The 113,921-nt window shown below is 71.6% G+C and carries 104 protein-coding genes, 4 tRNA genes, 1 rRNA gene and 1 pseudogene (1 of these 110 running past the window's edge); 66 read left to right on the top strand and 44 right to left on the bottom strand.

Annotated features, from left to right (window positions below):
• Nucleotides 1-199, bottom strand: the start of a protein-coding gene (locus tag BJ979_RS00550) for a Pr6Pr family membrane protein (RefSeq protein WP_179564180.1). It extends 569 nt beyond the left edge of the window; 199 of the gene's 768 nt are visible here — the first part of the coding sequence; its start codon is at nt 197-199; its stop codon lies beyond the left edge, outside the window.
• A gap of 140 nt (nt 200-339) precedes the next feature.
• Between BJ979_RS00550 and BJ979_RS00545 the strand changes: the two are divergent.
• The 7 genes and pseudogenes from BJ979_RS00545 to BJ979_RS00515 all read left to right on the top strand — a co-directional run.
• Nucleotides 340-654 (top strand): annotated as a pseudogene (locus BJ979_RS00545) (PadR family transcriptional regulator); the annotation flags it as partial.
• A gap of 101 nt (nt 655-755) precedes the next feature.
• Nucleotides 756-1,136 (top strand): DUF1048 domain-containing protein, encoded by a 381-nt coding sequence (locus BJ979_RS00540; RefSeq protein WP_179564176.1) that lies wholly within the window; start codon nt 756-758, stop codon nt 1,134-1,136.
• Nucleotides 1,133-1,942, top strand: a complete 810-nt coding sequence (locus tag BJ979_RS00535; RefSeq protein ID WP_179564174.1) for an ABC transporter ATP-binding protein — start codon at nt 1,133-1,135, stop codon at nt 1,940-1,942. Before BJ979_RS00540 ends, BJ979_RS00535 begins: the two co-directional genes overlap by 4 nt.
• Nucleotides 1,939-2,712 (top strand): ABC transporter permease, encoded by a 774-nt coding sequence (locus BJ979_RS00530; protein ID WP_179564172.1) that lies wholly within the window; start codon nt 1,939-1,941, stop codon nt 2,710-2,712. Before BJ979_RS00535 ends, BJ979_RS00530 begins: the two co-directional genes overlap by 4 nt.
• A gap of 90 nt (nt 2,713-2,802) precedes the next feature.
• A complete protein-coding gene (locus tag BJ979_RS00525; protein WP_179564170.1) occupies nt 2,803-4,563 on the top strand; it encodes an amidohydrolase in 1,761 nt (586 codons plus the stop codon).
• Nucleotides 4,564-4,694: 131 nt separating this feature from the next.
• On the top strand, nt 4,695-5,477 hold the full coding sequence (locus tag BJ979_RS00520; protein ID WP_179564168.1) for an SDR family oxidoreductase: 783 nt from the start codon (nt 4,695-4,697) through the stop codon (nt 5,475-5,477).
• A gap of 70 nt (nt 5,478-5,547) precedes the next feature.
• A complete protein-coding gene (locus BJ979_RS00515) occupies nt 5,548-5,826 on the top strand; it encodes a hypothetical protein (RefSeq protein WP_179564166.1) in 279 nt (92 codons plus the stop codon).
• Between the two features lie 53 nt (nt 5,827-5,879).
• Here BJ979_RS00515 and BJ979_RS00510 read toward each other — a convergent pair whose 3' ends face one another.
• Nucleotides 5,880-6,212 carry a hypothetical protein gene (locus BJ979_RS00510; protein WP_179564164.1) on the bottom strand — a complete coding sequence of 111 codons (333 nt, stop codon included), beginning with the start codon at nt 6,210-6,212 and terminating at the stop codon, nt 5,880-5,882.
• Nucleotides 6,213-6,690: 478 nt separating this feature from the next.
• Nucleotides 6,691-7,047, bottom strand: coding sequence for an ArsR/SmtB family transcription factor (locus tag BJ979_RS00505; protein WP_179564162.1), 357 nt, complete (start codon nt 7,045-7,047; stop codon nt 6,691-6,693).
• Between the two features lie 96 nt (nt 7,048-7,143).
• On the opposite strand from BJ979_RS00505, the gene BJ979_RS00500 reads away from it, so the two are divergent.
• Genes BJ979_RS00500 through BJ979_RS00490 form a run of 3 tightly spaced genes read left to right on the top strand, consistent with a single transcriptional unit; the run spans nt 7,144 to nt 9,445 of the window.
• A complete protein-coding gene (locus BJ979_RS00500; protein WP_179564160.1) occupies nt 7,144-7,563 on the top strand; it encodes an arsenate reductase ArsC in 420 nt (139 codons plus the stop codon).
• On the top strand, nt 7,560-8,942 hold the full coding sequence (locus tag BJ979_RS00495) for an NAD(P)-binding domain-containing protein (protein WP_179564158.1): 1,383 nt from the start codon (nt 7,560-7,562) through the stop codon (nt 8,940-8,942). Before BJ979_RS00500 ends, BJ979_RS00495 begins: the two co-directional genes overlap by 4 nt.
• 14 nt (nt 8,943-8,956) lie before the next feature.
• Complete coding sequence (locus BJ979_RS00490; RefSeq protein WP_246286654.1) at nt 8,957-9,445, top strand: GNAT family N-acetyltransferase; 489 nt, start codon at nt 8,957-8,959, stop codon at nt 9,443-9,445.
• A gap of 291 nt (nt 9,446-9,736) precedes the next feature.
• Here the strand turns inward: BJ979_RS00490 and BJ979_RS00485 are convergent, their stop codons facing one another.
• Nucleotides 9,737-10,546, bottom strand: a complete 810-nt coding sequence (locus BJ979_RS00485) for a hypothetical protein (protein WP_179564154.1) — start codon at nt 10,544-10,546, stop codon at nt 9,737-9,739.
• 91 nt (nt 10,547-10,637) lie between these two features.
• Between BJ979_RS00485 and BJ979_RS00480 the strand changes: the two genes are divergently transcribed.
• The gene (locus tag BJ979_RS00480) at nt 10,638-11,744 is read left to right on the top strand and encodes a tyrosine-type recombinase/integrase (RefSeq protein ID WP_179564152.1); all 1,107 of its coding nucleotides are present in this window, start codon (nt 10,638-10,640) and stop codon (nt 11,742-11,744) included.
• 128 nt (nt 11,745-11,872) lie between these two features.
• Here the strand turns inward: BJ979_RS00480 and BJ979_RS00475 are convergent.
• The 3 genes from BJ979_RS00475 to BJ979_RS00465 form a co-directional block, all read right to left on the bottom strand.
• Nucleotides 11,873-11,945, bottom strand: a tRNA-Phe gene (locus BJ979_RS00475).
• Between the two features lie 60 nt (nt 11,946-12,005).
• A tRNA-Asp gene (locus BJ979_RS00470) sits at nt 12,006-12,079 on the bottom strand.
• 47 nt (nt 12,080-12,126) lie between these two features.
• Nucleotides 12,127-12,199 (bottom strand) — tRNA-Glu (locus tag BJ979_RS00465).
• Between the two features lie 474 nt (nt 12,200-12,673).
• On the opposite strand from BJ979_RS00465, the gene BJ979_RS00460 reads away from it, so the two are divergent.
• Both BJ979_RS00460 and BJ979_RS00455 read left to right on the top strand, forming a co-directional pair.
• On the top strand, nt 12,674-13,900 hold the full coding sequence (locus BJ979_RS00460; RefSeq protein WP_179564150.1) for a M23 family metallopeptidase: 1,227 nt from the start codon (nt 12,674-12,676) through the stop codon (nt 13,898-13,900).
• Between the two features lie 31 nt (nt 13,901-13,931).
• Entirely contained in the window at nt 13,932-15,179 is a 1,248-nt protein-coding gene (locus tag BJ979_RS00455) for a C40 family peptidase (RefSeq protein WP_179564148.1), read from the top strand.
• Nucleotides 15,180-15,295: 116 nt separating this feature from the next.
• On the opposite strand, the gene ppa is transcribed toward BJ979_RS00455, so the two are convergent.
• Complete coding sequence (ppa, locus tag BJ979_RS00450) at nt 15,296-15,787, bottom strand: inorganic diphosphatase (protein WP_179564146.1); 492 nt, start codon at nt 15,785-15,787, stop codon at nt 15,296-15,298.
• Between the two features lie 86 nt (nt 15,788-15,873).
• On the opposite strand from ppa, the gene tilS reads away from it, so the two are divergent.
• The 10 genes from tilS to BJ979_RS00400 all read left to right on the top strand — a co-directional run bounded on the left by tilS (nt 15,874) and on the right by BJ979_RS00400 (nt 25,267).
• Nucleotides 15,874-16,935: a tRNA lysidine(34) synthetase TilS gene (gene tilS, locus BJ979_RS00445; protein WP_179564144.1), complete on the top strand. Its 1,062-nt coding sequence runs from the start codon at nt 15,874-15,876 to the stop codon at nt 16,933-16,935.
• Nucleotides 16,936-16,970: 35 nt separating this feature from the next.
• Nucleotides 16,971-17,522 carry a hypoxanthine phosphoribosyltransferase gene (gene hpt / locus BJ979_RS00440; RefSeq protein WP_179564136.1) on the top strand — a complete coding sequence of 184 codons (552 nt, stop codon included), beginning with the start codon at nt 16,971-16,973 and terminating at the stop codon, nt 17,520-17,522.
• Between the two features lie 134 nt (nt 17,523-17,656).
• A complete protein-coding gene (gene ftsH, locus BJ979_RS00435) occupies nt 17,657-19,678 on the top strand; it encodes an ATP-dependent zinc metalloprotease FtsH (RefSeq protein ID WP_179564134.1) in 2,022 nt (673 codons plus the stop codon).
• Between the two features lie 5 nt (nt 19,679-19,683).
• The gene (gene folP / locus BJ979_RS00430) at nt 19,684-20,595 is read left to right on the top strand and encodes a dihydropteroate synthase (RefSeq protein ID WP_246286653.1); all 912 of its coding nucleotides are present in this window, start codon (nt 19,684-19,686) and stop codon (nt 20,593-20,595) included.
• Nucleotides 20,595-21,044 carry a dihydroneopterin aldolase gene (gene folB, locus BJ979_RS00425; protein ID WP_179564132.1) on the top strand — a complete coding sequence of 150 codons (450 nt, stop codon included), beginning with the start codon at nt 20,595-20,597 and terminating at the stop codon, nt 21,042-21,044. The genes folP (BJ979_RS00430) and folB overlap by 1 nt, the downstream gene beginning before the upstream one ends.
• The gene (gene folK / locus BJ979_RS00420; RefSeq protein ID WP_179564130.1) at nt 21,041-21,529 is read left to right on the top strand and encodes a 2-amino-4-hydroxy-6-hydroxymethyldihydropteridine diphosphokinase; all 489 of its coding nucleotides are present in this window, start codon (nt 21,041-21,043) and stop codon (nt 21,527-21,529) included. The genes folB and folK overlap by 4 nt, the downstream gene beginning before the upstream one ends.
• Nucleotides 21,530-21,531: 2 nt before the next feature.
• Nucleotides 21,532-22,011 (top strand): DUF3180 domain-containing protein, encoded by a 480-nt coding sequence (locus BJ979_RS00415; RefSeq protein WP_179564128.1) that lies wholly within the window; start codon nt 21,532-21,534, stop codon nt 22,009-22,011.
• Nucleotides 22,012-22,059: 48 nt separating this feature from the next.
• Nucleotides 22,060-22,605, top strand: a complete 546-nt coding sequence (locus tag BJ979_RS00410) for a PH domain-containing protein (RefSeq protein ID WP_425502435.1) — start codon at nt 22,060-22,062, stop codon at nt 22,603-22,605.
• Between the two features lie 11 nt (nt 22,606-22,616).
• On the top strand, nt 22,617-24,539 hold the full coding sequence (locus BJ979_RS00405; protein WP_179564126.1) for a PH domain-containing protein: 1,923 nt from the start codon (nt 22,617-22,619) through the stop codon (nt 24,537-24,539).
• Nucleotides 24,536-25,267 carry a Rossmann-like and DUF2520 domain-containing protein gene (locus BJ979_RS00400; RefSeq protein WP_343046529.1) on the top strand — a complete coding sequence of 244 codons (732 nt, stop codon included), beginning with the start codon at nt 24,536-24,538 and terminating at the stop codon, nt 25,265-25,267. Before BJ979_RS00405 ends, BJ979_RS00400 begins: the two co-directional genes overlap by 4 nt.
• A 34-nt stretch (nt 25,268-25,301) precedes the next feature.
• On the opposite strand, the gene BJ979_RS17395 is transcribed toward BJ979_RS00400, so the two are convergent.
• The gene (locus BJ979_RS17395) at nt 25,302-28,535 is read right to left on the bottom strand and encodes a DEAD/DEAH box helicase (protein ID WP_343046528.1); all 3,234 of its coding nucleotides are present in this window, start codon (nt 28,533-28,535) and stop codon (nt 25,302-25,304) included.
• A 54-nt stretch (nt 28,536-28,589) separates the two neighbouring features.
• Nucleotides 28,590-29,603, bottom strand: coding sequence for a hypothetical protein (locus BJ979_RS00390; protein WP_179563968.1), 1,014 nt, complete (start codon nt 29,601-29,603; stop codon nt 28,590-28,592).
• A gap of 107 nt (nt 29,604-29,710) precedes the next feature.
• Between BJ979_RS00390 and panC the strand changes: the two genes are divergently transcribed.
• From panC to BJ979_RS00365, 5 genes are all read left to right on the top strand, one after another.
• Nucleotides 29,711-30,616, top strand: coding sequence for a pantoate--beta-alanine ligase (gene panC, locus BJ979_RS00385; protein WP_425502434.1), 906 nt, complete (start codon nt 29,711-29,713; stop codon nt 30,614-30,616).
• 41 nt (nt 30,617-30,657) lie between these two features.
• The gene (lysS, locus tag BJ979_RS00380; RefSeq protein WP_179564116.1) at nt 30,658-32,274 is read left to right on the top strand and encodes a lysine--tRNA ligase; all 1,617 of its coding nucleotides are present in this window, start codon (nt 30,658-30,660) and stop codon (nt 32,272-32,274) included.
• 81 nt (nt 32,275-32,355) lie between these two features.
• A complete protein-coding gene (locus BJ979_RS00375; RefSeq protein ID WP_179564114.1) occupies nt 32,356-33,510 on the top strand; it encodes a hypothetical protein in 1,155 nt (384 codons plus the stop codon).
• 48 nt (nt 33,511-33,558) lie between these two features.
• A complete protein-coding gene (locus tag BJ979_RS00370; protein WP_179564112.1) occupies nt 33,559-33,705 on the top strand; it encodes a hypothetical protein in 147 nt (48 codons plus the stop codon).
• 187 nt (nt 33,706-33,892) lie between these two features.
• Nucleotides 33,893-34,096, top strand: a complete 204-nt coding sequence (locus tag BJ979_RS00365; RefSeq protein WP_179564110.1) for a hypothetical protein — start codon at nt 33,893-33,895, stop codon at nt 34,094-34,096.
• 123 nt (nt 34,097-34,219) lie between these two features.
• On the opposite strand, the gene BJ979_RS00360 is transcribed toward BJ979_RS00365, so the two are convergent.
• The 3 genes from BJ979_RS00360 to BJ979_RS00350 are packed head-to-tail and all read right to left on the bottom strand — an operon-like array spanning nt 34,220 to nt 35,362.
• Entirely contained in the window at nt 34,220-34,450 is a 231-nt protein-coding gene (locus tag BJ979_RS00360; protein ID WP_179564108.1) for a helix-turn-helix domain-containing protein, read from the bottom strand.
• Nucleotides 34,451-34,493: 43 nt separating this feature from the next.
• The gene (locus BJ979_RS00355; RefSeq protein WP_179564106.1) at nt 34,494-35,150 is read right to left on the bottom strand and encodes a hypothetical protein; all 657 of its coding nucleotides are present in this window, start codon (nt 35,148-35,150) and stop codon (nt 34,494-34,496) included.
• Complete coding sequence (locus BJ979_RS00350; protein WP_179564104.1) at nt 35,150-35,362, bottom strand: hypothetical protein; 213 nt, start codon at nt 35,360-35,362, stop codon at nt 35,150-35,152. The genes BJ979_RS00355 and BJ979_RS00350 overlap by 1 nt, the downstream gene beginning before the upstream one ends.
• Nucleotides 35,363-35,567: 205 nt before the next feature.
• On the opposite strand from BJ979_RS00350, the gene BJ979_RS00345 reads away from it, so the two are divergent.
• The 4 genes from BJ979_RS00345 (at nt 35,568) to BJ979_RS00330 (ending at nt 46,697) form a co-directional block, all read left to right on the top strand.
• Nucleotides 35,568-38,057, top strand: coding sequence for an ATP-dependent Clp protease ATP-binding subunit (locus tag BJ979_RS00345; protein WP_179564102.1), 2,490 nt, complete (start codon nt 35,568-35,570; stop codon nt 38,055-38,057).
• A 115-nt stretch (nt 38,058-38,172) separates the two neighbouring features.
• Complete coding sequence (locus BJ979_RS00340; protein WP_179564100.1) at nt 38,173-38,682, top strand: amino-acid N-acetyltransferase; 510 nt, start codon at nt 38,173-38,175, stop codon at nt 38,680-38,682.
• 174 nt (nt 38,683-38,856) lie between these two features.
• Complete coding sequence (locus BJ979_RS00335; RefSeq protein WP_179564098.1) at nt 38,857-39,483, top strand: hypothetical protein; 627 nt, start codon at nt 38,857-38,859, stop codon at nt 39,481-39,483.
• A gap of 329 nt (nt 39,484-39,812) precedes the next feature.
• Nucleotides 39,813-46,697, top strand: coding sequence for a glycoside hydrolase domain-containing protein (locus BJ979_RS00330; RefSeq protein WP_218853400.1), 6,885 nt, complete (start codon nt 39,813-39,815; stop codon nt 46,695-46,697).
• Between the two features lie 156 nt (nt 46,698-46,853).
• Here the strand turns inward: BJ979_RS00330 and radA are convergent, their stop codons facing one another.
• From radA to BJ979_RS00315, 3 genes are all read right to left on the bottom strand, one after another.
• Nucleotides 46,854-48,209, bottom strand: a complete 1,356-nt coding sequence (gene radA / locus BJ979_RS00325; RefSeq protein ID WP_179564094.1) for a DNA repair protein RadA — start codon at nt 48,207-48,209, stop codon at nt 46,854-46,856.
• Nucleotides 48,210-48,508: 299 nt separating this feature from the next.
• A complete protein-coding gene (locus tag BJ979_RS00320) occupies nt 48,509-49,297 on the bottom strand; it encodes a hypothetical protein (protein ID WP_179564092.1) in 789 nt (262 codons plus the stop codon).
• Between the two features lie 149 nt (nt 49,298-49,446).
• The gene (locus tag BJ979_RS00315) at nt 49,447-51,213 is read right to left on the bottom strand and encodes an HAD family acid phosphatase (RefSeq protein ID WP_179564090.1); all 1,767 of its coding nucleotides are present in this window, start codon (nt 51,211-51,213) and stop codon (nt 49,447-49,449) included.
• Between the two features lie 251 nt (nt 51,214-51,464).
• On the opposite strand from BJ979_RS00315, the gene BJ979_RS00310 reads away from it, so the two are divergent.
• Nucleotides 51,465-51,554: transfer RNA gene (locus BJ979_RS00310), tRNA-Ser, on the top strand.
• A gap of 99 nt (nt 51,555-51,653) precedes the next feature.
• Here the strand turns inward: BJ979_RS00310 and BJ979_RS00305 are convergent.
• The 8 genes from BJ979_RS00305 to BJ979_RS00270 form a co-directional block, all read right to left on the bottom strand.
• Nucleotides 51,654-52,514, bottom strand: a complete 861-nt coding sequence (locus BJ979_RS00305) for an SRPBCC domain-containing protein (RefSeq protein WP_179564088.1) — start codon at nt 52,512-52,514, stop codon at nt 51,654-51,656.
• Complete coding sequence (locus BJ979_RS00300; RefSeq protein ID WP_179564086.1) at nt 52,504-52,836, bottom strand: ArsR/SmtB family transcription factor; 333 nt, start codon at nt 52,834-52,836, stop codon at nt 52,504-52,506. Before BJ979_RS00300 ends, BJ979_RS00305 begins: the two co-directional genes overlap by 11 nt.
• 101 nt (nt 52,837-52,937) lie before the next feature.
• On the bottom strand, nt 52,938-53,459 hold the full coding sequence (locus BJ979_RS00295; RefSeq protein WP_179564084.1) for an adenine phosphoribosyltransferase: 522 nt from the start codon (nt 53,457-53,459) through the stop codon (nt 52,938-52,940).
• A gap of 58 nt (nt 53,460-53,517) precedes the next feature.
• Nucleotides 53,518-53,904, bottom strand: a complete 387-nt coding sequence (locus tag BJ979_RS17390; RefSeq protein WP_179564082.1) for a DUF2510 domain-containing protein — start codon at nt 53,902-53,904, stop codon at nt 53,518-53,520.
• Between the two features lie 55 nt (nt 53,905-53,959).
• On the bottom strand, nt 53,960-54,445 hold the full coding sequence (locus BJ979_RS00285) for a hypothetical protein (RefSeq protein WP_246286652.1): 486 nt from the start codon (nt 54,443-54,445) through the stop codon (nt 53,960-53,962).
• Complete coding sequence (locus BJ979_RS00280; RefSeq protein WP_179564080.1) at nt 54,442-55,206, bottom strand: SDR family oxidoreductase; 765 nt, start codon at nt 55,204-55,206, stop codon at nt 54,442-54,444. Before BJ979_RS00280 ends, BJ979_RS00285 begins: the two co-directional genes overlap by 4 nt.
• 79 nt (nt 55,207-55,285) lie before the next feature.
• Nucleotides 55,286-56,197: an RNA polymerase sigma factor SigJ gene (sigJ, locus tag BJ979_RS00275; protein ID WP_179564078.1), complete on the bottom strand. Its 912-nt coding sequence runs from the start codon at nt 56,195-56,197 to the stop codon at nt 55,286-55,288.
• Entirely contained in the window at nt 56,194-56,589 is a 396-nt protein-coding gene (locus tag BJ979_RS00270) for a winged helix-turn-helix transcriptional regulator (protein WP_179564076.1), read from the bottom strand. The genes sigJ and BJ979_RS00270 overlap by 4 nt, the downstream gene beginning before the upstream one ends.
• 92 nt (nt 56,590-56,681) lie before the next feature.
• Here BJ979_RS00270 and BJ979_RS00265 point away from each other — a divergent pair, with 92 nt between their 5' ends.
• Both BJ979_RS00265 and BJ979_RS00260 read left to right on the top strand, forming a co-directional pair.
• Nucleotides 56,682-57,092: a RidA family protein gene (locus BJ979_RS00265; protein WP_179564074.1), complete on the top strand. Its 411-nt coding sequence runs from the start codon at nt 56,682-56,684 to the stop codon at nt 57,090-57,092.
• A gap of 72 nt (nt 57,093-57,164) precedes the next feature.
• Nucleotides 57,165-57,644 carry a hypothetical protein gene (locus tag BJ979_RS00260; RefSeq protein ID WP_179564072.1) on the top strand — a complete coding sequence of 160 codons (480 nt, stop codon included), beginning with the start codon at nt 57,165-57,167 and terminating at the stop codon, nt 57,642-57,644.
• A gap of 24 nt (nt 57,645-57,668) precedes the next feature.
• On the opposite strand, the gene BJ979_RS00255 is transcribed toward BJ979_RS00260, so the two are convergent.
• The 4 genes from BJ979_RS00255 to BJ979_RS00240 form a co-directional block, all read right to left on the bottom strand.
• Nucleotides 57,669-57,977, bottom strand: coding sequence for a DUF2277 domain-containing protein (locus tag BJ979_RS00255; protein WP_179564070.1), 309 nt, complete (start codon nt 57,975-57,977; stop codon nt 57,669-57,671).
• 31 nt (nt 57,978-58,008) lie between these two features.
• Nucleotides 58,009-58,296: a hypothetical protein gene (locus BJ979_RS00250; RefSeq protein WP_179564068.1), complete on the bottom strand. Its 288-nt coding sequence runs from the start codon at nt 58,294-58,296 to the stop codon at nt 58,009-58,011.
• A gap of 76 nt (nt 58,297-58,372) precedes the next feature.
• A complete protein-coding gene (locus tag BJ979_RS00245) occupies nt 58,373-59,377 on the bottom strand; it encodes a zinc-binding dehydrogenase (RefSeq protein WP_179564066.1) in 1,005 nt (334 codons plus the stop codon).
• A 59-nt stretch (nt 59,378-59,436) separates the two neighbouring features.
• Nucleotides 59,437-59,808, bottom strand: a complete 372-nt coding sequence (locus BJ979_RS00240) for a cupin domain-containing protein (RefSeq protein WP_179564064.1) — start codon at nt 59,806-59,808, stop codon at nt 59,437-59,439.
• Between the two features lie 197 nt (nt 59,809-60,005).
• On the opposite strand from BJ979_RS00240, the gene BJ979_RS00235 reads away from it, so the two are divergent.
• Nucleotides 60,006-60,581, top strand: coding sequence for a hypothetical protein (locus tag BJ979_RS00235; RefSeq protein WP_179564062.1), 576 nt, complete (start codon nt 60,006-60,008; stop codon nt 60,579-60,581).
• 38 nt (nt 60,582-60,619) lie between these two features.
• Here the strand turns inward: BJ979_RS00235 and BJ979_RS00230 are convergent, their stop codons facing one another.
• Entirely contained in the window at nt 60,620-61,195 is a 576-nt protein-coding gene (locus BJ979_RS00230; protein WP_179564060.1) for a TetR/AcrR family transcriptional regulator, read from the bottom strand.
• Nucleotides 61,196-61,310: 115 nt separating this feature from the next.
• Between BJ979_RS00230 and BJ979_RS00225 the strand changes: the two genes are divergently transcribed.
• Nucleotides 61,311-62,231: an alpha/beta fold hydrolase gene (locus tag BJ979_RS00225; protein WP_343046525.1), complete on the top strand. Its 921-nt coding sequence runs from the start codon at nt 61,311-61,313 to the stop codon at nt 62,229-62,231.
• 145 nt (nt 62,232-62,376) lie between these two features.
• Here the strand turns inward: BJ979_RS00225 and BJ979_RS00220 are convergent, their stop codons facing one another.
• The 8 genes from BJ979_RS00220 to BJ979_RS00185 form a co-directional block, all read right to left on the bottom strand.
• On the bottom strand, nt 62,377-63,081 hold the full coding sequence (locus tag BJ979_RS00220) for a Type 1 glutamine amidotransferase-like domain-containing protein (protein ID WP_179564056.1): 705 nt from the start codon (nt 63,079-63,081) through the stop codon (nt 62,377-62,379).
• Between the two features lie 178 nt (nt 63,082-63,259).
• Entirely contained in the window at nt 63,260-64,072 is an 813-nt protein-coding gene (locus BJ979_RS00215; RefSeq protein ID WP_179564054.1) for a chitosanase, read from the bottom strand.
• The gene (locus tag BJ979_RS00210) at nt 64,069-65,253 is read right to left on the bottom strand and encodes an N-acetylglucosamine kinase (protein WP_179564052.1); all 1,185 of its coding nucleotides are present in this window, start codon (nt 65,251-65,253) and stop codon (nt 64,069-64,071) included. Before BJ979_RS00210 ends, BJ979_RS00215 begins: the two co-directional genes overlap by 4 nt.
• Entirely contained in the window at nt 65,241-66,515 is a 1,275-nt protein-coding gene (locus tag BJ979_RS00205; RefSeq protein ID WP_179564050.1) for a 6-phospho-beta-glucosidase, read from the bottom strand. Before BJ979_RS00205 ends, BJ979_RS00210 begins: the two co-directional genes overlap by 13 nt.
• A 7-nt stretch (nt 66,516-66,522) precedes the next feature.
• A complete protein-coding gene (locus BJ979_RS00200; protein ID WP_179564048.1) occupies nt 66,523-67,377 on the bottom strand; it encodes a carbohydrate ABC transporter permease in 855 nt (284 codons plus the stop codon).
• A 2-nt stretch (nt 67,378-67,379) separates the two neighbouring features.
• Entirely contained in the window at nt 67,380-68,360 is a 981-nt protein-coding gene (locus BJ979_RS00195; protein WP_343046524.1) for a carbohydrate ABC transporter permease, read from the bottom strand.
• Nucleotides 68,357-69,736, bottom strand: a complete 1,380-nt coding sequence (locus BJ979_RS00190) for an extracellular solute-binding protein (protein WP_179564046.1) — start codon at nt 69,734-69,736, stop codon at nt 68,357-68,359. The genes BJ979_RS00195 and BJ979_RS00190 overlap by 4 nt, the downstream gene beginning before the upstream one ends.
• Before the next feature lie 234 nt (nt 69,737-69,970).
• On the bottom strand, nt 69,971-71,296 hold the full coding sequence (locus BJ979_RS00185; protein ID WP_179564039.1) for an ROK family transcriptional regulator: 1,326 nt from the start codon (nt 71,294-71,296) through the stop codon (nt 69,971-69,973).
• A gap of 157 nt (nt 71,297-71,453) precedes the next feature.
• On the opposite strand from BJ979_RS00185, the gene BJ979_RS00180 reads away from it, so the two are divergent.
• Nucleotides 71,454-74,360 carry a choice-of-anchor M domain-containing protein gene (locus BJ979_RS00180; protein WP_179564037.1) on the top strand — a complete coding sequence of 969 codons (2,907 nt, stop codon included), beginning with the start codon at nt 71,454-71,456 and terminating at the stop codon, nt 74,358-74,360.
• A 224-nt stretch (nt 74,361-74,584) separates the two neighbouring features.
• Nucleotides 74,585-74,983, top strand: coding sequence for a hypothetical protein (locus BJ979_RS00175; protein WP_179564035.1), 399 nt, complete (start codon nt 74,585-74,587; stop codon nt 74,981-74,983).
• 111 nt (nt 74,984-75,094) lie between these two features.
• Here BJ979_RS00175 and BJ979_RS00170 read toward each other — a convergent pair whose 3' ends face one another.
• Nucleotides 75,095-75,853, bottom strand: a complete 759-nt coding sequence (locus BJ979_RS00170; protein ID WP_179564033.1) for a CPBP family intramembrane glutamic endopeptidase — start codon at nt 75,851-75,853, stop codon at nt 75,095-75,097.
• 157 nt (nt 75,854-76,010) lie between these two features.
• On the opposite strand from BJ979_RS00170, the gene BJ979_RS00165 reads away from it, so the two are divergent.
• From BJ979_RS00165 to BJ979_RS00145, 5 genes are all read left to right on the top strand, one after another.
• A complete protein-coding gene (locus BJ979_RS00165; protein WP_179564031.1) occupies nt 76,011-77,849 on the top strand; it encodes a CocE/NonD family hydrolase in 1,839 nt (612 codons plus the stop codon).
• Between the two features lie 161 nt (nt 77,850-78,010).
• The gene (locus BJ979_RS00160; protein WP_179564022.1) at nt 78,011-78,253 is read left to right on the top strand and encodes a hypothetical protein; all 243 of its coding nucleotides are present in this window, start codon (nt 78,011-78,013) and stop codon (nt 78,251-78,253) included.
• A complete protein-coding gene (locus BJ979_RS18010) occupies nt 78,250-79,413 on the top strand; it encodes a sensor histidine kinase (RefSeq protein WP_179564019.1) in 1,164 nt (387 codons plus the stop codon). The genes BJ979_RS00160 and BJ979_RS18010 overlap by 4 nt, the downstream gene beginning before the upstream one ends.
• Before the next feature lie 74 nt (nt 79,414-79,487).
• Nucleotides 79,488-80,084, top strand: a complete 597-nt coding sequence (locus BJ979_RS00150; RefSeq protein WP_179569848.1) for a response regulator transcription factor — start codon at nt 79,488-79,490, stop codon at nt 80,082-80,084.
• Between the two features lie 88 nt (nt 80,085-80,172).
• The gene (locus BJ979_RS00145; protein WP_179564017.1) at nt 80,173-81,345 is read left to right on the top strand and encodes a GDSL-type esterase/lipase family protein; all 1,173 of its coding nucleotides are present in this window, start codon (nt 80,173-80,175) and stop codon (nt 81,343-81,345) included.
• A gap of 16 nt (nt 81,346-81,361) precedes the next feature.
• Here the strand turns inward: BJ979_RS00145 and BJ979_RS00140 are convergent, their stop codons facing one another.
• On the bottom strand, nt 81,362-81,952 hold the full coding sequence (locus BJ979_RS00140) for a TetR family transcriptional regulator (RefSeq protein ID WP_179564015.1): 591 nt from the start codon (nt 81,950-81,952) through the stop codon (nt 81,362-81,364).
• Between the two features lie 87 nt (nt 81,953-82,039).
• Between BJ979_RS00140 and BJ979_RS00135 the strand changes: the two genes are divergently transcribed.
• On the top strand, nt 82,040-83,524 hold the full coding sequence (locus BJ979_RS00135; RefSeq protein ID WP_179564013.1) for an MFS transporter: 1,485 nt from the start codon (nt 82,040-82,042) through the stop codon (nt 83,522-83,524).
• Nucleotides 83,525-83,742: 218 nt separating this feature from the next.
• On the opposite strand, the gene BJ979_RS00130 is transcribed toward BJ979_RS00135, so the two are convergent.
• Nucleotides 83,743-85,251: an HNH endonuclease signature motif containing protein gene (locus BJ979_RS00130; protein WP_246286651.1), complete on the bottom strand. Its 1,509-nt coding sequence runs from the start codon at nt 85,249-85,251 to the stop codon at nt 83,743-83,745.
• A 533-nt stretch (nt 85,252-85,784) separates the two neighbouring features.
• On the opposite strand from BJ979_RS00130, the gene BJ979_RS00125 reads away from it, so the two are divergent.
• From BJ979_RS00125 to BJ979_RS00070, 12 genes are all read left to right on the top strand, one after another.
• Nucleotides 85,785-86,591 (top strand): dihydrofolate reductase family protein, encoded by an 807-nt coding sequence (locus tag BJ979_RS00125; protein WP_179564009.1) that lies wholly within the window; start codon nt 85,785-85,787, stop codon nt 86,589-86,591.
• Nucleotides 86,588-87,367 (top strand): RraA family protein, encoded by a 780-nt coding sequence (locus BJ979_RS00120; protein WP_246286650.1) that lies wholly within the window; start codon nt 86,588-86,590, stop codon nt 87,365-87,367. The genes BJ979_RS00125 and BJ979_RS00120 overlap by 4 nt, the downstream gene beginning before the upstream one ends.
• A gap of 73 nt (nt 87,368-87,440) precedes the next feature.
• A complete protein-coding gene (folE, locus tag BJ979_RS00115) occupies nt 87,441-88,070 on the top strand; it encodes a GTP cyclohydrolase I (protein ID WP_179564007.1) in 630 nt (209 codons plus the stop codon).
• A gap of 62 nt (nt 88,071-88,132) precedes the next feature.
• Nucleotides 88,133-88,954, top strand: coding sequence for a dihydropteroate synthase (gene folP / locus BJ979_RS00110; RefSeq protein WP_179569843.1), 822 nt, complete (start codon nt 88,133-88,135; stop codon nt 88,952-88,954).
• A gap of 15 nt (nt 88,955-88,969) precedes the next feature.
• Complete coding sequence (locus BJ979_RS00105) at nt 88,970-89,791, top strand: dihydrofolate reductase family protein (RefSeq protein WP_343046522.1); 822 nt, start codon at nt 88,970-88,972, stop codon at nt 89,789-89,791.
• A 115-nt stretch (nt 89,792-89,906) separates the two neighbouring features.
• Complete coding sequence (locus BJ979_RS00100) at nt 89,907-90,566, top strand: pentapeptide repeat-containing protein (protein WP_179564005.1); 660 nt, start codon at nt 89,907-89,909, stop codon at nt 90,564-90,566.
• 67 nt (nt 90,567-90,633) lie between these two features.
• Entirely contained in the window at nt 90,634-91,239 is a 606-nt protein-coding gene (locus tag BJ979_RS00095) for a dihydrofolate reductase family protein (protein WP_179564003.1), read from the top strand.
• 21 nt (nt 91,240-91,260) lie between these two features.
• Nucleotides 91,261-91,950: a GNAT family N-acetyltransferase gene (locus BJ979_RS00090; RefSeq protein WP_343046521.1), complete on the top strand. Its 690-nt coding sequence runs from the start codon at nt 91,261-91,263 to the stop codon at nt 91,948-91,950.
• 73 nt (nt 91,951-92,023) lie between these two features.
• Nucleotides 92,024-92,695, top strand: coding sequence for an HAD-IA family hydrolase (locus BJ979_RS00085; RefSeq protein ID WP_343046520.1), 672 nt, complete (start codon nt 92,024-92,026; stop codon nt 92,693-92,695).
• A 170-nt stretch (nt 92,696-92,865) separates the two neighbouring features.
• Nucleotides 92,866-94,293, top strand: coding sequence for a right-handed parallel beta-helix repeat-containing protein (locus tag BJ979_RS00080; RefSeq protein WP_179564001.1), 1,428 nt, complete (start codon nt 92,866-92,868; stop codon nt 94,291-94,293).
• A 123-nt stretch (nt 94,294-94,416) separates the two neighbouring features.
• Nucleotides 94,417-95,127: a response regulator transcription factor gene (locus BJ979_RS00075; RefSeq protein WP_343046519.1), complete on the top strand. Its 711-nt coding sequence runs from the start codon at nt 94,417-94,419 to the stop codon at nt 95,125-95,127.
• Complete coding sequence (locus BJ979_RS00070; protein ID WP_179563999.1) at nt 95,124-96,551, top strand: sensor histidine kinase; 1,428 nt, start codon at nt 95,124-95,126, stop codon at nt 96,549-96,551. Before BJ979_RS00075 ends, BJ979_RS00070 begins: the two co-directional genes overlap by 4 nt.
• Nucleotides 96,552-96,748: 197 nt before the next feature.
• Here the strand turns inward: BJ979_RS00070 and BJ979_RS00065 are convergent, their stop codons facing one another.
• The gene (locus BJ979_RS00065) at nt 96,749-97,072 is read right to left on the bottom strand and encodes a hypothetical protein (protein WP_179563997.1); all 324 of its coding nucleotides are present in this window, start codon (nt 97,070-97,072) and stop codon (nt 96,749-96,751) included.
• 148 nt (nt 97,073-97,220) lie between these two features.
• On the opposite strand from BJ979_RS00065, the gene BJ979_RS00060 reads away from it, so the two are divergent.
• The 4 genes from BJ979_RS00060 to BJ979_RS00045 all read left to right on the top strand — a co-directional run bounded on the left by BJ979_RS00060 (nt 97,221) and on the right by BJ979_RS00045 (nt 101,177).
• Entirely contained in the window at nt 97,221-97,613 is a 393-nt protein-coding gene (locus tag BJ979_RS00060) for a DUF1801 domain-containing protein (RefSeq protein WP_179563994.1), read from the top strand.
• 273 nt (nt 97,614-97,886) lie between these two features.
• Nucleotides 97,887-99,299 carry an aldehyde dehydrogenase family protein gene (locus tag BJ979_RS00055; RefSeq protein ID WP_179563992.1) on the top strand — a complete coding sequence of 471 codons (1,413 nt, stop codon included), beginning with the start codon at nt 97,887-97,889 and terminating at the stop codon, nt 99,297-99,299.
• A gap of 146 nt (nt 99,300-99,445) precedes the next feature.
• On the top strand, nt 99,446-100,216 hold the full coding sequence (locus tag BJ979_RS00050) for an SDR family NAD(P)-dependent oxidoreductase (protein WP_343046518.1): 771 nt from the start codon (nt 99,446-99,448) through the stop codon (nt 100,214-100,216).
• A 40-nt stretch (nt 100,217-100,256) separates the two neighbouring features.
• Nucleotides 100,257-101,177 carry a methyltransferase family protein gene (locus BJ979_RS00045; RefSeq protein ID WP_179563988.1) on the top strand — a complete coding sequence of 307 codons (921 nt, stop codon included), beginning with the start codon at nt 100,257-100,259 and terminating at the stop codon, nt 101,175-101,177.
• Nucleotides 101,178-101,189: 12 nt separating this feature from the next.
• Here the strand turns inward: BJ979_RS00045 and BJ979_RS00040 are convergent, their stop codons facing one another.
• Entirely contained in the window at nt 101,190-102,401 is a 1,212-nt protein-coding gene (locus BJ979_RS00040; protein ID WP_179563986.1) for a RimK family alpha-L-glutamate ligase, read from the bottom strand.
• 84 nt (nt 102,402-102,485) lie between these two features.
• Here BJ979_RS00040 and BJ979_RS00035 point away from each other — a divergent pair, with 84 nt between their 5' ends.
• Nucleotides 102,486-102,965, top strand: coding sequence for an ATP-dependent zinc protease family protein (locus tag BJ979_RS00035; RefSeq protein ID WP_179563984.1), 480 nt, complete (start codon nt 102,486-102,488; stop codon nt 102,963-102,965).
• 130 nt (nt 102,966-103,095) lie between these two features.
• Nucleotides 103,096-103,440, top strand: a complete 345-nt coding sequence (locus tag BJ979_RS00030; RefSeq protein ID WP_179563982.1) for a hypothetical protein — start codon at nt 103,096-103,098, stop codon at nt 103,438-103,440.
• Nucleotides 103,441-103,508: 68 nt separating this feature from the next.
• Here BJ979_RS00030 and BJ979_RS00025 read toward each other — a convergent pair whose 3' ends face one another.
• Both BJ979_RS00025 and BJ979_RS00020 read right to left on the bottom strand, forming a co-directional pair.
• Complete coding sequence (locus tag BJ979_RS00025; protein WP_343046517.1) at nt 103,509-103,958, bottom strand: MarR family winged helix-turn-helix transcriptional regulator; 450 nt, start codon at nt 103,956-103,958, stop codon at nt 103,509-103,511.
• Nucleotides 103,959-104,120: 162 nt separating this feature from the next.
• Nucleotides 104,121-106,046 (bottom strand): DUF2207 family protein, encoded by a 1,926-nt coding sequence (locus tag BJ979_RS00020; protein ID WP_179563980.1) that lies wholly within the window; start codon nt 106,044-106,046, stop codon nt 104,121-104,123.
• A 100-nt stretch (nt 106,047-106,146) separates the two neighbouring features.
• On the opposite strand from BJ979_RS00020, the gene tyrS reads away from it, so the two are divergent.
• The 3 genes from tyrS to BJ979_RS00005 all read left to right on the top strand — a co-directional run.
• Complete coding sequence (tyrS, locus tag BJ979_RS00015) at nt 106,147-107,448, top strand: tyrosine--tRNA ligase (protein WP_179563978.1); 1,302 nt, start codon at nt 106,147-106,149, stop codon at nt 107,446-107,448.
• An 86-nt stretch (nt 107,449-107,534) separates the two neighbouring features.
• Nucleotides 107,535-112,064, top strand: coding sequence for a hypothetical protein (locus BJ979_RS00010; RefSeq protein ID WP_179563976.1), 4,530 nt, complete (start codon nt 107,535-107,537; stop codon nt 112,062-112,064).
• Between the two features lie 582 nt (nt 112,065-112,646).
• A 16S ribosomal RNA gene (locus tag BJ979_RS00005) occupies nt 112,647-113,921 on the top strand; the annotation flags it as partial.

The raw sequence follows: 113,921 nt of genomic DNA, 5'->3' as shown, positions 1-113,921 counted from the left end.
TGAACAGGCGCGCGAAGCGCTCGGCGACCGGGATGCTCGAGCCGCTCTCGCCCGAGTTCGCGTCCGCCCCGCCGGTGAACAGCAGATAGAACTGCAGCCCGAACGCGACGAGCACGACGACGGCGATCACCGCGTAGCTCGCGCGGCGCGTGATCTCGACACGGCCGAGCGGCGCGGATGCGGTGGGCGGGGTCGTCACGCGCCCACGGTAGCGCCGACTCGCGAATCCGCCTCTTGCGCATCCGCTATTCAGCGTTACTATCTAGTGGTACTCACTGGTGCTGAATAGCAGCGACGCTGAGTAGCGGCAGCAGGAGTCACCGAACAGAAGGAGAGCCGATGCCGAAGCAGATCACCGAGATGCTCAAGGGCACGCTCGAAGGCATCGTGCTCGCGATCCTCGCCGGGCGGGCCGCCTACGGCTACGAGATCACCGCCTGGCTGCGCGAGCAGGGCTTCACCGAGATCGCCGAGGGCACCGTCTACGCCCTGCTGCTGCGCATCGAGCAGCGCGGACTCGTCGACGTCGAGAAGGTGCCCAGCGAGAAGGGGCCGCCGCGCAAGGTCTTCACCCTCAACGCCGCCGGGCGCGACTACCTCGACGAGTTCTGGCGCAACTGGGGCTTCCTCGCCGAGCGGCTCGAGCAGCTGCGCGGCGCCGCACCGACCGGCACTGCTGCACCGACCGGCACTGCCGCACCGACCAGCACCGCCGGATCCACCACCACCGGCACCACCACCGAAGGAGACTGACCATGGCCAAGAACCTCATCGAGCTCGTCGTCGGCGACCTCGCCGACAAGAAGAGCTACCGCGAGTACAAGACCCGCGTGAAGGCCCTGCCGAGCGGATACCGCGAGGCCGAGGCCGCCGTCTCGCGCTACGTCATGAACCTCGGCCCCAACGAAGACGGCGCCACGCTCGTGCGCATGCTCGGCGACCTGGCCGAGCTGTTCGAGCAGGCCGTCGCCGACGGCACGACCGTGCGCGAGCTGGTCGGCGCCGAGCCGGTCGAGTTCGCCGAGGCCTTCATGGCGAACTACGACGGCGGCAGCTGGATCGGCAAGGAGCGGGCGCAGCTCGCCAAGTCGATCGACGACGCCGCCGGGGATGCGGGGGAGGCGAGGGAGCCGTGAACGCGGCATCGACAGCGACGGCGCCCGCGAGCGCCGCATCCGCTGCACTCGATCCAGCGATCGAGATCATCGGGCTCGCCAAGTCGTACAAGCAGAACGCCGTGCTCACCGGCGTCGACCTGACGGTCGGCCGCGGCGAGATCTTCGCCCTGCTCGGCAGCAACGGCGCCGGCAAGACGACGCTGATCCGAATCCTCTCCACCCTGCTGAAGGCGGATGCGGGCCGCGCGACCGTTGCCGGCATCGACGTCGCGGCGCATCCGGCCGCGGTGCGCGAGGTGATCAGCCTGACCGGGCAGTTCGCCGCCGTCGACGAGAAGCTGAGCGGACGCGAGAACCTCGCGCTCGTCGCCCGGCTGCGGCACCTGTCGAAGCCCGGCGAGGTCGCCGACGCCCTGCTCGCCCGTTTCGCCCTCACCGAGGCGGGCGGCCGCGCCGCCGCGACCTACTCGGGCGGCATGCGCCGCCGTCTCGACATCGCGATGAGCCTGATCGGAGATCCGGCCGTGATCTTCCTCGACGAGCCCACCACCGGGCTCGACCCCGAGGCCCGGCGCGAGGTGTGGGCGACCGTGAAGCAGCTCGCCGCCGGCGGCACCACCGTGCTGCTCACCACCCAGTACCTCGACGAGGCCGAGCAGCTGGCCGACCGCATCGCGATCCTGCACGAGGGCCGCATCCTCGTGAACGGCACCCTCGCCGAGCTGAAGCGGATGCTGCCGCCGGCGAAGGTCGAGTACGTCGAGAAGCAGCCCACCCTCGACGACGTGTTCTTCGCCCTCACCGGGAAGGGGCAGAGCCGATGACCGCCCATGCCCTGCGCGACACCGCAGCCCTGACCGGGCGCTCCCTCACGCACATCCTGCGCAGCCCCGACACGATCATCACGACCGCGCTCATGCCGATCGCGTTCCTGCTGCTGTTCGTCTTCGTCTTCGGCGGCGCGATCGACACCGGGGCGGGCGCGGGGGCCGGCGGCTACGTCGACTACCTGCTGCCCGGCATCCTGCTCATCACGGTCGCCTCGGGCATCTCCTACACGGCGTATCGGCTGTTCCTCGACATGCAGGGCGGCATCGTCGAGCGCTTCCGCTCGATGCCGATCGCCCGCTCGGCGGTGCTGTGGGCGCACGTGCTCACCTCGATCGTGGCGAATCTGGTGTCGCTCGCGATCGTCACGGGCGTGGCGCTGCTCATGGGCTTCCGCAGCGAGGCGGGCGTCGGCGGCTGGCTGGCCGTCGCCGGCATCCTCGTGCTGTTCACGCTGGCGCTGACCTGGCTGGCCGTGATCCCCGGCCTGACCGCGAAGTCGGTGGATGGGGCGAGCGCCTTCTCCTACCCGCTGATCTTCCTGCCGTTCCTCAGCTCGGCGTTCGTGCCGACCGCATCCATGCCGGGCCCGGTCGCCTGGTTCGCCGAGCACCAGCCGGTGACGTCGATCGTGAACTCGCTGCGGGCGCTGTTCGCCGGGCGTCCGGTCGGCGGCGAGCTCGGGATCGCGCTGGGCTGGTGCGTCGCGCTGCTGCTCGTCGCGTACGTGATCGCGAACCTGATCTACCGGCGGCGGCTCGGCTGAGCAGCCGCGCGCATCGGGCGCGGTGCGACACACTGGGGGCGACGGCGCGAGGATGCGCCGTCGCCCTCTCGTGAACGGAGCCCGACCGACATGACCGCGACACCCGAACCGAGCGCGACGCTCTTCTCCGGCGGCACGATCTGGAGCGCCGGTGCGCCCGACGCGGAGGCACTGCTCGTCGTCGACGGGCTCGTCGCGGCGATCGGGGCCGAGGCCGTCGCCGCGCATCCGGTCGTGGTCGCGGCGGAGGCCGGCTCGGAGGACGGCATCGACATCGAGCGCGTCGACCTCGCCGACGGCTTCCTCGCCCCGTCGTTCGGCGACGGCCACGCGCATCCTCTCTTCGGCGGACTCGAGAACGCCGGACCCCGCATCCGCGGCCTCGGCAGCATCGACGCGATCGTGGCCGAGGTGCGGCGCTTCGCCGACGCGAACCCGGTGGCCGCAGCCGACGGCGCCCCGGTCGACCCGGCGAACCCCGACGGCTGGATCGTCGGCGCGAGCTACGACGGCAGCCTCGCGCCAGGCGGCCTCTTCGACGCCCGCTGGCTCGACGCGGCCGTGCCCGACCGTCCGGTGGTGCTGCGCGCCTGGGACTACCACACGGTCTGGTGCAACTCGCGGGCTCTCGAACTCGCCGGCATCGACACCGAGACCCCCGAGCCGGCGATCGGCGAGATCCCGCGGCGCGACGACGGCTCTCCGCTCGGGGTGCTGCGCGAGTGGGGCGCGGTCGATCTGGTCATGGCCGTCTGCCCGCCGCTCTCGGAGGAGGTGCGGCTGCGCGCGCTGGCGGATGCGGTCGCCTACTTCCGCGAGAACGGCGTCACCTGGGTGCAAGACGCCTGGGTCGATCCGGCGGATGCGCGCACCTACGTCGAGGCGTCGCGTCGCGGTCTGCTCGGGGTGCGCTTCAACCTCGCCTTCTACGCGGATCCGCGCCACTTCGCGAGCCAGTTCGGCGGCTTCCTCGCGGTCCGCGCCGAGATCGAGGCCCTCGGTGACGACCGGCTCACCGCGCACACCGTCAAGTTCTTCGCCGACGGGGTCATCGAGAACGAGACCGGCGCCCTGCTGCAGCCGTACTGCTCGGGCGCCCACGATCACGGCATGCAGGTGTGGGATGCCGATCAGCTCGCCGAGGCGGTGCGCATCGTCGACGAGGCGGGCTTCCAGGTGCACATCCACGCGATCGGGGATGCGGCGGTGCGGATGGCGCTCGACGCACTCGAGGCGGCGGCGCGCGAGAACGGACCGCGGGGTGCTCGCGACGGCGACGCGGCTGGCGCGTCGGGGTCGGTCGGCCCGGCTTCCGAGCGCCGCCATGTGATCGCGCACGCCCAGCTCGTCGACGACGCCGACCTCGATCGCTTCCGCGCGCTCGGCGTCACCGCGAACATGCAGCCGCTGTGGGCGCAGCTGGACGCGCTAATGACCGAGCTGACCATCCCGCGCCTGGGCGAGCTGCGCGCCGAACGGCAGTACCGCATGCGCACCCTCATCGACGGAGGCGGCCATCTCTCCTTCGGCTCCGACTGGCCGTGCTCGTCGGGCGACCCGCGCGAGGGGCTCGCGGTCGCCGTGAGCCGGCAGACCGACGACGGCGTGCCCGCCGAAGGCTGGACCCCGCACGAGCTGCTCACCGGCGATGAGGCCCTGACCGCCTACACGGCCGCCGTCGCGCACCAGGCCTTCGCCGATCTGACCGCGGCGCCGTGGGGCCGCATCGAGGTCGGCGCCCGTGCCGACCTGGTGTGGCTGGATGTCGACCCGCGCTCGGCGGGCGCCGCCGGCATCCGCGCCTCCCGTATCCGCGCCAGCTACCTCGACGGCGTCGCCTGGCGCGGCTGAATCGGGCGACTCCCGATCGATCCGGGTGGCCCTCGCGCCCCCAGGATCGACGCGGTCCTCCCTGTCTGCGGCGAGCGGGCGTGGGATGAGGTCGTGCGGTCGACGGATCGGCCGCCGGAGGAGGACATCCCATGGACATCAGCTCGCGCACCGCGTGGATCGTCGGCGGCACCTCGGGCATCGGGCTCGGCCTGGCGCGTCGACTCGTCGCGGCCGGCAGCACGGTCGTCGTCGGCGGACGCGACACCACCAAGGTGGCTGCGCTCGCCGCGGCGCACCCCGACGACGCCGATCTCGCGCGCATCGAGACCATCGAGGTCGACGTCGTCGACCCCGCCTCGATCGCCCGCGCCCGCGACGAGGTGCTCGCCGCACATCCGGATCTCGACCTCGTGGTCACGATGTCGGGCGTCATGCTGATCGAGGATCTGCGCGACCCCGCCCACGCGGATGCCGCCGAGACGACCGTCGCGGTCAACCTGCTCGGCACGATCCGCGTGATCGACGCCGTCACCCCGCATCTGCTCGCGCGCGGCGCCGGCGACATCGTCACCGTCAGCTCGGGCATCGCGTTCCTGCCGTTCCCGCTCATGGCGACCTACGGCGCCACGAAGGCCGGCGTGCACGCCTACAGCGAGGCGCTGCGGGCGCAGCTCGCCGGAACCGGTGTGAACGTCACCGAGCTCGTGCCGCCGTCAGTCGCGACCGTGCCCGAGGCGCTCGAGCTCAACCCGGCCGCGCTGCCGCTCGACGACTACCTGGATGAGACGCTCGCCCTGCTCGCGCAGGAGCCGACGCCGAACCAGATCCTGGTGCAGAAGGTGCAGATGCACCGCTGGGCCGAGCGCGAGGGCAGCTACGACGAACTCGTCGCCGCCCGATCCGCTGCACTCGCGTCGCTGCCCGGCCGCTGAGCCCCGGTTCGTCGACACCCCCGGCCGGGGGTTTCGACGTCGGCTCGCGAGTGTTCTACACTCGCTCGCCGTGGGCATGAAATGGCTCGGTCGGCCGCGCGAGAAGCTGCTGCGTCGACTGGTGTTCTCGGCGAAGGAGCGCTGCGACTGCGGCGCGGGCCTCGCCTACGACCGCCGCGCGCGCGACACGGCCTGGGATTGCAGCGCGATCCTGCTCGGCGACGCCCTGCTGGTCGCGGGGGAGCGCGGGGTCGCCGATCACCGCGTGCCGTGCTCGTTCTTCGAGGTGCTGTCGGAGCGCAGCCCCGCCGCCGACGGCGCGACCACGCGTCCCGTCACCGCCGTCTGAGCGGCGGTTGCGACACGGCACAGGTGCCGCGATGACAGCGAGCGGATGCGCGTTCAGTGCACGAGCGCGGTGACGACCATCAGCATCCCGGCCACCACGACCGCGAGCCCGCCGACGATCGTGCCGATCAGCGGGCGCACGAGGTAGGGACTCGCACCGGTCTCGTGCCGGCGCAGCGCGATGAACCCGACGATGACGGCCGCGAGCGCCGGCGGCAGCGAGAGCGCGTCGCCGATGATCGGCACCGCGAGCATGATCGCGGCCAGCACTGCCAGGCTCAGCGACCAGACTCCGAGCACGTCGTGACGCGGGCGCGCCTGCGGGGACGGCTGCTCGGGCGCGAACCATTCCGACGGCGGCTCATCGCTCGGTCGCGGCTCGGGCATCGTCTCTCGTCGCTCGTGTCGTGCGGCCGCGTCGCGCGGCCTGCGCCCACGCTAGCGGGGGACCGGACAGCCGGCCGAGGGAAATCGCACGGCACAAAGCGAAAGCCCCCGGGTGACCGGGGGCTTTGCGTGGAAGTGGCTCCGACCGGCGTCGATCCGGTGACCTTCCGATTTTCAGTCGCAACTGGCTGCCTCCGTGAGAGCAGCGGGAGAGCGAGAGGCCCGGTTTTCCAGTGGACTGCCGGTGGTGTGATCAGGCTGTCGATCGTTCGCGTGCCCACGATTGTGGGCAAAGCGTGGGCGCGGGCGATCGGGCGAGGTCAGAAAGAGACCCGCCTAGGGGGTCACTTCTCGACCTGCTGGCGGGTCAGTTTCTGACCGGCTAGGGGGTCAGTTTGTGACCCTCGCTCCTTTAAAGAACAGGAAGGATCAGGAAGACCAGTAAGAAGCAGGTCGAGACGCTCGAGCCGGAGGTCGCTCAGACCGTGCGCAGCAGATCGGCGATCTTGTCGAGCGACCCCGGCACGAGCGCGTAGTAGGCCCAGGTGCCGCGCTTCGAGCGGGTGAGGAAGCCCGCCTCCGTCAGCACCTTGAGGTGATGCGAGACGGTGGGCTGAGACAGACCGAGCGGCTCCTGCAGGTCGCAGACGCATGCCTCCTGGCCGACGTGCGACGCGACGATCGAGACGATCCGCACGCGGGTCGGGTCGGCTAGCGCCTTCAGGGTGCGAGCGACGGTCTCGGCGCCGGCGGGATCGATCGCCTCCTTCGTGAGAGGCGCGCAGCAGGCGGCGGCCGAGACGTCGGTCAGCGGGATGAGCTCGGCGGTCGGCATGGACCCATCATGCGACGTTTCATCGATGAATGTCTATATTGACGAGTATCGATGTTTAAGGTCACACTGACGCTGACCGATCGTCTGGAGGATCCGATGTCCGAGAAGCCCACCGTCCTGTTCGTGTGCGTGCACAACGCCGGCCGTTCGCAGATGGCCGCCGGGTGGCTGCGTGAGCTAGCCGGGAACCGCGTCGAGGTGCTGTCGGCAGGCAGCGAGCCCGCCGACAAGCTGAACCCGATGGCCGTGGCCGCGATGTCCGAGGTCGGCATCGACATCGCCACTGCCGAGCCCAAGATCCTCACCGTGGATGCCGTCCGCGAGTCCGACGTCGTCATCACGATGGGCTGCGGCGACACCTGCCCGATCTTCCCCGGCAAGCGCTACGAGGACTGGGAGCTCACCGACCCGGCCGGCAAGTCCCTCGACGACGTCCGCCCCATCCGCGACGAGATCCGCGGCCGCATCGAGGCGCTCATCGCCGAGATCGTCCCGGCCGACGAGGCGACCGCATGACCAGCACCGCCGACGCATCTGCGGCGGCGATTGCGGACCACCGCGAGACCAGCCTCCCCGTCGTCATCATCGGAGCAGGCCCAGTCGGGTTGGCCGCCGCCGCCCAGCTGCTCGAACGCGGCATCGAGCCGCTCGTTCTCGAGCAAGGTGACCGCGCCGGAGCTGCGATCAGCGAATGGGGCCACATCCGGCTGTTCTCGCCGTGGCGGCACGTCACCGACGCCGCCTCGGTGCGGCTGCTCGAGGCGCAGGGCTGGACGCCGCAGCACCCCGACGCGCTGCCGACCGGGCACGAGCTCGTGAAGCACTACCTCGCGCCGCTCGCTGCGACCCCGCAGCTGGAGTCGCGCATCCGCTACGGGGTCACCGTCGAGAACGTCGCGCGCGACGGCATGGATCGCACCCGGACCGCCGGGCGCGACTCGACGCCGTTCCTCGTCCGCTTCGACTCCAGCGGTGACGAGGACGAGATCCGCGCGAGGGCCGTCATCGACGCCTCCGGCACCTTCTCGACCCCGAACCCGGTGACCACATCCGGACTCGCCGCACGACATGGCGCCGAGGTCGCCGACCGGGTCACCCACGGACTTCCCGACGTGCTTGGCCGCGACCGCGCGCAGTTCGCCGGGCGCCGCGTCGCTGTCGTCGGGGCGGGGCACTCGGCTGCCAACACACTCATCGCGCTGCGCCGCCTCGCCGAGCAGGAGCCCGGCACGACCATCACCTGGGCGATCCGCTCGGCCAACCCGCACCGCGTCTTCGGATCCGACGACGACCAGCTGCCCGGCCGCGCGTCACTCGGCGCCGCCACCCGATCCCTCGTCGACGACGGCGCCGTCTCCCTGATCGATCAGTTCCTGATCGACGACGTCGAGCCGCGCGATGACGCCGTGGCGCTGGTCGGCACCCGAGCCGGACGGCCGATCGCCGTCGACGCCGACGTGATCGTCGTCGCGACCGGATTCCGGCCCGACCTCGACGGACTCCGCGAGATCCGACTCCGCCTCGATGACGTCGTCGAGGCACCGGAGAAGCTGGCCCCGCTCATCGACCCGAACGAGCACTCCTGCGGCTCCGTGCCGCCGCACGGCGTCGACGAGCTCAGCCACCCCGAGAAGGGCTTCTGGCTGGCCGGCATGAAGTCCTACGGCCGCGCACCCACGTTCCTGCTGCTCACCGGCTACGAGCAGGTGCGCTCGATCGCCGACGAGCTCGCCGGCCGCCACGACGAGGCCCGCCGCATCGAGCTCGTGCTCCCTGAAACCGGCGTCTGCTCGACCGACCTCGCCGCCAGCTCCTGCTGCGTCGTGTCGGCCGTCAGCGAGCGAGCCGCCGGCCCTGGCTTGACGTTGACCGCAAAGCCCGCCTCCTGCTGCTGATGCGGATCCGCCCCATGGTCGAGAGCGACTGGGACGCCGTCCACGAGATCTATCGTGCGGGCATCTCCACCGGCAACGCGACCTTCGAGTCCGAGCCGCCCACCTGGCAACAGTTCGACGCCTCGCGTCGGAGGGAGCTCAGGCTCGTCGCCACCGACGAGAGTGGCGGCGTCGTCGGCTGGGCGGCGGTGTCGAGCGTCTCGGCCAGGTCGGTCTACGCCGGCGTCGTCGAGCACTCCGTCTACGTGCACCCCGACCGCGCGGCCCGGGGCATCGGCCGTGCTCTCATCGACCAACTCGTCGCGCAGGCGCCGGATGCGGGGGTCTGGACGATCCAGTCGAGCATCTTCCCCGAGAACACCGCCAGCATCCGACTCCACGCGAACGCCGGATTCCGAACTGTCGGATCGCGGGAACGCATCGCGCTCATGACCTACGGCCCGCACGAGGGGCAGTGGCGCGACACGATCCTCATCGAATGGCGCGCTCGAGCCGACCACTGAGTCTTGATCCGGCTGCGGGAGCTGCGCTCCCTTGCCGCTCGACACGGTGGGGACTCGGTCAGCCGACCACGATCTCGGAGGCAGAAGCGGAGCTTCTGTGCCCGGGAGATCGTTCGCTTGACCATGCGCCGGCCGCGAAGGGGTGAACGAACGGATGCAGGTGGTTTCGCCCTGATCTGCCGCGCCTGCCGTCCTTCGGCCGCATCCCAACCTCTGCCACTCCACTGCTCTTCGTTTGTGAATTGACAGAGGTTGGGATGTGCGCAGGCGCGGCAGATCAGGGCGAGAGAACTAGTTGGTGTCGAGTGGTGGGCGTGGTCGACGAGTTACGTGCACTCCGAGAGCGCGACGGAGGATTTTGCCAGCTCGACGTGCACGGCGCGGTGCGGCATCGATGAGAAAGATGACGTCGAGGAGAAACAGGCCAAATATGAGCCCAGCTCCACCGAGCAGCCAAGGAGACAAGTCGTTGAATTGGGCGAACTGTGGGGTGCGCAAGCTGAATGCCATACCGGTGCCAAGTAGGACCGGCGTCGAAACCAGCAGCCCGACAGTGATGCCAGGTCTTGCCCACCACTTCCGCGAGCGTTTCGCGAACTCGTCCTGGTAGTAGAGGACCTCGGTGTCGAGGGGCTGATTGCGTACTTCAAGGCCCGGGTCCCCATCGACCAAGAGTCTGAAGCCAACTGCGAAGTCGCGTCTTAAGGATCCTGGCCCGATGCGAAGGGTCGCGTCTGAAGCAAGGTCGACGGGGAGTTGCTCCGCGCCGTGCCTGTCGTCGCGAATTACCTCGACGATCTTGCACCCCAGTGCGGCTTCAAGAGGTTTGCCGTCGAACGCGTCCGTCCAGATGTCTCGCGACCCAGCTGACCAAACGAAGAGCGTCACGACGCTTGGGGCGGACAACGCAACTCCGTCGTGAGTCAGTTGAATCGATGTCAGTGCATCCTTCGGGCCGATGCTCGCAATCGGGTCGGGCTCGAGCCACACCCAGAGTTCGTGGTCAGCCTGCGTATCACGCCACCACCTGGCCAAACGGTCCGCGATGACGCCAAGCGCGGCACCAAGGACCAACAACCCAACGTCCCACCAACCGAACACAGTGTGAGCATTGCAGTCTTTGAGGCTTGTCAAAGGTTTGGCTCGCTATTCAACTACTTGTGGCGTCAGTGGCGGTGGATAGCGTCGCCTCATGGGGTCAATCGCCGCGTACGAGACGTCAGCCGGCCGTCGCTACCGGGTTCGCTACCGGACGCCCGACCGGCGGCAGACGGACAAGCGCGGGTTCCGCACCAAGCGCGACGCCGAGGACTTCCTTGCGACGGTCGAGGTCTCCAAGATCCGCGGCGAGTGGGTCGACCCGACGCGGGCGCGCATCACGATCGCTGAGTGGGCGCCTCAGTGGTACGCGGCGCAGCTGCAGCTGAAAGCGACGACGCTCTCCGGCTACAGGCTCTCGCTCGACCGCCACGTCGTGCCGCGGTGGGGCAACTACCGGCTCGCCGACGTCGGCCACGCCGACGTGCAGTCGTGGGTCACCGAGCTGTCGCAGACTCTCGCGGCATCGACTGTGCGCCAGATCTTCCTCGTGATGTCCGGGCTCATGAAGTACGCGATCCGCGACGGCCGGATGAACCGCAACCCCTGCGACGGAGTGCGGCTGCCCCGTGCGAAGGCCAAGGCTCGCGGCTACCTCACTCATGAGCAGGTCGGAGCGCTCGCTCGAGCCTGCGGGCCGGAGTACGGCGACATCGTGCTGTTCCTCGCCTACACGGGCCTCAGATGGGGCGAGATGGCCGCGCTGAAGGTCGGGCGGCTGGACATGCTGCGGAGGCGCATGGAGGTCGCCGAGGGCGTCACAGCGCCGCGCGGCGAGCTCGTCTGGAGCACGCCCAAGTCGCATGCGAGCCGATCGGTGCCGTTCCCGGCGTTTCTGACGTCGGCGATCGCGGCACGCTGCGTCGGACGGCGACGCGATGAGCTCGTGTTCGTCGGGCCCGACGGGGGAGTGCTCCGCAGCAACAACTTCCGCCGTCGTCAGTTCGCGGATGCGGTCACCGCCTGCAAAGAGTCCGACGCCGATTTCCCGAGCCTGACGCTGCACGACCTGCGCCACACGGCCGCGAGCCTCGCGATCTCCGCCGGCGCGAACGTGAAGGCGGTGCAGCGGATGCTCGGCCACGCCAGCGCCGCGATGACGCTCGACGTCTACGCCGACCTGTTCGACGACGATCTCGACTCGGTCGCGATGGCGCTCGATTCCCGAGCTGCGGCAGCCGGCGTCACCGCCGTGCTCTGACCACGAGCGAGAGCGACGAGGGCTGTTCGCCCACGAGCGTGGGCATTTCGTGGGCACCGATGGTTATCCACAGCCTAGAGACGCAGCGGGAAAGCAAAAACCCCCGGCATGACCGGGGGTTTTGTCTGTGGCTCCGACCGGCGTCGATCCGGTGACCTTCCGATTTTCAGTCGGACGCTCTACCAACTGAGCTACAGAGCCTCGGACTCGCATGGAGTCCGGATGGTGAGAAGCCCCTCGTGAAGAGGGGCTTCGCATCCGCGACCCTGACGGGACTTGAACCCGCGACCTCCGCCGTGACAGGGCGGCACGCTAACCAACTGCGCTACAGGGCCTTGCGTATTGAGTTGTTCCGGTTGCTGTTCCTGACGGAACCCACTCGTGACCCCAACGGGATTCGAACCCGTGCTGCCGCCGTGAAAGGGCGGTGTCCTAGGCCACTAAACGATGGGGCCGTGCAGCACGGACGCGATCTGTCGAGACAGGCGGCGAACCGAACGGCAACCGAGCAGTAACTATAGGTCGCCCCGGGGCAAAACGCGAATCGAGCGCCACTCGCGCGAACCCGGGCGTGTCGAGGGGGCGTCGCGGCCCGGAACTCGGGGCCGATGCGATGCTGCGGCGAACCGGCGAGAGCGCCGCGACCGGCACCTCGACGGAGTCGGATGGCGTCACGACACGGCCCCAGTCCGGGGGTAGACATCGCGGCGATGCGATCGGTCGCATTCCGCGGCACTCGGGCGGATGTCCCCGGAGTCTCCGGGATCGCGGCGTAGTTTCAACTCGACATTGAGGCTTTGCTCCCGACGGGCGGGCCCATCCGTCGTGCCTGCAGGGTCTGGTCTGACGCCGACTCCTGTTGTTACTGTGATTGATGTTGTCAATGTGAATAGCGCGAAGAGGGCGCGATGACAGCGATTCGGGGACACATGCACGACAAGACCGGTCAGGGGATGACCGTGAGCTGGCGGGGACGCGCACTGCGCGGCCTCGCTGTCGTGACCGCACTGGCCGTGCTGCCGGTCATCGCCATCACGGCGCCGGCCGCACCGGCCTACGCCGCGAGCTATCCGAGCTGGCAGGACGTGCAGAGCGCCGTCGCCAACGTGAACGCCGCGCAGAACCTCGCCAACCAGGTCGCCGCGCAGATCGCCGCCCTCACCGCCGAGGTCGCGCGCACGCAGCAGGTCTCGCAGGAGAAGGGCGAGGCCTACGGCAAGGCGCAGGACGCCTACGACGAGCAGGTGCTCAAGACCCAGAAGCTGCAGGATCAGGCGAATGCCGCCAAATCCGAGGCGGACAAGGCCAAGGGCGTCGCCGACCGTCTCATCGCCGAGCTCGCCAAGCCGGGCGGCGGCAACCTCACCACCAGCCTGATCGCGAAGCCGGGCAAGGCATCCGACCTGCTGAAGAAGTGGGGCACGATGTCGAAGCTGACGGAGAGCTCGAAGAGCATCTTCGACCGCGCATCGCAGCTGCAGGGCACCGCGCAGGCGCTGACCGACCAGGCCGGCGAGGCGCAGAAGGAGCTCGACACCCGCAAGCAGGCCGCCGAGGCCGCCTTCAAGGAGGCGCAGGATGCGGCCGTCGCGGCCGGCGCCGCCCTCGACGCCGAGAACGCGCACAAGACGCAGCTCGAGGCCCAGCTCGTCGTGCTCAAGGAGCAGCGCGCCGCCACCGAGGCCGACTACCAGAAGGGTCTCGCCGCGCAGTACGGCGCCGGCGCCGCCGGTGAGGTCGGTCCCAACGGCTACGCGCGCCCCGCCGCCGGCCCGATCACCTCGAGCTATGGCAAGCGCTACCACCCGATCTACCACGTCTGGAAGCTGCACAGCGGCACCGACATCGGCGCCGGCTGCGGCGCCCCGATCTACGCCACCCACGCCGGCACCGTCACCTACTCCGGCTGGTTCAGCGACCTCGGCAACTACATCACCATCGACCACGGCGACGGCACGTCGAGCGGCTACGGCCACATCGTCAACGGCGGTCTGCTCGTGCGCGTCGGCCAGCAGGTCGCCCCGGGTCAGCAGATCGCCCGCGTCGGCAGCACCGGCGGATCGACCGGCTGCCACCTGCACTTCATGATCCGCATCAATGGAAACCTCACCGACCCCGTGCCTTTCATGCGCTCGCAGGGAAGCCCGATCGGCTGATGACCTCGAGAAGGGACGGCGAACGGAGCCGATGAATGAACGCAGACGCCTGTGGGGGGCGGCAGCTGCTCTCGTCGTCGTCGCCCTGATCGTCGGGCTCGAGACACCGGGGGTCGCCAACGCCGACCCCAGCTATCCCACCTGGGATGACGTGAAGCGCGCCCAGGGGAACGAGGCGGCCAAGAAGGCCGAGATCGACAAGATCCAGAAGCTCGTCACCGGGCTCGAGAGCCAGACCGCCGATCTCGGCAAGAAGGCCTCGGTCGCGGCCGAGAACGTGCTGCAGGCGCAGGCGGCGCTCGACGCGGCGCAGCGCAAGGAGGACACGCTCACCGCGCAGGCGAAGAAGGCGGCCGAGACGGCCGACGCCTCGGGCCTGCGCGCCAAGCGCCTGCTGGCGCAGATGGCGCGCCAGGGCGGTGGCGACCTGACCCTCGCCCTGCTGCAGGGCGACGCGGAGGACACCGACAAGGCGCTCTACAAGCTCGGCATCATGACCCGTCTCTCCGACTCCTCGCGCGGGGTGTTCGAGCAGGCCGAGTACGACCGCAAGAACGCGGCTTCGCTGAGCGACGACGCGGCCGCGGCGAAGAAGGCGCGCGACGCCAAGAAGAAGGCGGCGCAGACCACCCTCGACGCCGCCAAGCAGGCGCAGGCCTCGGTGCAGGCGCAGCTCGCCGCGCAGGACCAGACGGCATCCACTCTCAACTCGCAGCTCGCGTCGCTGAAGAACACGACGGCGGATGTCGAGAAGGAGTACCAGGCGGGTCTCGCCTGGGAGCGCGCGCAGGAGGCCGCGAAGACTCCGCCGCCCCCGCCGCCCTCGGGCAACACCGGCTCGCCCTCGAACCCGCCGGTCACCCCGACGACGCCGGTTCCGCCGCCCGTCGCGGGCGTGGTCGACACGGCGATCGCCTACGCGAAGGCGCAGATCGGCGAGCCCTACGTGCTCGGCGGCGCCGGACCCAGCACCTGGGACTGCTCGGGGCTCACGATGATGTCGTACTCGGCGTCCGGCGTCTCGATCGGCGGCCACGGCTCGAACCTGCAGTACAACTACCTCGCCGCGAAGGGGCGTCTCGTGACGCTCGCGAACATGCAGGCCGGTGACCTGCTCTTCTACTCCGACGGCGGCGCCGTGGGCGGATCGAAGTACCACGTGACGATGTACATCGGCGGCGGCCAGATGATCGAGGCGGCCTACCCGGGCACCACGGTGCGCATCAAGGCCGTGCGCTACGGCGACCTGGTGCCGTACGCGGGGCGTCCGACCGGCTGACCCCGCGATCGTCGTCGGCCGCGTCGCACCCAGCGGACATGACATGACGAAGGGCCCCGGGATGAGCATCCCGGGGCCCTTCGCTCTGCCGGCGGACCGACGCTGAGCGAGTCGGCTCAGTGCGAGCCGGGCACGTAGGCGGCGATGCCGGCCTCGATGATCTTCTCCGCCTCGGCGGTGTCGCCCCAGCCCTCGGTCTTGACCCACTTGCCGGGCTCGAGGTCCTTGTAGTGCTCGAAGAAGTGCTCGATCTCCTTGCGGGTGTACTCCGGGATGTCGTTCACGTCCTGGATGTGCGACCAGCGCGGGTCCTTCGCGGGCACGGCGATGACCTTGGCGTCGCTGCCGCCGTCATCCGTCATGTTGAAGACGCCGACGGGGCGCACCTTCACGCCGACGCCCGGGAACAGCGGGTAGTCGAGCAGCACGAGCACGTCGACGGGGTCGCCGTCGAGGCCGAGGGTGTTCTCGAAGAAGCCGTAGTCGGTGGGGTAGACGAAGCCCGTGAAGAGCACGCGGTCGAGGAACACGCGACCGGTCTCGTGGTCGACCTCGTACTTGTTGCGGCTGCCCTTGGGGATCTCGATGACGGCGTCGTAAGCGGCCATGTCGGGGGTTCTCCTCGTTGATCGGATGCGGGTCTCAGAACACGGCACCGGATGCGGCGGCGCGAGACACCCCATAACGTTATCCGGTGCCCGATCGACCCCGGCTGACCCCCGCCATCGCCGACACCCGGCGGGCGGTGCGCGAGTCGTTCGCGGGACTGCCGGCCGACGCGCTCGTGCTCGTCGCGCTGAGCGGCGGACCGGATTCCCTCGCGCTCGCCGCCGCGACCGCCTTCGAGGCGCCCCGCGCGGGACTCCGCGGCGGCGCCGTCGTCATCGACCACGGGCTGCAGGAGGGATCCGCGACGATCGCCGCCGGGGCAGCCGAGACCGCGCGCGCGCTCGGCCTGCATCCCGTCGAGGTCGTGGCCGTCGAGGTCGCAGCGCGCGGCGACGCCGCACACGAGGGGCCGGAGGCGGCCGCCCGCGACGCCCGCTACGCCGCCCTCGTCGCGACGGCGCGCGCGACCGGCGCCGCCGCCGTGCTGCTCGGGCACACCCTCGACGACCAGGCCGAGACCGTGCTGCTCGGGCTCGCGCGCGGGTCGGGGGCGACGAGCATCCGCGGGATGGCCGCCGTGAGCGGACCCGCCGTCGGCGGATCCGGGCTCTATCGTCGGCCGCTGCTGGGGCTGCGCCGCGCATCCACCCTCGCCGCCTGCGCCGACGCCGGGCTCGACCCGTGGACCGACCCGCACAACGTCGATCCGGCGTACGCCCGGGTGCGGGTGCGGCAGAGCGTGCTGCCCGTGCTCGAGACCGAGCTCGGTCCGGGTGTCGCCGAGGCCCTCGCCCGCACCGCCGCCCAGGCCGCCGAAGACGCGGATGCGCTCGACGCGATGGCCGAGGAGGTCGCCGAAGACGTCGTCGAGCTCGAGGAGGCCGGGGTCTCGCTCAGCGTGAGCGCGCTCGCGGCGAACCCGGCGGCGCTGCGGCAGCGGCTCATCCGGCTCGTCGCGAACTCGGAGTTCCACGTCGCGCTGAGTCGCACGCAGACGCTCGAGGTCGCCCGCCTCGTGACCGACTGGCATGGCCAGGGGCCGATCGACCTGCCCGGATTCACCGCCGAGCGGCGCGGCGGGCGCCTCCACCTCATCTCGACGCGCGCCGGCGAGCTGACCGGTCAGAAGCCCCCGCACGACCACTGACCCGGAGGCCGCGCCGACCCGATTAGGCTCGGCGCATGGAGACCTCCGACGTCGCGAACGATCTGGCCGACATCCTCGTCACCGAGGAGGAGATCCACGCCAAGCTGGCCGAGCTGAGCCGGCAGATCGAGGCCGACTACGCGGACCGCGAGATCCTTCTCGTCGGCGTGCTGCGCGGCGCAGTCATGGTCATGGCCGACCTCGCACGCGAGCTGCGCGCCCACGTCGAGATGGACTGGATGGCCGTCTCCTCCTACGGCTCGGGCACCAAGTCGAGCGGCGTCGTGCGCATCCTCAAAGACCTCGACAGCGACCTGACCGGCCGCCACGTGCTCATCGTCGAGGACATCATCGACTCGGGCCTCACGCTCTCCTGGCTGCTCGAGAACCTGCGCAGCCGCGGCGCCGCGAGCGTCGAGATCTGCGCGCTGCTGCGCAAGCCCGACGCGGCCAAGGTCGAGGTGCCGGTCAAGTACATCGGCTTCGACATCCCCAACGACTTCGTCGTCGGCTACGGCCTCGACTACGCCGAGAAGTACCGCAACCTGCGCGCTGTCGCGGTGCTCGCACCGCACGTCTACAGCTGACCTCGCGGGGGTCCCGTCACGCTCAGCGGGATGCGGGTGCGCCTCCGGCGAACATGCAGGGCTCGCAAAGAGACAGAGCGTTACTCTGACTTCCACGTATTCCTAGGAAGGATGCGGGCACGGCCCGCACAAGCATGGACTTCAAGCGCATCTTCCGCGGGCCGCTGATCTGGGTCGCGATCGCGGTCATCCTCGGCCTCGTCGGATTCAGCTTCCTGAGCAGCCAGGGCTACCGGGACATCCCCACGCAGGACGGCATGAGCCTCCTCAAGGGCAGCGACGTCAAGGAGGTGAAGATCACCGACGGCGAGCAGCGCGTCGACCTGATCCTCAAGAAGGCGTACACCAAGGACAAGACCGACTACGGCACCCAGGTGCGCTTCAACTACGTCGAGGCCCGCGCGGAGGACGTGAAGACCGCGGTCGACGACTCCGGCGCGAAGTACACCGACGACGTGCCGACGACCAACTGGTTCATGAGCATGCTCGGCATCCTGCTGCCGTTCCTCATCATCGGCGTGATCTTCTGGTTCCTGCTCTCGAGCATGCAGGGCGGCGGCAACCGCGTCATGCAGTTCGGCAAGTCGAAGGCGAAGCTGGTCTCGAAGGAGAGCCCGAAGGTCACCTTCGACGACGTCGCCGGCAGCGACGAGGCCGTCGAGGAGCTGCACGAGATCAAGGACTTCCTCAAGGACCCGGCCAAGTTCCAGGCCGTCGGCGCGCGCATCCCCAAGGGCGTGCTGCTCTACGGCCCTCCCGGAACCGGCAAGACCCTACTCGCCCGCGCCGTCGCCGGCGAAGCCGGGGTGCCGTTCTACTCGATCTCGGGTTCCGACTTCGTGGAGATGTTCGTGGGTGTCGGCGCGAGCCGCGTGCGCGACCTGTTCGAGCAGGCGAAGCAGAACTCGCCGGCCATCATCTTCGTCGACGAGATCGACGCGGTCGGCCGCCACCGCGGCGCCGGTCTCGGCGGCGGTCACGACGAGCGCGAGCAGACGCTGAACCAGCTGCTCGTCGAGATGGACGGCTTCGACGTCAAGACCAACGTCATCCTCATCGCGGCGACGAACCGCCCCGACATCCTCGACCCGGCGCTGCTGCGTCCGGGCCGCTTCGACCGCCAGATCGGCGTGGATGCGCCCGACCTCAAGGGCCGCGAGAAGATCCTGTCGGTGCACGCCAAGGGCAAGCCGATGGCGAAGGGCGTCAACCTCGAGGTGCTCGCCCGCAAGACGCCCGGCTTCACCGGCGCCGACCTGGCGAACGTGCTCAACGAGGCCGCGCTGCTCACCGCGCGCAGCTCGGCGCAGCTCATCGACAACCGGGCCCTGGATGAGGCGGTCGACCGCGTCATGGCCGGTCCGCAGCGTCGCACCCGCGTGATGAACGACAAGGAGAAGCTCATCACGGCGTACCACGAGGGCGGCCACGCTCTCGCGGCGGCCTCGATGCGCCACACCGACCCGGTCACGAAGGTCACGATCCTGCCGCGCGGACGCGCCCTCGGCTACACGATGGTGCTGCCGCTGGAGGACAAGTACTCGGTCACCCGCAACGAGCTGCTCGACCAGCTGACCTACGCGATGGGCGGCCGCGTCGCCGAGGAGATCGTCTTCCACGACCCGACCACGGGCGCGTCGAACGACATCGAGAAGGCGACCAGCATCGCCCGCAAGATGGTCACCGAGTACGGCATGTCGGCCGACATCGGCGCCGTCAAGCTGGGCCAGTCGCAGGGCGAGGTCTTCCTCGGCCGCGACATGGGGCACCAGCGCGACTACTCCGAGGACATCGCCGAGAAGGTGGATGCCGAGGTGCGCACCATCATCGAGGCGGCCCACGACGAGGCCTGGCAGGTCCTCAACGACAACCGCGACATCCTCGACAACCTCGCCCGCGAGCTGCTCGAGAAGGAGACGCTCGATCACGACCAGCTGGCCGAGATCTTCTCCGATGTGCGCAAGTTGCCCGAGCGCCCGCTCTGGCTGTCGTCGTCGAACCGCCCGCTGAGCGACCTGCCGCCGATCGAGATGCCGAGCAAGGCGCCGGTCGACCCGGAGGCCGTGGACGGCGGCGTCGACAGCGGCGAGCCGAGCCCGGCGAAGCCGGCACGCGCCCCGCGCCCCTCGGGCAACCCGGGCCTCTCGCCCGCCTGAGCGCGATGACGGACGACACCGGGCGCAGCGTGGCGGCCGACCAGGCCGCCGCGCCCGGTGTCGCGCCTGTCCCGGCTTCGTCCGCTCCGCGGCGCCGACCGGTCACGGTGCCGCAGATCATGGGCGTGCTCAACGTCACGCCCGACTCCTTCAGCGACGGCGGCGAGTGGTCGGAGACCCGCGCCGCGATCGAACGCGGTGGCCTGCTGTTCGAGCAGGGCGCCACGATCATCGACATCGGCGGCGAGTCGACCCGGCCCGGCGCGACGCGCGTCGACCCGGAAGAGGAGCGCCGGCGCATCCTTCCGGTGATCCGCGAGTTGAGCGACCGGCGCATCCCCGTCAGCGTCGACACCGTCAACGCCCGCACGGCCGCCGAGGCGATCACCGCCGGCGCCGTGATCGTCAACGACATCTCCGGCGGCCTGGCCGACCCGGGCATGGCGGAGGTCGTCGCCGACGCGGGCGTGCACTTCGTCGTGATGCACTGGCGCGGCGGGGCGGATGCGCCCACCGAGTACCGTGACGCGGTCGCCGAGGTGCGCGCCGAGCTGAAGCAGCGCATCGCCGAGCTCGCGGTCGCCGGCGTCGCCCTCGATCGCATGATCCTCGACCCCGGCATCGGCTTCGGTCACACGCCCGAGCAGAACTGGCAGCTGCTGCGCGGCATACCCGAGCTCGCCTCGCTCGGGCACGGCGTGCTCGCCGCGGTATCGCGCAAGCGCTTCATCGGCGGGGTGCTGCCCGAGACCGCGAGCGTGCTCGACCGCGACCTGCCGACCGCCGTGACCAGCGCGCTCGCCGCCGAGAGCGGAGCCTGGGCGGTGCGTGTGCACGACGTGCCCTCGACCCGCACCGCGCTGACGACCTGGGCGGCGTGGCGTGACGGCGGCGTCATCGACCGCGAGGAGCAGTGATGCCGACCACCGCACCCCAGGACGGCGAGCTCGGCCCGCTGCCGCTCGACCGCATCCGCGTCACCGGACTGAAGGCCTTCGCCCACCACGGCGTCTTCGACCACGAGCGCGAGAACGGCCAGCTCTTCGTCATCGACGTCGAGGTGCGGCTGCCGCTCGGCCCCGCCGCCGGCGGCGACGACCTCGCCAGCACCGTGCACTACGGCGAGCTGAGCGAGCAGGTCGTCGCGGCGGTGGAGCGCGACCCGGTCGACCTGATCGAGACCGTCGCCGAGCGCATCGCCGCGGTCGCCCTGAGCTGGCCGGCCGTGCGCGAGACGACCATCACCGTGCACAAGCCGAGCGCCCCGATCACGGTGCCCTTCGACGACGTGAGCGTGACGATCACGCGACGCCCGGCCTCCGCCTCCGCCTCGGCATCCGCATCCGCCTCGGAAGGAACCGCATGACCGACGTGCCCCGCACCGCCGTGATCGCCCTCGGCGCCAACCTCGGCGAGCGTGAGACGACGATCCGCCAGGCGGTCGCCGAGCTCGAGGCCACCGAGCAGATCGACGTGCTCGCCGTGTCGCCGCTCTACGACTCGGTCGCCCTCACGCTGCAGGGTCGCGACGAGTCGAAGCCGGGCTACCTCAACGGCGTCGCGCTCGTGACGACCACGCTCGACCCCGAGACGCTGCTCGCCGTGCTGCAGGGCATCGAGACCGCGCACGGGCGCGAGCGCGTCGAGCGCTGGGGCGATCGCACGCTCGACCTCGACATCGTCGACTTCGCCGGGATGACCCGCGACTCCGACCTGCTGACGCTGCCGCATCCGCGCGCCGTCGAGCGCGATTTCGTGCTGCGCCCCTGGCTCGACGTCGATCCGGATGCGCAGCTCGTCGGCGAGGGCCGCGTCGCCGACCTGCTGGCCCGCCTCGACCGGAGCCGCTGAGCATGGGACGAACCACCGCGGGCACGCTCATCGTGCTCGGCGTGATCGGCGGCGTGGCGACCTTCCTGCTGCAGACCGCCGTCACCTCCGCCGGCGCCGCGCGCTACGAGCCCGCCGTCAGCCTGCCGATCGCGATCGTCGTCATCGCCGCGATCGTGATCATCCTCGCGGTGCCGATCTACCGCACCACGCGCGGCCACAGCCCGCGCCCGGTCGACCCCATCCTCGCCACCCGCGTCGCCCTGCTCGCGAAGTCGAGCTCGCTCGCCGGCGCCCTGCTCGTCGGCGCCGCGCTCGGGCTGGTCGGCTACCTGCTCACCCGCTCGGTGGCCGGGGTAGGGTCGATGCTCATGGCGTTCGCCGCCCTGGGCGGCGCGATCATCCTCCTCGTGGCGGGGCTCGTAGCCGAGTTCCTCTGCACGGTGCCCCCGCACGATGACGACGATCACGACCACGACCCTCCGGGCAGCGTGCGCTCCTAGGGACGCGACCCCGCCGGAGCTGTCGGCCGGCCGCAGCGAGAGGATGCCGTGAGCGACACCCCCGAGAACCCCGGCCCCGCGCCGGCGCCCGGTGCGACGGTGGATGAGCGCCGGCTCGAGCCCGTCGCCGGCGAGTGGCGTCGCGTGTCGCCGAAGTACCTGCGCTACGACCTGGTGTCGACCGCGATCTGGACGGTGATCTTCACCGTCGCCGTGACGCTGCCGTGGCTGCTCAGCGGGCAGCGCATCTGGGGGCTGCTGCTCATCCCCATCGCCGTCTTCATCACGATGGTGCTCGTGCTCGCGTTCACGCCCCGGCGCGTGCGGGCGATCGGCTATCAGCTGCGCGACGACGACCTCGTGCTGCGCAAGGGCATCCTCTTCCACCGCACGGTCGCCGTGCCCTACGGGCGCATGCAGCTCGTCGACGTCACGCGCGGACCCATCGAGCGCGCGCTCGGACTCAGCCAGCTCAAGCTCGTCACGGCCGCCGCGGCGAGCAACGTGCTCATCCCCGGTCTCGCCGAGGCCGACGCGGATGCGCTGCGCGACCACCTCGTCGAGCTCGCCGAGACCCGCCGGGCCTGCCTGTGACCGACGGGCCTGTGACTGACGGGCCGGGCGGAGTCGGGCCGGGCGCCGTCGTGCCCGATGGCGAGCTCGCCGACGACGAGTGGCACCGCCTGCATCCGGCCACCCCGCTGCTGCGCGGCGGACTGCTGCTGATCGCGATCGGCGGCTTCCTCTTCGCGCAGTTCCGCGAGCGGCTGCTCGACTTCGTGATCGGCGTCGCCGACGGACGCGGCCAGCGGGGCGGCGGCGGACGCGACCGCGACCCCGTCGACTGGCTGATCAACTCGGGCTACGTGCCGCTCGCGCTCGGGGCGCTCGTGCTGCTGGTGCTCATCGTCATCCTGCTGTTCTGGCTGTCGTGGCGCATGCACACCTACCGTGTCACCGCCGAGCTCGTCGAGGTGCGCAGCGGCGTGCTGTTCCGCACCCACCGCAAGGCGCGACTCGACCGCATCCAGGGCGTCGACATCTCCCGGCCCGTGCTCGCCCGCCTGCTCGGCGCGGCGAAGTTCGAGGTGCAGGTCGCCGGCGACGACGCCAACGTGAAGCTCGACTACCTGCGGTCGCGGGATGCGGATGAGCTGCGTCTCGAGATCCTGCGGCTCGCCTCGGGCGTGCAGGCGGCGAAGCGGGCGACGGGCGCTGCCGGCGGCGGGGTCGGCGGTGCGGCGGCGGGGGCTGCCGGCGCGGGAGCCGCGAGCGGCGTCGCCGGGGCACCGGGTGCACCCGCGACCGCGAGCGCCCGGCTCTCCGGTTTCGTGGACGACCGCGTGCAGGACTTCCTCGCGCCCGAACTCGACCCGAACGCGGCGCCGCCGCAGTCGGTCGTCGAGATGTCGGCCAAGCGCCTCATCGGCTCGACGATCGTCAGCGACGCGACGCTCTGGCTGCTCGTGCTCATCGCCGGCAGCATCGTGACCGTCGCGCTGAGCGGTGAGTTCTGGATCCTGTTCACCGCCGTGCCGCTGGTGCTCGGATTCGGGTCGTACCAGGTGCGCAAGGTGATCAAGTTCCTGCGCTACACGATCGCGTCGACCGAGCACGGCATCCGCGTCGGCTACGGCGTGCTCGCCACCGCCAACGAGACGATCCCGCCCGGGCGCATCCACTCGATCTCGGTCAACCAGTCGCTGATCTGGCGGCCGTTCGGCTGGTGGCACATCCGCATCAACCGTGCTGCGCGCTCGGGGCACGGCGGCAACGGCGACGGCCAGCAGCAGCAGAACGCGATCGTGCTGCCCGTCGGCAGCCGTGACGACGCCCTGCGGGTGCTGCACCTGCTGCTGCCCGGCCACGACGCCGACGAGCTGCTGCCGGTGCTCGCGAGCGGCTTCGGCCGCGATCGCGGCGCCGGCGACTTCACGACCTCGCCGCGGCGTGCAGCCGTGCTGCGCTGGTTCTCGTGGCGGCGCAACGGCTTCGGCTACCTCTCGGATGCGGTGCTGCTGCGCCGCGGAGCGATCTGGCGCGAGCTCGTCGTCGTGCCCTTCGCGCGCGTGCAGAGCGTCGCCGCATCCCAGGGCCCGCTCACGCGGGCGCTGCGCCTCGGCGTCGTCGACGTGCACACCGTGCAGGGCCCGATCTCGGCCCGGCTCGGCGCGCTCGACGTGCGGGATGCCGAGAGCCTGTTCGCCCACGTCGCCGCCTCGGTCGTGACGGCGGCGGCCGGCGACACCTCGCACCGCTGGGGCGTCGCCGCCGCGACGGGTGCCCCGCCGCTCGTGATCGACCGTGTTGCCGCGGTGGCGGACCCTGCGCACCCCGATGCCCGGGGTGTCGCTTCACCCCCGTCATCGACGGCATCCTCGCCCGCGACCCCTTCGCAATTCAGGACCGAAGCGGGCGCAATTCAGGATGCGGCAGCCGATTCGGGCGGAAATTCCCCTGAACAGGCTTCCGATCCTGAATCGCGAGACTCCGGAGCAGACGAGGACGAGCGGGAGGAGCGCGCGTGAGCGGCATCGGAACCCCGCCCGACCGCCGGTCGGGACGCCTCGGCGTGGGCATCGTCGGCGCCGGCCGCGTCGGCCCCGTGCTCGGCGCGGCGCTCGGCGGCGCCGGTCACGCGATCGTCGGCATCAGCGCGGTCTCGCAGGAGAGCCGGGATCGGGCGGATGCGCTGCTTCCGGGCGTGCCGGTGCTGCCGGTTCCCGAGGTGGTCGAGCGCAGCGAGCTCGTGATCCTCGCCGTTCCCGAAGACCAGCTGCCCGAGCTCGTCGCCGGGCTCGCCGCGACCGGCAGCTGGCAGCCGGGGCAGCTCGTGCTGCACACCGCGCCCGGTCACGGCACCGCGGTGCTGGCGCCCGCGATGGCGGCCGGTGCGATCCCGCTGGCGCTGCATCCGGCGATGGCGTTCACCGGCACCAGCCTCGATCTCGCTCGACTGCAGGAGAGCTGGGCCGCCGTCACGGCGCCCGCGCCCGTGCTGCCGATCGCGCAGGCGCTCGCCGTCGAGATGGGTGCCGAGCCCGTCGTCGTGCCGGAGCAGGATCGACCCGCCTACGCCGAGGCGATCGCCACCGCATCCTCGTTCTCGACCGCGATCGTGCAGCAGTCGATCGGCCTGCTGCGCGGCATCGGCATCGACGAGGCCGGGCGTCTGCTGGGCCCGCTCGTGCGCTCCGCCGTGGATAACGCCCTGCGCGGCGCGGCTCCGGCTCCGGTCGAACCGCCGCTCGACTGAGTCGTGACGCGGGCGTGATCCGAGCTTCCGCGGGTCAGGCGAGCAGGCCGCGCAGGTCGTCGGCGGTGAAGGGTGCGGAGAACAGCTCGCCGTCGTCGACGACCTCGTCGAAGAGTCGGCGCTTCGCCGCGCCGAGCGCGAGCACCTTCTCTTCGATCGTGTCGTTCGCGACGATCCGGTAGACGTTGACCGGCTTCGTCTGGCCGATGCGGTGGGTGCGGTCGATCGCCTGCTCTTCGGCGGCGGGATTCCACCACGGGTCGAGCAGGAAGACGTAGTCGGCCTCGGTCAGCGTGAGCCCGAAGCCGCCGGCGCGCAGGCTGATCAGGAACACGGGGGCGTCGCCCTCGCGGAAGCGGCGGATGACGTCCTCTCGCCGCAGCGTCGATCCGTCGAGCTGCTCGGTCGCGATGCCCGCGGCCTCGAGCCGCGCGCGCACGAGCGACAGGTACGAGGTGAACTGGCTGAAGACGAGGGCGCGGTGCCCCTCCGACCGCAGCTCGTCGAGCTGCTCGACCAGCGCATCCAGCTTCGCCGAGGGGATGCCGGCCCCGGCTCCGGCGGACCCTGGCCGGGTGGCAGCGATCGAAGCCGCGCGCTCCGCGGCCCTCTCCGCGTCGGCACCGAACGGCGGCGGCTGGGGTGCCTCATCCACCGCTCCGAGCTCGTCGTCGATGAGCCGCGGGTCGAGCGCGAGCAGCCGCAGCAGCGTGAGCGAGCGGAAGACGATGAAGCGGTTGCGGTCGAGATCGTCGACGAGTCCGAGCAGCTTCTGCCGCTCGCGCTGCAGGTAGCGGTCGTAGATCGCGCGGTGCTCGGGCGCGAGATCGACGCCGATAGCCTGCTCCTGCTTGGGCGGCAGCTCGCTCGCGACCGCCGCCTTGGTGCGACGCAGCAGCAGCGGGCGGATGCGGTGGCGCAGCTCGTCGATCCGCTCGCTCTTGGCGACCTTGATGTAGCGCTGATCGAAGCGGATGCGCGACGGGAACAGCCCGGGCGCGACGAGCCGGAACAGCGCCCACACGTCGAGCAGGCTGTTCTCGAGCGGGGTGCCCGTGATCGCGTAGCGCACGGGGGCGTCGAGGTCGGCGACGGTCTGGTGGATCTGCGACGCCGGGTTCTTCACGAACTGCGCCTCGTCGAGCCAGACGGCGCTCCAGCGGCGGGTCGTGAGGCGCGGCGCGCGGCGTCGGTCGGGCGCCCCGGGATGCACGGCGCCGCCCCCGTCGAGGCGCAGCACCGCGTAGGTCGTGACGACCACATCCACGTCGTCGGGCAGCGGCGATCGCGTGCTGTCGACGATCGCGACGCGCAGGGTCGGGGCGAAGCGGGCGAGCTCGGCGGCCCAGGTGCCGACGACCGACGACGGCGCGACGACGAGGTGCGGGGGAGCGGCGGATGCGGCGGTCGAGGCGGCGTCGGTGCTCCTGCCGTCGCCGGCGCCGTCGGTGCCCTCGGCGTCCGAGCGCGCGTGCACCATGAGCGCGATCGTCTGCACGGTCTTGCCGAGCCCCATGTCGTCGGCGAGCACGCCGCCGAGCCGGTGCTGCCAGAGGTGCGCGAGCCAGCGGAATCCGTCGAGCTGGTAGGGCCGCAGCTCGGCCGCGAGCGCGGCCGGGGGATCGATCGGCGGAGGCGCGGTGCGCAGCGCGGCGGCGGTCGCGCGCCAGTCGAGCGCGGCCGGCTGCTCGTCGGCGAGGTCTTCGAAGGGCTCGAGCAGGGTCGCGCGGTAGCGGCTGAGGCGCGGCCCGGTCTCCCACTCATCCAGCTCGGCGCCCTCGTCGATGAGCTCGCGCAGCCGATCGAAGACGGGCTGTTCGAGGTCGAGGTAGCTCTTGTCGACCATGAGCATCTTCGTGCGGCCCTTGCTCAGCGCGGCGAAGAGCTTCGCGAGCGGCACCGTGTAGTCGCCGACCGTGACGACGAAGCCGAGATCGAGCCAGTCGTGGTGCTCGCTCTCGACCGCGGTGAGCTTGAGCTCGGGCGTCTCGGTGCGCTTGCGGTAGGCGGGGCGGGTTCCTGTCTCGATCACGCGGATGCCGTCGAGCTTCAGCAGCGGAATGCGCTCGGCCGTGAACTCGGCGGCGTCGACGCCGCGGAGCAGCGGCGGCACCTCGGCCGGAACCGGAGCGCTCGCGGGGTCGCGCGGTTCGCGCAGCTCGCCGAACCAGGTCTCCCAGCGGGTGACGATGCGGTCGCGCGCGCCGTGCTCGACGATCAGCACGGCCTCGTCGCGCAGGTCGGGCAGGGTGAGGCCGACGCCCTCGACGGCGACCCGGCGGGCGAGTCGAGGGAAGTAGGCGCGCCAGAACTCATCGGCGTCGGCGGCGGGGATGCGCACAGCGCCGCTGCGCAGCGCCTCGGCGGCGCCGGCGGGAGAGCGGCCGGGCGAGCGGTGCGGCGCCGGGACATCGGCGCCGACGGGCGCAGGGTTCGCGTCGACCGCGAACGGCGCCAGCAGCACGTTCGCCAGCGCGGGGGCCTTGCCGCTCTTCGCGGGCGTGCGCCCCGCATCCCAGACGTAGAGGCCCTGCTCGCCGAGCAGCCCGCTCGGCGCGACCTCGGCGCCGTCGACCCGGGCGACGGGATGCACGATCACGCCGGTCGCGGCGCCGCTCGCGCCGTCAGCGTCGCCGCGCGCCGAGGAGGCGCTCGCACCCCGAGCATCCCGGTCGGGCAGCAGCTCGACCACGACCGCGGCGCCGCCCGCGAGCCGCACCTCGCCGTCGCCGCCGCGCACGCCGCCGGCGAAGCGGATGCCGAGCTGCTGCGCCTCGGCGAGCAGCGGCCAGAGCACGGGGCCGGCGAGGTCGTCGAGGTACAGCCAGTCGGGTTCGTGGGCGCGGTAGCCGTCGGAGCCGGCCCGGTGCAGCGCCGCGAACTGCCCGAACCAGCGCACCTGCGCAGGGTCGAGTCGCAGCCGCTCGACCGTGAAGCCGAGCGAGCCCCAGCCGACGGACCCGGTCGTCCAGTTGCCGGTCGCGCTGCGCAGTGCGGGCCGCACGGCGAGCCGGTGCTCGCGCCCGGGCTCGAGCGCCGCGGCGGGCTCGGCCTTCGGCGCCGTCCACTGACTGCCGGTGCGCGTGATCGCCCGCAGCTGGAACAGCAGCGCGAGCTCGGCGTTCGGCGGCGGCAGGATGCTCGGCCCGGCCGGCCCGGATCCGGTCGAACCGGGGGCGCCCGCGCCGGATCCACCGGAGCCCGTGACGCCGCCACCGCCCCGCCCGAGCCGCGCGCGCCAGTCGGCGGAGGGCTCGGGATCGATCACGCCTTCATGCTGACACGCGCCGCCGACGTCGACGGTCGCCAGGTCGGCCGTATCTCACGTCGTGGACACCGCTGTCCCGCTCGCCTCATCTCCGTGATCCCGCTCATAGGCGCGCACGCGTCGCAGCTGGCGCAGCGAGATGACGATGAGGGCGATCCACACCGCGCCCAGGAGGCACACCAGGCCGACGTGGACGCGCACGTCGAATCCGCCGCCGCCGACGATGTTCGAGACCTGCGTCAACAGCAGACCCGTGTACAGCAGCGAGATCCCGACGAGATTCAGCGGAATCGTGGTCGTCAGCATCAGTGCCGTCCGTGCCGCTGCCGCCCGGTCTCCGTCGTCGAGCGGCTCCTGCTTGCCCTGCACGACGACGCGGCCGATCCGACGTGCCCTCTCCAGGTCTCCGCCGGTGATGTCGCGGGCTCGTCGCGAGATGCGGATGGATGCCAGGATCCAGGCGATCGCCGCGACGAGCACGGGAAGCGCGGCCACCTCGATCGGATCCAGCCCTCCGTCGTCGCCGAGCGCGAAGCGCAGCACGAGAGCGAGCACGAGCATCGCCAGCAGGGCGGCGACGAACGCGATCGTCGTGATCGTCACGACCCTCCGCACCTCACCGCGGGCGACCGGCACGTACTCGTCGGCGTCGGAACGGAGCCGGTCCGCACGGCGGCGGACCAGCTCGCCCAGCGGCTCGGCGGCGGCGACGAGCGCCAGCGGCAGCAGCGCCGCGATGGCGATCGCCCACCATGCCGATCCGAGGAGGACGCCGCCGACGAGCACCAGAGCAGAGCCTGCTCCGCTCAGCGTCCACGACAGGATGCGCGCGCGCCGACGCGCGCGAGAGGGCCGCCCGGCGACCCGCCACCAGGCCGCGATCGACCCCAGTGTGATCGCTCCCGCCATGCCGAATCCACCGCCGAAGCTGGACAGCGTCAGCGGGAGCGGACTTGCATCGGCGATCGATGCGAAACCGTGAGGAGTCGAGATCAGGAGCAGCACCCAGCCGCCGATCATCAGCCACGGCGTCAGCACGACCATCAGCACATAGGCGAGAACGCGCACCGCTCCTCCTCATCCCGGGCCGGAGCGAGCCCTCGTCGACTGCGGGGCACGCTACGCGCGAAGCTGACGCGAACTCGCCTGCTCCCAGGCGACTACCATCGTTCCCCGTGTCCGCCGCATCCGACCGCCCCGAGGTGATCGAGTCGATCGCCGCGCTGCGCGAGCGCTTCCCAGCCGGCACGGTCGCCCTCGTTCCGACCATGGGCGCCCTGCACGCGGGGCATGTCGCGCTCGTGGATCACGCTGCCGCGCTCGCGCGCGAGACCGGCGGCGAGGTGGTCGTCTCGATCTTCGTGAACCCGCTGCAGTTCGGGCCGAATGAGGATCTCGCGCGGTACCCACGTGACCTCGACGCCGACCTCGACACGCTCGCCGGGCACGGCGTCGCCGCCGTCTTCCACCCGAGCGTCGAGGAGATGTACCCGCAGGGTCCGTCGCAGACGCGTGTGACTGCCGGCGAGGTCGGCGGCCTCTGGGAGGGCGCGAGCCGCCCCGGCCACTTCGACGGGATGCTGACCGTCGTCGCGAAGCTGCTCGGCATCGTCCGCCCCGCCGCCGCCGTCTTCGGGCAGAAGGACGCGCAGCAGCTCTTCCTCGTGCAGCGCATGGTGCGCGACCTCGACATCCCGAGCCGCATCGTCGGCGTCGACACGGTGCGGGCGGATGACGGACTCGCGCTCTCCAGCCGCAACCGCTACCTCGGCGACGACGAGCGCATCGCCGCGCGCGTGCTGAGCGCGGCGCTCGCCGCGGCCCGCGCGACCGCCGCCGGCGCGACCGCGGCCGGCGATGGAGCCGCGCCCGCATCCGCCGTGCGCGCCGCCGCCGAGGCCGTGATCACGGACGAGCCGCTCGCCGCCCTCGACTACCTTGGGATCGTCGACCCGGCCACGTTCCATCCGGTCGACGACGAGTTCCGGGGCGAGGCCCGCGTCATCATCGCGGCGAAGGTCGGCCCGGCCCGTCTGATCGACAACGGAACCCTCGACCTCCGCCCCGGCGCCACCGACTGAACCGCCCGCACCTGAACCGCCCGCGACCTGAACTGAGAGACATGACCTCCGAGCGCGACGCCCAGCCCACCGCATCCACGCCCGCCGCGGGCGCGAGCGACGTGAAGCCCGGTGCCGACAAGTCGAAGCAGCAGGCCGCGAAGGCCGCCGCGAACACTGCCGCGCCCGAGGTCGACGCCCCGGAGACCAGCGCCGAGGAGGTCGCCGAGCAGAAGGCCGTGCGCCTCGCCAAGCGCGAGCGCCTCATCGCCGAGGGCGACGAGGCCTACCCGGTGAGCCTGCCGATCACGACCACGATCCCCGAGCTGCGGGCGCGCTTCGGCGACCTCGAGGCGGATGCCGCCTCGGGCGAGCAGGTCGGCGTCGCCGGCCGCGTCGTGCACCTGCGCAACACCGGCAAGCTCTGCTTCGCGGCCCTGCAGTCGGGCGACGGCAGCCGCATCCAGGCCATGATCTCGCTCGCCGAGGTCGGCGAGGAGTCGCTGCAGCGCTGGAAGGAGCTCGTCGATCTCGGCGACCACCTCTTCGTCGCCGGCGAGGTCATCTCGAGCCGCCGCGGCGAGCTCAGCATCATGGCGACCGAGTGGCGCATCGCATCGAAGGCGATCCTGCCGCTGCCGAACCTGCACTCCGAGCTGAGCGAGGAGACGCGGGTGCGCCAGCGCTACCTCGACCTGATCGGCCGCGAGCAGGCGCGCCAGGTCGTGCAGACCCGCGCGACGGTCATGAAGAGCCTGCGCAGCACCTTCGACGCCCGCGGCTACACCGAGGTCGAGACCCCGATGCTGCAGACGATCCACGGCGGCGCGAGCGCGCGTCCGTTCTCGACGCACTCGAACGCCTTCGACACCGAGCTGTTCCTGCGCATCGCGCCCGAGCTGTACCTCAAGCGCGCGGCGGTCGGCGGCATCGATCACGTCTACGAGATCAACCGCAACTTCCGCAACGAGGGCGCCGACTCGACCCACAGCCCCGAGTTCGCGATGCTCGAGGCGTACCAGGCCTACGGCGACTACGAGTCGATCGCCGAGCTCACCCAGACGCTGATCCAGGATGCGGCGCGCGCCGTGTTCGGCTCGACGACGGTGATCCTGCACGACGGCACCGAGTTCGACCTCGGCGGCGAGTGGCGCCGCATCCGCATGTACGACTCGCTGAGCGAGAACGCTGGCGTCGAGATCACGCCGCAGACGAGCGTCGACGAGCTGGCGAAGCTGGCCGAGAAGCTGGATGTCGAGGTCAAGACCCCGACGCACGGCAAGTACGTCGAGGAGCTGTGGGAGCACTTCGCGAAGGACGACCTCGTGCAGCCCACCTTCGTCATGGACTTCCCGCTCGACACCTCCCCGCTCGTGCGCGAGCACCGCACGACGCCCGGCGTCGTCGAGAAGTGGGACCTCTACACGCGCGGCTTCGAGCTGGCCACCGGCTACTCCGAGCTGGTCGACCCGGTCATCCAGCGCGAGCGCTTCGTCGAGCAGGCCAAGCAGGCGGCGCGCGGCGACGACGAGGCGATGCGTCTCGACGAGGAGTTCCTGCGCGCGATGGAGCACGGCATGCCCCCGATGGGCGGCATGGGCATGGGCATCGACCGCCTGCTGATGGCGCTGACCGGACTCGGCATCCGCGAGACGATCCTCTTCCCGCTGGTCAAGTAGGGCCGCGGGCAGGTCGGCCCGGCGGGCGGGCAGGGCTCCCCGTCGTGGGCGGCGCATCCGCCCCGGCAGAATGAGCGGCACATGAGCATCTCGTCTGCCCAGCTGGCGCGCGATCGCGCCGTCGGCCGCATCGCCGCCGTCGCGTTCGCGGTGGTGGTCGGATGCGGCGTGCTGGTCGGTCCGATCGGCTCGACGATCGGCGGCGTGGCCGGGCTGGGGCCGCTGCCGTGGCCGTTCTTCCTGGCGGTCGCCCTCTCCTTCGGCGTGCTGACGGTCGTGACCTGGGCGCCGGGCCGCCGCAACGTGGGAACGCGGGCGCAGGGGCGCGTGCTGCTCGGCATCTCGCCGGGCCTGGTCGCCTTCGCCGCGGTGAGCTGGGGTCTGATCTGCTTCCTCACCGCCGGGCGCGTGCCGATCGGCGTCTCGGGTTCGCCCTACGCGGTGACGGCGCTGATCGGTCTGGGCATCGGCATCCTCGCCGGCGCGCGCACGAAGTCGCCCACGCCCAAGCCGCCGCCTCCCGTTCGGCGTCGCGTGCTGACGAAGCTGCCGCGCTTCGCCTTCGATCGCTTCACGGTTCCGACGGCCGGCTTCTCGCTCGACGCCCCGGCCGAGTGGATCGAGGTGCAGCGACTCGCCCGCCCCGAGCCGTGGGTCGCGCACGTCGTCGGCGAGATCGAGCAGGCGCAGCCGGCGGGGTTCACCGACGCCGAGCGTGCCGCCGTCACCGCGGCACTCGCGGCGGCGTGCGCGCGGTGCGCGGCCGAGGGGGTCGACGGCTTCCTCGCCTTCGCCGGCTGGGATGCGCCCGTGCTCGTCACGGCTCGCCGCGTGGCGGGGGAGCAGCGCCGAGGACTGGATCCGGCCGGATGGGTGGAGGCGGCGGCCGGTCGCGCGCCCGGTCGCGTGAACTCCTTCACGACCCGCAGCGGCATCCGCGGTGTCTCCTCGTATCGCTCGGTGCCGCCGCACCCGGCGCCCGCCGCGCCGGCGACACCCGACGTGCCGATAGCGTCGCCGGCGCGGGCGGACTTCGCCTTCCAGGTCGACGACGAGATCTACGCGCTGAGCCTCGTCGCCGAGAGCCGTGCACAGCTGAACGAGGTGCTCGACGACGTGAGACGGCTCGTGCGCTGCGTCGATCACGGCTCGGTCGCGACGCAGCGCGGGGCGGCGCGCGCGCCGAAGCGCGCCTCCAGGCCGCGGCGGAAGCCGGGTGCCGAGCCGTCGTCCTGACCCCGAGTGTGGCGCGGCGACGCGCATCCGCCCGGTTAGGGTTGCGGGGTGAGCGATCTGAACGGCCCGGGCGGCGGCAAGCAGCCGCAGAAGCCCTCGATGGCGCGCATCCTCATCTGGGTGGGCGTCGCCGCGGTCGCGGTCTGGCTCATCATCTCGGGCATCTCGGGCATGATCGCCCGCGGAGAGCTCTGAGATGGATCGCAAGAGCTCGCGCTTCATCGCGATCGCCGGTCTCGTCGTGATCATCGCGGTGGTGGCGGTCGCGTACGCGCTCGGCGTCGGGCGCTGAGCCGATCCGTCCGCTGAACTCGCCGGGGCGGCTGCGCGGTCCCGCTCGCCGTCGGGTCGGCGCGCATCCGGCCCGGGTTATCCTGAGCGCATGAGCCCCTGGAATACCGCGCTGCTGTCGATCCTGCCGACGCTCGTGGTCGGGGGCATCTTCTGGTTCACGATGCGCGCGATCTTCCGTGCCGACCGCACCGAGCGCAAGGTCTACAGCCGCATCGAAGCAGAGGAGCGCGCCAAGCTCGGCCTGCCGCCCGTCGCAGCCGGCGCCGAGAAGGTCGCCCCGCCCGCGAGCTGACCGCCCCGGTCGCGTTCCGTCGCCCGCCCGCCCGCCTTCTCCGCGACTCCGCGAAAGTACGCACTCTGCGGGCCTCAGGCGGCGTGTCGCGTCGCAATCCGCGTACTCTCGCGGAGTCCGCGATCAGCGGACGACGAGCAGTTCGCCCACCTCGCAGTCGAGCGCGTCGCAGATCGCCGTCAGGGTCGAGAAGCGGATCGCCCGGGCGCGGTCGTTCTTCAGCACGCTGAGATTCACGATCGAGACGCCGACGAGCTCGCTCAGGCGAGTGAGTGTCATCTCGCGCTCGGCGAGCAGCTCGTCGAGTCGGCAGTGGATGCGCCCCGCGTCGTCGTCGGGTCCGGCCGGCGCCATCAGACCGAATCCGTGCGGTCGCCCCGCGCGACGGCTGCCGTCATCAGACGAGCCCGTCCGTGTCGCGGCGCAGGCGCGTTCCGATGCGGATCGCCACGGCCGCCGCGAGCACGACGAAGCCCGCGCCGATGCCGCTCGGGTCGACCTCGAAGCCGGCGCGGATGCCGGGCACCGTGTCGCTCAGCTCGAACGCGGCCTGCATGCGCGCGAAGCCGCCGGCGGCGAGCGAGATCATCGAGCCGAAGACGAGGATGATGCCGGTCGCGAGGGCGGCGCGGAACAGCAGCCGGCTGAACGGCAGCGCCCGCCCGACGCTCCACAGCAGCAGCGCCGAGGCGAGGGCGACGGCGGTCGCGGTGAGCGCGCCGAAGCCGACGTCGAGGGCGTGCAGCGCATGCACGCCGCCGCTCAGGTCGGCGGTGTCGACGCTGATCTCGGTCGCGCGGGCGCCGCCGCTGAGCGGGCGCGAGGCGAGCAGCGGCAGGGTCGCGCTGCCGGTCGCGGCGGCGACGGTGTGCAGGATGCCGAAGGCGAGGTTGCCGGCGCCCACGACGACGGCGATTGCGGCGAGCACGCGCAGGGCCACGCGATCGGCGCGGTGCACGTCGCGGTCGCGGGGGTCTGCGGCGCGACCGGCGGGGGCCGGGGCCGGGGCGGAGGCGGAGGCGGACGCGGGCGTCGGGGATGCGGCGGCACCCATCAGACGAGCCCGTCGCTGTCGCGCTCGGCCCGCTCGGCGCGAGCCCGCTGCTCCTCGGCTTCCTGCTGCAGGCGGAGCCGCTCGGGGTCGATGCGCCGCGCGGCGCGCATGATCAGCGCGACGACCACGACGATCACGATCACGATCACCGCGAGCACGCCGACCACGAGCAGCAGGTGCCAGCCGATGAAGGCGTTTCCGAACATTCCCATGTCGACTCCCGTGTTTATCGATTGCCGATAACTTAACGACTGTCGATAAGTCGCGCAAGCCGCGCATCCGCTCGTCGCGACCCCGGGGCGACGCGGCGCGCAACCCGGTCACGCCCACGGCGAACAGGGGCAGGAAGGGCCGCACCCGCTGGTTACTCTCTTTCGTATCGGCGCCGCCTCCGTGTGCGGCGCCGGAGGAGTGGACATGTTCGAGAGATTCACCGACCGGGCCCGACGGGTCGTGGTGCTCGCCCAGGAAGAGGCGAAGCTTCTCAACCACAACTACATCGGCACCGAGCACATCCTTCTGGGCCTCATCCACGAGGGCGAAGGCGTCGCCGCGAAGGCACTCGAGAGCCTCGGCATCTCGCTGGATGCCGTGCGCGAGCAGGTGCAGGACATCATCGGCCAGGGTCAGCAGCAGCCGACCGGCCACATCCCCTTCACCCCGCGAGCCAAGAAGGTGCTCGAGCTGAGCCTGCGCGAGGCGCTGCAGCTCGGTCACAGCTACATCGGCACCGAGCACATCCTGCTCGGCCTCATCCGCGAAGGCGAGGGCGTCGCCGCCCAGGTGCTCGTCAAGCTCGGCGCCGACCTGAATCGCGTGCGCCAGCAGGTCATCCAGCTGCTCAGCGGCTACCAGGGCAAAGAGCAGGTCGCCGTCGGCGGCAACGACCAGGCCCCCGACAAGGGATCGCAGATCCTCGACCAGTTCGGGCGCAACTACACCCAGCTCGCGCGCGACGGCAAGCTCGACCCGGTCATCGGCCGCGAGAAGGAGATGGAGCGGGTCATGCAGATCCTCTCCCGCCGCTCGAAGAACAACCCCGTGCTGATCGGCGAGCCCGGCGTCGGCAAGACCGCCGTCGTCGAGGGCCTCGCCCAGGCGATCGTGCGCGGCGACGTGCCCGAGACGCTGAAGGACAAGCAGCTCTACACGCTCGACCTCGGCTCGCTCATCGCCGGATCCCGCTACCGCGGTGACTTCGAGGAGCGCCTCAAGAAGGTCACCAAGGAGATCCGCACCCGCGGCGACATCATCACCTTCATCGACGAGATCCACACGCTCGTCGGCGCGGGCGCCGCCGAGGGCGCGATCGACGCGGCCAGCATCCTCAAGCCGATGCTCGCCCGCGGCGAGCTGCAGACGATCGGCGCGACCACGCTCGACGAGTACCGCAAGCACTTCGAGAAGGATGCGGCCCTCGAGCGCCGCTTCCAGCCGGTGCGCGTCGAGGAGCCCTCGCTGCCGCACACGATCAACATCCTCAAGGGCCTGCGCGACAAGTACGAGGCCTTCCACAAGGTGTCGATCACGGATGGCGCGCTCGTCGCCGCCGCGAACCTCGCCGACCGCTACGTGCAGGACCGCTTCCTGCCCGACAAGGCCATCGACCTGATCGACGAGGCCGGCGCCCGCCTGCGCCTGTCGATCCTGTCGGCACCGCCGGAGCTGCGCGAGTTCGACGACAAGATCGCCGAGGTGCGCGTCGGCAAGGAGTCGGCGATCGAAGACCAGGACTTCGAGAAGGCCGCGAGCCTGCGCGACGAGGAGAAGAAGCTGCTCGGCGAGCGCCTCCGCCTCGAGAAGCAGTGGCGTTCGGGAGACGTGGCCGCGAGCGGCACCGTCGACGAGGGCGTCATCGCCGAGGTTCTGGCGAACGCGACCGGCATCCCCGTGTTCAAGCTCACGGAGGAGGAGTCGAGCCGCCTCATCTTCATGGAGAAGGCCCTGCACGAGCGGGTCATCGGCCAGGAGGAGGCCATCTCGGTTCTCGCCAAGACGATCCGCCGCACCCGCGCCGGACTCAAGGACCCGAAGCGCCCCTCGGGCTCGTTCATCTTCGCCGGCCCCACGGGCGTCGGAAAGACCGAGCTCGCCAAGGCGCTCGCCGAATTCCTCTTCGACGACGAGGGCGCGCTGATCTCGCTCGACATGTCGGAGTACGGCGAGAAGCACACCGTCTCGCGCCTGTTCGGAGCCCCTCCCGGCTTCGTCGGCTTCGAGGAGGGCGGCCAGCTCACCGAGAAGGTGCGCCGCAAGCCGTTCAGTGTGGTGCTCTTCGACGAGATCGAGAAGGCCCACCCCGACATCTTCAACTCGCTGCTCCAGATCCTGGAGGAGGGACGTCTGACGGATGGTCAGGGTCGCGTCGTCGACTTCAAGAACACCGTGATCATCATGACCACGAACCTCGGCACGAAGGACATCACCGGCGGTCCCGTCGGCTTCACGCTCGAGGGCAACACCGAGAACAGCTACCGGGCCATGCGCGCCAAGGTGGTCGAGGAGCTGAAGAAGCACTTCAAGCCGGAGTTCCTGAACCGCGTCGACGAGACGATCGTGTTCCCGCAGCTCTCGCAGGACGAGCTCAAGCAGATCGTCGGCCTCTTCATCAAGCGCCTGCAGGACCGCCTGCTCGACCGCGACATGACGATCGAGATCTCGGAGCCCGCGCGCGAGGAGCTCATCAAGATCGGATGGGACCCGACGCTCGGCGCCCGCCCGCTGCGCCGTGCGGTGCAGCACGAGATCGAGGACCGGCTCTCGGAGGAGATCCTGCACAACCGCCTCGTCGCGGGCGACCACGTGCAGGTCGACTGGGTCGACGGCGAGTTCACCTTCGCGACCGGGCGTCAGCCGGGCCGCGAGCTGACCGAGGCCGCTGCTGCGATCGAGGGCCCGTCCTCCTAGGCCGCGCCGCACATCCACTCCTGAGCTCCGGCTCGAACGAACGGGGCGGGGATCTTCGGATCCCCGCCCCGTCCGTCTGTTCGGGCGTCCCTCGCGCCGGTTCTAGGCTGGGTCGGTGCCCTCCGAGTTCCAGGTGCGCCGCGCGCGCACGAGCGACGTGCCCCGCATCCTCGAGCTGATCGAGCCGCTCGTGCAGTCGCGCATCCTGCTCGGCAAGGAGCGCGTCGTGCTCTACGAGGCGGTGCAGGAGTTCCGGGTCGTCGAGGCGGCCGATGGCGACCTGCTGGGATGCGGCGCGCTGCACGTCATGTGGGAGGACCTCGGCGAGGTGCGCACCCTCGCCGCCGCCGACGGCGTGCGCGGACGCGGCGTCGGCCATGCGCTGCTCGAGCGGCTCGAGACGGATGCGCGCGAGCTCGGCCTGACCCGGCTGTTCTGCCTGACCTTCGAGACCGAGTTCTTCCAGCGTCACGGCTACACCGAGATCGGCGAGGGCGTCGTGCCGCCCGAGGTCTACGCCGAGCTCGTGCGCTCGACCGACGACGGCGTCGCCGAGTTCCTCGACCTCGCCCGCGTGAAGCAGAACACGCTCGGCAACACCCGCATGCTCAAGTCGCTGGTCTGAGGGCCGCCAGCCTCCGCCGGGCGAGGCGTCGCGCCTGAAACCATCTCAAGGAGTTGCTGCAACCCGTGAGGCTGGAGAGCAACATCCGCCACATCAGTTACAGCAACTCCTTGAGATGGTGCGAACCGCGCGTGCCCTGCGGGGCTGGGCGAGCGGCGGGCTTACCCTGAGCGCATGTCGACGCCCGAGCACCCGCGTCCGCTGCCGCCGGAGGTCTACCGCCGTCGGCGTCTGCTGGTGTTCGGCGGGATCGCGGTCGTCATCATCGTCATCGCGCTGATCGTCTGGCCTCGCGGCAACGGCGACGCGGCCGGCGGCAAGAGCCCCTCGCCGTCGCCGACCGTCTCGAAGGGCCTCGGCGACCTGAACCCGAGCGGCAAGGCCTCCGGTGCCGCCGCCGCGACCTGCGCCCCCTCGGCGATCACGGTGACCGCTGTGCTCGACAAGACGAACTTCGCCGCCGACCAGCAGCCGCAGATGTCGATGCAGATCACCAACTCGAGCGCGAGCGCCTGCAGCGTGGATGTCGGCACGGCCGCGCAGGAGTTCACCATCACCTCGGGCGACGACCGCATCTGGGGTTCGAAGGACTGCCAGACCGACCCGACCAACGACGTGCGCACGATCGACGCCGGTCAGTCGCTGAGCACCGCGGCGCTCGCCTGGGAGCGCGTGCGCTCGGATCCCGCGACCTGCGACCAGACGAACCGCACCCCGGCGACCGGCGGCGGCGCGACCTACCGCCTGCAGGTCAAGCTCGGCCAGATCGAGTCGGAGCAGCTGCTCTTCGTGCTCGCCTGAGCGGCGACGTGCTCGCCTGAGGGTCTTCGCGCTCGCTGAGCGCAGGAGCGGCCTGAACGTGGCATCCTCACGTCCTGACTGACACCTGACGGTTCCGCGCCGTCCACTGTCCGTCATCTGTCGTTCATCTGACGCGGGCACTGTCGTCGCGAGCCACCCGGCCGCGACCCCGATCGCGCCCGGACGACTTCGACGCCCGACTCTGGTGCTGAACCCTGCTCATGGGTATGGTGCAGACCATGACAGCGCTGTCACCCGCTCCGGCGGGCGCGCGTCGCACCACCACCATCTCGGCGTCGCGCCCGTCGCGGCCTCACGAAGGAACCCCCGTGTCGCTCCAGCACGTCCTGCCCGCTCCCGCGCGCGCCCTCGCCGGCGTCGTCGCATTCGCGATCGCCGCCGGCGGCGCGCTCGCCGTCGGCCTGCCGGCTACCGCCGCTCAGGCCGCGCCGGCGCCGACCGACTACGCCTCCCTCGTCGACCCCTTCGTGTCGACCGCGGCCGACGACGGCAACGACCTGCCCGGCGCCCAGGCGCCCAACGGCCTCGCCAAGGTCAACCCGATGACGGTGCCGAACCGCAACCACTCGGGCTACGACTACACGCAGAGCAAGATCGCCGGGTTCACCAACACCAACCTCGACGGCGTGGGCGGATCGGGCGGCGGCGGCGACATCCTCGTCGTGCCGACCTCGGTCGACTACACCGCGCGCCCCAGCACCGGCTCGTACGCGCACAGCTTCTCGCACAGCGACGAGGAGGCCTCGCCCGGCTACTACCGGGTCGGCCTCGGCGCGATCGCCGGCAAGGACGGCGCCGTGACGACGCCCGGCGGCACCATCCAGTCGGAGCTGACCGCGACCACCCGCACCGGTCTGCACCGCTACGCCTTCCCGGCCGGGTCGACGCCCTCGCTCGTCGTCGACCTCGCGAACAACTACACGAGCCGCACGGCCTCGTCGCTCACCGTGACGAAGCTCGCCGACCAGCGCGCCGCGATCTCGGGCCGCATCGCGGGCTCGTTCAACGGCGCCGCCTACCAGCTCTACTACTACGCCGAGACGACGAAGCCGGTCACCGCGGTGCAGACCTGGGGCGCCGCCGGTGCAGCCCTCAGCTCCGCCACGACGCAGGACGGCGTCGACACCGGCGCCGTGCTGAAGTTCGCCACGGCGGATGCGGCCGACGTCGAGCTGCGCGTCACCCTCTCGCCGATCAGCGCTGACCAGGCCCGCATCGACCAGCAGGCCGAGATCGCCGGCGCCACCTTCGACCAGGTGCGCGCCGCCACCCGCGCCGTCTGGAACGGCCGCCTCGGCTCGGTCGACGTGACCGCCTCGACCACCAGCGACCCCGACGGCTCGCTCACGAAGCTCTTCTACACGCACCTGTACCGCATGTTCGCGCTGCCGATGAACGCGACCAGCACCTCGGGCACCTACCGCGGCGTCGACGGCGCCGTGCACCGCGCCGAGGGCTTCACCTACTACGACGCCTGGTCGTCGTGGGATGACTTCCGCAAGTACTCCGTCTTCGCCTACGTCGCCCCCGAGATGTACCGCGACATGGTGCAGTCGCTGATCTACCTCTTCGCCGACTCGGCCTCCAGCGGAACCGCGCTCAGCTCGGCCGTGCACTCGGTGCCGACCGTGCGGTGGGAGCGCTCGTCGGTCATCATCGCCGACGCGATCTCGAAGGGCTTCACCGGCTTCGACCGTCTCGGCGAGGCCTACCCCGCGATCGACACCCTCGTCGGCCGCTACACCGGCGCCCAGCTGCGCGCCGGCTACATCGCGAACGACCCCGGCAACAGCGTGCAGCGCGGCTACGACCAGTGGGCGCTCGCGATCATCGCCGACGCGCTCGGCCGCACGGATGACGCGGCGAAGCTGCGCGAGCAGGCCGCCCTGCCGATCGCGAACCTGATCAAGCCGGGCGCGTTCACCGCCGCCGACGGCACTCAGGCCGGTCTCCTCACCCCGCGTGACGCGAACGGCAACTGGACCAGCGTCGACTACGAGCGCTTCGAGGCCGCGAGCCTCTACCAGGGCACGCTCTGGCAGTACAACTGGTACGACGCCTACGACATGGACGGCCTCATCCAGGCCATGGGCGGCACCGATGCGACCCGCCTCGCGCTCGAGCACATGTTCGGCGAGGACCGACCGGACGACGGCAAGGGGATGCTGCATTCGAACGCCAACGAGATCGACCTGCAGGCGCCCTACCTGTTCAACTACGTGGGCGAGCCGAGCCTGACCCAGAAGTGGGTGCGCTCGATCTACACGAAGGAGACCTGGAACCGGTACATCGCGACCGGCAGCACGGGCGAGGCGCCGAGCGCGAATGGCGAGTTCACCCCGCCGATCAAGACCAAGGTCTACAAGCTCGACCCGGCCGGCTTCCTGCCGACCATGGACAACGACGCCGGCACCATGTCGACGATGTTCGTCGCCGCATCCATCGGCCTGTTCCCGGTCACCGCGGGCTCGTCGCAGTTCCAGATCGGCTCGCCGTTCTTCGACACGACCACGATCAACTACGCGAGCGGACGCAGCTTCAGCGTCAGCGCGAAGGGCGTCAGCGCCGACGACTACTACGTGCAGTCGGCCACGCTGAACGGCAAGCCCTTCGGCAACACCTGGCTCGACTATGCGGATGTCGTGGGCGGCGGCAGCCTGGAGTTCCAGATGGGCGCGAAGGCCTCGACCTGGGGCTCGAAGACCCAGCCGGCCTACTCGCTGAGCACGGCCGAGGAGGGCGGATCGCAGCCCGGCACGGCGACCGTCGCGGTCGACGCGAACACGGTGCAGGCGGCCGCGAACGGCGCCGTCGACGGCACCGTCACGATGACCCTGAGCGGGGGCCGCTTCGCCAGCGCCGCGGGCACGAGTCTCACCGGCTCGGGCGCCGCGACCGTCGCGGGCCTGCCCGCCGGTCTCGCCGCCGAGGTGACCGTCGCCGACGCGACGAGCGTGCGCATCCACGTCACCGGAACCGCGGCCGAGGCCGCGCGTTTCTCGATCGCCTTCGCCGACAGCGTCTTCGCCGACGGGCTGACTGCGCGTGAGGTCACCGGCCCCGGGCTCTCGAGCCGCGACCCGCTGATCGTCTCGGTCGCCTCGGCCGAGCGCGTCGCGCTGCAGCAGCTCATCGACCAGGCCGCTCTCGTGCGGCCCGGCAACTACTCGGCCGCGAGCTACCGCGCGCTGACCTCGGCGCTCGAGAACGCGCGCACCGTCGTCGACGCGGCCACCGCATCCACTGCCGATCTGCGTGCCGCCGCCGACCGCCTGAACGGCGCGATCGCCGGGCTCGCGCTCGACCAGGGCGCCTACCGCACCCTGCAGGCCGAGGCCTCCGACGCCTGGTCGGCCGGCCAGCTCAAGAACGAGAGCTTCCAGTCGGGCGGCAACCTCGGCGGCGTGACCACGGGCTCGTGGGTGCGCTACGACGACCTCGACTTCGCCGGGGCGTCGCCGCAGAGCGTCGCCATCCGCTACTCCAGCAGCGCCTCGAGCACGGGCGCGCCGAGCCGGGTGGATGTGCGCGCCGGCGACGCGAACGGACCGATCGTCGCGACCGCATCCCTGCCCGGCACGAACGGCTGGGGCAACTACACGACCGTGACCGTCGCGATCACCGACCCGGCCGCGCTCGCCGCCGCGAAGCAGGCGTCGTTCACCTTCACCGCGCCCTCGGGTCAGCAGTGGGTGTCGAACTTCGACTGGTTCCAGTTCTCGACCGACCCGGTCGGCGGAGCACCGGTGACCACGATCAAGCTCACCGCGCCGAACGCCACCGCGACCGGGGGCGGATCGCTCGCCCTCAACCTCGCGAACGGCAAGTTCGAGAACGTCACCAACGGCGCCTGGGCGCAGTGGAACGACGTCGAGCTCGGCTCGGGCGTCGTGAAGGTGTCGGTCGAGTACGACAAGCCGCAGTCGCGCGCCGCATCCGACTCGGCGATCGAGCTGCGCCTCGGCTCGCTGACCGGCGCCGTCGCGGCGAAGATCGCGCTGCCGTACACCGGCTCCGGCTGGGGCACGACCGGCACGGCGACCGCCGACCTCGACCCGGCGGTCTTCGCCGGCACGAAGAACGTGTTCGCGGTCTTCACCTCGACGACCCAGAACTCGAACCAGCCCTACGTCGCCAACGTCAACTCGTTCGAGCTCACCCCGAAGCCGGCATCCTCGTCGGTCGCGAACGAGCTCGAGGCCGAGAAGTGGGTGACCAAGAGCACCGCCGACCTCAAGAGCGAGAACAGCACCTGGAACAACGCCGGCCCGGTCACGAACCTCGGCGGCACCGCGAACGGCGCCTGGCTCGACTACGGCACGCTCGACTTCGGCGACAAGGCCGTGACCGCGATCACGGTGCGCTACGTCAACAACTCGAGCCGTGTCGGCGACAACACGTCGATCGACGTCGTGCTCGACGGCTACGACCCGGCGAAGCCCGGCACTCCCGCCGTCAACATCCCGCTGCCCGTCACCGGCTCGACCTGGCAGGCCGACGGCTCGGTCACCGCGAAGCTCGCGGCGCCGATCACCGGCAAGCACAGCGTGCAGCTCGTGTTCCACACCACTCCGGCCGCCAACCGGCCCTACGCCGGCAACGTCGACAAGCTCGTCTTCGAGCGCGGCGTCGTGACCACCGGCCTCGCAGCCGCCATCACGGCGACCGAGGGTCTCGCCGCCGACGGCGCGCGCTACTCGGTGATCGACTTCGCCGTGTTCCAGCGCGAGCTCGCCGCGGCGAAGAAGCTCCTCGCCGCGCCGACCACCCAGAGCGCCGTGGATGCCCAGGCCCGCAGCCTGCGCCTCGCCGCCGGTCAGCTCGTGCCGGTGTCGAGCATCCGACTGGATGACGCCATCGCCCAGGCGGCGGCGATCGACGCCGACCGCTACACGGCGGACTCGGCTGCTGCGCTGGCGACCGCTCTCGTCGCGGCGAAGCGCGTCGCGGCCGACACCGCGGCGAGCGACGCCGACCGTGACGCCGCCACCGCGGCGCTCACCGTTGCGCTCGCCGGGCTGGCCGTGAAGCCGGCCGCGGCCCCGGCCGCCCCGGTCGCCGCCTCGGCGGTCGTCGCCGACTCGAGCGTCACCGTGCGCTGGGCCGCCGTCGTCGACGCGATCACCCCGGTCACGAGCTACCTGGTCGAGCTCGACGACAGCCACCAGGTCACGGTGGAGGCGAGCCAGACCTCGGTCGTCTTCACCTGGCTGAAGGCGGGCGAGACGGTGCGAGCGCGGGTCACCGCGATCAACGCGGCCGGCGCCTCGACGCCGACCGAGTGGGCGACCCCCGTCGTGATCGGCGCCCCGGCTCCGGCGGCGAACCAGCCGCGCGTGGCTGCCGCCGGTGCGTCCGCTGCTGACGGCTCCGCCGCATCCGCCTCGCCGTTCGCGGCCAGCGCGCTCGCGGCTGGCTACAGCTCCGACGCCTGGCCCGCCACCGCGAACGGCAAGGACTACCTGGTCAACCTGCTCAGCGGCGTCAGCACGCTCGGCACCGACGTGCTCGGCACCAACAAGGCCCTGCCGAACTCGGCTGCGGTGACCGCCGCGAACGACCAGACGGCCATCCGCATCAACAACTCCGCCTCGACCGCGCAGGTGAAGAAGGCCGAGATCGACGCCGACAACAGCCCCACGGTCACCATGGCCGACGGCTTCGGATCGCGCCTCGGCTCGCTCTACCTGACCGCGCTCAACGGCGGCAAGCTGCCCAAGACCTCGGCGCTGTTCGGCCGGGTCACGCAGGGTCTCGACTCGACCGGCACGGCGAAGGACACCTACAACTACCTGCGCCCCTACGTGCGGCTGGGCTTCGTCGGCGACGGCGGACGCATCTACGAGTCGAGCAACGGCTCGTACGCGGGGCTCGCCGGCAACGGCTCGTTCCCGAGCGGACACACCTACTCGGGTTACGTCACCGGCACCCTGCTGGCGACCCTGCTGCCCGAGCTCGCGCCGCAGGTCCTCGCCCGCGCCTCGGAGTACGGCGACAACCGCATCGTGCTCGGCTTCCACTACCCGATCGATGTGATGGGCGGACGCATGGCCGCGCAGGCGACGATCGCGCACCGTTGGGCCGACCCCGAGTTCGCGGCGCTCATGACCGAGGCGCACCAGGAGCTCGAGAGCGTGCTCGGCGCCGCCTGCACCGACGGCGGCTTCGGCGACGATCTCAACGCCTGCGCCGGCGCGCTCTACAACGGCCTCGACGCCACCGCGGCGACGAAGCTCTACACCGAGCGCCTCAGCTACGGCCTGCCGCAGGACGGCGCCGCCGGGCAGAAGATCACGGTTCCGGATGACGCGGTCGCCCTGCTGGCCTCCTCGTTCCCCGAGCTGGACGACGCGCAGCGCCGCCAGATCCTCGAGCAGACCGCGCTCGACTCCGGCTACCCGCTCGACGTCACCGCGCAGGGCGATGCGAGCTGGCAGCGCATCGACCTGGCCCGCGCGATGACCGCGGAGTACACGCTCGACGCGGCCGGCAACGTGACCGTCGGCAACGGCGTCTCCGACACGGATGCGTCGATCGCGGCGGCGTCCGACCTCAAGGTCGCCGGTGTCACGCTCGACGGTTTCGACCCGAGCATCCGCACCTACGTCGTCGACTGGCCGACCGGGCACGCGCTGCCCGCCGTCTCGGCGAGCGCGAGCGTCGACGGCGCCTCGGTGTCGGTGACCTCGGGGGCTGCTCCGGTGGAGCGCTCGGCGGCGGGCTCGGCGGGATCGTCGGCGCGCACGCTGTTCGCGGCGGCGACCACCCAGGCGCTGCTGCAGGCTCCGCTCGCGGCGGCCACACACGCGCGCACTGTCACGGTCACCTCGGCCAACGGTCAGCACACCCAGCAGTACACGGTGCTGTTCACCATCACGGCCGACGACCACCTGCCGGCCGCGGTCGACCCCGGCGCGGGCGACCCGGGCGACGGCGGACCGGGCACGGGGGAGCCGGGCACCGGTACCCCGGGCACGGGGACGCCGGGCACCCCGGGCAGCGGCTCGGGTGGCACGGGCGCAGGCGCGGTGCAGCCCGCCGCGGGCGGACGCGGATCGGCGGCCGGCGACGACCTCGCCGCGACCGGCGTGAGCGGACTGCCGGAGGCTCTCGCCGCGGCGCTCCTGCTGCTCGCGGCCGGCGCCGGGCTGGTCGTGGCGCGCCGTCGCCGTGCGGCGCGCGCCGGGGCCTGACGCTCCGCACCTCCCGCGCTACCTCGGTTCCACTGCATATCGATCGGTCGCGAATCGTCGCCTCGGCCCCGCGCCGGGCGACGATCTGCGACCGATCGAGGTGCTTCGCGGGCGCGGCGGCGGCGGTGGTGACTGGCTCGGCCGGGGTGCGCCGGCCTAGAACTCGGGGATGTCGGGGCGCGGCTCGGCGACCGCGTTGCGGAAGGCGCGGCCCAGGGCATCCCGCAGCGGTCCGGCGGAGTTGTCGAGCAGGGTCGTGTAGCCGAGCCGGCGGCCCTCCGACACGCGCTGCTTCGCCGAGCTGACGGGGCGGATCTCGCCCGCGAGCGAGATCTCGCCGACGGCCGCGAGCTCGTGCGGCAGCGCCTTGTCGCGATAGGCGCTGGCGATGGCGAGCGCGATCGCCAGGTCGGCGCCGGGTTCGGTCAGGCGGATGCCGCCCACGGTCGACACGTAGACGTCGGCGGTCGAGAGCTTGAGTCCGCAGCGGCGCTCGAGCACTGCGAGCAGCATCGCGACGCGCGAGGCGTCGACGCCGTTGACGACGCGGCGCGGCTGCGGCGCCTGCGAGCCGACGATGAGCGCCTGCACCTCGACCGGGATCGCGCGACGCCCCTCGACGGCGATCGTCACGCAGGTTCCGCTGACGGGCGTCGCCGCGCGCGACAGGAACAGTCCCGAGGGATCCGGCACCTCGGCGATGCCGTCGCCGGTCATCTCGAAGCAGCCGACCTCGTCGGTCGGGCCGAAGCGGTTCTTCAGCGCGCGGATGAAGCGCAGCGCGGTCTGGCGGTCGCCCTCGAAGCTGCAGACCACATCCACCAGGTGCTCGAGCAGACGCGGACCCGCGATCGAGCCGTCTTTCGTCACGTGGCCGACGAGCAGCACCGGCAGGTCGCGCTCCTTGGCGACGCGGATGAGCGTGCCCGCGACCTCGCGCACCTGCGCCGGCTGGCCGGCCGCGCCGTCGCTCAGGGCCGACGACACCGTCTGCACCGAGTCGACGATGAGCAGCTGCGGCTTCACGGCATCCACCTGGCCGAGGATCGTCGCCAGGTCGGTCTCGCTCGCCAGGTAGAGCTCGTCGTGCAGCGCGTTCGTGCGCTCGGCGCGCAGGCGCACCTGCCCGGCCGACTCCTCGGCGCTCACATAGAGCACGCGCTGCCCGGCCCGTGCCGCGCGGGACGCGACCTCGAGCAGCAGGGTCGACTTGCCGACGCCGGGCTCGCCGCTCAGCAGGATCGCGGCGCCCGGCACGACGCCGCCGCCGAGCACGCGATCGAACTCGGCGATGCCGCTCGCCGAGCGCTGCACCTCGGCCGTGCCGAGCTGCGTGATCGGTCGCGCGACGCGAGCGTCGCTCACGCGAGCAGGCGCGACCGCGGCGCGCGGCGCATCCCGCTCGACGACCGTGCCCCAGGCCTGGCACTCCGGGCAGCGCCCCATCCACTTGGCTCCGCCCCAGCCGCACTCGGAGCAGACGTAGGCGGAGGGTGCTGCGGGGCGGGCCATGGTCTCAGGCTAGGCGGCACCGCCGACGTCGGGCGCGCACTCTGCACAGGAAGCGCGGACGCCGAGGAGGCCGCCGGCGTCGAGTGGGGCATCCACCTGCCGACGTCGACGGCCTCCTTCGCGTCGGGCGGCGCGGACCCCCGTCCGCCCGGCGCGCCCTCCCGATCCTCATCGGGGAGGGCTCCGCTTCCCGTTGGCCCTTCGTGTGCGACCGGCCGTGGGGGAGATGTGCCGACCGCACGCGCGCGGCTCGCGGGGAGCGGAAGTTCTTGAATTGTGGGGATGCCGCCGAGCCGGCGTCAGCTGTCGGAGGTGCCGGAGCTGCTCGAAGTCGACGAAGAAGAGCCGGAGCTGTCGGAGTCCGATCCGGAATCGTCGGAACCCGAACCCGAACCCGAACCCGAACCCGACCCCGACCCCGACCCCGAGTCGCTCTGGCCTGAGTCGCTCTGGCCCGATCCGCCCTGTCCGGAGTCGCTCTGTCCCGGGCCGCCCTGGCCGAAGCCGGGCCCTCCCTGTCCGGATCCCGGACCGAAGCCGTTCTGCGATCCGCTGGAACCATCGGAGCTCTGGCCGTCCGAACTCTGGCCGGAGCCGTCTGAACCGGAGCCCGATCCACCCGGACCGCCCTGCCCCTGGCCGCTGAAGCCGCCGTATCCGGTCGTCGAGTCGGGCCCGAACTGCCCGGCGTTCACGGCATCCACCCCGCGGGGCACGCCGTAGCCGATGAGGCCGCCCGCGACGCCGCCGACGACCAGTGCGATCGCTGCGGCGGCGGCCGGCACCCGGTAGCGCTTCGCCCTCGAGGAGAGCGTGAGCGTGGGGCCGGCCACCGCCTGCGGGAGCGGCGACGGCGCGCCGGGAGCTTCGGGCATCACGGTCGTCGGCTGCTCGGCGGCGTCGCCGGTCGGCTGGACGCCGTCCGTCGTCGCCGCCACCGAGCCGACCACCTGAGGTGCCTCGCTCTCCGGCGCTGCCCCGGTCGGCGGCTGCACTCCGCTCTCCGGGGCGGTGTCGCCCACCCGGACCTCGGGCTCGATGGCGGCGTCCTCGACCGGTTCACCATTCCGGCGGTCCTGCTCGTCCATGTCTGCCTCCGAGATCCTCGCCCGTCGATCGGGCATGTCCTGAAGGTAGGAAGCGAGTCTTTGCCGTTCCTATGCGCACGGTGCGCCGCCACCCGGAGGCTCGTGGGCAGAACCTCCATGGGTGGATGCACACCGGCGCGAGCCCACCCCTACGGCAGGTAGTACGTCGGGTTCGGCAGCTTCACCGCGGTGAGCGACGATCCGCCGAGCAGGTCGCTGAACTGGTCGCCGAAGTTCGCGACGATCGTGTACTTGCCGCCGTCACGCGACTGCACATGCGCGCGCGTCTGCGACTTGTACTCGACGGTCGTGCACTTCGCGGCGGCGCAGTGGATGTACGACGGCTGCTGCGAGGCGCCGACCCCGGTCCACTTCGTGTAGTAGTTCGCGGCCGCGAATCCGGAGTAGCCGACCTTCGCCAGGTTGGCGATCGTCGCATCCTTCTGGTCGTCGTTGCGGCCCGTCAGCCCGATGATCGTGCAGCCGGCCTTCTTCGCGATCGAGACGAGCGACTGCATGCTCGGCGTCGCCGGGAAGCGCTGCTCCTGCACCCAGACGTCCTGCTTCACCGGGTCGAAGACGAACTTCATGTCGGCGACCTCCATGTCGTAGGTCCACAGGGTGGTGTCGTCGGCATCCAGCACGATCGCCGGGTTCTTCTTCAGCTTCTTGCCGAGGTAGCAGGCGGCTGCGACGCGGGGGATCTGCTTCGACACGATCGAGCGCATCTCGCGGATGTAGGGCGAGTCGGTCGTGTTCGCGATGCCCGTGCCGGGGTCGCCGTAGTAGGCGTAGATGGTCGACTTGACGCTGTCGATGTTGGGGATGCCCTCACCGCCCTGCGTCGCACCGCTCGACCCATCCGCCGCCATCGTGAACTGCATGCGCGGGGCGAGCGCCGGCTCGGTCACGCCCGGCAGGTTCGCCGACGGGAGGTAGTAGGTCGGGTTCGGCAGCTTGAGCGCGCGCTGGGCGAAGCCGCCCTGCAGGTCGCTGAACTGGTCGCCGACGTTGAGCGTGATCGTGTAGCCGAGGTCCTGCTCGATGTGCTTGCGGGTGCCGGCCTTGTACTCGACCGTGGTGCACTTCGCGGTGGCGCAGCTGATGTAGTCGGGCTGGGTGGATGCGCCGACGCCGGTCCACTTCGTGAAGAAGTCCGCGGTGGTGAAGCCCTCGTAGCCGACCTTCGCGAGGTTGGCGACCGTGGCATCCTTCTGGTCGTCGTTGCGCCCGGTGAGGCCGAAGATCGTGAAGCCGAGATCTTTCGCGGCCTTCACGTAGGCCGTCATGCCCGGCGTCGCGGCGAAGCGCTCATCCTGCACCCACTCGTCCTGCTTCACGGGGTCGAAGACGAACTTCATGTCCGCGACCTCCATGTCGTAGGTCCAGAGCGTGGTGTCGTCGGCGTCGAACACGATCGCGGGCTTCTGGCCGGCGGCGATCGCGGCGTCGTAGGCGGGCTTGAGCTTCGCGGTCTCGGCGGCGGTGAGCGCATCCATCTCGCGGATGTAGGGCGAGTCGGTCTTGTTCGCGATGCCCGTGCCGGGGTCGCCGTAGTAGGTCGCGATGGTCTTCTTGACGACGTCGATGTTCGGGATGCCCTCGCCGCCCTGCGTCGTGCCGCTCGAGCCGTCGGGGTTCATCGTGAACTTCGTGCGCGGGGTGAGGGCGTGGTCGTCGACGCCCCAGCCCGCGGTGCCGGGCCAGGAGCTGCTGCCGGAGCCGTATCCGCCGCCTCCGCTCCCTCCGCCGTGGTCGGAGCCGTGCGCCTGCGCGGCGGTCGCGCCGGTGAGCGCGGCGCCGAGGCCGAGTGCGACGGCCGCGGCGACGGCGATGCCGCGGCGGGTGCGGCTCGGGCCGGTCGCGCCGCTCGCGGCGGCCTCGGTGGCGGATGAGTGGGATCGGACGAACGTCACGGAGCTCTCCCTGAGTCGACCCCGCGTGCGCACGGGGCTCTGCCGGTGATGTGGTGGGTGTGGTGTGACCGGCGTCCGACGGGCTCGCGCCGAGCGGGAAGTCGGGGCCGTGCAGCGGCGGCGGCATCGCTCGGGTGGCCCCCGAACGGGGGACGAATCGAACCTAGACCCGCGGGTGCGTCCGCGTCGAGGGGTGAGGGCTGCGACCGCGTGGTCACGACCACCCTCCGGTCTGGGCTAGACTCGTCGGCGGTACCGTGTCCGAGCGGCCGAAGGAGCATGTCTCGAAAACATGTGATGGTGCAAGCCATCCGTGGGTTCAAATCCCACCGGTACCGCCAGTCGAAGGCCCCGGGATCTCTGAGATCCCGGGGCCTTCGTCGTTCCCAGGGCATGAGCGCCGCGGTCGGCGCACGGCCGGGACGCGAGAGCGGCGCGGCTCAGGCCGCCAGGTAGCCCGCGAGCAGCCGGGTCTGCGCATCCCAACCGCCCTCGTTGCCCTCGCGCGCGGCCGTGCGCCGATCCTCGGGCAGGGCGTCGAAGCCGTTCTCGGTGAACGTGACGAGGGTGCCTTCCGCTGCCTCCTCGACGATCACTTCGACCGTGGTGGTCGCGTCCTCCCCGTCGATCGGATGCCAGCGGAAGGCGAAGCGCGACCGCGGCTCGATCGCGGTGACATGCAGCACGAGCGGCGCGCCCCGGTGGGGCTCCTGCGCGGCCGCGACCTCGGGGTCGACCGCGGTCGGGCGGATCCGACCGGTCGTGGTGGCGCCGACCTCGAACGGGCCGTCGAATTCGGCGCCGAACCAGGCGCCGAATGCCGCGGAGTCGACGATGGCGTCCCAGACCCGCTCGAGCGGCGCGTCGATCACGATCGAGGATGAGATGTCCGGCCCGTCGAGCAGGGACTTCAGGGCGTCGATGATGTGCCGTGAGCCGTCGGCGGTCTCCGAGCCCTCGCGGGTCTGCGCTCGTGCGCCTCGATGCACCAGCGTGACCCGGCATCCGGTCGCGGTCGGGGTGATGGTCCAGTGCAGGGATCCCTGATCGTCGGGCTCGCCGTACCAGGTGGCGACGAAGCTGTGGGCGAGACGGCGCGGCGGCTCGTGCTCCAGCACCTCGCCGGTGATCTGCACGTCACCGTCGCCGTCGACGAACTCGATGGGGGAGCCGACCTCCCAGGTCGTGCGGGGAGCCGTGCCGTAGTAGTACCGGTGCACCGTCTCGGGCTCGGTGAGCGCCGCCCACGCCGTCTCGGCGTCGGCGGCGACCTCGACCTCGTAGATGCGATCAGCGGTCATGGTGCTTCTCCTTCTCCAGGTCGGACTTGAGTGCGAGCAGGCCCGCGGAGGCGCGGGCGCCGAAGTCGTCGATCCAGCGCTCGGCGAGCTGCACGATCGGCACGGCGTTGAGGTGGCACCGGCGCACACGGCCCTGCTTCTGCGACACGATCAGGCCGGCGGACTCCAGCACGCCGACGTGCTTCAGCACTGCGTGCCGGCCGAGCGGTGCGAGAGCCTCGGTGAGCTCGCCGACGCTCTGCCCGTCGCGGAGCCGGAGGGCGTCGAGGATCCGGCGTCGCGAGGGATCCGCGATCGCCGCGATCACGAGGTCGGTGTCCACGCCGTCAAATTAGGTGACTGGTCAGTCACCTGTCAAGGTCGCGGAGCCGCTGTCCTGTCTCCTGCGATGCCGAGGGCGTCAGGGCGTCGGCGGTCGCCGGCTCACACCGTCAGCACCGCGTGGATGGTGGCGTCGACGCGTGCGCGACCGCCGAGCTCGGCGAGCTCGAGGGCGACGGCGGTGCCGGCGAGGGTCCATCCCGCTGCGCGGATGAGCCGGTGCGCGGCGGCGACGGTTCCTCCGGTGGCGAGCACGTCATCGACGACCAGCACGCGTGTTCCAGCCGGCAGCAGGTCGGCGCGCAGCTCGAGGACGTCGGTGCCGTACTCGAGCCCGTAGTCCTCCGAGAGCACCGGGCCCGGCAGCTTGCCGGCCTTGCGCACGAGCAGCATGCCGCGGCCGGTTCGGGCCGCGATCGCGGCGGCCAGGGGGAAGCCGCGCGCCTCGAGGCCGGCGACCACGTCGTAGGCGTCGCCGAACGGCGCAGCCAGCTCGTCGGCGAGCGCGGCGAGAGCGACGCCGTCGGCGAGCACCGGAGTCAGATCGCGGAACAGCACCCCCGGTTCGGGGAAGTCGGGGGTCTCGCGCATCAGGGCGCGCAGCAGGTCGGCGGCGGAGCTCATCCTCGCAGGCTAGGCGAGCTCCGCCGACACCTCCGAACGACGACCTGCCGTGCCGGCGTCAGACCAGCTTCTCGAAGACCATGGTCGCCTGGATCCGGTCGCCGCCGGCCAGCCCCTTGCTGCCGGAGGCGGCGGTCGTGATCGTGTGCAGGCGGTAGCCGAGCGAGGCCTGCGCGTTGATCGACTTCTCGAGCTCGGTGAGGTTGCCCGAGCCGGTGCCCCAGAATTTCTCCTTGAGCACGACCTGCAGCACGACGTAGCTCATGCCGTTCGCGGCGGGGCGCGGCTGGGCTCCGGCGACCGCCTCGGCGCGGATGTGGTCGACGAGCGCCGCCGGGCTGTCGACCGGGGGAGCGGGCTGGCGGGTCTCGGTCCACTGCTGGCCGTCCCACCAGCGCTGGGCGCCGGTGCCGTCGTCGTACCAGCCGGCTGCTGCGTTCGTCACTGCTGTCTCGTTCCTCGCGGGGCGCGGTCGGCCCGTTCGGCGTCACCGTACTGAGTCACGCTCGCCTCCGGGAGCGACCCGTTCGAGGGTGATGCCACGGCTCGACCGCGATGCCGATGCCGAGCGCGACGGCGACGAGCAGCACCGTGACGAGGGCCACTCGGTCGTCGGTCGCCATGTGCGCGAGGTGGGTCACGTGGTAGGCCGCGTGCAGGATGGCGAAGCCGCCCCAGGCGATGCCGAGCACCCGATAGAGCGCGCGCGAACGCCAGAACAGGGCGGCGACGCTGCCCGCGCCGAGCGCGAGGTACTGGGCGCCGTGGTCGCGGATGAGGTGCTCGTTGAAGGGGCCGTCTTGCGAGATCCACTCGCCGAGCACAGAGGGGAAGTGGTCGTAGAACTCGCGCGGCAGCAGATATGCCCAGACCCCGACGACGGCGGCGATCGCGATCGTGCCGATCAGGGAGACGAGCTGGATGCGGCCGATCGGCTCGCGCGCGGCGCGGGCCGGAGCCCCGGGCGCCGGAGCGGCAGCGCTCATCGGCGGTGCTCCGGCGCATCCAGCCACGCGTCGAAGGTCTGCGCGCCCACCCGCTGCGGCGCATCCGCAGCCGAGCCGCCGCGAAGCGCCCCCGAAGCCAGCCCGGCCCCGTATGCGCCCGGCATCCGCCAGTCGATGACCGGGCGGCGGATACCGTCGTGGGCGTGCATCCGGCGGATCATGCCGACGAGCGTCTCGTCGCGCGGGCCGATCAGGTCGGGCGCGCGTCCGCTCGGCCCCGCCTCGGCGAGCTCGACCAGGTGGACTCCGACCTCGCGGGCCGCGACCGGGCGGGTGAGGGTGCGCGGGGCGAGCACGATCGGACCGAGCGCTGCCCGCACGGCGATCTGCTCGGCGAATTCGTGGAACTGCGTCGTGCGCGCGATCGTGTGCGGCACGGGGCCCGCCGCCACCAGCCGCTCCTGGGCGAGCTTGCCGGCGTAGTAGGCGGTGTCGATCCCGTCGATGCCCACGATCGACAGCGCGAGGTGGTGACCGATGCCATGACGCTGCTCGGCGGCGAGCAGGTTGCGGGTCGTCGTGCTGAAGAACGCGACCGCCTTCCGCTGCGACAGCGTCGACGTCCCGAGCGCGTCGATCACGGCGGCGGACCCGTCGAGCGCGGCGTCGAGACCCTCGCCGCCGGCGACATCCACCCCCTCCCTGCGGCTGAGCAGGCGAACCTCGTGTCCGCGGGCGAGCGCGGCGCGGGTGATGTGGCGGCCGACGGTGCCGGTTGCCCCGGCGATGGCGATGATCATGCGAGCCTCTCCGGTCGGCGCCGTGCCGACCCGAAGGGATGACGATGCGGGCTCGCGGAATGTGAGGCCGGCGACGAGGTCAGTCGTCCATTGACCAGGCCGTGAGCTTCTCGGGGTTCAGCTGCATCCAGACGTCGGTGACCAGGCCGTCGTGCACGCGGAGGTTAGCCAGGCCGAGCAGCTGGCCGCCGTCGAGCAGGATGAGCGCCGTGCCGTCGCCCGTGCGCCGGAAGTCGACCGTGAGGTCGCTGCGCTTCGCGACCAGTCCGAGCAGGAAGCGGGCGACGTTGTCGGCGCCGATGACCGGCCGCCGCGCCGCCGAGACGATGCCGCCGCCGTCGGAGCGCAGCACCACCGTCGGGTCGAGAATCCGCATCAGCGCGTCGAGGTCACCGCTCGCGCACGCCGCGCTGAAGGCCGCGACGACGCGATCGTGTTCGTGACGCTCGCGCACGATCGTGCCCTCGTCGCGCACGCGGCGTCGCGCCGACGAGGCGAGCTGGCGCACGGCGGCGCTGCTGCGCCCGACGGTCTCGGCGATCTCGTCGAACGGCACCGCGAACACGTCGTGCAGCACGAACGCCACGCGCTCGGCCGGGGTCATGCTCTCCATCACGATGAGCAGCGCCGTGCTGACCTGCTCGTCGAGGGTGACCCGGTCGAGCGGATCGCGAGCGGCCTCCGGCGAGGTGGATGTCGAGATCCCGCTGAAGAGGTCGGCGGGCACCGGCTCGGGCAGCCACTCGCCCACGTAGCGCTCGCGTCGCGCGCGGGCGGAGCCGAGCACATCCAGGCACACCCGGCTCATCACGCGAGTCAGCCAGGCCGCGGGAACCCGCACGGCCGCCCGTTCGGCCTCGTCGAGCCGGTACCAGCGGGCGTAGGTCTCCTGCACGGCGTCCTCGGCCTCGGCGAGGGTGCCGAGCATCCGGTAGCCGATGGCGACCAGTCGCCGGCGCTCGGCGATCACGTCGGCGAGGGCGTGCGTCATGCCCGGGCAGCCTCGGTGTCGGTCGCTCCGTCGTAGCGCTCGCGGGCGGCTTCGACGTGGGGGAGGGTGGTGCTCGTCCACTGCAGCAGCGCATCCACCAGCTCGTTGAGGCTGTCGCCGATCGGCGAGATGCGGTACTCGACCGCGACGGGGCGCGCGGCGAGCACGACGCGCTCGATCATGCCGTTGCGCTCGAGGCGGCGCAGCGTCGCGGTGAGCGACTTCTGCCCGACGTCGGGGATGACGCGGCGCAGCTCGTTGAACCGCAGCGGACGCCCGCAGAGCTGATCGAGCACCTGCAACGACCACTTGTCGAGCACCTGGTCGAGCAGCTCGCGCTGCGGCGCGGTCACGTCGAGCAGGGCGGCGTCGGGCGAGCCGGTGTGCTTCATGACACCTAGTCTCGTTGAAGTTCCCTTCGTGCACCAGGTATCCCTGGGGTACTGGGTGCGTACCCCGACGTGCACCCCGGAAGGAGACTGCCATGACCGTCGAACTGATCACGCCCGAGGGGATGTTCCAGCCGGTTCCGTATCACCACGTCGCCATCGGCACGGGCTCGCGCCTCATCCAGATGGCCGGCCAGGTCGCCCGTGATGGCGCCGGCGGGCACGTCGCGACCGGCGACCTCGCGGGCCAGATCGCGCACGTGCTGCGCAGCGCCGGCCGAGGGCTCGCGGGAGCCGGGGCGACCTTCGCCGACGTCACGCGCCTGCGCTTCTACATCGTCGACTGGTCGCCGGCGAAGAGCGCGGCTTTCGGCGCCGGCCTCGCGGCGGTCGCCGCGGAGCTCGCGCTGCCCGAGCCGCTGCCGCCGATCACGCTCATCGGCGTGCAGGCCCTCTTCGAGCCCGATGCCCTGGTCGAGCTCGAGGTGGATGCGGTGCTCGCCTAGCGAGCGGCGAGCGGCGAGCGGCGTGCGGGCCGGTCGCGCCGTTTGTCGTTGGAGCGAGCTAGCCTCGCAATCATGAGCGTGAGTGAGCCGAGCCCGGAACGAGGCGACGTCGGCAAGGCGCTGTCGCAGTCGGGCTTTCTGCAGTTCCTCACTTCGGGCGTCGGCGTCCCGAAGGACCTGGCGATGAAGGTGTTCCCGGAGCTTTCAAGGCTTCTGGGGCGCGGAGCAGACGTCTTCGCAAAGCTTCATGGGGATGCGTCGAAGTCCAACGCGGAAAGTCAGGCGGCAGTAGCGGGGCAGGAGAAGTTCGTCGCCGAGGTTTACGCCGAACAGCTGCGTATTGAGAACCTCAGCGCGGAGGAGCGTGCGGCGCTCAACGAGAAGCTCGAGAACACCGCGACTCGCATGAACGCGAAAGACAGCGAGAACAAGAAGTTCATACTTTCATTGCTCCAGCTCGCGGGGACTGGAGTCGTTGCCGCCTTGGCGATCGCCGTAGTCGTGCTCAACAGTGATCCAGGCGCATCCGGCACGGAGTCGGACGCGAGCTAAGACCGTCTCGGCTGTCGAGGCGGTTCACGCCGAGGCCGCCTCAGAGCCGGTGCGGATGCGCACCTCGCGCTCCATCCGCTTCTCGTGACGGGCGCGACCCTTGATCGCCTCGGCCTCGCGCGTCTTCGGCGCGGTGTTCGTGACGAGCTGGTCGAGCATCCGCCGCGTGGCGAGAGCGATCTCGTCGATCGCCGCTTCGAAGGCGGGCGTGTTCGCTCGAGAGGGATGCGTCGATCCGCTCACCTTGCGCACGAACTGCAGCGCCGCCTCGCGCACCTCGTCGTCGGTCGTCGGCGGCTCGAAGTTATTAAGGCAGCGGATGTTGCGGCACATGCCGCGAGGGTAGCCCCGGCCCGCGGTGGTGTCACCAGCCCTGACGGAAGGCGAAGCGTCCGTCGACGAACACGTCGATGTACGACGCCCCGCCGTCGATCGGCTGCTGCGCGATGAACCGCACCGACACCATGTGCCGCTCCTGCAGGCCGACCTCGACGTCGAAGACGTTGGGCATCACGATCCCGAGGTTGCCGTCGGTCTTCAGCACGGGCGTGCCGTCGATGCTGATCGTGACCTTGTGCCGCAGGCCGACCATCTCCACGCCGACCTGATGCACCTCGGTGACGCCGACCGGGAACGTGAACGAGACCGCCATGACTGAGATTCCATCACGGCGGCGGGCCGCGGCGGGCTGGGTTCGTCGCGGCGCTGTCGCTGCGACCCTGCGGCGGTCAGGGGCGCAGCAGCACCTTGCCGACGCGACCCGGAGTGAAGGTCGCGCGCACCGCATCCCGGATCTCCTCCAGCGGATGGATCGCCGCGACCGGCAGAGTCAGCTTGCCCTCGGCGATGAGCCGGCCCAGGTCGCCGAACAGCTGTCCGCGGACGGCGGGATCCATGTCGCGGCTGACGCGGCTGCCCCAGAATCCGGAGATCGTCAGCTGCCGGAAGATGATCGGACCCGTCGGCAGAGCGACCTTGTCGGCATCCATCGCGCCGAACACGACCAGGTGGCCGTCGTCGCCGAGCACCGAGACCAGGTCCGATGTCGACTCGCCGCCGACCGAGTCGACCGCGGCGGCGATCGGGGCGCCGCCGGTGAGTGCGGCGACGCGGTCGCGCCAGTCGTCGGGGCTGCCCGAGCCGTCGGCCGCGCCGCCGTCGGTCGCGACGATGCCCGTGATGCCCTGGGCCGCGAGCTCGTCGACGGCGGCGGCGCGGCGCACGAGCCCGACGACGTGGATGCCGCGGTCGGCCGCGATCTGCGCCACCATCCGCCCGACGGCACCGTTCGCGGCGTTCTGGATGAGCCAGTCGCCCGCCTTCAGGTCGAGCGAGTGCAGCAGGCTGATCGCGCTGAACGGCATCGCGACGAGCTGCGCGGCGGCCTCGTCAGGCAGAGCGTCGTCGACGGGGATGAGCGCCTTCGTCGGGGCCAGGAACTGCTCGGCCCAGACGCCGAACACACCGCCCGCGGCGACGCGCTGGCCGACCGCGAGCCCGGTCACGCCCTCGCCGAGCGCCTCGATCACGCCGACCGCCTCGGTGCCCGACCCGGCAGGCAGCTCGGGCTTGAAGCCGTAGGTGCCGCGCACGGTCCACAGGTCATGGTTGTGGATCGTCGCGAGCAGCGTCCGCACGCGCACCTGGCCGGGGCCCGGCTCGGGCGTCGGACGCTCGGTGACCTCGAGCACCTCGTCGGGCTCAGCGAAACGGTCGTGGGTGATGGCGCGCATGGGGCTCCTCGTGATTCTCAGGGCACCGCCCATCCAACTCCCCGACCCTGGATGCGAGATCAGGCGGGCGCGCCGCCGGCCTCGCTCCAAGCGGGCTTGCCGCCCTCGGCGGTCGACGTGATGCTGCGGCCGATGATGAGGAAGCTCGCCTCGTCGGCGGCGACGGGCGCGTGCTGCACGCCCTGCGGCACGACGAAGAGCTGGCCCGGCTTCAGCGGAACCGCGCGCTCCTCGGGGTCGCGCAGCCGAACGATGAGTTCGCCGGTCAACACGAGGAAGACCTCGTCCTGGTCGTCGTGCTGGTGCCACTCGACCTCGCCGATGCCCTTGGCGACCTTGAACAGGCTGCCGTTCGCGCTCGCCACCACCTGCTGCGACCAGAACTCGTCGAGTCCCGTCGCCAGCGTCGCCAGATCGATCCCGTCGCTCATGCGCATCCTCTCGTCGTGGCCGGTGCGCCGCCCTGGTTCGGCGGCGCAGTCGTTCACCACCGAGCCTGGTGGATGCGCGCGCGGCACGTGCAGGCCAGTCGGATGTACTTGGCACACATGGAGACCGCTCTGTCGCCCCTCGCCTTGGGGGCGAGGAGTGGTCTCCTGCGCGACAGTCGTCGAAATACGCTCAAGCAGTGAATCGAGCCATCGTCGCGACTGTCGCCGCCGCTGCTGTCCTTCTCGCGCTTTCCGCGTGCACGTCGGGGCCGACTTCGGCGCCGATCAAACCTTCCGCTTCCACTTCCGCGAGCGCTCAGCCGACCGAGGCGGAGGGCTCGCGCGCCAATCCGCTGGCGATCGGACGGGAGGCCAAGTATTCGGACAAGTCGATGTGGAAGATCGGCGCATCCGGCGCGACTCTCGTTCGCCAGGGCTACATCGAGCTTCCGCTGCATCTCGGAATCGATTGGGACGCATGCCGCGAGTACAGCGGAGCCGAGCAGTGCGAGGCGGGAACCTCGCCGGCGGCGAGCCTGGCGGTGTCGTACGTGGCTGCCGATGGTTCGTCGTACAGCTCCGCGGACGACGCCTCGATCGACTGGCTCTCCGTTCCCGCATTGCTTTCGGGCGCTGACGACGTGTACCCGCCTCTGGCCGAGATGAGCACGTCGGTCATCGTGAGCGTGCCCGCCGACAAGATCGCGGGCGGAGTCTGGCGCATCGCGTCACAGGTCGCGTCGGGCGTGATCTTCGTCGAATCGGGTCTGTGAGCTGATCCGCACCCGCGTGCTCGCACGCGTAGGCGGGCTCAGCCGGCCGCCGGCGGGGCGAGCAGCGCGAGCGCGCCCGCGACGGCGGTGTCGGCGGTCGACTGGGATCCGGAGGCGCGGGCGAGCACGAAGGCGCCCTCGACGACGGACATGAGCGCGGCGGCGGTCGCGGCGGGGTCGAGGTCCGCACGCAGGGATCCATCGGCCTGGCCCTCGCGCACGGTCTGCTCGATCAGCTCGGCGACGTTGGCGAACGCGGAGCCGAGCGCGGCGTGCAGGGTCGGCTCGGCGATCACGCCCGCGTCGTAGGCGAAGCCGCCGATGCGGCAGCCGGCGAGGGCGTCGCCGGTCGACTTCAGGAACACGGCCAGGCGGTCGCGGCCCGTCGCGCCCGTGCCCGCGGCGGCCATGTCGGCGCGGAAGCCGTCGAGCAGCTCGCGGCCGTTGGCATCCACCACCTCGCGACCCAGATCGGATTTCGCGGGGAAGTGGTGGTAGAAGCTGCCCTGCCCGACGCCCGAGTCGGCCATCACCTGGCGCGGGCTGGTCGTCGAGTAGCCGTGCCGCCAGAACATCTGCTTCGCGGAGTCGACGATCTTCTGCCTGCTGTCCATGATCGACAGCCTAAACCTACCTCCAGGTTTGCAACATACCTAGAGGTATGTATGGTGATGGATGCGCGCACACCGAACACACGACAGCACGACACGAACCCACAAGGAGAACCCCGTGACCATCGCATCCACCGCGCCGACCAGCGCCGCGCCGAGCACCGCACCCGCGTACCCCGTCGTCGAGTACAAGACCGCCGACCTCGACGGACTCGAGATCTTCTACCGCGAGGCCGGCCCCGCCGACGCGCCCGTCGTGCTGCTGCTGCACGGCTTCCCGACGTCGTCGCACATGTTCCGCAACCTGATCCCGTATCTGGCCGACCGCTTCCACGTGATCGCGCCCGACCTGCCCGGCTACGGCCAGAGCGCCGCACCCGCGCACGCCGACTTCGACTACAGCTTCGACAGTGCGGCGGACGCGGTGCGCAAGCTGCTGACGAAGCTCGGCATCACCCGCTACGCCGTCAACGTCTTCGACTACGGCGCCCCGACCGCCTGGCGTCTCGCCCTCGCCGACCCCGACGCGATCACCGCCCTCATCGTGCAGAACGGCAACGCCTACGACGAGGGACTCGACAACGACTTCTGGGTGCCGATCAAGCGCTACTGGGCCGACCCCAGCAGCGAGAACCGGGATGCGCTGCGCGACCTCGTGAAGATCGACGCGACGCGCTTCCAGTACACCGACGGGATGGGTCACCCCGAGCGCATCTCGCCCGACAACTGGATCGCCGACCAGGCCCAGCTCGACCGCCGGGGCAACGACGAGATCCAGATGGACTACTTCCTCGACTACGGCACCAACCCGGGCCTGTACCCGGCCGTGCAGGAGTGGCTGCGCGCGAAGCAGCCGCCGACCCTGGTCGTCTGGGGCGAGAACGACGTGATCTTCCCGGCCGACGGTGCGCACCCCTACAAGCGCGACCTGACCGACATCGAGTTCCACCTCTTCGACAGCGGCCACTTCCTGCTCGAAGACCGGGCGAGCGAGGTCTTCCCGCTCATCCACGACTTCCTCGCGCGCAAGCTCGGCTGAGGTTCGTCGGGGCGAATGGGCGGTGCCGGCTGATCCGGTCGGCGCCGCCCAATAGATCCGGCCGCTCGGGGCGATCCGCACCCCGGGCGGCCGGACCTCGCTGTGTGCGGCGCGGTGTCGGCGCCGGATGCGAGCGTCGCGCGCTTCAGTGCGCGTCGACCAGCTCGCCGTCGGCGAAGCGCAGCCAGTGGCCGCCCACCGGCTCGGGGTCGGTATCCGGATCGCGCACGATCAGCGCCGAATCGTCATCGAGGAACCACAGCGGCACCGGGAACTTCGCTGCCGCCTCCGCCGCCCACTCGTCGGTCGCGTGCGGGAAGAAGTCGGCGCCGAGATGCGGCAGCAGCATCCAGTCGACGAGCGGCAGCGCAGGGCCGACGCCGCCGTCGATCTGGTCGAGGCCGAGCATCCGCACCTCCTCGTGATCGTCGAAAGCATCGACGACCTCCGCGTGCCGGCGCGAGAAGATCATCGATCCGGCGCTGAAGCCGACGTAGACCTTCTCGTCGAGCAGCTCGCGCAGCACCGGCGCGAGGCCCGAGGCGCGCCAGGCGTGCGCGAGCCAGTGGTTCGTGCCGCCGTAGCCGAAGATCACGTCCGCGTCGCGCAGCCGCTGCTCGATGCCCGAACTCGGGCCCGAGAACAGGGTGAGGATATCGAGCTCGGCCCATCCCAGCGCCTTCAGCTCATCGAGGTGCCCGAGCATCGTCGACTTGTCGCCCGGGAACGGCAGCATCGCGTCGATCACGACGACGATGCGGGATTCCGCGATCGGCTTGCCGAGCAGGCCGACGAGAGCGTCGAGCGTCGGCCCCTCGTGCACGAGTCCGGAGCAGAGCATCAGGCGCATGCACGGCATGGTCGCAGGCGGCCGCGCTGAGCGGAAGGGCTGGGCGCCGACGAGAGCCGGCCACAGAGGTGATCGGTCGCAAACTGTCGCCTCGTGAGTGGTTCAAGCGACAGTTTGCGACCGATCGATTGGCTGGCTTGCTAGGTCAGTTCAGGTCAGCCGACGCAGGCGGGCGGGATCAGCTGATCTCGTAGGTGTCGTCGGGCGTGTAGACGCTCCACTGCAGCGGGGTGTGCAGGTCGAGGTTGCCCTCGCGCAGGAACTTGCGCTGCATTCCGTCGACGCGTCCGGTGTTGGAGTGCGCCTCCTCGGCGCGCATCGCATCCGCGCGGGCGTCGAGGAAGGCATCCAGGTACGCCGTCTCGTCGCCGCCCTGCGACGGCGGGGTCGCGTGCTGCAGCGCCGTCGCGCGGATGCCGCCGAAGGCGAGGGCCTGCGAACCCGGCCCGTGCATCACGATCGCGTCGTAGTAGATGAACTGGCCCAGCGCGCCGAGTCCGTCGGCCTTGCCCTGGTTCACGGCCGGGTCGAAGTAGACGCGGTCGCGTTCGTGGTCCTGCGCGGCGGTGAACGCCGGGTCGTGGGCTGCCGACGCCCACGCGGCCTCGAACGGCGCCCCGAGTCCGGCGTGCGAGTCGCTGCCGTCGACGTCGATCAGCGCCGGAATGAACGGCTCCAGCGGATTGCCGGGCGCGACGGAGGCGTAGTACTGCACCAGTTCGAGCATGTCGTGCGTGCCCGAGGTGAAGCCGATGATGCCGCCCGTGTAGCCGCGGCCGTCGCCGATGTCCTCCAGGTAGGCGTACTGCGCCTTCCAGTCGAGCGACGAGTTCTCGGCGCTGGAGACCAGCTGCATCGCGATCTCCTTCTTCTCCGGACTCGCCAGGTCGGAGCCGGCCGCGAGCGACGGCGCCGCGACGACGCCCCCGATGACGACCGCGATCGCGGCCCCGGCGGCCAGGGCCGCCGCGCTGATGATGCGCTTCCTCATACCTGTTCCCTCTCTCTCGTCCCCGCGGCGGGCGCCGCGGAGGTCGTCGTGTCGGGTTGGGGTGCTGCGGGGTGGGGAGTCGTGGGGTGGGGTGACTCGGGTGCGGATGCAGAGGCGCCGGATGCGGAGGGTCGCGCCGCGCCGGCCGGCAGTCCCGCCGCGACCTCGCGCTCGAACCGCGCGAGCGCCTCGGGTGCGGCGCCGGCGGCCTCGAGCGCGGCGAGCCCGGCACCGAGCATCGGCGGGGCGGTGACCCAGGTCGGCGTCGCGTGCGGCGCGAGTCGGGCCAGCTCGCTCACGATGCGGGCCGTGAGCAGCGGATGCTGCGCGGCGAGCACGCCGCCGCCCAGCACGACGGGCACGTCCTTCTCGAGCAGTCCGAGCCGGCGCAGCGCGACGGTCGCCATGAGCACGATCTCGTCGGCCTGCTGATCGACGACGCCGCGGGCGACCTCGTCGCCGGCGCTCGCCGCGGTGAGCAGCACCGGGCTGAGCCGATTGATCGCCTCGCCGGGCAGGCGTCCGAAGTGGAAGGCCTCGGTGACCGCGCTCACCGAGGCGAGCCCGAGGGCGGCGGGGACCGCATCCACCAGACTCGTCGCCGGGCCGCGTCCGTCGGCGGCGCGGGCCGCGTGCCAGAGCGCGCGGTTGCCGAGGTACGAGCCGCCGCCCCAGTCGCCCGAGATGTCGCCGAGCGCGGGGAAGCGCGCGGTCGCCCCGTCGACGCGCACGGCGAGGGCGTTGATGCCGGTGCCGCAGACGACCACGGCGGCGTCGGGCGAGAGCGTGCCCGAGCGCAGCAACGCGAACAGGTCGTTGTCGACCACGGCGGGGGAGCCGTCGGCGTTCGACCAGTGGGCGAGCTCCCGGGCTCCCTCGTCGAGCTCCTCGGCGAGATCGAGCCCGGCGAGGTAGACGTGGGTGGCGACGATGCGGCGCTCGTCGAGGCCGACCACGTCGCCGGCCGCCGCCGTCAGCGCGGCCGAGCGCAGCGCATCCAGCGTCGGACGCGACGACGCCCAGGTCTTCGTCTGCGGGTTCGTGCCGTCGCCGCGGGCGTGTCCGACGACGCGGCCGTCGAGGTCGATCGCCACGACATCCGTCTTCGACCCGCCGCCGTCGACGGCGAGCACGATCGGCAGCGGGCCGTCGGCCGGCGACGGAGCGCTCACCGCGCCCACGGCAGCAGATCCTTGTTCGCGGCGAGCAGCAGGTCGGTCAGCTTCTCGGCCCGATCGACCTGGCCGACGAGCGGATGCGCCCACATCGCCCGCAGCACCCGGTCGCGTCCGCCGTGCACGGCCGCCTCGAGCGCGAGCCGCTCGTAGCCGGCGACATGGGCGACGAGGCCGGCCATGTCGGCATCCAGCGGAGCGACCGGCAGCGCGGTGATCGCGTCGCGTGTCACCCGTGCGGGCACCTCGATCACGTGGTCGTCGGGCAGGAAGTCGAAGACGCCGTCGTTGCGCACGTTCAGCGCCTGCACGTCGCCCTTGTCGCCGAGGATCGACGAGATGACGTCGATCGCGGCCTCGGAGTAGTACGCGCCGCCGCGCTGCTCGAGCTCGGCCGGCTTCTCGACCACGGCCGGGTCGGCGTAGCGCGCGAGCAGGGCGTTCTCGGTCTCGCGCACGGCCTCGGCGCGGGTGCGCGAGTGCTTCTGCTCGTCGAGCACGAGGTCGTGGTCGTAGAAGTAGCGCAGGTAGTAGGAGGGCACGGCCTGCTGCAGGCGCAGCAGCGTCGGCGACATCTCGACGCTCTCGGCCGTCTCGTCGAGACGCGCGCCGAGCAGCTCCGGCAGCACGTCGCGCTCGCTGCCGTCGTCGCCGCGCAGGTGCACGCCGCGCTCCCACGTGAGGTGGTTGAGGCCGACGTGGTCGAGGCGGATGCGGTCGGGCGCGACCCCGAACTGGCCGGCGAAGCGGCGCTGGAAGCCGATCGCGACGTTGCAGAGCCCGACGGCGCGATGGCCCGCCTCCAGCAGCGCCCGGGTGACGATGCCGACCGGGTTCGTGAAGTCGACGATCCAGGCGTCGGGCTTCGCGTGCCTCCGCACGAGCTCCGCCGCCTCGAGGATGACCGGCACGGTGCGCAGCGCCTTCGCGAAGCCGCCGGGGCCGGTCGTCTCCTGACCGATGCAGCAGACCTCGTGCGGCCAGGTCTCGTCCTGCTGGCGCGCATCCTGCCCGCCGATGCGCAGCTGGAACATGACCGCGTCGGCATCCGAGACCCCCGTGACCAGGTCATCGGTGACGTGGATCGTGCCGGGGTGGCCGGCGTGGGCGAACATCCGCTGAGCCACCCCGCCGACGAGCTCGCGGCGCCGCGGATCGGGGTCGATGAGCCAGAGCTCGTCGATCGGCAGCTGGTCGCGCAGGCGCGCGAAGCCGTCCACGAGCTCGGGGGTGTATGTGGATCCGCCACCGACGACAGCGAGTTTCATGCTGGTGCTATCCCTTCACGCCGGTGAGCGCGATGCCCTCGACGAATGCCTTCTGTGCGAAGAAGAAGATGACGACCACCGGGATCATGATCACGACGGTCATCGCCATCGTCATCGACCAGTCGGTGCCGTGCTGCCCGCGGAACGTCGCGAGCCCGTAGCTGACCGGCCAGGCGGCCGGGTTCTCTGACGTGTAGAGCAGTGGGCCGTAGTAGTCGTTCCACGAGTGGAAGAACAGGAAGATCGCGGCCGAGGCGATGCCGGGCCGCGCCATCGGCACGACCACCCGGGTCAGCACGCCCCACTCGCCGGCGCCGTCGAGGCGGGCGGCATCCCCGTACTCCTTGGGGATCGTGAGGAAGAACTGCCGCAGCAGGAAGATGCTGAACGCGTCGCCGAGCAGGTTCGGCAGGATGAGCGGCCACAGCGTGCCGGTCAGGTGCAGCTGCGACCACAGCACGTAGACGGGCACGGCGGTCACCTGCGGCGGCAGAAGCATCGCGACGATGATCGCCGTGAAGATGAGGTTCGCGCCCCGGAAGCGGATCTGCGCCAGCGCGTACGCCGCCGGCACGCTCGAGACGAGCATGAACACGGTCGCGAGCACGGCGTAGAGCGCCGCATTGCCGAACCATTGACCGAGCGGCAGCTCGGTGAAGACGCGGATGTAGCTGGAGAAGTCGACCGGGTTCGGCACGAGCGTCGCGGTGAGCGCCTGCTTGCTGCTCATGAGCGAGGTCGAGATCACGAACACGATGGGGGCGATCGTGAGCACGCCGATCGTCACGAGCAGGGTGTGCTCGGCGATCCAGGTGAGGAGGCGCGAGGGGCGTCGAGGGTTCAGTCCGATGGAGACGCTCATCGTCAGCTCTCCTCGGCGCGGAAGATCGAGATGCGGCGCATCGTCAGCACGAGCAGCACGGCTGTGATGACGAAGAGCACCACGGCCATCGCCGAGGCGTAGCCGAACTGGAAGCTCGTGAAGCCGCGCGTGTAGAGCAGCTGCGTGTAGGTGAGCAGCGAGGTGCCCGGATAGCCGAGCCCCGAGCCGGTGCCGCCGCCGACCGTGGCCTTGCCCGACGCGACCCCCGACGCGACGGCCGCCTCGGTGAAGTACTGCAGCGCCGCGATCACGCCGGTCACGACCGAGAAGCCGATCACCGGCGAGATCGTCGGCAGCGTGATGTGCCGCACCTGCTGGATGCCGTTCGCGCCATCCAGCGACGCCGCCTCGTAGAGGTCGCGAGGAACCTCGAGCAAGGCCGCCAGGAAGATGATCATCATGTCGCCCATGACCCAGACGCCGAGGATGACGAGCGACGGCTTCGACCAGTTCGGGTCGTTGAACCACAGCGGGCCCTGGATGCCGACGGCGCGCAGGATCTGGTTAACCGGTCCGGTTCCCGGGTTGAACAGGAACACGAAGGCGACCACGCTCGCGACCGGCGGCACGAGCGCCGGCAGGTAGAACAGGGTGCGCCAGAACCCGCTCGCCGCGCGCGCTCGGGCGAGCAGCCCCGCGACCAGCAGCGCGAACACGATGCGCACCGGAACCAGGATGACGACGAACCAGAGCGTGTTCGTCGCCGCCGCCGCGATCTGCGGATCCTGCGTGAACAGAAAGCGGTAGTTGAGCAGACCGACGAACTGGGGATCCTGCAGCTGGTTGTAGCGGGTGAAGGAGTAGACGATCGACGCGATCAGCGGGTAGACGAAGAAGATCGCGAGGCCGAGCAGCGCGGGCGCGAGCATGACCAGCGCGACGCGGCGGCGCCGGGCGTCGGGGCTCGTGCGGCGCCGGCGAGGCGCTGGCGCTGCCCCGCCGGCGATCGTCGCCGAGCTCACGGTCCCGCCAGCTGGTTCGCGGCGTCGATGTCGGCGTCGACCTTCTTGAGGATCTTCGTCAGGTCGCCGCCGTGCTCCTGGTAGTCGTTCCACGCATCCTGGAACGTCTTCAGGTAGGCGGCGCCGTCGGTTGTCGCCGGTGAGGTGATCGTGTGCTCGTTCGCGGCCGCGTCGATGAAGGTGCGGTAGTTCTCATCTACCTCGAGCTTCGACGAGGTGAGCGCCGAGGTCAGCGTCGGCGTGTTCTTGAGCCCGTTCGCGAGCGCGACCTGAGTGTCGGTGTCGGTCGCGAGGTACTTCAGCAGCGCCCAGGCCAGCTCGGGGTTCTTCGACCCCTTCGCGATGCCGGCGACGTTGCCCGCCACGTAGCTCGCGCCGTAGTGGCCGACGCCGTCGAGCACCGGCGTCGGGGCGGTGCCGTAGTCGAGGTCGGGCGCCTGGTCGGCGATGAACGCGCTGCGGTACTCGCCGTCGATCTGCATCGCGACCTGCCCGGTCTGGAAGGCGTTGTCAGCCGAGAACTCCTGACCGAGACCCGAGGTGAAGCTGCGCAGCTTGTCGTAGCCGATCTCGTCGACGAAGTCCTTCTGCCAGGTCAGCAGCTTCTTCCAGCCCCCGGACTTGCCGATCAGGCTGCTGCCGTCTTTCGCGAGCCACTGCCCGTCGATCATCGGCGACCAGTGCTCGGGCGAGTTCTCGTAGAAGTCGATGAGCGGATTGAAGCCGAGCGTCTTGATCGAGCCGTCGGCGTTGTAGGTGGTGAGCTTCAGCGCATCCGCCTTCAGCTCGTCGAGGGTCTTCGGCGGCTCGGTGATGCCGGCGGCCGCGAACTGGGCCTTGTTGTACATGAGCGCGCTGACGTCGGCGAGCACCGGCAGCGTGCAGCGTGTGCCCTGGTACTCGGTGTAGTCGCGCTCGGCCTTCGGGATGTCGTTCAGGTCGACCTTGTCGCGCTTCACATAGGGCCCGAGGTCGCGGAACGCGCCCGACGAGCAGAAGCTGCCGACGATCGCGGTCGTGTACGAGAGGCCGACGTCGATCGACTGGCCCGACGAGATCGCCTTCTGCAGCTTCTCGTCGTCTTGCCCGGCGTGGATCGTGACCGTCACATCCGGGTTCGCCTTCTCGAAGCCGTCGATCGCGGTCTGCACGACCTTCGCCTCGCGGTCGGTGAAGAAGTGCCAGAGCGAGACGGTGCCCTTCAGGTGCGTCGGGGCGGTCTTGTCGATCGTGCCGCTGCCGCCGCCCGAGGTGCAGCCGGCGATGAGGGTCGCGGTGGCCGCGGCCAGCGCGAGGGCCGCGACGAGCCGGCGCGGGGTGCGCGGGCGGTGCGGGGATGCGGAGCGGCGGGCGGGGGTGGCGCTGCGTGCGGGCATCTCGGTCTCGCTTTCGTCGGGGGAGCTGTGGTGGATGTGCTGGTGCGGCGGTGCTGGTGCGGCGGTGCTGGTGGGGCGGTGCTGGTGGGGTGGTGCTGGTGGGGCGGTGCGCGGTCCGGGCGCGCCGAGAAGGCGCGACCGAGGCCGCCGGGAGGATCACGCGGCGGTGGTGCGGTGGTGCGGTTGCGGGGTGAAGCGGTGGAGCTCGGTGTCTGGTGGGGCGCGGCGGTCGCTCTAGCCGGTCGAGCTCGTAGGTGCTGTCGGTGCTGTCGGTGCTGTCGGCGTTGCCGATGCGGTCGCGGCCGACTCGCCGTCGGTCGCGCGGGCCACGAGCGCCTCGCGCACGAGGTCGACGAGCACGAAGCCGGCGCCGCGCAGCGCCGGCGCGACCTCGACTCCGGGCGCGACGACCGCGGTCGACCAGCGGGTGCGCGTGCGCAGCCAGGCCGTGGTCGCGGCGGCGAGTGCGGCACCGCCGGCGACGCCGACGGGTCCGTGCACGATGACCGTCTCGGGGTCGGCCACCGCGAGCGCGGGCAGCACGTTGTGGCCGAGGCGCTCGCCGAGCGCGAGCAAGAAGGGATGCCGCTCCTCCAGGTGCGGCATCCGCTCCAGCACCGCCAGCCAGGCGTCGTGGTCGGGGGTCGGGAAATGGCCCGTGGCCGCCGCGGCAGCGGACGCGTTCGCGATCACGTCGTGGGCGAGCGCGAGCCGCACGACCGCATCCTCGCTGATCAGGTCGGCGACCGTGTCGGCGCCGGGCTCGAGCGCGAGGGCGTCGCGCGGAACGCTGAGGTAGCCGGTCTCGCCCGCGGCGCCCGAGGCGCCCGAGTGCACGCGCCCGCCGATGTCGAGGGCGAGCCCGATGCCCTCGGCGACCCAGAACAGCGCGAACGAGCTGCTCGCGCGGCCGACGCCGATGCGGCGCTCGGCGATCGCGGCGAGGTTCGCGTCGTTCTCGAGCACGACCCGCAGTCCGAGGGCGCTCGACAGGGTCTCGGCGACGCGGTCGCGCGGCCAGCCGCCCGGCACGTCGGTGAAGATCAGACTGTCGCTGGCGTGGTCGACCGAGGCCTGCACGCCCACCGCGGCGGCGGTGACACTCTCTGGATCGATCCCGGCAGCGTCGGCGGCGCGCGCGATCGCGGCCTCGATGATCTCGGCGGCGTCGGCGCGGGCCTCGTCGGGTGACATGCGGTAGGCGACGAGGGGATGCGCGGCGCCGGTCGCGTCGACGACGGTGGAGCGCACATCCACCAACTGGATGTCGATCGCGACGGCGATCGTCGAGCTGACGTCGACGGCGTAGAGCGCAGCGTTGGGTCCGCGGCGCCCACTGGGGGAGGCGGCGTCGACCTCGGTGATGACGCCCGCGGTCTCGAGCCGGCGGATGATCTCGGCGGCCGTCGGCTTGCTGAGTCCGGTGAGGCTCGCGATCTCGTTGCGGCTGAGGGGCCCGCGGTCGAGCAGCAGGGTGAGCGCGGTGCGGTCATTGAGCTGGCGCAGCAGGCGGGGCTGGCCGGGCTGGCCCGGCATCGGCGTCTGCGCTCCGTCGCTCATGCGGCGACAGTAACAGCCAACCTTGTTTATGGAAAGGGTTGTTTCTGGTTTTGCGGCGTCACCGCGTCTCCGCCGCTCGGCGACACCCGTAACGCAGGCTAGGCTCGATCGAAATGAGACTCGTTATCGATAACGAGCCGGACACCGAAAGGTCACCATGCCCCTCACCCGAACCCCGCGGCTGATCGGGGGTGCCGTCGGTCTCGCCGCTCTCGCCGGATCGCTGCTCACCCCGACCGCCGCGCTCGCCGCCGGGCCGCTCGCGCTCGACAGCGGTCACATCGACGCCTTCGCCGTCAGCGCCACCGGCGACGCCCTCTCGCTCGCCCTGCAGGAGGACGTGACCGGCAGCCACGTGAAGCACGTGCCTGAAGACGTGGTGCTCAAGGTCAAGCAATCGGCGTACACCGACCAGCTGCCGGCCGGCTACCCCGGCGCACCCAGCGGCTACGTGCTCCCGCTCAGCCAGAACGCCGACCTGATCTGGCCGGGCTGGGACACCAGCGGCACCCAGGGCGCCGCCTACTCAGATGTCACGATCGACATCGCGAAGGTCGAGGGTCCCGGCGACGTCTTCCTCTACGGTCTCGGCTCCTTCGGGGCGGTGACCCCGCTGCTCGAGGGCGGAAGCACCCAGCTGCCCGGCAGCATCCACGTGCCGAAACCCACGCACAGCCACGCGCAGTGGACCTTCACGAAGGCGGGCAGCTACCAGCTGACCGTCGCCGCCTCGGCGAAGAACGCCGACGGCACGAAGTCGATCGCGAGCGACACGCACGTCTACAGCTTCGAGGTCGGCGACACCGAGCCGCAGCCGACGACCGTGACGCTGAGCGGCGGCAAGACCAGCTACACCGCGGACGAGCAGATCTCGCTGACCGCGACCGTCGCACCGCCGTCAAGCCACGACCACTGGCACTGGTTCAGCCGTGCGCCGGGTGGTGAATGGGCCGTCGTTCCCGGCCAGGCCACCTCGTCCCTCGCCCTGACCGCCGCCGCCGACCTCGACGGCCACGAGCTCATCGCCCGCCTCTACGGCGACGACCACGCCGTGATCGCGGAATCGGCGCCCTTCGCCATCGCGATCACCGCCGCGCCGGCCCAGCCGAAGGTCGAGCTCGCCCCGCTGTCGGCTCACTACCACAGCGGCCACCCCGTCGATCTGACGGCGACGGCGACGGATGCCGCGGCCGACTCCAGCTACCGCTGGGAGATCCAGCGCGCCGACCAGAACGACTTCGCCGCGGTCGACGGAACCGCCGCCACGCTGCAGCTGACGGTCGAGCCCGCGCTCGCCGACGCCCGGGTGCGCGTCGTGCTCGTGCACGGCGGCGCCGATGTCGCCGTCTCCGAGCCGCGCACGATCGAGGTCGACGACCACGGTCAGGCGCCCGCTCGCACGATCGTCGTCTCGGGACTCGCCGCGAGCTACGCGGTGGATGCGCCCATCCGCCTCAGCGGCGCGCACGACCCGGCGACGGTGCTGAGCCGCTGGCAGTGGCTCGTGCAGCGCGCCGATGCGGTCGAGCCGACCGTCATCGACGGCCAGACCAGCGCTGACGCCGAATTCACCGCGACTCCCGACCTCGACGGCGCCACCGTGATCGCCCGTGTCGTCGGCGACGACGGCAGCGTCTACACCGAGTCGCAGCCGCTGCTGCTCACGGTCGGACACACGGCCGAGACGCCCGATACCGAGCTCGAGCTCATCGCCGACAAGACCGACTACAAGATCGGTCAGACGGCGAAGTTCACCACCAAGCAGACGCCCGCGACCGCCCTCAGCACCTACCAGTGGGTCTCGAAGGCGCCCGCCGCTGCCGAGTTCACGCCGATCGCCGGCGCGACGAAGGCCGACTTCAGCGTCAAGCCGACCCTCGCGCTGAACGGCACGCAGTACGCCGTGCGCCTGCTCGACGGCACGCGCATCCACGCCGAGTCGAAGCCCTTCACGCTGAAGGTGACCCAGCTGCCCGCGACGACCGTGCTCACGGTCACCGCCGACAAGGCCGCCTACGCGGTGGGCGACGCGGCGCAGTTCACCTCCGCGCAGAATCCGCAGACCAGCGATGAGCACTACCACTGGTACCTCAAGAAGGCGGGCGCCGCCGACTACGTCTGGGTCGACCAGTCGCGCGAGTCGACGCTCTCGCTGCCCGTCACGGCCGCCGAGGACGGCGCGTCACTGGTCATCCGCCTCTTCGATCACGACCACGCCGTGCTCGCCGAGTCGACGCCGGTCGTGCTGAAGGTGGATGCGGCGCCCGGTCAGCCGGTCGCGCCGAAGCTCAGCATCGGCGGGCTCGCCGCCGACGGCTACTACCCGGGCGACACGGCGGAGCTCGCTGTGACCGCCGAGCCGACGACCGAGCTCGACCACTGGCACTGGTTCATCCAGCGCGTCGGCGACGCCGACTACACGGTCGTTCCCGGATCGAGCACCGCGGCGACGCTGAAGCACACGGTCGCCGCGGTCGACGCCGGCGCCCGGGTCATCGCCCGCCTCTACGGTGACGACCACGCGGTCGTCGCCGAGTCGCAGCCTGTCACGCTGACCGTGCTCGACGGCCAGCGCAAGCCCGGGGCGACTCCGGTCGCGCGCACGGGAGCCGAGCTCGACGGCGTGGATGCGGGCGGCGTGACGCTGTCGGCGTCGAACGTCGCTGCCGGCTCGACCGTCACGATCGACCTCGGGGCGAAGGCCGCGGGCAGCTGGAACGCCGTCTGGCTGTTCTCGACGCCGCAGCTGCTCGGCGGCGACTGGACCGCCGCGAACGCCGACGGCCGTCTCGCCGTGACGATCCCGGCATCCACCCCCGCCGGCGCGCACCGTCTCGCGGTGTTCGACGCCGCCGGCGCGCTCGTCGGCTGGGCGGCCCTGCAGGTCGCGGCCACGCCCGCCGCTGCCGAGCAGGCGATCGCGACGGAAGCCGACCGTGCGGCCCTCGCGGCCACCGGCGTCACCGCCTCGCCGTACCTCGCCGCGGCACTGCTGCTCCTGCTCGCGGGAGCGGCCGCCGTGATCGTCGCGCGTCGTCGTCGCCTCGGCGGCAGCGCGCAGTGACGGCGCAGTGATGACACGGCGATGACGCACTGATCGCGACCGCGCCGAATCGGGCCGCGATCGCACCGGAGCCCCGGCCGTCGAGCGACGGCCGGGGCTGCGGTCTGTGCCGAGGCGGCCTTCCTGGGTGAGGCCTGGGCGAGACGCGGGTGAGCGGCGCCGCGCGACTACCTTCGCCTCGGGCCGTGCCGCACCCCGTCGTCGCTGCCCGTGAAGGAGCACCCATGAACCGCCCCGGAACCGTCACCGCCTCGCTCATCCTCTGGGTGCTGGCCGCCATCCTCGGCATCGTCGGCGCGATCATCGCCTTCATCGGGCTCGGCGCCTCGGGGGCCGCCGCCGCGGTCGGGGGATCGGGCGCGACCGGATTCCTCCTCGTCGGCGCCGTCGTCGCCCTCGTGATCGCGGTCGTGCAGATCGCCGTGCTCGTGAAGTTCGCGCAGGGGCGCAACTGGGCGCGCATCCTGCTCACCATCATCGGCGTGCTCGCGATCATCGGCGCGATCGGCAACGGCTCGAACGGCGAGGGCACCTCGTGGTTCACGCTCGCGTTCTACGTGCTCGCGATCGTGCTGGCCTACGTGGGCGGGGCGAACGAGTTCTTCCGGCGCGGGCGCCGCTGAGCGCGCGTCGCTGCGCGCTGCAGCGCATCGACTCACGCCGAAGGGCGGCTCCTGCATCCGCGGGGCCGCCCTTCGCCATCTCGCCGGCAGCCGTGGTCGCCCGCCCGACGCTCACGCCCCCGCGAACAGCAGCGTGAGCCCCGTGCCGACGGCGTTGTTGACCGCGTGCACGATCACGCCCGGCCACACCGACTTCGACCGCACGAACAGCACGCCGCTGACGGCGCCGACCGCGACGGCCGGGACGAGCGCGAGGTTCACGCCGTGCGCCAGCGCGAAGACGATCGTGCTCGCGATGACGCTCAGCACGGCGCCGTAGCGCTGCAGGGCGTTCGTCAGCACACCGCGGAACGCGAACTCCTCGCCGATCGGGGTGAGCACGGCGATGAAGAGCAGCTGCAGCACGAGACCGAGCGGGCCGGAGGTCGCGGCGGCGCCGTAGGAGCCCTGCACGTCGCCGCCGGTGCCGACGAGCGGCACGATCGCGATCGCGAGCAGTCGTCCGATCAGCACGGCGCCGAGACCGGCGCCGACGGCGATCAGCACCCAGCGCCCGCTCACCCGGCGCACGCCGAGGGCGCTCCAGCTGCGCAGGCGGATGACGGCCGCGGCCGCGAAGGCGAGCAGTCCCATCACGCCCGAGAGCGCCGCGAGCGCCAGACCGGTGACGGCTTCCGAGTCGCCGGTGACCGCCAGGATCGCCGGCGGCGCCAGCCAGAACACGAGAACGTAGACGGCGGCGGCGGCGAGGATCTCGGGCCAGCCGGGGCGAGTCGGGCGGCCGTTCATCCGGCCGGCGGGGTGGCGCTGCGCGTCGGCATCCGACGCGGTCGCGGTGCTCGTGGGTCGCGGTGTATCGGGTGAGGTCATGCATTCGAGCCTGTCGCTCGGCCCGCCCCCGGCGGCAGTGCTCGGATGCCACGTGCAGGAGTGACACCACGTCACTACCGGCGCCGCGCGTCAGAGGGAAACGTCGATGTCGAGGCCCGCGCCACATCCCGGCGCGGCCCGGAGAGGGAGACGACCCATGAGGACGAGACGACTGATCGCCCCCGTTGCCGCACTGGCGCTGATCGCGTCGGGCGCGCTCGCGAGCGCGCCCGCGCTGGCGCAGGACGCGCCGACGGCGGGAGCGCAGAGAACCGCGCCGGCAGGATCGCCGGCCACGGCATCCGCCGCCGCTGACGCCGCCGACACCGACCCGCTGCCGCCCGCGCCCGTCGCGCCGCCCGTCGGCGAGGGCGTGACGAGCGCCGAGAACGCCCGCGTGCCCGCCGGGGCGTCGTGGACGCAGCACTACTTCCCCTCCGCCGACGACAGCGGAACCCAGCTGCACGCCGACGTGCTCGTGCCCGAGGGACTCGCCGCCGACGCGAAGCTGACGCCGATCATCTCGGTCGGGCCGTACTTCTCGCACTCGGGCGCCCTCGCGGCGAACGAGTTCACGTCGGCCGGGCCGTCGGCGCGCTTCCAGGAGCTCATCACCGCCGGCGGCATGTTCGACCGCGGCTACGCGCTCGTGCTCGTCGACGCCCGCAACTTCGGTGGCTCGACCGGCTGCCAGGACGGCGGCGGACCGGGGGAGCGCGCCGATGTGAAGGCCGCGATCGAGTGGGCCGCATCCCAGTCGTGGTCGACCGGCAGGGTCGGCATGTACGGCAAGTCGTACGACGCGATCACCGGGCTCATCGGCAACAACCTGAAGCTGCCCGAGCTCGGCGCGGTCGTCGCGCAGGAGCCGATCTGGGATCTCGAGCGCAACCTCGCCTCCGGCGGCATCCCGCGCGCGACGCAGGTCAGCATCGCGAACTTCTACTCCGAGGCGGCCGGTCGTGTCGGGCTGCCGGACGACGACCCGTACTACCAGCAGATGGCGGCGAAGACCGATCCCTTCTGCTCGGTCGGCTACGTCGACAGCATGCGCTCCTCCGACCCCGCGTTCTGGGCCGAGCGCGACTTCGCCGAGCGCGCCAAGGGCACCGACACCCCCATCCTGCTGACGCAGGGCACGACCGAGTGGAACACCGAGGCCGAGGGGATGGCCGAGTTCCTCGAGAACCACCGCGGCATCGAGCGCGGCTGGATCGGCCCGTGGGATCACAAGAAGGGTGACGACGTCGCCGCCGACGGTTCGCTCGAGATGGGCCGCGCCGGCTGGTTCGACGAGGTCTTCGCCTTCTACGACGAGCACCTGAAAGGCGTGAAGCCCACGACGAAGGTGCCCGCCTTCGCCGTGCAGGACAGCTCGGGCGCCTGGCGCGGCCAGAAGACCTGGCCCGTCGTCGATCGCACCCAGACTGTGACCCTCGACGACGGACGGTACGTGGATGACGGCCTCGCCTGGCACGGCAAGGGCCGCACCGGCGACCGCGCCAACTCCTTCTCGACCTGGTCGGAGCCCGTGTCGGCGCCGACGCGCATCACCGGCACTCCGAGCATCGACCTCCGGCCCGATCAGCACGGCAATGCCTACGTGCGCCTCTACGACGTCGCACCCGACGGCATCGCCACGTGGTTCGACGAGCAGGCGAGCGCCCTGCGCCCCGGAAAGACGTCGATCGAGCTGCGGTCGACCGACTGGCTGCTCGCGAAGGGGCATCGACTCGCGGTCGAGATCGGCACGGTCGCCCCGGCCGGCGGCAATCTGCACCTGACCAACGACTGGCTCGACACCCCCAGCGGCGAGCGCATCCGCATCACCGGCGCGAAGCTGCACCTGCAGTTCGATGACCCGGCCGACGACGTGCCCACGCAGGGTGACCCGGCGTTCTACCTGCCGGGCTTCGTGCTGCTGCAGTCGGAGAAGCTGTCGCCGCAGCGGGCGGACTTCCGCCTGGATGCCCCGGCGAAGCCCGAGAGGGGCTGACCGCGCGGTGGTCTGAGCCGATCGGCTGGATGCCGGCGGGGCGTCGATCTCGAGGGATCGGCGCCCCGCTGTTGCGCGCCCGCGTGGTCGCGCAGCCGTCACCCGACCTCGTGACGCGGCGTCACTACCCGGCGGCTCCCGCGCCGAGAAGGGTGGAGGACATGAAGCTGCTCAACGCCATCCTGTCGCTCACCACCGCTCTCGGCGCCGCGCTGTGCGTGGCCTTCTTCGGCCTGCAGTACGGCCGCGGGCTGTTCACCGTGCTGCCCGCCGAGATCTCGGACTTCTTCGTCGAGAACGACTGGCTCAAGTGGTGGGCCTTCGGTCTCGTCGTCGTCAGCTTGCTGGTGAAACTCCCGGTGATCCAGGCGCTGAAGAAGCGCGGCGGAGAGAATCGAGCGTGATCTCCGACGTGCATGGCGACCCGGCGGTGCTGCGCCGGATGCGTCGCACGACCCTGCTGATCGCGATGATCGCGATCATGCCGATCGGCGTCGTCGTCGCCGTGATCAGCGCCGACAGCGCCTTCGAGGGCTGGATGCTCGCGCTCGGCCTGATCCTGTCGCTGCCGGTGTTCTTCATCTGGACGACCGACGGCATCGGCAAGGGCGGGGTGTTCGCCGCCGTGTTCTCGCTCGTGGTCTGGATCTCGTGCGCGCTGACCGGAGCGAGCCCGCTCGGGTTCTTCAGCGCGGCCCTGACGATCGGCCTGATCCTGCACCGCCTGCCCTGGCCCCGACTGCCGGCGACCCTGCTGCTCACCGGCGTGGTCGCGCTGTTCGGCGCGACCGTCTACCTGACGCAGCCGGCGTCGATCGAGCTGGCCGAGCGCTACATCCTCATGCCGTCCATCGGCACGCTCATCATCGTGGGCGTCGTCGCCCTGTGCGAGCGCGCCCTGCTGCTCGTGCACCAGGCCGAGCGGGCGAAGCAGGCCGAGGCGGCGCTCGCCGTCGAGCGTGAGCGGGTGCGCTTCGCCGGCGATCTGCACGACATCCAGGGCCACGCCCTGCACGTCGCCCGACTCAAGCTCGCGGTCGCCGAGCGCGTCATCGACAGCGATCCGGCGCGGGCGACCGCCGAGATCGGCGAGGTGCGCGCCCTCATCGGCGACACGATCGGGCGCACCCGCGAGCTCGCCTACGCGAGCCACGAGCTGAACCTGCCGGCCGAGCTGGAGAACACCCGCAACCTGGCCGAGGCCGCCGGCATCGCGGTCTCGATCGACGGGGATGCCGCGGCCTCGCGGGCAGCGCATCCGCTGCTGGCGCAGGTGCTGCGCGAGGCGACCACGAACCTGCTGCGCCACGCGCGGCCGATGACGCTGACCATCGCGGTCGCGCCCGGCGCGGTGCGGATCGAGAACGACGGCGTGGCCGCGCCCGTCGGCGAGGAGGATGCGGGCGAGCCGGACCAGCGCGAGCCTGCCCTGCGCGGGCTCGCCCGCCTGCGAGAGCGGCTCGAGGCGGAGGGCGGCTCGCTCGACATCGAGCGCGATCGCGGACGGTTCGTCGTGACGGCGACGGCGGGGTCCCCCGCGGATTCGGAGGAAGACGAGGCATGAGCGACCCCACGGCATCCGACCTCACGACACCCGACCCCACGGCATCCGACCCGGGCTCGCCCGACGCGCCCATCATGGTCGTGCTCGTCGACGACGAGCAGCTGCTGCGCTCGGCGCTGGCCACGCTGCTCCCGCTCGAGGGGCGCATCGAGGTGGTGGCGCAGGCCGAGGACGGCCGCGGTGCGATCGAGGCCGTGCGGAACCACCGGCCCGACGTGCTCGCGATCGATCTCGAGATGCCCGGCATGGACGGTCTCGAGGCCGTCGAGGCGATCGTCGCCGAGCGACCGCAGCAGAGCATCCTCATGCTCACCCGGCACGCGCGCCCGGGCGTGCTGCGGCGCGCGCTCAAGCTCGGCGTGCGCGGCTTCCTGAGCAAGTCGGCCGAGCCCGCCGAGATCGCCGAGGTCGTGCGCACCCTGCACGGCGGCGGACGCTGGATCGCCCACGAGGTGCTCGAAGCCTCGGTCGTCGACGACTGCCCGCTGACCGATCGCGAGCTGGATGCGCTGCGCGAGACCCGCGAGGGCTACTCCGTCGCGGTCATCGCCCGACGGCTGCACTTGGCCGGCGGCACCGTGCGCAACTACCTGTCGAGCGCGATGCAGAAGACCGGCACCTCGACCCGCCACGACGCGGCGCGGTTCGCCCGCGACCGCGGCTGGCTGTGAGCGCCGGACGCGCGAGCGCGAACTCCAGCACGAGAACGAGCACCAGCACGAGAACGAGCACCAGCACGACGAGAAGGACGAGCACGACATGACCGAGCAGCCCCACCCCGCCCGCCCGCTCTCCGATCTCGCCCGCGACCTCATCCACGGCGTCGCCGAGTTCGAGCCGACCGCTCGCGGCGTGCGCCTGCACCGGCTGCCGGCGAGCGCACGCCGTTTCGCCGATCCGCAGCTGCTCGCGATGGAGGCGCAGCCCTCCGGAGCGCGGCTCGCGACCGTCACGAGCGCGAGCTGGATCGAGCTGGTGGTGCACCCGAGCTTCGTCGCCTACCGCGGCGCCGACCGTCCGCGCGGGCGGGTGGATGTCGTGATCGACGGCGCGCGGGCCACGAGCGCCGAGCTCGCCGGCGGCGATGCGCTCGAGGTCGAGATCGCGACCGGATCGGCGACGCCCGTGCCGGGGGAGTCGCACACCCTGCGCTTCGAGCTGCCGGAGGGCGAGCACGTGGTCGAGCTCTGGCTGCCGTTCAACGAGGGCATCGAGCTGGTGGATGTGCGGGCGGATGCTCCGCTCGCGCCGGCGCCCGCATCCGGCCCGCTCTGGGTGCACCACGGCAGCTCGATCAGCCACGGGTCGAATGCGGCCGAGCCGACGGGCGTCTGGCCGGTCGTCGCGGCCCGGCGCGCGGGCGTGGAACTCCGCAGTCTCGGCTTCGGCGGCAGCGCGCTGGTCGACCCGTTCATGGCCCGGGTGATCCGCGATGCCCCCGCCGACGCGATCAGCATGAAGCTCGGCATCAACACGGTGAACCTCGACGGGATGCGGCTGCGCACCTTCGTGCCGGCCGTGCACGGGTTCCTCGACACGATCCGCGAGGGGCAGCCCGACACCCCGCTGCTGCTGGTGTCGCCGATCTTCTGCGGCATCCACGAAGACACTCCGGGGCCGTGCCTCATCGATCCGGCGACGCTCGGCGGCGGGCAGGTGAGGTTCCTCGCGAGCGGCGATCCGGCCGAGGTCGCGCGCGGGGCGCTGACGCTGCGGGTGATCCGGGATGCGCTGCGTGAGATCGTCGAGCAGCGCGCCGACGACGCGAACCTGGCCTACCTCGACGGGCTCGAGCTCTACAGCGAGGCGGATGCGGAGCGGCTGCCGCTGCCGGATGCCCTGCACCCGGGGCCCGAGGCGCACGCGCTGATCGGCGAGCGCTTCGCCGAGCGCGCCTTCGGCCCGGGCGGGGCGCTCGCCGCGGCGTTCTGACCGGCGTGAGCGCCGCTCAGTCGAGCGTGATCTCCGCCAGCCCGCTGAACGCGGCGAAGTAGGCGTCGAGCAGCGGACTGAGCTTCGAGCGCGGCGTGCGCGCCCACTCCTGCCAGGCGAGGTCGGCGGCCGAGACGGCGGCCGCGGCGAGGGCCCGGGCGGTGCGGTCGTCGCCGAGTCGCTCGCGCAGCGCATCGGCGAGGCTCGACTGCTCGTTGCGGCGCTCCCAGGCGAGGCGGCCCTTGAGCGCGGGCACGTCGGTGATCATGCGGATGCGCGCGCGGGTCACGTCACCGCGTTCCTCCGACGCGGCGACCATCGACTCGGCCGCGGCGCGCAGCAGCTGCCACGCGGTCATGCCGGGCTCGACGGGGGTCTCGGCGACGCGTCGGGCGTAGGCGCCGGCCGAGCCGCGGCTGGCGGAGACCACCGCATCCTCTTTCGACGCGAAGTAGCGGAAGAAGGTCGCGCGCGAGATGCCGATGCCGTGCGCGATCTCGTCGACCGTCACCTCGTCGAAGCCGTGCTCGGCGCAGAACGTGGCCGCGGCGTCGGCGAACTCGGCGCGGAGGATCTCGCGGCTGCGATCGCGTACCTCGTTGGCCATGACGTGGAGTCTACAAGGTGATACGGTGTCTGCTTGATGAGACGGCGTCTCACTATGACCCGACCCGAAGAAGAGGACGAACGACCGATGACCCAGACCCCGACCCAGGACATCCCCCTGGCCGCCGCCGACGGCGGCGGAGCGGACGGAGGCGCAGGTGCGAGCGCGCGTCAGCGCCACCCGGGCGCGATCCTCGCCGTGCTCGCTTTCGCGGGCCTCGGGGCGTCGTTCATGCAGACGATCCTCATCCCGATCCAGGGCGAGCTGCCGCGCCTGCTGAACACCACGAGCGACAACACGGCGTGGGTCATCACGGCCACGCTCGTCGCGGCCGCGGTCTGCACGCCGGTCGCCGGACGCCTCGGTGACATGTTCGGCAAGCGCCGCGTCGCGATGGCGCTCCTGCTGCTGCAGGCGATCGGCGCGATCGTCGCCGCGCTCTCGAACGACGTCGGCACCATGATCGTCGCCCGCGTGCTGCAGGGCATGGCGGCCGGCGTCATCCCGCTCGGCATCTCGATCCTGCGCGACGTGCTGCCGCCGCGGAAGCTCGGCTCGGGTATCGCCCTGGTCAGCGCCACGCTCGGCGTGGGCGGCGCGCTCGGTCTTCCGCTCAGCGCGGTCGTCGCCGAGAACCTCGACTGGCACGCGCTGTTCTGGGTCGCCGCCGGCATCGCGCTCCTCGCCTTCGCCGCGTACGCCGCGTTCGTGCCCGCGAGCGCGCAACGCACCCCCGGGCGCATCGACGTCGTCGGCATCATCGGCCTCGCCCTCGGTCTCGTGGGCGTGCTCATCGCCGTCTCGCGCGGCGGCGAATGGGGCTGGGGGGATGCGCGCACCCTGACCCTGCTGATCGGCGGCGTGGTCGTGCTGCTGATCTGGGGCGTGATCGAGCTGCGCGTGAAGGATCCGCTCGTCGACCTGCGCGTCAGCGTGCGCGGACCGGTGCTGCTCACGAACCTCGCCTCGGTCGCGATGGGCTTCGCGCTGTTCGCGTCGAACGTCGTGCTGCCGCAGTTGCTCGAGCTGCCGCGGGCGACCGGCATCGGACTGGGCCTGACCCTCACGGTCGCGGCGCTCATCCTCGCCCCCTCGGGCCTGGCGATGATGGCGATGTCGCCGGTCGCCGGCCGGGTCGAGCGCCGCTGGGGTCCGAAGCCGCTGCTCATCGTCGGCGCGGCCGTGCTCGCGCTGGCCTACGGTCTGGCGCTGCTTTTCCACGCCGAGGCGTGGCAGATCCTGCTGGTCAACATCGTGCTCGGCGTGGGCGTCGGCATGGGCTACGCGGCGATGCCCGCGCTCATCATGCAGGCTGTGCCCGCGCACGAGACCGGTGCGGCGAACGGACTCAACGCGCTCATGCGCTCGCTCGGCACGAGCATCGCCTCGGCCGTCGCCGGCGCCATCCTCGCCCAGTCGGTCACGACGGTCGGCGGGGTCACCGGGCCGAGCGAGGGCGGGTTCCTGCTCACGCTCGTGCTCGGACTCGGGGCGGCGGTGGTCTGCGTGATCGTCGCGGCGTTCATCCCGCGCCCGCGCGCCGACCAGAAGGGCTCGATCGAGCTCGGCTGAGTGGATGAGGCGGGTGCCCGCCTCGTCCGAGGACGCGCCGGGCACCCGCGTGGGTGCGCCGACGTCGCGCAGGTGGACGGCGCGGCGAGAAGCGCTCGCTCGCGGGTCGTGCGGTTCCGTGAGCGGCTGGTCGGGGCCGTGCTTCGGGCCGGCTGACACACTCGCGACCAGGGGCGACCAGGGGCGCGCTGGCGACGCGTTCGAGCGCGCGCGGTCGATCAGGAGGGTGCGGAGTCGAGTGCGATCCCGAGGTCGGTCTCGAGCAGCTCGAAGAAGCGGTCGATCGCGTCGGGGTCAGGGTCGATCGGGATGTGCAGGACCGCTGAGTCGGCCGCGATGCCGGGCGGTTCGGGCGGGGTGGGATTCTCGGGTGGGGTCGGCGGATCAGGCCAGTCGACGAGGTCGGATGGCTCGGGTGGGTCGGGTGGTCTCGGCGAGGTGGTCGTCGTCGTGGGATCGAATGTGACGCGCGGTGCGGGTGCGTTCTCGCGGTAGACGCGTCCCGTGTGCGAGGTCCACTCCAGCACCCCGCCGGGCAGCTGGCGCACCGTCCATCCGGTGAACTGCTTCATCGAGTGGTGCCGCTGGCAGAGGTGGGCGAGGTTGCTGAGCGCGGTGGGTCCGCCGAGGGCGTGGTCGAGGGTGTGATCCAGTTCGCAGCGGATGGCGGCCTGCCGGCATCCGGGGAAGCGGCAGTGCTGGTCGCGGGCGCGCAGGTGTCGACGCTGCGCCCAGCTCGGCCGGTAGGAGTCGACGGCGAACACGGTGCCTGAGACCGGATCGGTCAGCATGCGGGTGAGCGAGGGAGCGTTCTTCGCGAGCTCCCGGGCGGTGCCGGCGTCGATCGGGGAACGCCCGACCAGGTCGGCGGCCGACTCGTCGTAGCCGACCAGCGCGAGTGCCGGCACGACGACCTGCACCTGCGCGCGGATCGTGCCGAGTGCGCCCTCGCCGTCGCCGTAGCGAGTGGGATCGACGGCGGGAATACCGGCGAGGAGCAGATCGGCGAACACGTCGGTGCGGATCTGATCGATCCCCCGCTCATCGTCACCTGGGGAGATGTCTTTCACGGTCTGGCCCATGCGGGTGAGGCGGTCGAGGATCGCGTCGCCGATCACCATCGGGACGGTGGCGACGACGTCGCACATCCCGTCCCGCCCCGGGAACACGCGCACGCACCGCTCCCGCGCGGCCTCGTCGTGGCGTTCGGTGAGGCTGCGCTGGGCGAGCTGCTCGGCGTAGATCTCCAGACCGGCCCGGACCCGGTTCGGGGTATCAGCGAGGCTGCGGTCGATCGCTTCTGCTTCGAACTCGGCCCGTCGCTCGACGGGTACCGCCCGCCCGGCGGCGACGATGACGTTCATGTGCCCGCGGCTGATCAGCCCGGCTTCCCACGCGTCGACGGCGTCAGGGTAGAACTCGACCATCTCGCGGGCGTCGCCGATGCGACCCTGCACGACCCGGTCCGAGAGCCGCAGCACCCCGCCGAGCTCCGCGGCGACAGCCCGCAACGCCATGTCGTGCGCCTTCACGCTCGCGGCCGCACCCGCCGCCAGGGCTTCGGCGTAGAAGCCGGCGTCGGCGAGCATCCGCACCTCCGCGACCTGCGCCGCACACACTCGCGCCGACACGGTTCCGGCGCGCCCGACAAGGCCCTCGAGCGTGACCTCCCGAAGGTCGCCCGCACCCGCGAGACCACCACCGAGGTCATCGCCTCGCGGTGTCATCGGTGGCTTCTCCATACCCACACCATGACAGCCACCACTGACATCCACCGGTACCGGCCGCAGCATCAGAACCGCAGATCAGAAACACATGAGCCGCAGACTCCGACTGCATACGCCACCGACATCTCCACCTCCCCATCTGCGCCCGCTGTCGCCCGCGTGTGCCCGTAGCGAGATGCGCGAACCGCGCACATCCACACAACGAGCGGTACCCCGCCGCCACCGCCGAACCGAAGCGCCACCCGGCCGAACCGGACCGCCGCCACCTTCGTCGCCTACGCTGCCGTGCCGCAGTCGGCTCCGCCGCCACCGAGACGGACCGCGACCGAGCTGCAGCGAGCCGCCCCGCCCCGCCCTGCGCCGCACGATCCCGAACCGCACGCCCGACGCCGCGGAAGCTTCCGTGGCGTCTCGCCTCGACCGCTGGCCAACCGCAGACGTAGCGGCCTACCCTGGCCGCACATCCGCCCGTTCCGTCGGCCGTGACCTCACCGCGTGCCGCGCCGGGTGATCCGAGCGGCGAAGGAGCCGACATGAGCGAGATCGTGGTGCAGGAGTTCATGACCCTCGACGGCGTCATCCAGGGGCCGGGCGGCGACGGGGAGGACGAGGAGGGCGACTTCCCGTACAGCGGCTGGCAGATGGATTACGACGCGGATGCGGCGGACGGCAGCGGCGCCGATGACGCCGCGGACGGCGCCGCCGACGGCACCGCGGGCGATGAGGGCGACGGCCTGATCGCCGAGTGGGAGAGCCGCACCGGAGCGCTGCTGCTCGGTCGCAAGACCTACGACATCTGGGCGCGCGCCTGGGGCGTGTGGAGCGAAGACGAACCGGGACTGATGGGCGAGTTCACCCGTCGCTACAACCGCGTCACGAAGTTCGTCGCGTCATCCACGCTGACCGACCCGACCTGGAAGAACACGGTCGTCGTGCGCGACGTCGCGAGCGAGGTCTCCGCGCTGAAGCAGCGCACCGACATCGACGGCGAGATCCGCGTGTGGGGCAGCGCCGATCTCATCCGCTCGCTCGGCGAGCATGACCTCGTCGACGAGTACCGGCTGTCTACCCGCTCGTGCTCGGCACGGGCAAGAGGCTGTTCCCCGAGGGCTTCGCCCTCAGCCGCTTCAGCGTGGCCGAGACACGACCGCTCGCCTCGGGCGCGGTCGTCAACGTCTACCGGCGCGAGCGCGACTGACGCGGGCAGGGTCGGGTCGGCGTCCGGCACCTTGGGGCGGCGGATGCGGGCGGACGCCGGCGGATGCGGTCGGTCCGCCCGGCCGGGCGTGGCCTGCGCCGGCGTCACGGCGTCGGTCGGCGGTTCTACGCTCGCGACATGAGCGATGTCGACATGCATCCCGCTTCGGGCAGTGACTCCGCGGCGGGCTCGCGCTCGTCGGCCGACGCGGCGGTGGCCGTGCCGCTTCCTGCGGCGTCGACCGCACCGGTGCCGACCGCGCCGGTCGCCGATGCCGCCGTGCGTCTGGGCGTGCCGCTGCGCTGGGCGCCGCCCGCGCTGAGCCCCGTGCTGCTCGAGCGCCCCTTCACCGGACCGGCCGCGCCCGTGACCCACCTCGGCAGCGTCGACGTCATCCTCGAGGTGATCGACGACGCGCGCTCCGGCGACGTGCTCGTGATCGACAACGGAGGCCGCCCCGACGAATCGTGCATCGGCGACCTGATCGTGGCCGAGGCGGCGCATGCCGGCATCGCGGGCATCGTGCTGTGGGGACTGCACCGCGACACCGCCGAGCTGCGGCGGATTGGCCTGCCGGTGCACAGCCTCGGGGCTCTGCCCGCAGGGCCGCGCCGGGTGCCGCCCGCCGGCTCGGCGATGCGCGTGGCGAGCATCGACGGCGTGCTCCTGCACGGCGGCGAGATCGTGGTCGCCGATGACGACGGCGTGCTGTTCCTGCCGGCCGACCGCGCCGACGAGGTGCTCGCCGAGGCCCGGCGCATCCAGGCCGTCGAGTCGCGGCAGGCCGAGCTGATGCGGGGCGGGCGCTCACTGCGCGAGCAGCTCGACTTCGCCGCCTACCGCGCCGCGCAGCGCGCCGACCCCGCGCTCACGCTGCGCGCCTACCTGGCCGCACGCGGAGCGGCGGTCGAGACCTGAGCGGATGCCGCGGGTCGCGTCGTGCGCCGACACCGGCCCGGCCCGTGTCACCTGCGCGCGGTAGCGTCGAGACATGACCCCGCCCGAGGCCGTGCCCGACGCCGTGCCCTTCGACCTCCCGTCCGGAGAGCGCGCCGTCGCCGAGCTGCTGCGGGCCCTCGGGCAGGACCCCGCCGAGGAGCGCCTGCGCCGCACCCCGGAGCGCTTCGTGCAGATGCTGGCCAACGCGATCCAGCGCGATCCGCTGCCGCCGGTCTCCTTCATCGACGGACCGGCCTCGCGCGACCTCGTCGTCGTGCACGGCATCCCGTTCCGGTCGCTGTGCGAGCACCACCTGCTGCCGTTCCGCGGCGTCGCGCACGTCGGCTACCTGCCGGGCGAGCACCTCGTCGGCGTCTCGCTGCCGGTGCGCGTGGTCGAGCACTTCGCGCGCGGGCTGCAGCTGCAGGAGCGCCTGACCGAGCAGGTCGCCGACTGGCTGGATGCGAACCTCCAGGCCCGCGGCGTCGGCGTCGTGATCGAGGCCGAGCACCAGTGCATGTCGTTCCGCGGCATCGGCGACGCGGGCACGACCCTGCTGACGAGCGCGTTCCGCGGCGAGGTCACGTCGCTGCCGTCGCCGTTCGAGTCGATCGGGACAGCGGATGCCGCGTCCGCGTCGACCGCTGACTCCTCGCCGGCCGACGCCTCCGGCGCGGAGTGACCCCGGTGGGAGTTCAGCGCATCGGGCGACGCGAGTTCGACTTCGCGCGGCAGGTCGCGGTCATGGCCGTCATCAACCGCACCCCCGACTCCTTCTTCGACCAGGGCGCGACCTTCGCCCTCGATCGCGCCGTGACCGCCGCCGTGCGCGCGGCCGAGCAGGGCGCCGACTGGGTCGACATCGGCGGGGTGCCCTTCGGTCGCGGTCCCGCCGTCTCGACCGAGGAGGAGATCGATCGCGTCGCTCCGGTCATCGCGGGCGTCGCCGCCGAGACGGATGTCGTCATCTCGGTCGACACGAACAAGGCGGCCGTCGCGCGGGCCGCGATCGAGGCGGGCGCCGCCGTCATCAACGACACGAGCGGACTCGGTGATCCCGACATGGCGGCCGTCGTCGCCGACAGCGACGCGAATCTCGTCATCACGCACAGCGTCGGTCCGCCGCGCGAGGAGAAGCCGCCCGCGCACTACGGCGACGTCGTGGATGAGGTGCGCACCTTCCTGAGCGAGCGCGTCGCGCTGGCCGAGGCGGCCGGCATCCGCCGCGACCGGCTCATCGTCGATCCGGGCCACGACCTCGACAAGAACACGCTGCACTCGCTCGAGCTGACCCGGCGCATCCACGAGCTGACCGCCATCGACCTGCCGCTGCTCGTCGCCGTCTCGAACAAGGACTTCATCGGCGAGACGATCGACCGCGAGAAGAAGGACCGCCTCGCCGGCTCGCTCGCCGCGATGGTGGCCTGCATCCTCGGCGGCGCACGCATCGTGCGCATGCACGACGTCGAGGCGAGCATCGACGCGGTGCGCATGACCGAGGCGATCCTCGGGCTGCGCGCGCCGGTGCGGCTCGAGCACAATACGCATCCGACGCACAACGTCTGACGAGCGGAGGCTCCCGTGACGACCCGCCTCGACCGGCTCTGGCCCGATCCGCTCGACGGACTCGGCGACGACGATGTGCTCGCGACCTACGCGCCGCCGCTCGGGGAGAGCGCGTATCGGCCGGATGCGGGCGAGGTGGATGCGGGCGAAGTGGATGCGGGCGGCGCCGACGCGGGCGACGGCGCCTGGCTGCGCCTGAACTTCGTGTCGAGCCTCGACGGCGCCGCGACCCGTGAGGGGCTCTCCGGCGGACTCGGCCGCGGCGGCGACAAGCGGGTCTTCGACCTGCAGCGGCGCTGGGCCGACGTCGTGCTGGTCGGCGCCGGAACCGCCCGTGCCGAGGGCTACGGAGCGATGGTGCTCGACGACGACGCGGTCGCCTGGCGTCGTGCCCAGGGGCTCGCCCCGCATCCCGTGTTCGCTCTCGTCAGCGGCCGGCTCGATCTCGACCCGGCTTCGCCGATCTTCGCCGAGGCACCCGTGCGCCCGATCGTCTACACGGTCGCGAGCGCTCCGGCGGGCGCCCGCGCGGCGCTCGCGGCGGTCGCCGACGTGATGGATGCGGGCGACACGTCGGTCGACCCGGCCCGCCTGCGCGCCGAACTGGCGGCGCGCGGCCTGCGGCGCATCCACGCCGAGGGCGGACCGAGCCTCGCCGGCGCCTTCCTCACGGCGGGCGTCGTCGACGAGCTCTGCCTCACGATCGCGCCGACGCTCGAGGGCGGCCCCGCCGGCCGCATCGCCCACGCCGACGCGGCCGCCCCGACCGGGATGCGCCCGGCGTCGGTGCTGCTCTCCGGCGACGGCGAGCTGCTGCTGCGCCACGTGCGCGCCTGACCTCTCCGCCGAACGCGAGGTCTCGTTCGAGCGCGCGGCGTCGTCGCCCCGCGCTCGGAACGGAACCCCGCGCTCGCGTCCGTGCATCGTCGGCGGCTGCCGACAGGATGGGTGCATGGCGAAGAAGACCGACCCCGCCCCGCGCCTCGACCCGCTGCGTCTGCACGGGCTCGAGGAGGGGGACCCGACCGCGCTCGCCGCGGGTGAGTCGTACGAGGGCCTCCGCATCGCCGGCGCCGACCTCACCGAATGGGATCTCTCCGGCGCGACCTTCACCGAGTGCGAGCTCGTCGACTGGACCGTGCACGACACCGGCCTGCGCGCCATCCGCCTGCTCGAGACCCGCCTCGAACGGCTGAACGCTCCCGTGCTCGTCGCCCCGCGCGCGACCCTGCGCGACGTCGAGATCGACGGCTCGCGGCTCGGATCGGCCGAGCTCTACGACGCCGAGCTCGAGCGCGTCGTCGTGAGCGCCTCGAAGCTCGGCTGGCTGAATCTGCGGTCGTCGCGGCTGGAGGACGTGCTCTTCCGCGGCTGCCGCTTCGACGAGCTCGACCTCGGCGGCGCGACGCTCGCCCGCGTCGCCTTCGAGGACTGCACTGTCGACCGACTCGTGCTGCACGGCGCCCGCGCCACCCACCTCGACCTGCGCGGGCTCGAGGTGAGCGCGATCGACGGGATCGAGGGGATGCGCGGCGCCCGCATCGGCGAGGTGCAGGCCGCCGCCATGACCGGGCTCTTCGCGGCGCACCTCGGCATCGAGATCGCCGACTGAGCCGCGAGCGCCGTCGGGTGCGCGGCGTACCCTTCTGCCCACCGCATCCGCCGACGAAGGAGTCCGCATGGCCAGGATCAGCGTCACCGAGAGCGTCACCCTCGACGGGGTCATGCAGGGCCTCGGCCGCGCGGATGAGGACACCCGCGGCGGCTTCGACCGCGGCGGATGGGGCGACGGCTACCAAGACGAGGCGTCGATGCGCTTCATGGGCGAGGGCATGGCCGAGCAGGGCGTGATGCTCTTCGGCCGCCGCACCTACGACGACGTGCTCGGCCACTGGACCGCGGTCACCGAGTCGAATCCCTTCACCGAGCACCTCGTGAACGCGACCAAGTACGTCGTCTCCCGGTCGTCGCACACGCAGCTCGCCTACCCGAACTCGACCCTGCTCGCGGGCGACGCGGTCGAGACCGTCGGCCGGCTGAAGGGCGAGGTGGATGGCGCGATCTCGATCATCGGCAGCGGCGAACTCGTGCGCGCGCTGCACGCCGCCGGACTCGTCGACGAGTTCACGCTGCAGATCCACCCGATCGTGCTCGGCGCGGGCACGCGACTCTTCGCCGACGGCGACGCCGAGCGCGGCGCCGTCGCGCGGGCCGACCTCGTGCTCGAGCGCTCGGTCGTCACGTCGACCGGGCTGATCATCGCCCAGTACTCGGTGCGGCGCTGAGCGCGGATCGAGACCACCGTCGTGCGCATCATCCCGCTGCCCCCGGGGCGTCCCGATCTGATCGACGAGTCGGCGCGCGTGCTCGCGGCCGCCTTCGAGCGGGATCCGGTCGTCGCGCGGATCGTCCCCAGCAGCAGCAGCAGCAGCAGCAGCGGCAGCCGCAACGCCGCCGATCGTCGTGAGCGGATCGCCGCCTTCTTCGCCTGGGGGATGCGCTCGGTCGATGAGTCGGGCATCGACCTGGCCGTCGAGGGCGACCTCGACAGCGACACCATCGACAGCGAAATCGTCGGCGGGGCCGCGATCGGCCGCGTCCTCGGCGTCACGCTCTGGGAGGGGCCGGAGCATCGACCGCGTCCGCTCGGGGCCCTGCACGGGCTCCTCGCGGCCTGGCGGGCGATCGGCTTCCGCGGGCTGCGCGAGGACCGCGCCTACGAGGAGGCGAGCGCTCCACATCGCCCGACCGAGCCGCACTGGTATCTCGTCGACGTGGGGGTGCATCCGGATGCGGCCGGCCGCGGAATCGGCGCCGCGCTGCTCGCGCACGGCCTCGCCCGCGCCGACGCGGCGGGGCTGCCCGCCGCGCTCACGTCGACCTCGGCCGGAAGCCGCCGCCTCTATGAGCTGCAGGGCTTCGTCACGACGCACGAGACGACCACGGGCCCCTTCGCCGGTCTCACCTCGATGCGCCGCCCGCCCGCCGCGCGCTGATCGGGCCGCATTCGCCCGCCGCGCCCTGACCGTCGGGCGTCGGCACGCCACCGCCCTGCGCTAGCGTCGGAGCGTGCCGATCGACCTCACCGCAGCCGGGTTCCTCTTCGACATGGACGGCACGCTCGTCGACTCGCACGCGGTCGTCGAACGGCAGTGGGGTCGCCTCGCGGCCGACCACGGGCTCGACATCGACGAGATCCTCCGCGTCTCGCACGGCGTGCAGGCGATCGACACGATCCGCCGCTTCCTGCCAGACCTGAGTCCGGCCGAGCAGGCCGCCGTCGCCGATGACCTGGTCACGCGCGAGGAGGACGACATCGACGGCATCGTCGAGATCCCGGGCGCCGCCGCCTTCCTCGACGCGATCACCGCGGCCTTCGCCCCCGTCGCCCTGGTCACGAGCGCGCCCCGCAGCCTCGCGCTCGCGCGCCTCGCCGCGGCCGGCGTGAGCCGCCCGCGGGTCGTCGTCACCGCCGAGGACGTCGAGCGCGGCAAACCGAACCCCGACGCTTTCCTGCTGGCCGCCGAGCGACTCGGACTCGAGGCCACGAGCTGCGTCGCCTTCGAGGATGCGCCGGCCGGCATCGCCGCGGCCGTCGCCTCGGGTGCGCAGACGGTCGTGGTCGGCGGCGCCGAATCGGCCGAGACGCCGTCGCTCGACCGCATCACGGACTACCGCGGGCTCGTCGTCGACATCGCCGACGCCGGCGGCGCTCCCGTGTGGCGCATCACCGGAGCCTGATCGCGCTCGGGGTCCCGCGCCCGCGCTCCCGCTTCGGCTGACTGCCGCACCGCGCACTCGCCGTGCGCAGTCCGCGCACCCGAGCTGAGCGCGTCATCTCCGCGTCATCCAGCCCCCGGCATCCTCGGTTCACGGCAGGAGCATCCTGCCCCGACACCGGGAGATGACCGATGACACCGAAGACCCTCCGCCTCGGAGCGGCGGCGCTCGCCGCGGCGACCGCCGTCGCCGGCGTGGCCCTGGCGACCGTGAGCACGACGGCCGGCCCCGCGCCGGTCGCGCACGCCGCATCCACCACCAAGCTCTTCGTCGCGCCGACCGGCGCCGACACGAACGCCGGAACCGCGGCCGCGCCGCTGCGCACCCCGCAGAAGGCCGTCGACAAGCTCGGCGCCGCGGGCGGCACGGTCGAGCTGGCCGCCGGCACCTACGCGAAGCAGCGCATCGTGCTGAGCGGACGCAGCGGAGTGACCGTGCAGGCCGCGCCGGGCGCGAAGGTCGTGCTCGACGCGACCGGCCTGACCCCGGCCGCCGACACGACGGGCGTGGTCGATGTGCGCGACAGCTCCGACATCGTGATCCAGGGGCTGGATGTCACCGGCTTCCGCACGACGTCGCGCGGTCGCACGCCGGTGGGCATCTTCGTGGGCGGATCCGGCTCGAACATCACGGTCGCCGGCAACCACGTGCACCACCTCGGCAACGACAACCGCACGCAGGAGGCGGATGACGTGAACGCCCACGGCATCGCCGTCTACGGCACGAACGGCCAGAAGCCGATCACGAACCTGACGATCCGCGGCAACGAGGTCGACCATCTGGTGCTCGGCGCGAGCGAGTCGGTCGTCGTCAACGGCAACGTCGACGGCTGGACGATCGACCAGAACGACGTGCACGACAACAACAACATCGGCATCGACGCGATCGGCTACGAGAAGGTCGCGAAGAACCCGAGCTCGGCCGACGCCGACCGTGCGCGCAACGGCCGCATCACCGGCAACACCGTCACCCGCATCACCTCGGTCGGCAACCCGGCCTACGCTGGCGGCTGCGACTGCGCCGACGGCATCTACGTGGATGGCGGACGCGACATCGTGATCAGCGGCAACCGCGTCGACAGCGCCGAGATCGGCATCGAGGTCGCCTCGGAGCACAAGGGCGGCACGACGAACGGCATCCGCGTCGAGAGCAATACCGTCACCGGCAGCGCCTGGGTCGGCCTCGCGGTCGGCGGCTACTCGGCGACGAAGGGTGACGCCTACGACGTCACGGTGACCGGCAACACCTTCACCGGCAACAACCAGAACGACGACGGCTCGCCCGAGATCCTGCTGCAGAACATGGTTCACGACAGCCGCTTCACGGGCAACCGCATCACCGCGACCGGCGACAGCCCGGCGCTCGTCGGCCGCGTGAAGAACGCCGGCGGCGTCGCGAAGACCGCGAACGTCGTGTTCGACCGCAACGACTACGGCTCGCCCGTCGCCGCGACGCAGGTCGGCTTCAGCTGGAACGGCGCGGCCATCACCGGCTTCCCCACCTGGAAGACCCGCAGCGGGCAGGATGCGGCGAGCACCTACGCGGTGCGCTCCAACTGACCGAGATCCCGTGAGAGTACGCACTCTGCGCCCCGATACGCCGTCGGGAGTCCGCAGAGTGCGTACTCTCGCGGAGCCCGCCGCGGAGCCCGGCCCGCTGCGCGCGGATGCCATGATGAGCCGGTGCGGGTGCTGCTGCTGGAAGACGACGACGCCCTGCGCTCGAGCATCGCGAGCGTGCTGCGCTCGCGCGGCGATGCGGTCGACGAGGCCACGACCCTCGCTGAGGCCGACGAGCGGCTCTTCATCACCGACTACGACGTGGCCGTGCTCGACCGCACCGTGCCCGGCGGCGACTCGGCCGCGCTGGCCCGCCGCGCCCGCGCCGACGGCGTGACGACGCCCATCCTCTTCCTGACCGCGCTCGACGGGATCGAGCAGCGGGTCGCCGGGCTGGATGCGGGCGGCGACGACTATCTCGCCAAGCCCTTCGCGATGGCCGAGCTGCTGGCCCGGCTGCGTTCGCTCGGCCGCCGCAGCGCGAGCGTGCAGGCGCCGGTGCTGACGCTCGCCGACCTGGCCGTCGATCCCGCGCAGCTCACGGCGCAGCGCGGCGGACGAACGCTGACGCTCACGGCCAAGGAGCTCGCGATCCTCGTCTACCTGCTTCGGAACGCCGGCCGCGTCGTCTCGCGCACCGACCTGATCGAGCACTGCTGGGACGAGGACGCCGACCCGCGCTCGAACGTCGTCGACGTGCGGATGCGGCTGCTGCGGCAGAAGCTCGGCGAGCCCGCGCTCGTGCACACGGTGCGCGGGGCGGGATACGTGGCGCGCGAGCCGGATGCCGAGGATGCGCGGCCGGTCGTCGGCGGCGATCCGGGCACCGCGTGAGCGCCGCGTCCGCCTCCGGCCCCCGCGCCGCGCTTCAGCGCCTGAACCGCCGCCTCGCCGTGCTGTTCGCGGTGAGCGCGCTCGCCGGCGTCACGGCGTTCGCCGTGGTGCTCGTCGTCGTCGACACGCATGCCCGCGAGCGCGAGCTCGACAGCTTCCTGCAGGGCGAGGCCGGTCGGGCCGCGGGGCTCGTGTTCGGCACGAGCGCCGAGCCGGACACCAGCGCGCTGACCGACGACATGCTGTTCGACCGTCCCGATGGCGCGCGGCCGGCCCGGCTCGTCGTCTTCGCGCGCGGCGGCGATCCGCGCGAGGTGCTCGACTCCGACCCGGACCTCAGCTCAGACGACGATCCGACGGCCGGCGCCGCACGCCCGTCGACCGACGCCCTCATCCCGATCGCCCGCTTGTCGATGGACGACCCCGAGGAGAACGGCGTGCGCTCGACGCTCCCGCTCGGCGACGGAACCGTGCGCGCGATCGCGCTGCCCTGGTTCTCCGACGGCGACACCCGCGAGGTCGCCGGCGCCGTCGTCGCGGTCGCGCCCGCCGTCACCTGGACCAGCGGGCCGCTCCTCGTGCCGACCCTCGTGGGCGGCGGCGCACTGGTGATCTCGCTGGCGGTGGTCGGCGCGCTGATCACGCGGCGCAGCATCCGCCCGGCCGTGGATGCGGCGCAGCAGCGCGAGCGCTTCCTCGCGCTGGCGGCGCACGAGCTGCGCACTCCGCTGGCCCGGCTGCGCGCCGGGGCCGAGTCGCTCGACCGCGGCGACGGTCGTTCCTCGGCCGCGCCCGCGACCTCGCCCGCCGTGCGCGAGCTCGTCGCGATCGCCGACGGTGCGAGCCGCGTCATCGGCAACCTGCTGCTCGCGGCGCGCATCGATCAGTCGGAGGTGCCCGAGGTGCGCGAGCAGGTGCGCCTCGATCAGATCGCCGCCGATGCCGAGCACCTCGACCCGAACGTGATCGTCGACGTCGCCGAGCCGCTCACCGTGATCGGCGACCCCGACCTGCTGCGGCACCTCGTCGCCAACCTGGTCGAGAACGCGCGCCGGCACGGCACGGTGCCCGAGCGGGCCCCGCTGATCACGGTCGCGGCGTTCCGGCGCCCGACGGCGACGTGCGGCGACGGGGGTTCCGTCGGCGGCGCGGCCCCGAGCGTCGGCATGGCTTCGAGCGTCGGCCCGGATGCCGTCGTGCTTCAGGTGCGCGACCTCGGCCCCGGCTTCCCGCCGGGCCTCGACGTGACCCGCGAGTTCGTCACGAGCGGCAACGGCGGAACCGGTCTCGGCCTGTCGCTCGCCAGCTGGATCGCCCGCCGCCACGGCGCGACCCTCGCGATCGGCGCGAACGCCGTCGACGGCGTCGGCGGCCAGGTCGAGCTGGTGTTCCCGCCGGCTGCCGGGCCGGCCGCTGCCGACTAGCGAGCGCATAGCGCGCGGGCAGCCGAGCCGGCCCCGCACGGTGTCGGATCAGCAGCGCGCTCGCGTCGCATTGCGCCGCGATGGGACGTGTCGCCCGACGCTGTGCTCGTGATCGTGCTCGTGCTCGTGCTCGTGCTCGTGCTCGCCCTCGCGCTGCGCTCCCGCACCGCACCCGTGTCGCGCACAATCCGTCCCGCTCACACCCCGTTGATCCCGCCGCTGCGCGCGTGCTGCGCCAGGAACACCTGGTGCGCCGCGAACGCCGCCGCGCGCAGCGTGCGGTAGTAGCCGATGAGCTTGCGGTCGCCGCTCTGCTCGGCCCAGGTGACGGCGCGGTAGCCGACCTCGTCGCCGATGCGCAGCATCCGGATGATCGCGTAGTCGCGCACCTGCGACCGCATGACCCAGGTGCCGGGCTCGACCTCGTCGGCCGAGAGGATGGGGTGCCAGGCGGGGGAGTAGCCGGAGCGGGCGCGTGCCGCCGCATCCAGCCCGTCCTGCACGCTGCCGTTGAGAGCCACGGTGTTCCTCGGGTTCGGGCCCGCGCGGGTGCGCGGGGTCGGACAGGGGAGCGTCCGGCCACGCGTGATGCCTCGGATGCTACGCCCGCCCGACGACACCCGCGACCACCCGTTGCCCCGCTCCGTCCCGCCGCGGGAAGCTGGCCGCATGCCCGCGAAGCACACGACCGTCGACGGGTTCCGCGCCGCCCTCGAGCCGGACGACCGGGCTCGCTTCGAGGGGATGCGCGCGCTGCTCCTCGAGCTCGAGCCACGGCTGACCGAGACGATCAAGTGGAACGCGCCGAGCTTCGACCTCGACGGCCGCGACCGCCTGACCTTCAACGTGATGAACCGGCAGCGCGAGCTGCAGCTGCTGCTGCACCTCGGCGCGTCGCGCGCCGAGACCCGCGGCGGTGCGCCGATCGTCGACGACCCGGCCGGGCTGGTGCGCTGGCTCTCCGACATCCGCGGCGTGCTCGGGGTGCCCGACGCGGCCGCGCTCGCCGAGCGGCGCCGCGACTACGCCGATCTGATCACGCGCTGGATCGCGGTGCCGTAGGTCGGCCCGCCCCGACCTCCCGACTTCTGCCGGGCTCAGCCGAGTCCGACCGTCAGCCGTCTGGCCGCGCCGCGTCCCGCGCGCCGGATGTTCCCGCCCGCAGGGGCCTTGCATCTGCGCGAACAAGCGGCGGCGAGTGCCTTGTCGCCCGTCGCGGGCCGACGTTGACTCGCAGCAGCGCCGCGATCCGCGTCGTCCGCACGACCGGTCGCTGCGCCACCCGCATCGACACCGCACCACCTGACGCACCGCCGCGCCCGAAGGAGACCCGTCATGACCGACACCGCCACCTCACTGCTCGACGCCGTGACCGTCCCCGAGGCGGAGGGGCGCGCGATCCCGGATGCGGCGACGCGCGAGATCATCGGCTACGCCCCGAACCACACGGTCGACGACCTCGAGGCCGCGATCGTGCGCGCCCGCGTCGCCCAGCCGCCGTGGAACGCCCTCGGCCACGCCGAGCGAAGCCGTCTGCTGAACCTCGTCGCCGACGAGATCGAGGCGAACGCCGAAGAGCTCGCGCTCATCCTGTCGCGCGAGCAGGGCAAGCCGCTCGACGGACCGAACGCCCGCTTCGAAGTCGGCGCCTGCGCCGTCTGGACCCGCAACGCCGCCGACACCGTGCTCGAACCGGAGATCGTCTTCGAGGCAGGCGAGTCGCGCGCCGAGATCCACTACGACGCGCTCGGCGTCGTCGGTGCGATCGGCCCGTGGAACTGGCCGATGATGATCTCGGTCTGGCAGATCGCGCCGTCGCTGCGCATGGGCAACACGGTCATCGTGAAGCCCTCGGGCTTCACCCCGCTGTCGGTTCTCGCGCTGGTCGAGATCTTCAACCGGCACCTGCCGGCGGATGTGCTGACCGTGATCACGGGCGAGCGCGGCGTCGCGTCGCGGCTGGCCGCGCATCCTGACATCGACAAGATCATGTTCACCGGCTCGACCCCGACCGGCCGCAAGATCGTGGAGTCGTCGGCGAACAACCTCGCCCGCCTCACGCTCGAGCTCGGCGGCAACGACGCCGGGATCGTGCTGCCGGGCACGGATGTGAGAGCCCACGCCGAGAACCTGTTCTGGGGCGCGTTCATCAACGGCGGCCAGACCTGCGCGGCGCTCAAGCGCCTCTACGTGCACGACTCGGTGTACGAGGCGACGGTGGAGGCGCTCGGCGAGATCGCGCGCAGCATCCCCTTCGGCCGCGGCACCGACGCCGGCAACGTGATCGGGCCGCTGCAGAACGAGGGTCAGTTCGACATCGTCAAGCGGCTGGTGGATGAGGCGGCCGCGGCCGGCGGGCGCGTCGTCGCCGGCGGCGCCCCGGCTCCCGAGCACGGTCCGCTGTTCTTCCAGCCGACGATCGTCGCCGACGTCAGCGACGGCGTCGCGCTCGTCGACGAGGAGCAGTTCGGCCCGGCGCTGCCGATCATCCGCTTCAGCGATGTCGAGGATGCGATCCGCCGCGCCAACGACAGCGACGAGGGCCTCGGCGCCTCGGTCTGGTCGGACGACCGCGCCGCCGCCCTCGAGGTCGCGAAGCGGCTCGAGGCGGGCACGGTGTGGATCAACAGCCACGGCGGCCTCAACCCGCAGGTGCCCTTCGGCGGCACGAAGTCGTCGGGCTACGGCCAGGAGTTCGGCGTCGCCGGGCTCAAGGGCGTCGCGGCGCCGAAGGTCATCAGCTACTGACGCCGATCTCAGCTCGCGCGGCTGGGCGAAGGTGGTTCGCCCGGCCGCGCGGATGACGCCGCGCGGCGACGGAGTCCGACGGGCGACCGCGGATGACGCGACGCGGATTGTATGACAATCTTGCGGACGACGAGCAAGGAGGCTCCGTGACCCGCACCCCCGCATCCCCGCTGCGCGACCGCATCGCCCTCGTGACCGGCGCGACCGGAGGGATCGGCGCCGCGAGCGCCGCCGCTCTCGCCCGCGACGGCGCCCACGTCGTGCTCGCCGACCTCGACGTCGATGCGGGCGGCCGCCTCGTCGAGCAGCTCGGCGGTTCGGCGCGCGCGACCTTCCTGCGGGTCGACGTGACCGATCCGGGCTCGGTCGACGACGCCGTGGCCGAGATCGTGCGCCGCTTCGGCCGGCTCGACATCGCCCACAACAACGCCGGCGTGCAGTTCGCCGAGACCCTGCTCGCCGACACCCCTCTCGCGCAGTGGGACCGCATGATCGCCACGAACCTGTCGGGCGTCTTCTACTCGATGCGATCCGAGATCACGGCGATGCGCGCGTCGGGCGGCGGCAGCATCGTCAACACCGGCTCGGTGCTCAGCGTGCGGGCGATGAAGCTGCACGGGGCCTACACGGCGGCGAAGCACGGGGTGATCGGCCTCACCAAGTCGGCCGCGCTCGAGTACTCGGCCGACGGCATCCGGGTCAACGCGGTGCTGCCCGGGGTGATCGACACCCCGATGGTGGCCCACCTCGCCGCGACCCTGCCCGGTTATCTCGACGAGGTGACGTCGGGGCATCCGATCGGACGCATCGGCACGCCGAGCGAGATCGCGGAGGCCGTGGTGTGGCTCGCCTCGGATGCAGCGTCGTTCGTCACGGGCGCGTCGCTCGAGGCCGACGGCGGCTTCCTCGTCGCCTGAGCGGCGCTCGCGTCCACCGCGCCGCTGATACCGTGCGACCGTGACCTGGCCTCGTGCGTACTTCGCCGTCCAGGCACTGGCCGGCGCCCTCTGGTGGGTCGCGGTCTTCACGATCCCGTTCGTGCGCGAGGTGACGCTCGGCTCGCTCGACCCGGTCGCCGTCGCCGTGGCCGACATCCCGCTGTTCGTCGTCGCTTCGGCGCTCGCGGCCGGAGGTGTCCGCCTCGGCCGCCTGGGCCGGATCGCCGCCGTCATCGCGACCGCCTGGACGGCCGTCGTCGCCCTCGGCCTCGCTGTCTTCGCCACCGTCACGGCCGAGGCCGGCTGGGGCGTGCTGATCATGGCCGCCGCGACCGGCGGGTCGATCGTCGCGTTGACGGCGCTGCTGCTCGGCCGCATCCCGACGCGCTGGATCATCAGCGGACCCTTCGCGTTCCGCCCGCTGCGCCCCGACCTGCCCCTGGGCGTGACCGTCGCCCTGACGGTGGCGCAGATGGTCGTGTTCTGGGGCCTCTTCCTCATCGCCGGCCCGCTCGTGCTGCGAGCGCTCGAGCTGCGCTGGCAAGTGGATGCGACGCTGCCGCCGTCGGTCGCCCTCGGTGTCGCGGTGCTCGGCGCGGTCGTCTTCGTGCTCGCCTCGGCGCTCGGCATCTGGTCGGCGGCGACGATGGCGTTCCTCGGACGCGGCACCCCGCTGCCGACGGCGATGGCGTCCTCGCTCGTCGTCGCGGGGCCGTACCGTTTCGTGCGCAATCCGATGGCCGTCGCCGGCATCGCGCAGGGCGCCGCTGTCGGCCTCGCGCTCGGATCGTGGGTCGTCGTCGCCTACGCCGTCAGCGGCTCGCTGATCTGGAACTACGCGGTGCGCCCGCACGAGGAGGCCGACCTCGAATCGCGCTTCGGCGACGGCTTCCGCCGCTACCGTGCCGAGGTGCGCTGCTGGATCCCGCGGCTGCTCTGACCAGCCGAGCGCTCACTCCGTGTCGAGCACCTGCTCGGGCGCGGGGATGGGCGCGGCCGGCAGCTTGCGCACCTTCGCACGACGGCGGCGGCGCTCGGGGATCATCGAGCGCATCTCCTCGAGCTTGCCGAAGCAGAGCAGTCGGTCGCCGGCCTCGAGCGTGACGCGGTTGCGCGGGTTCGGGATGACCTGGGTCCCGCGGTGCAGGGTCAGCACCGTGATGTCGCGCTCCGACAGGCTCGACTCGCCGATCGTGCGCCCGACGAAGTCGCCGTGGTTGTGCACGAGCAGCTCGGCGACGCCGTAGCCGGTCGAGACGCTGAGGCGCTGACGCACGTCGATCTCGGGGAAGGCGACCTGGTTGGCGATGTAGTCGACGATCGCGCCGGCCACATCCAGCTGCGTCGCGGTCTCGATGCCCTGCAGGCCGGGCGAGGAGTTGACCTCCATGACCAGCGGGCCCTCTTCGCCTTCGAGCATGTCGACGCCGGCGACGCGCAGGCCCATGATCTGCGCCGAGCGCACGGCGGTCTGCTCGTACTCGGGTGAGAGCTCGACGCGCTCGACCGAGCCGCCGCGGTGCACGTTCGAACGGAACTCGTCGCCCTCGGCCCGGCGGCGCATCGCCGCGACGACCCGGTCGCCGACGACGAGCGCGCGGATGTCGCGGCCGCGGCTCTCGCTCACGAAGCGCTGGATGAGCACGTTCTGGTTGGTCGAGTGCAGCGTCTCGATGATCGCCTCGGCGACCTTCACCTCGGGGGCGAGGATGACGCCGATGCCCTGGGTGCCCTGCAGCAGCTTGATGACGACCGGGGCGCCGCCGACGCGCTCGATCGCCGGGCGCACATCCGCCCGGTTGCGCACGAAGGCGGTCGCCGGCATGCCGATGTTGTGGCGCGAGAGGATCTGCGTGGCCCGCAGCTTGTCGCGCGCGTTCGAGATGCCGTTGGCGGTGTTGGGCGTGTAGACGTCCATCTGCTCGAACTGGCGCACCACGGCGGTGCCGAAGTAGGTGATCGACGCCCCGATGCGCGGCAGGATCGCGTCGTAGTCGCTGAGCTGCCGGCCGCGGAACTGCAGGTCGGGCTCCTCGCCCGAGAGGTCGATCGCGAAGCGCAGCGTGTTGAGCACCTTCACCTCGTGGCCGCGCTGCTCGGCGGCGGCGCGCAGACGCTGGGTGGAGTAGGCGCGCGGGGCGCGCGACAGGATGGCGAGCTTCATCGACGAGACCGTTCGGTGGAGGGGCTGGTGCGTCGTGCTGCCGCCTTCGCGGCGAACACGGCTTCGTGCTGGGAGGATGGGACGGTGGGATCCCCTCATTCAAACACTGTCGCGGGCTGGCGCGAATGGGTGCAGCTGCCGGATGTCGGCGTCCCGTGGATCAAGGCGAAGCTCGACACCGGCGCGCAGACCTCCGCGATCCACGCCTACGACATCGAGCCCTTCGAGCGCGACGGCGCCGACTGGGTGCGCTTCACGATCCGTCCGTGGCAGCGGGCGACCGAGGGTGAGGTCGTGGTCGAGAGCCCGGTCGTCGACCGGCGTCGCGTGCGCAGCTCGTCGGGGCACGCGCAGGCGCGCTATGTGGTCGAGATGCGGCTGATCCTGGCCGGCCGCGAGGTGACGGTCGAGGTCACGCTGACGAACCGCGACCGGATGGGCTTCCGCATGCTGATCGGGCGCGAGGCGCTGCGCCAGGGCTTCCTGGTCGACTCGGACGCCTCGTATCTGGGCGGCAAGGCGCCCCGCGGGGCGCGTCGGCTCAATCGCGGCCTCGAGGGCTGATCTCCACCGTCAGTCGATCCGGGCCATAGCACGAGTTGACGGACTTGTCACCTGGTGTTCAGCCGCCCCCAAGCTGGGCGATACTGGCCTCGCGAGTCTCCAATCCGGGGCCCGCGAGACGGGAGAGTTCATGCCGTTCCGCACGAAGCCGCTGCTGGAGTCCTGGGTCGAGGAATTCGACGGGCTCGGCTACGGCGCGGACGAGCGCATCCGAGTGATCGAACAGGACGGCTCGGAGGGCGCCGACACGGGACTGATCACCGTGTCGCTCAACGACGCCTCGACGGTCATCTACCTGCAGCCGGTCGCGCCCGGCGATCCCCGGTGGGTCATCAACTTCGAGGGCCGCGACGATACGTTCGCGCTCACCCCTGCCGAGACCTCGCGTCTGTCTGCGGAGCTCGCGATGGTGTCGACGCTGTGCGCGTTCCTCGAGGCCAAATCGACGGCCTACATCCAGGCGCACACGGCCTAGGAGATCTCGACAGCGGTTGCGCGCTCCCGGCGCGGGTCGGGCCGTGATGCCCAGCCGTCGCGCACCGGTCAGCGGCCGAGGGCTCCGAGCAGCCGTTCCAGCAGATCCGTCGCGGCGGCGACATCGTGCGCGTCGCTGTCGACGATCGCCTGCTCCAGCTCCCGGTCGATCGCGGTCAGGGTGCTCCACGGCTCGACGTCGAGGTCGATGGATGCGGTCAGGTGCGTCGCGCGACGGTCGTTCTCGTCGGCTTCCCGGCTGACCACGCCGCGGCGCACGAGCCGGTCGGTGAGCGTGGTGACGCCGGCGGAGGTGATGCCGAGGTACTCGCGCAGCACGCCGGGCCGCACGCCGGGGTTCAGGGCGATGTACTCGAGCGCGCGGGCGTCCTGCTGACTGATCTGGAGCTTCTCGCGGGCTGCGGTCATCGCGGTCGCGCGCAGGTCGGCGTGGGCGTGCAGTGCACGGATGAGGCGCGAGGTCTCCGGGGGAGTCGGGGATGCGCCGGTATCGCTCACATTCCGATAGTAGGCCGGTGCGAGCTTCCCTCGGGCCGCATCCGGCTCACGTCCAGGACACGTGTCGGTCGTGCCCGGGTCGTCGGCCGATGCGCGGCGCCGACACGGCGCCGACACGGCACCGCCTCTGCACGCGATGCTGCGCTGCGCGAGGAGGCGGGGTCAGCGACCGCCTCCGCCTCCGCCGCCGAAGCCGCCGCCCGAGAATCCGCCACCCGACGACCCGCTGCTGAACCCGCCGCCTCCGCCCGAGCTCGACCACGAGGTCGACGGCTCCGGAGGAGTGGTCGCGAACTGGCTCGTGTTGTTCGCGATCTGGAACGCGCTGAGATTCCACAGCACGCCGGGTGAGACGAGGCCGTCGCCCGACTGCGGCGGGGTCGTGGCGTAGCGGTCGCCGAGCACCTTCGCCCAGCTGCCCTCGACGCCGAGGATCATCGCCCACGGGAGCAGCTCCTCATAGAGGCGCACGACCTGGGCGGGGTCGTTCGGGTCGACGCGGCGCCGTTCGGCGCCGGTGACGCTCTGCAGCACCTTGAGGCGCTCCTCCTCGGCCACGGTGAGGTAGAGCTTGAGCCCCTCGAGCTTCTCGTTGAGCAGACTTCCCTCGCGGGTGCGGCGCACCGGCGGCACCGAGAGGAAGAGCGTCACGATCGCGAGCAGCCCGCCGCCGATCGCGCCGAGGAAGACGGCGGGCGCGCGCACCGCGTTCACCCCGGCCCAGCCGAGCAGCAGCACGGCGGCGACGATCACGACGATGGCGATGATGCGCACCAGACGGCCGGCGCCGCCGCCGGTCACGCGTTTGCGCAGCCCGAACTCCGCGAGTCGGCTGCGGGCGCCGGATCCGAGGCCGGTGATCCGGTCGCCGATGCGCTGGTCGTCCCGGTCGAGCACGAAGCTGTGCCCCGCGGTCGGCGCCTGTCCGAGCAGGGCGGTCATCGCCCACCAGTCGTCCTGGTTCGTGATCGCCTCGGGCTTGACGACATCCACACGGTAGCGGCGCGACTCGGATTCCTCCGGCTGGTCGACGAGCCGGGTCGCGCCCGACACGGCGGTCTGCACGAGCAGCGCCGGCAGCCCCGTCCACGACCGCTCGGCGAAGGCCGCGGCGGGCAGGATGCCGAGGCCCTCCGGCGCCTCGTACTCGGCGATGACGATGCCGCGACCGGGCGCATCCTTCCAGCGCGTCGTGCGCACCACGATCACGGCGACGAGGCCGATCACGCCGAGGCCGAGCACGAACCACGGCACGAGCGTCGCCAGCGGCGAATCGTTGGGGCTGGCCGGAACCGTGAACGTGCCGTCGCGGAATCCGACCGAGAGGGTGATGTTCTGCCGGGCCGCGATCGGTCCGCCGCTCGCCGTGAAGCCGTCGTCGGTGCGCGTGGCCGAGCAGCGGTCGGTCGATCCCTGCGCGCCGATGTAGCAGGCCGCGTCGCCGGTGAGCTGCGCCTCGAGCGCGGAGTCGAGGTGCAGGTTCGCGGTCACGGTGCCGAAGCTCTGGTCCCAGCCGGTGCCGTTGACGTTCGGCGAGAACTCCTGCACCGAGCTCGTCGCCTGGTTGATCACGTTCTTCATCGTGTAGGTGATCACGTAGGTGGTGCGGCCGTGCACGTAGCTGTCGTCGCCGACCGCGATCTCGAGGAAGCCGTCGTTCGTGTCCGTCTCGAACGGCACCTGGTCGCCGGTCGCGGTGGTCACCGACTCGACCCGCGGGCTGAGCGGGATGCTGAAGCGGGTGTCGCGCAGTGGCAGCGCGCGGATGATGCCGCGATTCTGGTCGTAGTCGGGGAACAGTGCGACGAAGGTCTCGACGGCCTTCATCTGCGCTTGGCCGTCCTCGTCGCGGGTGACCGTGTAGTCGGCGGTCATCGACTCGAAGGTGAAGTCGGCGACGCCGGCCGGCAGGGCGGCGCGGGCGGCAGCGGCCGGAGCGAGAGTGGCCGGGGCGGCGGCTGGGGCGACAGCGGCGGGCGCCGCGGCCGACGCCGGCGATGCGGATGCGGGCGCCCCGCCGGGCAGGACGAGCCCGGCTCCCGCGAACGCGGCCACGGCGACGAGCAGACTGAGGATTCTCCGCTTCACACTCCGACCCTAACCAGCGCCGACGACGCCACGGGAGCGAGCCGCGCACGACGACCCGGATGGGCCGCGCCGCGCATCCGCTCTCCGCTAGCCTCGTCGGGTGTCTGCGACCGTCTCTCCCGTCATCCCTGTGAACGATGAGAGCTTCGACGGCGTCTGGGACGAGCTGGTCTGGCGCGGCCTCGTGCACGTGTCGACCGACGCCGAGGCGCTGAGAGAGCTCCTGCACGGCGAGCCGATCTCCTATTACTGCGGCTTCGACCCGACCGCGCCGAGCCTGCACCTGGGCAACCTCGTGCAGCTGCTCCTGCTGCGTCGGCTTCAGCTCGCGGGGCACACCCCCTTCGGTCTCGTCGGCGGATCCACCGGCCTCATCGGCGACCCGCGCCCGACGGCCGAGCGCACGCTCAACACCCGCGAGACGGTGTCCGAGTGGGTCACGCGGCTGCGCGGCCAGGTCGAGCGCTTCCTCTCCTTCGACGGCGAGAACGCGGCCCAGCTCGTCAACAACCTCGACTGGACGGCGCCGCTCAGCGCGATCGACTTCCTGCGCGAGATCGGCAAGCACTTCCGCGTCGGCACGATGCTGAAGAAGGATGCGGTGGCCACGCGACTGAACAGCGACGCCGGCATCAGCTACACCGAGTTCAGCTACCAGATCCTGCAGGGGCTCGACTACCTCGAGCTGTTCCGCTCGCGGAAGGTCGTGCTGCAGACCGGCGGCAGCGACCAGTGGGGCAACCTGACCTCGGGTGTCGACCTCATCCACCGCGTCGAGGGCGTCTCGGTGCACGCGATCGGCACGCCGTTGATCACGAACTCGGACGGCACCAAGTTCGGCAAGAGCGAGGGCAACGCCATCTGGCTCGACGCCGACATGTGCTCGCCCTACGCGATGTACCAGTTCTGGCTCAACACGGCCGATTCGGACGTCGTCGACCGGCTCAAGGTCTTCACCTTCCTTTCGCGCGCCGAGATCGAGGAGTACGCGCGTCTCGTCGCCGAGGAGCCCTTCCGCCGTGCCGCGCAGCTGCGCCTCGCGCACGAGGTCACGGCCTTCGTGCACGGTCCCGAGGCGGCCGCCGCCGCGATCGACGCGAGCCGGGCGCTGTTCGGCGACGGCGACCTGGGCGAGCTGGATGCGGCGACCCTCGCCGCGGCGGTCGCCGAGCTGCCGAGCGCGGATGCCGCATCCGGCGACACCGTGCTCTCGGCCCTCGTGTCGACCGGGCTGACCGCGAGCGCGAGCGATGCCCGCCGCGCGATCGCGCAGGGCGGCGTCTACCTCAACAACGCGAAGGTGGCGGATGCGGAGGCGACTTTCGAGGGCGCCGCGCTCGCCGGCGGCGTGGCGGTGCTGCGTCGCGGCAAGAAGACGCTGGCCGGGGTGCGCCTCGGCTGAGTCCGGGAGTGTGCTGAGCGATCCCGCGCGGGGTGGCGACTATTCTGACGACGCGATTCCCGACATCGCGGTGAGAAGGACTGTTCATGGCGGATGACGACGCCGCACGCGAGCGTGCCGAACTGGCGCGACGGCTCGCGGCTGCGCCCCCGCCGTCGCCCGACTCCTCCGACGACGAGGCGCGGGATCCGGCCGCTGGTTCGCCGGACCGGTCGCGTTCTCCGCAGTCGCCCGGCGGTTCCCCCGATCGCGAGCGTCTGAGCCCGCCGCCCTTCAGCGTCCCGCCGGGGCTGCAGTACCCGCGTCCCTCCGCACCGGAGCCGGCGACGCCCTCGGGCCGTCGCGCGGCCCCCGTGCCCGCCGACTCGACCCCGCCCGGAGCGGGCGCGCCGCCCGCCGACGAGGCGTCGCCGCAGCAGCCGCCCGTCGTCCCCGCATCCTCGCCGTGGCGGCCCGGCACCGCGCCGTCGTTCGACGCCCCGGCCGGAGACGCGGTCGCGGGCTCGACCACGGATGCCGGCGCCGCGCCCGTCTCGCCCGCCGCCGGAGCGGCCGCGCCGGCGTCGTCGAGTTCCGTCCCCGCGAGCCCGAGCGCTCCGGCGCCGTCGAGCGCTTCCGCTTCCTCGGATCCCGCTGATCGCGGCCCGCGCCGCGGCAGCTGGGTTCCGCCGACGCCGCCGTCCGACTCCGACGGAGCCGCCGGTCCGGCCCGGCCGGCAGAAGGCGCGTCGTCGGGCGCCGCCGCCGCGAGCGGCCCGGCCGAGGGCGCGAGTTCGTCGGCCTTCGCCCGCCCGCTGTTCGACAGCCCGGCGGATGCGACCGCAGCACCCGCGCCGAGTGCGTCGTCCGGCGCGCGTGCCGAGAGCGCGGGCGCTCCCGCCGCATCCGCGCCGACGCCTTCCGCGGCAGCGCCCGCGCAGCAGCCGAGTACGCCCGCGTCGGGCGCCGCGCAGCCCAGTAAGGCCCCGTCGAGCGCCGCGCAGCCCGGTACGGCCCCGTCGAGCTCGGCCCAGCAGAGCACGCCCGCGTCGAGCGCCGCGCAGCCGAGCACGCCCGCGTCGAGCTCCGCGCAGCCGAGCACGCCCGCGTCGAGTTCTGCGCAGCCCGGTACGGCCCCGTCGAGCTCGGCCGAGTCGAGCACGGCCCCGTGGAGTCCTGCGCAGCCCAGCGCGCCGGCGGCCCCCGCACCCTCGACGCCCGCGCAGCACGACGCGACGCCGCCCGCCGCGTCCGTGCCGGGTGCCGCGCGCTCGAGCGGCTCCGACCTGCATCCGAACGCGGCGGCCGGTCCGTCCTCTGCCGGGCAGCCCCGGCCCTCCGCCGGGCCGGCACACGACGACGGAGCAGCGCGCCCTGGCGACTCCGCGCCGACTGCCGCGTCGACGACGCCCTCCCCGAACCCGCCGGCCGACGCTCGCCCCGCCCCGGCGAGCGCGCCGTCGTCCACTGCTCCCACGCCTCCGCCCGCGTCCCACGAGCCCTTCGACACGATCGGCGACGACCTGCTCGCGTCGTTCAGCCGTTCGAGTCCGACCTCACCGGCGAGCCCTTCGGCGCCGGATGCGGCGCAGCACCGCGGCCCCGCCGAGCCGGATGCCCCCACGGCATCGCGAGCGGACGCCGATCAGAGCGACACCGCGACCCGCGCGATCTTCGTCCCGCCCACCTCGGCCCGTGCCGCCGGCCCGGCGGATGTCCTCGGCGGGCCTTCTGCTCGTCCGGTCGGCGACGCCGACCAGCCCGTGACGCCGGCGCCGTCGGCATCCGACCTCGCGCGATCCGGGCCTTCGCCTTCGGCCGATGCCGCCGGCCCGGCGGATGTCCTCGGCGGGCCTTCTGCTCGTCCGGTCGGCGACGCCGACCTGCCCGTGACGCCGGCGTCGTCGGCCTCCGACCTCGGGCGATCCGAGGCGCCGCCCGCCGCTGTCCCGGCCGATCCGCCGAGCGCGCGCGCCGTGCCGTCGACCCCGTCCTTCGACGAGTCGGAGACCTCCACGCGGGTCATCCCGCGAGTCCCGGGCGCTGAACCCGGCGCCGACGCCGCCGCGACGCCGCCGGCTCCCTCCTCCTCCGCCGACCCGCTCACCGCGCCGGACGCCGCTGCGCCGACGCGTGCTCCCGCCGCGGGCGCTGCCTCGAGCCCGGAGCCGCCCGCGTCCGGATCGACCTCGGGCGACCCCACGGGTGATGCCGGTCGGATCGCCTCCGACGCGGCTGACCGCGCCTCGACTCCGGCTTCGCCGGAAGCGGCTCCGCCGCCGGCGCCCGGCACTGCTGAGCGGCTCGCGGCATCCGCCGCTCCGACGTCCGGATCGGCGCCCACCCCCGCTGACGCCGGTGACCGGAGTCGACCGGATTCGAGCGCGGCGAGCGGCCGTCCGGTCGGCCCCGTCCTTCCGCCCGAGAACGTCGAGACCCGCGTCATCTCGCTGCCGCCGACCGCTCCGGTCTCGCAGCCCGAGCCGACCCCGTCGGCTGAGCGACCTGGCTCATTCCCGACCTCGCCCGGCCAGTCGACCGCGACGAGCTCCCCCGCCGACCCGGTCGGCGACGTCAGCGCCACGGACCGCGGTGCCGACGAGGGCGTGGCGCCCGCCGCCCCGGAGACGCCGGGATCACGCCTCCGCGCCGCCTCCGAGAGCGCGACCGCTGCCGACTCCACGTCAGGCCCGCACGGGAGCGGTGCTTCGGCCGTGACCCCGTCGGAGCCGGTCTCGTCGGCGAGTCCGCCCGGCGAGACCTCCGCCCCGGCGGCGCGCCCCGACGGCACCCCTCGATCCGCCGACTCCGCCACGGCTCCTGCCGCCGGCACAGCGCCGACGCTGTCGCCCCGCTCTGACGCGGCTCCGAGCTCCTCGACCCCGGCGACGAACACCACGGGCGTCGACCCCGAGTCCGACATCGTTCGCGCGCGACCGGGCACCGACTCCCGTGTCGCCCTCGACTCCGCCCTCCCGCCGTCGGGTGCCGCCACCGAGACCGGCGCGGCCGACGCGACTCTCGGCGCCGACCCGACTCGCAGCGCCGACGCCGCACCGCCGCCGCTGCGCGAGCCCGAGCCGAGTGACAACGGCATCCGGTCGTGGTTCCTGCCGAGCGACCGGACCACGGCGGGATCGCCGTCCGCACCGATCGGCGCGAGTTCGCCCGTCGCCCCCGTCGCTGACACGGCACCGCCGGTGCGGCCCGTGTCGGCGGTGCCGCCGACGGCGCGGCCGGCCTCTGAGCCGCCGGTGTCGCCCGATGTCTTCTCCGCATCGGGGGAGCCGACCGAGGCTCCGTCGACGGCGCCGGGAATCGCCTTCACCGCGCGGCGTCCGGAGGGTGTCGATCGCAGCGAGCCCGAGGCTCCGGCGGTCGGCGAGCCGACGGATGCGGTCGAGGTGCTCTTCGGCGAGCTCGACATCGACCCGGTGACCGGATCGGTCACGATCCCCGACACCGAAGACGCACCCGGTGCTTCCGGCGACGAGGACGACCGCGGCGGGGAACCCTCCGCTGCGCCGGCCCGCGCGGGCGTCGGCGGTCTGCTGCGACGGCTCACCGGCCGCGATGCGGCGAACAGGACGGACGAGGATCCGGAGCCGGATGTCCACCAGGGCGACCTCGCCGAGACCGATGCGTCCGATGCTGCCGCAGGCCTCGGCGATGAAGCGGCGCCGGCGACGCGGGTGCTCGATCTCGACGACGTGGCCGACTTCGATCCCGCCCCCGAGCTCGGGCGCGAACCGGATCCGTCCGTCACAGCACAGTTCGAGGCGCTCGACTCGAGTGAGGCCGACGACGACAGCACCGGGATCGACGACGCCCTCGGTCCCGTGCACACCACCGTGATCCCGGTGGCGCCGGAGGCTCTGGCGCCGACCTCGGCTCCGGAAGCCATCGCGGGGAACGCGGTGCCGACGGCGCCCGCAGTTGCCGCGCCGCGATCGGCCGAGCCGACATCGGCCGCGATCGACCGAGATCGTCCGCGCACCGCCGACCGCACCTCGCTGCCGGTCGTCGCCGCCGACGGCACCCCGCGATTCACTCTCGCCCCGTCTGGCGAGCCCGATCCCGGTCGCAGCACGCTGCTCGAGCGGATCGCCTTCGGCGCTGCGTTCGTCGTCGCGCCGATCGGACTCGTCGCGAACATCGTGCTGGGCGTGCTCAGCACGCGCCGACGTGGATGGACGCACCGGCTCACGAGCGCGGGCGTGGCCGTCGGCGTCGTGATGACGATCGTGGGCGGTGGGCTGCTCGCGTTCGGCAACGGGCTCGCGCAGGACGCGATCGACCAGCGCGCGACCCGAGCGGAATCCGGAGCGATGTGTCACCTCATCGCGACCGAGCCCGTCGGGGCCGAGCAGACCGACTTCGGCTGGCCGGCCGCGCAGTCGTCGATCCCCGATTCCGTCGCGGCCGCCCAGGCGTTCGTCGACCGGTGGGATGCAGTGGCTGCGGTCGCGCCGTCCGGCATCCGCGCCGAGGTCACCCAGATCGCCGGTCTCGGTCGTGAGCTGCTGGCGCAGATCCAGGAGAGCCAAACCGCCGATGATGCCGGCGCTCAGCAACGGCTCTCGGCCCTGCGCGACCAGTCGGGCGTTCCGACCTGGATCGCCGACAACTGCTCGTGACGGCAGCCGATCGCCGGAATCCCTGGCGACACGCCCGGGATGCCCCGCCGATTCGCCCGGCGCTCGCGGCGTACGTAAAGTAATCCCTCGTCAGCCCAAAGGAGCGGGACACGGAGAGCGGCTCAGCCGCCCGGATCCTGGCCTCAAGCGCGACAAGCTTCATCGAGAAGCGCCGGCACGATCTCGAACTTGCGAGATCAGCGCAGAGCGGTCTACGATGAGGACTCCCACTCGGACGAGTCGCTGATCTGATCAGCGCGCAGGGTCATCCAGGGTCTTTACCTCTGGTGATCGACTGCCCACACGAGCGGGAATGGTTTGGAGCATAAGCCTTGAACTGAACTCGAAAGAGGGATGTTCTCGTGCGTCCGATCCTTGAGAACTCAACAGCGTGCACTATGTCAAATGCCAAATAACCTCGGCTCCGCGATTTCGGTCGTGGGGTGAGAGATTCCTTTGGATTGACGGATTGTCAGTATGATGATCCTTTCAGTCAGATCAAACTCGTCTGGTTGTCGCGTTTTCCCGCGATGATCGGGCAAAAGATTTGTCAGTCGATTTCGGTCGGCTGGCTGTCATTCATTTACGGAGAGTTTGATCCTGGCTCAGGATGAACGCTGGCGGCGTGCTTAACACATGCAAGTCGAACGGTGAAGGAGGAGCTTGCTCTTCTGGATCAGTGGCGAACGGGTGAGTAACACGTGAGTAACCTGCCCTTGACTCTGGGATAAGCGTTGGAAACGACGTCTAATACCGGATACGAGCTTCAGCCGCATGGCTAGGAGTTGGAAAGAATTTTGGTCAAGGATGGACTCGCGGCCTATCAGGTTGTTGGTGAGGTAACGGCTCACCAAGCCTACGACGGGTAGCCGGCCTGAGAGGGTGACCGGCCACACTGGGACTGAGACACGGCCCAGACTCCTACGGGAGGCAGCAGTGGGGAATATTGCACAATGGGCGAAAGCCTGATGCAGCAACGCCGCGTGAGGGACGACGGCCTTCGGGTTGTAAACCTCTTTTAGCAGGGAAGAAGCGAAAGTGACGGTACCTGCAGAAAAAGCACCGGCTAACTACGTGCCAGCAGCCGCGGTAATACGTAGGGTGCAAGCGTTATCCGGAATTATTGGGCGTAAAGAGCTCGTAGGCGGTTGGTCGCGTCTGCTGTGAAATCCCGAGGCTCAACCTCGGGTCTGCAGTGGGTACGGGCCAGCTAGAGTGCGGTAGGGGAGAATGGAATTCCTGGTGTAGCGGTGGAATGCGCAGATATCAGGAGGAACACCGATGGCGAAGGCAGTTCTCTGGGCCGTTACTGACGCTGAGGAGCGAAAGCGTGGGGAGCGAACAGGATTAGATACCCTGGTAGTCCACGCCGTAAACGTTGGGCGCTAGATGTGGGGACCATTCCACGGTTTCCGTGTCGCAGCTAACGCATTAAGCGCCCCGCCTGGGGAGTACGGCCGCAAGGCTAAAACTCAAAGGAATTGACGGGGGCCCGCACAAGCGGCGGAGCATGCGGATTAATTCGATGCAACGCGAAGAACCTTACCAAGGCTTGACATATACGAGAAAGGGCTAGAAATAGTCAACTCTTTGGACACTCGTATACAGGTGGTGCATGGTTGTCGTCAGCTCGTGTCGTGAGATGTTGGGTTAAGTCCCGCAACGAGCGCAACCCTCGTTCTATGTTGCCAGCACGTTATGGTGGGAACTCATAGGAGACTGCCGGGGTCAACTCGGAGGAAGGTGGGGATGACGTCAAATCATCATGCCCCTTATGTCTTGGGCTTCACGCATGCTACAATGGCCGGTACAAAGGGCTGCAATACCGTAAGGTGGAGCGAATCCCAAAAAGCCGGT

Origin of the sequence: Schumannella luteola, assembly GCF_013408685.1 — a bacterium.
Lineage (GTDB): Bacteria > Actinomycetota > Actinomycetes > Actinomycetales > Microbacteriaceae > Schumannella > Schumannella luteola.
This window is presented reverse-complemented; position numbering and strand designations above follow the sequence as displayed.

Excerpts from the sequence above, each read along its gene's own strand:
- BJ979_RS00120 (WP_246286650.1), top strand. The coding sequence starts at position 86,588 with ATGAGCGATGTCGACATGCATCCCGCTTCGGGCAGTGACTCCGCGGCG.
- BJ979_RS00010 (WP_179563976.1), top strand. The coding sequence starts at position 107,535 with ATGGCGGATGACGACGCCGCACGCGAGCGTGCCGAACTGGCGCGACGG.
- BJ979_RS00185 (WP_179564039.1), bottom strand. The coding sequence starts at position 71,296 with ATGAGCGACGGAGCGCAGACGCCGATGCCGGGCCAGCCCGGCCAGCCC.
- BJ979_RS00145 (WP_179564017.1), top strand. The coding sequence starts at position 80,173 with ATGACCGAGCAGCCCCACCCCGCCCGCCCGCTCTCCGATCTCGCCCGC.
- BJ979_RS00250 (WP_179564068.1), bottom strand. The coding sequence starts at position 58,296 with ATGGCGGTCTCGTTCACGTTCCCGGTCGGCGTCACCGAGGTGCATCAG.
- BJ979_RS00160 (WP_179564022.1), top strand. The coding sequence starts at position 78,011 with ATGAAGCTGCTCAACGCCATCCTGTCGCTCACCACCGCTCTCGGCGCC.
- BJ979_RS00500 (WP_179564160.1), top strand. The coding sequence starts at position 7,144 with ATGTCCGAGAAGCCCACCGTCCTGTTCGTGTGCGTGCACAACGCCGGC.
- BJ979_RS00365 (WP_179564110.1), top strand. The coding sequence starts at position 33,893 with ATGAGCCCCTGGAATACCGCGCTGCTGTCGATCCTGCCGACGCTCGTG.
- ftsH (WP_179564134.1), top strand. The coding sequence starts at position 17,657 with ATGGACTTCAAGCGCATCTTCCGCGGGCCGCTGATCTGGGTCGCGATC.
- folK (WP_179564130.1), top strand. The coding sequence starts at position 21,041 with ATGACCGACGTGCCCCGCACCGCCGTGATCGCCCTCGGCGCCAACCTC.
- BJ979_RS00480 (WP_179564152.1), top strand. The coding sequence starts at position 10,638 with ATGGGGTCAATCGCCGCGTACGAGACGTCAGCCGGCCGTCGCTACCGG.
- BJ979_RS00060 (WP_179563994.1), top strand. The coding sequence starts at position 97,221 with ATGCCCGCGAAGCACACGACCGTCGACGGGTTCCGCGCCGCCCTCGAG.
- BJ979_RS00180 (WP_179564037.1), top strand. The coding sequence starts at position 71,454 with ATGCCCCTCACCCGAACCCCGCGGCTGATCGGGGGTGCCGTCGGTCTC.
- BJ979_RS00135 (WP_179564013.1), top strand. The coding sequence starts at position 82,040 with ATGACCCAGACCCCGACCCAGGACATCCCCCTGGCCGCCGCCGACGGC.
- BJ979_RS00495 (WP_179564158.1), top strand. The coding sequence starts at position 7,560 with ATGACCAGCACCGCCGACGCATCTGCGGCGGCGATTGCGGACCACCGC.
- BJ979_RS00095 (WP_179564003.1), top strand. The coding sequence starts at position 90,634 with ATGGCCAGGATCAGCGTCACCGAGAGCGTCACCCTCGACGGGGTCATG.
- BJ979_RS00360 (WP_179564108.1), bottom strand. The coding sequence starts at position 34,450 with ATGGCGCCGGCCGGACCCGACGACGACGCGGGGCGCATCCACTGCCGA.
- BJ979_RS00230 (WP_179564060.1), bottom strand. The coding sequence starts at position 61,195 with ATGGACAGCAGGCAGAAGATCGTCGACTCCGCGAAGCAGATGTTCTGG.
- BJ979_RS00240 (WP_179564064.1), bottom strand. The coding sequence starts at position 59,808 with ATGAGCGACGGGATCGATCTGGCGACGCTGGCGACGGGACTCGACGAG.
- BJ979_RS00455 (WP_179564148.1), top strand. The coding sequence starts at position 13,932 with ATGAATGAACGCAGACGCCTGTGGGGGGCGGCAGCTGCTCTCGTCGTC.
- hpt (WP_179564136.1), top strand. The coding sequence starts at position 16,971 with ATGGAGACCTCCGACGTCGCGAACGATCTGGCCGACATCCTCGTCACC.
- BJ979_RS00205 (WP_179564050.1), bottom strand. The coding sequence starts at position 66,515 with ATGAAACTCGCTGTCGTCGGTGGCGGATCCACATACACCCCCGAGCTC.
- folB (WP_179564132.1), top strand. The coding sequence starts at position 20,595 with ATGCCGACCACCGCACCCCAGGACGGCGAGCTCGGCCCGCTGCCGCTC.
- BJ979_RS00255 (WP_179564070.1), bottom strand. The coding sequence starts at position 57,977 with ATGTGCCGCAACATCCGCTGCCTTAATAACTTCGAGCCGCCGACGACC.
- ppa (WP_179564146.1), bottom strand. The coding sequence starts at position 15,787 with ATGGCCGCTTACGACGCCGTCATCGAGATCCCCAAGGGCAGCCGCAAC.
- BJ979_RS00030 (WP_179563982.1), top strand. The coding sequence starts at position 103,096 with ATGCCGTTCCGCACGAAGCCGCTGCTGGAGTCCTGGGTCGAGGAATTC.
- BJ979_RS00150 (WP_179569848.1), top strand. The coding sequence starts at position 79,488 with ATGGTCGTGCTCGTCGACGACGAGCAGCTGCTGCGCTCGGCGCTGGCC.
- BJ979_RS00125 (WP_179564009.1), top strand. The coding sequence starts at position 85,785 with ATGAGCGAGATCGTGGTGCAGGAGTTCATGACCCTCGACGGCGTCATC.
- BJ979_RS00130 (WP_246286651.1), bottom strand. The coding sequence starts at position 85,251 with ATGACACCGCGAGGCGATGACCTCGGTGGTGGTCTCGCGGGTGCGGGC.
- radA (WP_179564094.1), bottom strand. The coding sequence starts at position 48,209 with ATGGCCCGCCCCGCAGCACCCTCCGCCTACGTCTGCTCCGAGTGCGGC.
- folP (WP_179569843.1), top strand. The coding sequence starts at position 88,133 with ATGGCCGTCATCAACCGCACCCCCGACTCCTTCTTCGACCAGGGCGCG.
- BJ979_RS00525 (WP_179564170.1), top strand. The coding sequence starts at position 2,803 with ATGACCGCGACACCCGAACCGAGCGCGACGCTCTTCTCCGGCGGCACG.
- BJ979_RS00345 (WP_179564102.1), top strand. The coding sequence starts at position 35,568 with ATGTTCGAGAGATTCACCGACCGGGCCCGACGGGTCGTGGTGCTCGCC.
- BJ979_RS00170 (WP_179564033.1), bottom strand. The coding sequence starts at position 75,853 with ATGACCTCACCCGATACACCGCGACCCACGAGCACCGCGACCGCGTCG.
- BJ979_RS00140 (WP_179564015.1), bottom strand. The coding sequence starts at position 81,952 with ATGGCCAACGAGGTACGCGATCGCAGCCGCGAGATCCTCCGCGCCGAG.
- BJ979_RS00215 (WP_179564054.1), bottom strand. The coding sequence starts at position 64,072 with ATGAGGAAGCGCATCATCAGCGCGGCGGCCCTGGCCGCCGGGGCCGCG.
- folE (WP_179564007.1), top strand. The coding sequence starts at position 87,441 with ATGACCCCGCCCGAGGCCGTGCCCGACGCCGTGCCCTTCGACCTCCCG.
- BJ979_RS00285 (WP_246286652.1), bottom strand. The coding sequence starts at position 54,445 with ATGAGCGCTGCCGCTCCGGCGCCCGGGGCTCCGGCCCGCGCCGCGCGC.
- BJ979_RS00260 (WP_179564072.1), top strand. The coding sequence starts at position 57,165 with ATGAGCGTGAGTGAGCCGAGCCCGGAACGAGGCGACGTCGGCAAGGCG.
- BJ979_RS00295 (WP_179564084.1), bottom strand. The coding sequence starts at position 53,459 with ATGAGCTCCGCCGCCGACCTGCTGCGCGCCCTGATGCGCGAGACCCCC.
- BJ979_RS00510 (WP_179564164.1), bottom strand. The coding sequence starts at position 6,212 with ATGCCCGAGCCGCGACCGAGCGATGAGCCGCCGTCGGAATGGTTCGCG.
- BJ979_RS00190 (WP_179564046.1), bottom strand. The coding sequence starts at position 69,736 with ATGCCCGCACGCAGCGCCACCCCCGCCCGCCGCTCCGCATCCCCGCAC.
- lysS (WP_179564116.1), top strand. The coding sequence starts at position 30,658 with ATGACCTCCGAGCGCGACGCCCAGCCCACCGCATCCACGCCCGCCGCG.
- BJ979_RS00520 (WP_179564168.1), top strand. The coding sequence starts at position 4,695 with ATGGACATCAGCTCGCGCACCGCGTGGATCGTCGGCGGCACCTCGGGC.
- folP (WP_246286653.1), top strand. The coding sequence starts at position 19,684 with ATGACGGACGACACCGGGCGCAGCGTGGCGGCCGACCAGGCCGCCGCG.
- BJ979_RS00320 (WP_179564092.1), bottom strand. The coding sequence starts at position 49,297 with ATGGACGAGCAGGACCGCCGGAATGGTGAACCGGTCGAGGACGCCGCC.
- BJ979_RS00375 (WP_179564114.1), top strand. The coding sequence starts at position 32,356 with ATGAGCATCTCGTCTGCCCAGCTGGCGCGCGATCGCGCCGTCGGCCGC.
- BJ979_RS00505 (WP_179564162.1), bottom strand. The coding sequence starts at position 7,047 with ATGCCGACCGCCGAGCTCATCCCGCTGACCGACGTCTCGGCCGCCGCC.
- BJ979_RS00415 (WP_179564128.1), top strand. The coding sequence starts at position 21,532 with ATGGGACGAACCACCGCGGGCACGCTCATCGTGCTCGGCGTGATCGGC.
- BJ979_RS00200 (WP_179564048.1), bottom strand. The coding sequence starts at position 67,377 with ATGAGCGTCTCCATCGGACTGAACCCTCGACGCCCCTCGCGCCTCCTC.
- BJ979_RS00270 (WP_179564076.1), bottom strand. The coding sequence starts at position 56,589 with ATGAAGCACACCGGCTCGCCCGACGCCGCCCTGCTCGACGTGACCGCG.
- BJ979_RS00490 (WP_246286654.1), top strand. The coding sequence starts at position 8,957 with ATGGTCGAGAGCGACTGGGACGCCGTCCACGAGATCTATCGTGCGGGC.
- BJ979_RS00280 (WP_179564080.1), bottom strand. The coding sequence starts at position 55,206 with ATGATCATCGCCATCGCCGGGGCAACCGGCACCGTCGGCCGCCACATC.
- BJ979_RS00335 (WP_179564098.1), top strand. The coding sequence starts at position 38,857 with ATGTCGACGCCCGAGCACCCGCGTCCGCTGCCGCCGGAGGTCTACCGC.
- BJ979_RS00040 (WP_179563986.1), bottom strand. The coding sequence starts at position 102,401 with ATGAAGCTCGCCATCCTGTCGCGCGCCCCGCGCGCCTACTCCACCCAG.
- BJ979_RS00220 (WP_179564056.1), bottom strand. The coding sequence starts at position 63,081 with ATGCGCCTGATGCTCTGCTCCGGACTCGTGCACGAGGGGCCGACGCTC.
- BJ979_RS00055 (WP_179563992.1), top strand. The coding sequence starts at position 97,887 with ATGACCGACACCGCCACCTCACTGCTCGACGCCGTGACCGTCCCCGAG.
- BJ979_RS00165 (WP_179564031.1), top strand. The coding sequence starts at position 76,011 with ATGAGGACGAGACGACTGATCGCCCCCGTTGCCGCACTGGCGCTGATC.
- sigJ (WP_179564078.1), bottom strand. The coding sequence starts at position 56,197 with ATGACGCACGCCCTCGCCGACGTGATCGCCGAGCGCCGGCGACTGGTC.
- BJ979_RS00245 (WP_179564066.1), bottom strand. The coding sequence starts at position 59,377 with ATGCGCGCCATCACCCACGACCGTTTCGCTGAGCCCGACGAGGTGCTC.
- BJ979_RS00265 (WP_179564074.1), top strand. The coding sequence starts at position 56,682 with ATGACCGTCGAACTGATCACGCCCGAGGGGATGTTCCAGCCGGTTCCG.
- BJ979_RS00355 (WP_179564106.1), bottom strand. The coding sequence starts at position 35,150 with ATGGGTGCCGCCGCATCCCCGACGCCCGCGTCCGCCTCCGCCTCCGCC.
- BJ979_RS00460 (WP_179564150.1), top strand. The coding sequence starts at position 12,674 with ATGCACGACAAGACCGGTCAGGGGATGACCGTGAGCTGGCGGGGACGC.
- BJ979_RS00350 (WP_179564104.1), bottom strand. The coding sequence starts at position 35,362 with ATGGGAATGTTCGGAAACGCCTTCATCGGCTGGCACCTGCTGCTCGTG.
- BJ979_RS00175 (WP_179564035.1), top strand. The coding sequence starts at position 74,585 with ATGAACCGCCCCGGAACCGTCACCGCCTCGCTCATCCTCTGGGTGCTG.
- BJ979_RS00080 (WP_179564001.1), top strand. The coding sequence starts at position 92,866 with ATGACACCGAAGACCCTCCGCCTCGGAGCGGCGGCGCTCGCCGCGGCG.
- BJ979_RS00540 (WP_179564176.1), top strand. The coding sequence starts at position 756 with ATGGCCAAGAACCTCATCGAGCTCGTCGTCGGCGACCTCGCCGACAAG.
- BJ979_RS00530 (WP_179564172.1), top strand. The coding sequence starts at position 1,939 with ATGACCGCCCATGCCCTGCGCGACACCGCAGCCCTGACCGGGCGCTCC.
- BJ979_RS00305 (WP_179564088.1), bottom strand. The coding sequence starts at position 52,514 with ATGACCGCTGATCGCATCTACGAGGTCGAGGTCGCCGCCGACGCCGAG.
- BJ979_RS00100 (WP_179564005.1), top strand. The coding sequence starts at position 89,907 with ATGGCGAAGAAGACCGACCCCGCCCCGCGCCTCGACCCGCTGCGTCTG.